Origin of the sequence: Shewanella sp. SP1S1-7 (genome assembly GCF_031932105.1) — a bacterium.
Taxonomy (GTDB): Bacteria; Pseudomonadota; Gammaproteobacteria; order Enterobacterales; family Shewanellaceae; genus Shewanella; species Shewanella baltica.
In genome coordinates this window covers 1-115,343 of sequence record NZ_JAUOEU010000014.1, presented here as the reverse complement: position 1 = coordinate 115,343, position 115,343 = coordinate 1, and the positions used below count along the sequence as shown (strand labels likewise).

Here is a 115,343-nt window from a genome sequence, read left to right as displayed (position 1 = left end):
CCATCATTCCGCGTATTCATGCCAGCGTGACTTTCTATGGTTGTGCCGTTGTACGTCAGTTCGAAATGATGGGCGTGTATGCGGCGAATGATTCAATCTCTATTGCGCGTTCTCGGGACAAATTGCGGGCGCTGCAATTGCTCTCCCGTAAAGGGATTGGCATGCCAGTGACAGGCTTTGCCAATAAGCCGAATGACATCCCCGATCTCATCAATATGGTGGGCGGTGCTCCGTTAGTCATTAAGTTACTCGAAGGTACTCAAGGGATTGGCGTGGTATTAGCCGAGACGAAAACGGCTGCTGAGAGCGTGATAGAAGCATTCCTAGGGCTGAAAGCGAATATCTTAGTACAGGAATACATTAAAGAATCCAATGGCAGTGATATTCGTTGTTTTGTTGTCGGTGACAAGGTCATCGCCTCTATGAAGCGCCAAGGTCCCGAGGGGGATTTTCGCTCTAATCTGCATTTGGGTGGCTGTGGTGAGGTGGTTAAAATCACTGCAGTGGAACGTAAGATGGCGATTGCGGCGGTGAAAGCGATGGGATTGGTGGTCGCTGGGGTGGATATTTTACGCTCTAATCGTGGTCCTTTGATCCTTGAGGTGAATTCGGCGCCAGGCATTGAAGGGATTGAACAAACCACAGGGATTTCAGTGACTGAGCCTATTGTTGAATATATCGAGAAAATGGTCGCTGCCCGTAAAACCAATAGACCTATTATTGCCTAATAGTTGATTACGCTAAAAAAACGCTACCGTTTAAGGTGGCGTTTTTTATGCTTAGAGCTTAGACGTAAGATCCTAAATGTTAGATCTTAGAGATCAAAGCTGTAGGAATAGCCGAGTACCAGTTTGGCATCATCATCGGTGAGATCGGTATCAGAAACCATGAACGACACTGTGCCCATGCTGGTATCTGCACTGAGTGTGACGTTATAGTCGGCATAGTTATCTTCGCCAAACCAAGATTGCACAACATCACCGCTTGAGTAGCCATAGTGCACTGATAAGCTAAGTTTTTCAGTGAGAGGCACAGAGACAGTCGCGGCAAGATAGCTGAGATCTTTATTATCTAACGGATCGGCGGCGACATCGTCACCGGCATTGATGACATGGGAGTAACCCAGTTCAAGCCACTTCCAAGTTACTGCAGCATGGAGTTCACCAAAATCAATGCTGCCAGGAGCGTCTGGGTAGGCGTAGTAGAGGTAGCCAAAGTCGTAACTGATGTCTTCGGTAATATTGCCACCATAACCCGCGTAGAGATCTAGCTCGTAGCTCGTATCATCACCAAAATCCACATTCGATGCCCAAGTGCCGGCATAAAATCCAGAATCATGGCTGTAGTCAATCCCACCTTGGATTGCGACCGCATCTTTAGTTTGGGTCGCACCGCGCCATAGGTAATTAGAGGTACCACCAATGTTGCCTGATACGGCTGCAAAGGCATTGCCAGCCAGTAACATTCCCGTCGATAAGGCCAAAACGCTGTACAGTGATTTCTTCATGCTCATCCCCTCGATTGACTTATTTATCGATTCACCAGTGGCACACTTAAGTAAGCAGTGGTCATTAGTGCATCTTGGTTTTTTTCTAAGAAGGGATTTGCTAATCACATGCCACTATTACAATTCTATGTAAAACAAGATATTAGAATATCAAGTGTTAATAAAATGTTTTTATTTGCCAGTTTATGGGGCAGAGGCGCACTCTTGTTGTGCAAAAAATATTCAGCGTTTCACTGGGATAGGGCAAAAAAAACGCCTCACAATGGAGGCGTTGTTTTGAATTTTCTCGCTTAGTTTACGCTGTCGCGTAGGGTCTTACCCGCTTTAAACTTAGGTACAGTCGCTTCAGCGATTTGAATTTCTTTACCCGTTTGTGGGTTACGGCCGGTGCGAGCTGCACGAGTCGCAGTTTCAAACGAACCGAAGCCTACGATGGAGATTTTGTCACCATTTTTCATTGATTCGGTAATGGCTGCTTCAAAAGACTTCAATGCGCGTGCGGCTTCTACTTTCGTTAGATCGGCATTTTCTGCAATTTTGGCGATAAGTTCAGTTTTGTTCATTTTTATTGTCTCTTCTTTCCGTAGATTTATTTGAAATAAGCGTGCCTAACATGCCATAAGGTTTAGCGCTTGGAAAGCCTTTTGCGTCTAAGGTGCCGGAGGATGTTCGGTAAAGCGCAGAATATTTGCTCAGTTCGTGACTTAAGTTTTATTCTGGTTTTATTCTTCTAACAGTTGATAGAGTAATTTTTTAACCAATTTGGGTTCAAAGGGCTTGTCGCATAAGGCATTCACACCCGCTTGGGACACATTGCTGAGGTGGGTATCGTTTGCTTCGGAAGACACCATCAAGATGGGAATATGCGATTGCTGGCTTTCATTGCGGATATATTGAGTCAGCGCAAGGCCATCTACGCTTGGCATATTGTAGTCAGTGATCACTAAGTCAAACATATTGTTTTTCATCAACTCTATGGCCTGTGCGCCATCTTCGGCCTCGGTAATCAGTTTCATCCCTAAGTTACCGATAGTGCGTTTAATAACGTTTCTTGCCATGCGGCTATCATCGACCACTAATACGCGCACATCCTGCACATCGAAATTACTGAGGTCGAGCTCATCGTGGCTGAGCAGATCGATAGTGGCATTTAAGGCTGTGGCTAAATGGTCGGCACTGAAGGGCTTAGGCAAGATAGCGACCACACCCGATTGACGGAATATCTCAAGTTGCTCACGGCGACACTCGCTCGATACCAGCATAAATTGAATATCTTTGCAGTCCGCGCTAGCCTTTAAGTAGCCTAAGAGATCGATGGCGGTGCCATCATCAAAATGCATCGCGCTGGCGATAAGATCGGGTTTGTGGCGAGCAATAATATCTTTAGCCGCTTCAATATTTTCTGCGGTTTGAATGCTGAGAATACCTTCCTGTTGTAAGCGTTGAATAATAATTCGACGCTGGATATCTGAAGGTTCTACCAAAAGAATGGAAAGTTCACTGGGCGATAAATGGCTCATAGTCTACTTCAAGTTAAGAGTCGCAAGTATTTTATTGGGTCGCTAAGCTACGCGATTAGTAACAGCTTAGCAACAAATGTCCATTACTGCGTTTGACGGGTCAAATAATGACTCGTGACCTTAGAAAATGCGATCCAATATTGCAGGAGTAAAATGACAATAATGCTTATCGTCAGCGGCAACATAGGAATATTGTGACCAGAAACAATCACTTTTACATCTTCAGGGGTTATACGATAGGCAATAATCGCTGTAATGCCTAGGGCGGAAAATCCTAAGGTTTGCATGCCGATATAAATCTTCAATACTAAGCTCGACCACGGCGTGCGCATCATTATGCCAACGAGCACGGGGAGGGCGCCTAGGGTGAATACATCAAAGGATTGCGTTGTCACAGCCCGTAAAAGTGCGGCAATGCTGAAGAGGCAATATAAAGAGATCAGTAGCATAAGACGTTTAGGCATAGATGTATGTGTAGACAGGTAGCGAAGAAGATGAGCAAGTGTAGGAAATGCCCTAATCCGAGTCCAGTATAACCTTAATATCGTGTAGAATATGCCTTTTTGCGAAAGGCTCTAATAGGTGAAGTTTATGACAGAAGTTGAGTTTTGGGGTTTAGTCACGCGAACGGAAGCGGCGCAATCACAGGAGTCTTTGACTCAAGCACTGAAGCAGAAACTCGCCGAACTGAGTAATGAAGAGTTAAAAGCCTTCGATAAAATCTTTGGTCAGCAGATGCGCCGGAGTTATTTGTGGTCGGTGTGGGGTGCGGCTTACATTATTACTGGCTGTGATTCTGAATATGCTTTTGCCGAATTCAGGTGTTTTTTGATTTCACTCGGCAAAGAAATCTACGATGGTGTAGTCAATCAGCCTGATACTTTAGCGCGTTTAGCCGCTTGGCCTGAGCGAGATGCCTATGCTTATCCCTTTGTGGATGAATACGATCTTATTGCTGGGCAATTATATGAAGATAGAACCGGTGATGAGCTGCCCTTTATGCCATCGGGCAAGGCGACGCCCGTAGGGAAGAAATTTAGCACTAAGCCCAAGGATTTAAAGCAACAATACCCTGAGCTCAGCGCCCGTTTTCCATTTTAATCTTGGTCATCGCTTATTAGCGTAAGCAGGCATTGGTTGTGACATCGAAGGTCATGCCGTATTTAGGGCAGATTTCATTCATAAACTCATGTTCTTGCACGGTTAATTGCTGAGTAAAATCTTGCTTAAGCTGCTCAGTCATTTGGGTTTCAGCCGCATGTTGCGTCTTAGCCAATTTGCTAAAATGAGCGTTAACTGCCTGTTGTTGGCTGATGGTCAATGGCGCCGCATGGCTTGAAAGACTTATGCAAGTTCCGATCGTTAGCAGGGCTAGTAAAGCGAATTTACGTGAGTAAGAATTTGATAAGTTTGCTGTTTTTAGATTCATAGGTAAGCTCCAAATTAAAAATTACGTTTAACACGTCAGTTCTAAATCGTGCATCCTTAGACGGTAAAGAAAACGAGTTGTGCTGTGAGGGGCTTAGCTTATTGTATAAATATTGAACCTATGCTGAACGGTTAGTTAGCGCTCATTTTTCATTTCTTTGCATTGAAAGCCTTGCTTGCGTGTATCGAACTGGCACATAGAACCACATTCCCAAGGTACATCGTCGTAGAATGCTGATTGTTCGCGTGCAAAATCGCGGCAGGTCTCATAGCTGTCAAAGTTATCGGTTTTTTTATACTTCCCCGAGTCATAGCCATGGTTATAGATAAAGGCTGACCATGTTTTAGGGCCGGTATTTTTATCACTCGGGGAGATAAACCAAATCGCACTAACTACGCAGGTAAACAGGATAAGAATGAACACAGGTACAACGGGGAATTTCATTTTTATTAAGTGAGCCATGTAAACAATAGCGGAAGGATAACGTTTTTTTTGTGGTTATGCGCGTAAAATGTTCACAAATTGATAACTATGCACTTACTTAGTGCAGTCTCGATACAAAAAGATACGTGTCAATTGTGGTTGTTCTATAAAATTTACTCATTTATACAAAAGCTTACATTGCGTTAGCTGTACTTATATCAGTTTTGCGTTAAGCTCTAGTTCAGGTTAGATTTTGTACTGTGGTTCCCAGAAAGTTATCTAGGCCTTGGAGGCAAATATGAAAATTAAGTCCCTTTTACTCGCAGGTGTATTAAGTTGCAGTGCGGCTTGGGCAGCCGACGAAGCGCCTGTGAATCCCGTCACTGAAGATGGCGTGGTTAAAATTGTTTGGCAAAGTCCTAAGGATTTTCGCGATATCAAATCATCTGGGGAAATCCAATCCCGCTATGAGAAGCGCTTATTTGAGACCTTAACAGAAAATATTAACAAAGAAGCCGCGAAGATTTTAAAACCAAATCAAAAGCTTGAAATGACCATTACCGATGTTGATCTGGCGGGTGATATGCGCCCAACCTTTGGTGCGACCGCTAATGATTTGCGGATTATTAAAGATATTTATCCACCGCGTATAACTTTTTCCTATCAAGTGTTAGAAAACGACAAAGTGATTATTGCGGGTGATGAAAAACTGTCGGATATGGGCTTTATGGATGGAATTAAATCTTTAACCGATAAACCTTTTATCTACGAAACCAAAATGTTGACTGATTGGTTAAAGAAGACGATTGCCCCACAACTTTAATCCTTCAATCGTTAAATTGGTCACCTAAGACTCAAGCACTGAGCGCTTGGGTTTCGATAGCAAGGTGATTTTCTAACAGGTAAAATCCGTTATTCGCGGATTTTGCCTGTTTTTTTGCCCGGGCACTTAAGGTCGACAGGCTATGTTCATTGGCGTTAAAGGTCAGTGCTGGTGGCAAGATACCCACGCACAGGCTGATCAATTGATGGTAGCAGGCTTCGCCTTGTCTATCGTCGGCGAGCATCTCTTGCGCTTGCCAATGCTCGGCGCTGTAAAACAAATGCTTATGGGTTTCAAAGTCCGCTAGAATTCGTTGGCAACGGCTGATCATATGTTCACAGGTGCTGATAATCACAAAGTCATCGCCGCCCACATGGCCGATAAAGCAATTGTCGCTTTTATACTTCAGTAACAGATTCGCCACTTCACAAATCACTTCATCGCCGCGACAAAAGCCATAAATATCGTTATAGGGCTTAAAGTTACACAAATCAAAATAGGCCAGATAAAAGTGTTTCTTTTGGATCTTAAGGCGTTTTAATTCCTCTTGAATGGGCACATTGCCCGGCAAGTCTGTCAGAGGATTCGCGTGGCGGGCCATCTTAATTCTGTGCTCTGTGATCCTTTGCAGTAAATCTTTGGTGTGGCCTATGCCGAGTAGTTTGCCACGGCGAAGGATAATGAACTGCTGAGCAACTGTATTGGCCGTCTCTGAGGTCAGCAATTGGCTCACTGTAGATAAGGGTTCGTTGGCTTCAATTTGGATAACCTGCGGGTCCATCACTTCACTTACGGCATGATTTTCATGCAAGGCACGACCATAGGGCGTACTGAAAAGCTCGAGTAAGGTTGCGCGGCTGATAATCCCCAGCGGTAACTGATTATCGACCACAACCACCGCCTGCAGTGCGGGTTGCGAGCTAAAGGTGTCACTTAAAAATTTGAGTTTGAGTGTGGGTGCAACTGTGATGGCATTTGTGCACAGGCTTTCGGCGGATTCGCTGTATCTAGGTTGAATTTGGGTATTGTTTGGCACTAAGGTCGCTTTCATTGCGCGGCAGGGGAGCACTTCTGGACGCCCTAGCAAATAGCCTTGGCAATAGACGATACCCAGTTGTTTGAGTACGGCTAATTCCTCTTGCGTTTCAATCCCTTCTGCTATCACTTTGCAGGTTAAGCTTTGGCATAACTCCACAATCGAGCGGACAAATTCCTGTTTGACGGGAGTCGAATCAATTTCATGGATAAAGTGGCGGTCAATTTTGACATAGTCAGGCGACAATTCTGACCAGAGCCTTAAACCGGAATAACCCGCGCCTAAGTCATCGATTGCCGTTAAAAAACCTTGGCTGCGATAATGATTCAAGCAAGATTTAAGTAAGTCGATATCATCGGCGGGATATTGCTCTGACAGCTCAATCACCACCTGCGATGGCGCTATGCCGAGTTGTTGCAACAGCTGTAAGGTCATGCCCTTGGGGTGCGCAGGGTCTAACAACGCCTTGGGCGAGATATTGATAAACAGCTTGCCTTGGAACTGACGCAGCTTAAATTGCTCGAGTGAAATGCGCCGACAAAGGGTTTCTAACTCGCTTAACTTGCCTTCATGCTCGGCGGTCTGAAATAGCGGCACTGGAGAGTATAACGGGCTGTGTTCAGGGCCGCGGCTCAAGGCTTCAAAACCGAGGATCTTATGTTCTAATATATTGAAAATTGGCTGAAATAAGGGACTGATTGCCGCTTTAGAAATTATTTTATCGAGCTCTTTAGCCAAATCTAAACTTGTCATTACGTCAGCCCCTTCGTCTATGTGAGCGGAGTCTATGACTTAGAAATGACAAAATGATGACAATTTTGAGGGAGCTTAACGTCAGTTATGCGGGGGTTTTGAGTGGATAGCAGATGAAAAGAGCTGAAGGCTACTGGCGAGTTTCAGCTCTTCATCTAGGTTAGCTTTGTGTCTTAAAAGCCTGCAGCGTTTGCAGTAAAGCACCGAGCTGGCGCACATAGGTTTCAAGTTCTTTAGGATCGAGTGCTTCATATTCTTCCATGCGAGTTAAGTCATCGACCAACTCTTGTACATAGGGCAGAAAACGATTACTCGAAGCGATAAAACCTTGTTCTGCCGTGAATATGCTGGTGAAGTTTCCATGGCCAGCTTTCTTTAGCTCATCTAACTTAGCGTCGGCGTCTATGGCTTGGCGATAGGCGATTTGAAGATTCTCTTTCAGTTGCTCTATAACCTTGGTATGTGGCATAACAGCGTCTCATTGCAAAATTTGCAGGAATTATAAGGGGCAAAGGATATGGCAACAAGCCAATGGCGATTAATTGCAGCAATCTGTTTTCTGGCGTTGACGGGTTGGAGCACCAAAGCGGTGAGTGCCGAAACCGATAAGCCGCCATTTTATCAAGTGCAATGGCAAGGAAAGAGCGCGTATCTACTGGGCTCGATTCATATTGGACGTGCCGATTTTTATCCATTACCCACCCAAATTGAAACCTCGCTGGGCAAAGCGAAGGGCTTAGTCGTGGAAGTCGATATGAATAAAGCCGATAGCAATGCCTTGCTGCGCCAATACGGCCGCGCCGATAAAACCAAAGGTTTAGATTGGCAGAGCCGAGATAAACAAACGGTTGAGAGCATGACGCCCTATTGCGCTGCCACGGCCAATGTTTGCCAGTCGATTCAATCCTTCGCGCCTTGGCTGCAAGCCACGCAACTTAACTTAATACGTTATAACAACTTAGGTTACAGCACGGATTATGGCGTTGATATGCAGTTGATTGCCCGCCATGCGGCTTTACCTGTGTATCAGTTAGAAACCGCCGAGTCGCAATTTCAGTTATTAGCGTCCTTTGATAGCCAAGCGCAGTGGTCTATGGTGCGTGAGGCGATTAGTACGTCGGATGCAGACCTTTTGTCGTTAATTGCGGCTTGGCGTTCGGGTAATGAAGCTGAGCTTGATAACATAATGCAGGAGCAAATGGGCGGCGAGGACGACACTGAAATGCTAGAGAAAATTCTCTGGCGGCGAAACCATGTGATGGCCGACGGCATTATAAAATTAATGGGCTCGACTGACGTGGCTTCACCATTATTTGTGGTGGTTGGTGCGGGTCATGTGGTGGGCGATAAGAGTGTGGTGCAATTGCTAGAACGAGCAGGCGCCAAAGTGAGCGCCTGCTGGAAACAGACTTGCCAGTAATTGTTTAGGTCGCTGCGCTTAGAGCGACGCGCATTTAACCTGCAGGACTCTGCCCTAAAAAGTGTACATATCGACCCAGCGAAATATAGGGCTCGCGTTGCGAATACTCGAGCTCCATTTGCAGCAGTTTTTGATAATCGAAATCCACTGGCTGACTTTTTTTCAAATAGTCGTGGATCACCCGCACGCCAGACTGACAGATGAGTGATATCTGCCACTCGCTAAACCAATCTTTAACCTCTTGAATATAAAGTGGGTGCGTGGGTGTTAGCCGCACTTTCTTTTTCACTTTTAAATCTGCGGCAACGTAATCGAAATTGCCCGACACTAAGGCATGAAAGCGCATGGCTTCTTTGTTGTAAAACATCAAAGAGAATAATCCCGCAGGTTTAAGCATAGTGAGTAGGCCCGCCATCGTGGGCTTAGCATCCGTTAACCATTCGACGACCGCATGGCACAATATGATATCGAAATAGCCATGTTGCTCGACCGACAGAGCTTGAATAGGCGCATGGATTAGCTGCATAGCTAATGGTTCAGGCGATGCATCTATCTGCTCTTGCGCTTGTGCCAACATCTCCGCCGAGATATCGCACAGCACCACTTCGTGGCCGAGGCGGGCTAATTTCTGGCTAAAGTAACCAAAACCACCGCCCGCATCTAATACCCTGAGTTTTCTATCCCCCAGTTTTACTAGCGCAGGTGCGAGGTCGCGCCACAGTACAGCGGCACGAATGTCGCCTTTAGGCGTACCATAAATATTTTTCGCAAATTTTTGCGCGAGCTTATCAAAATTCTTATCTTGCACGTGATAACTAGGTTAAAGAGAGTGGAACGATAGTGTGGCACAGACGTAAATTTTTCGCACTCAGGAGATGTTATCGCCGAGCCGAGATGGGTAAATTTGTATCATAATATTTTAATTCATTGATTTTATTTGTAGTAATTATTCCTACTAAACTTAGGGATACACAGAACTCTGTCCTCTGGGTTATAATCACGCCGTTTTCGACAAACCTGACTCTATAGCTATCCATTCGGTGAGTCAGCATCAGCCCTTATTAAGACGCAGCGCTGCCTGTTTTACACTCGTTATCAACTTGATTGAGCAGACGTTACTCGTCTGTGCGGGGTAATTTATGGCAATGCATTTATGTGCCAAGGGATAGTTAATTAAAAGGTACTCAGACTTGAATAATGCATATTGTGTTGAATTGAACGCGATGCCGTCGCTGTTTTCTCTTTATCGCAAGATCTTCTTTGGCCGTAAGCCGGGTTGGGATCAGCAACCGCTGCCCTATATAAAGGTGACTGCGCCGCATGTGACTGTGTCTGAAACTAAAGTAAGCCAATATGCGCAGGTGTGTGGTTTTCAATTTGACGGTAAAGTGCTGCCGCCAACCTATTTGTACGTGATGGCATTTCGTCTGCATGCGGTGATTTTTACCCACGATGGCATCACTTTCCCACTGCTTGGGATGATCCACCTAAAGAACCGCATTCAAGTATATCGCCCTGTGACGGTTGACGAGACTTTCTCCCTCGAGTGCGCCTTGACGACGAGCCGTGAGACGGATTCTGGCTTAGAATTTGAATTTGTGTCTAAGGCGTTTGTGGGTGAAGAACTCGTTTGGGAATCGCTTTCCACCTATTTATATCGTATCGATGTTGCTGGACGTCGGGTTCGTCCACCTAAAGCCATTGATATGGCGTGGGAAACGCCACAAAGCTGGAGTTTGAGTGAAGATTTAGGTCGTCGTTATGCTAAGGCATCTGGTGACTATAACTTGATCCACTTGCATCCTGTGCTCTCAAAGCGTTTTGGTTTTGATCGCGTGCTCGCCCATGGTATGTGGTCTAAGGCCCGTTGTTTGGCTGAGTTGATGCCAAGCATTGGCGATCGTCCATTTACTGTGGATGTCACCTTTAAACTGCCACTCTTGATGCCTGCCGATGTTGGATTTGGCTATGAGCAGAATGCTAATAATATGGTATTTGAGTTACGTGACAGCAAAGGTCGTCGCCCGCATTTAAGTGGCGATGTGCAGTTTTAAGTCGCATTCAATAATACATACAACAACGGCGCCTTCTGGCGCCGTTGTTGTTTATGGTTGTTGCGTTTGGGAGATAAAAATTAAGGTACGCTGTGACCCATAGATGCCTGCCAAATACTGAACCATTGCTGGCGATCGAGCTGGATCTCATTGGAGGCAACGGCGCGCTTTATCCGCTCGATATTGCCACTGCCGATAAGCGGCACGGGTCGGCTTGGTAGCATACGAACCCAGGCATAAATCACTTGGCTGATATCTTGGGCTCCCACTTGCTCGGCGATGAGCTTGAGGGTTTGATGCAAGCGAACTGCCTGTGGATTTGTGGTTTCAAAAATCTTTCCGCCCGCTAAGCACGACCAAGCCATAGGCCGAATACGACGTTGCTGACACAAATCGAGCGTACCGTCGTGTAGGGTGCTCATCGCTAGTGGTGAGAGTTCCACTTGATTAGTGACTAAAGGAGCATCCAAGCGCGATTGCAGCAAGGAAAACTGTGCATTGGTGAAGTTCGATACGCCAAAATGCTGCACTTTACCTGCTTGCTTGAGGATCTTAAATGCCTCGGCGACCGCATCAGCGTCCATCAGGGGATCGGGCCTGTGGATCAGCAGTAGATCTAAATAATCGGTATTGAGCTGCTTAAGGGAATGCTCGACGCTGGCAATAATATGCTCACAGGAGGTGTCGTAGTGATTAACGTAGCGCTCAGGGCGGCAGGCAAACGCGGGTTTAATGCCGCATTTACTGACAATTTGCATCTGTTGGCGCAGTGCAGGCTTTAAGGCTAATGCCTCGCCAAACAAGGTTTCGCATTGATATTGGCCATAAATATCAGCGTGATCCATAGTGGTCACGCTTAGTTCTAGGTATTGCTCAATCAGGCTAAGGCGCTGAATGGGCGTCATGTCCCAGCTTTCCATTCGCCAGAAACCAGCAACAAATTCAGAAAAAGTAAAATGGGACTCGCTCATGCTGTTCCTCTTTGGGACTGTGTGCGTTGGATTTATAGGGCGCAGGGCAAAATATTTGATGCAGATTAAGGAATCGCTCATTAACCCTTTCGATGGCTATATATCTTAAAGCCAATCACCTAATATCCGCCCTATTCAATGAGTGTTGTGCTTAGCAACCCCTCATACTAAACCAAAGCGTATCTGAAAGGGAGAAATCGACGCATGCTGACAGATATGGATATTTCGAGTCGCGCAAGCCTTAAAAACATCACCGAAATTGGCGCCGACTTAGGCCTGTTACCCGAAGAGATGATGCTATTTGGTCACACTAAAGCCAAGGTTGAGCTCAGTGTGTTGCAGCGTTTAGCGGGGCAGCGCAAAGGCAAATTGATTATCGTCACCGCAGTTACGCCCACGCCCCACGGCGAAGGTAAAACGGTGACGAGCATTGGCTTAACGCAATCGTTAAATGTCATAGGCCAAAAGGCCTGTGCTTGTATTCGCCAGCCCAGTATGGGACCTGTGTTTGGGATAAAAGGCGGTGCTGCGGGTGGCGGTTATGCGCAAGTGGTGCCCATGCAGGAGATGAACTTACATCTCACGGGTGACATTCATGCCGTCAGCAGTGCCCACAATTTAGGGGCCGCGGCGATTGCGGCGCGGCTATTCCACGAGGCGCGCTTAGGTAAAACAGAATTTGAAGCGCAATCTGGACAAGCGTTTTTGGCTATCGATCCCAACGAGATCCGCTGGCACCGAGTGGTCGATCATAATGATCGCTGCCTTAGGCAAATCCAGGTGGGCTTAGGCGACAATAACGGCCCAGAGTACGGATCTAGCTTTGATATTACCGCCGCCTCTGAGTTGATGGCGATTTTAGCTTTAAGTCATGATTTGGCGGATATGCGGGTGCGGATTGGTCGTTTAGTGTTGGCCTTAAATACCCAAGGGCAAGTGATTACCGCCGACGATTTAGGTGTGGCTGGCGCGATGACGGCCATCATGGCCGATGCGATAAAGCCGACGTTAATGCAGACCTTAAATGGCTCGCCTTGCCTGATCCATTCAGGGCCCTTTGCCAATATTGCCCACGGTAACTCGTCAATTATTGCCGATGATATCGCCCTCAGGCTGGCGGACTTTGTGGTGACTGAAGGCGGTTTCGGCTCGGATATGGGCTTTGAAAAGTTCTGTAATATCAAAGTACGTCAATCGGGGCAGGCGCCAGCCGCCGCTGTGTTGGTGACGACTGTAAAAGCGCTGAAGGCCAATAGTGGCTTGGCATCTGAGGCGGATAGCAATGTATCAAATATCCATGTGCCAAACATAAGCGCGACAAACAGCAATGCCCCTGATCAGTCTCGACTCGAAGCGGGCTTTGCAAATTTAAACTGGCATATCAACAATGTGGCGCGTTATGGCGTTCCTGTGGTGGTGGCTATTAATCGTTTCGCCACTGATTCTGATGCTGAGTTGCAATGGCTAACGGAAGCCGTCAATGCGAGTGCTGCCTTTGGTTGTGAAATTAGCGATGCCTTCAGCCAAGGGGAAGCGGGCGCTATCGCCTTAGCGCAAACTGTGGTTCGCGCCGCTGAAACTAAGAGTCAGTTCAAGCTGTTATATCCAGATGAAGCCTCATTGGAGGCTAAGTTATCCACCTTAGCCGAAGTAGGCTACGGCGCTAAAGGCGTGAGTCTGTCTATCGAGACGAAACAACAGGCGCAGCAACTGACCGCGCTTGGCTATGGACATTTGCCTTTGTGTATGGCTAAAACGCCGTTATCCATTAGCCACGATCCTAGCTTAAAGGGTGTTCCTAAGGATTTTGTGGTGCCAGTGCGAGAGTTAGTGTTACATGCGGGGGCGGGATTCATTACCGCCTTAGTGGGTAATGTGATGACTATGCCAGGACTTGGGCTGAAACCAGGATACTTGAAAATCGATATTGATGCCAAAGGCGAGATAGTCGGTTTGGGCTAACGTTTAGATTCAATACAAACGTTTAGAGTAAAGCGAACGCTTAGATACAAAACTAACTGTGCTGAGATAGAAAAGGGCGAGCTGACAGCTACGCCCTTTGACTCAGTTAACGTGCTAATACTGTTTTAGTGCTAACGCTTTAGCGCTGTTTTAAAACGGTTATTTCGTGGTTTGATAGATATGCACATCGCGCTGCGGGAACGGAATGCTGATCCCTTCGGCGTCAAAGCGCATTTTCACTTCACGGGTAATGTCCCAATACACTTCCCAGTAATCTTCCGGTTTTGCCCATGGGCGCACGATAAAGTCCACCGAAGATTCTCCTAGCAGATGCAGTTTAATCGTCGGCTCTGGCAATGGCTGTACTTTAGGATGGGCCTCGACGATGGATTTGAGAATCGCTTCAGCATGTTCTATGTTGTCGCTGTAACCAATACCAAATGTCATATCCACCCGGCGTTGGTGCTCGACCGTGATGTTGTTAATAGTGTCGCCCCAAATCTTATTATTAGGAATAATAAGACGTTGGTTATCCATGGTTTTTATCGTGGTCGAGACCAAACTCATGTGGCTCACTCGACCTGTGACGCCAGCGGCGTTGATCAAGTCTCCCACATCGTAGGGACGATAAATTAAGATCATCATCCCAGAGGCAAAGTTCGACAGGGTATCTTGCAAGGCAAAACCAATAATCACACCCGCGATACCAAAGCCTGCGAGCAACGGCCCAAGTTCAATCCCAAGTTGAGATAGGGCGATCAAGAGTCCGATAGTAAAGACGGCTTTGCCTGATAGCGAAGTAAAGAAGTCTTGTAATAACTTGCTCAAATTCAATTTAGAATTGCTAACAGTATTCTTCACTATCTGTTTGGCTAACTTGCCGGCGAGACCCGCGATAAATAAGATCAAGCAGAATACAAATAACTTAAACACGACCGTAGGGCCATGATTTAGCGCTTGTTCCTGCGCCGTGTTCAGCCATTGCTCGATTAAGCTTGAGGCTACATCAAAGCTCAACACATCCTGAGTAATATCGCCTGACACACTGAACAAGGTCTTTTTCAGTGCGGCAGTATCTTGGCCTAAAGCATCGAGTAAGTTGATATCGATATTTAAGCTTTGGCTATTTTGGGCTAAGCGTTCCTTTAGCATCATCACGTGGCTGGTTTGCGCCGACGTAACGTCTTTACCTGCACTAGTTGCGGTATCGACTGCGGCTTGCAGTTGCTGCTGAGTGTAAGTCACTAAACTTTCGAGCATATCTGCACGCGCAATTAAAATTTGCAGCAGTGACTTTTGCGCTTCACTAATATCTTGGCCAACTTGTTCGAGCCAATTGAGTGTCTCGAGTTGTTGTTTGTAATAGGTGTCTTTGTCTAATTCGCGCTTAGCGATATCGAGCAGAATCGCATCATCTTTACCTGAGCCTAATTGCTGCTCTAATTTATCAATGTTGTCATCGATATAGCTATCAATCTGTTGGATGTAGTTCAATTGCCCTTGGATCAATGGCTGCAGAAAAGCACTGTCGATCGGTGTTGCTTCGAGCAGATCTTTAATCTTATTACGTAACTGTAAGGTTTTGTTTTGAATGCGATATTCGACAATCGTCTTCAACTCACCTTTTGCATGTTTTAGTTTATGGATATCGGTATCGATAGCCTGTTGCAACATAGCCAGTTCAGCTTTGACCGCCACAGGTGTGGTTGATGTGTTATCGGTTACCGCGACAGGTTCGGCTTGCGCTGGGGATGAGAGACTCAATAATGGGATAAACAGGGCAAACACTAGAGCGAGGTAGCGATGCATAGGTGTGATCTTAAATAGAAATATGTTTGAGTATGATAGTGGCTGCCGGATTGACTGTAAAACGTCGTCGAGTGAAATTTGCTTCGGAGCTAAGGTTTTTTGCCGCAGGGGTTTACTTGGTTTGCTTTAGGGCTCTTGGTTTTATCCGCATTTTCGACAAGATTAGCCTTTTATCAGCATTTGCAGGCCGTACTCTGGCAGGGATCTGGTAAACTTGCGCATCGCTATTTAGGAATCGTGTTTTCATGTTGTGTTCCCATTGTAATCAGTACATCAAGGTCAGTGATATCACCCAGCAAAGAGGCAAAGGTTTTGACGCCCAAGTGCGTTGTCCTCACTGCACCGCTTGGTTAGGCCGTAGCCCAACATTGGCTAAGCTTAAGTTATTAGGCTTTTATTTGAGTGTGTTTACGGCGGGATACAGTTATTTTGATGCCTCAGTGCGGCACTTTGCGATCCCTGTGATGATTTTTTCGCTGATGTTGTTGTTCGTGAGTCACTTTATGGACCAAGTGATCACCATTGAAGCGCCGGAACCCGTCGATGATAGTGACCAAAGACAGAAGTACCGATAACAAAGCAATAAGACAATCTGCTGAGGCAGAAATGATTCGAGCGCCTTTAGCGGGCGCTCAAGGTATAGCGAAGAAGGAGTTTACCCAGGCGAATTACCGCCACAGAGTGTGACTCTAGGTTTACTGAACGACTTGTTCTTGGGCCGCTAAGGAATGCTCAACGTAATAAATTCCACCAAATATCACCACGCTGAAAATCACTATCCCTAAGATAAGCCCTAAGTTTTCACGAAAAAATGCTAGCATGAGAGTTGCCTTTTGGTGGTTGAAAACGGACGCCATATCGAGCTCAATTTCGCCGTTGTGCTCGCTGACATAAAAACTAAATACACTATAGTTACACTCACTTAAGCTAATCTTAAATGCACTCTTTTACCAGCACTCCCGTAAGGTTTTGCCGTTATAGATGCGGCAAATTGCCGCTAAGATTACCCACTTCAAATATCTTGTAACCTTTTGCAAAGTAATTACCTTATTGCAACTTGCTATGGCCCTGACATAGACTTATGCAACTTTTTAACTATGGGGACGACTGAGTGAGACTTAAACGTCACATTAGACGCACGATTTCGATATGGCTTTCGGCCATCTTGATATTGCTGTCTTTTGCCGCCTCAGCCCATAGTGTGACCCATCTTGACGATGGGGCTAAGACCCACTGTACCCTGTGCTTCCATCAGCACCAGCTCAACAAGATTTTATTGACCCAACCGCTGACGTTCAATTTAGGCGTGCAGCATTTCGATGTGGTCGAATTTATTTTACCCCCCTCCATTTCTAAACACGTCAGTGTTTATCGCAGTCGTGCACCTCCTGCTACGCTCTAAATCAACTCAAACATTTTAACTTATTGTATTTCTTGATGACTTTATATTAGTCGTCGAGTGCTAGTTGTATTTTGGAGATATCATGACTGTTTTAAATACCCGAATTTCTTTGGTGGCTTTGGCGTGTGCGTTTGTTTCGCCTAGCCTATTGGCTGAAGATTCGAGCCTCACTAACCCAGCGATCAGCGCCGTATTAAATGGTTACTATCAAACGGGTGAGCGTCCATTAGCCGAGAGCCCGGATGGCTTTGGTTTAGGTGAGACTGAGCTGGCCCTGAGCGCCAATATCGATGATATGTTTTACGGTAAAGTCACAGCTGTGGTTGAGATGCATGACGGTGACACTGAGCTGAATCTTGAAGAAGCCTTCATTCAAACCATGGCGATGCCAGCGGGCTTTTCTATCCGCGGTGGTCGTTTCCTATCGGACATTGGTTACCTCAATAACCAACATTTACACACAGATTCTTTCACCGACCGTCCAGTGGTTTACCGTGCATTCTTAGGCGGCCATTATTTTGATGATGGTATACGTTTCAACTACGTAGCGCCGACTGACTTGTATTGGACTATGGGCGTTGAAGCCTTTAAGGGCGACAGTTTACGTGCCGCTGATGAGCATGGTGAGCGTGAGTTTAAGAAGGTCGGCGTTTATACCTTGTACTCAAAAATCGGTGGCGACATCGGCGATAACAGTTCATGGCAAGCGGGTTTAAGTTACCTGCGTAACGAGAATGGCCAAGTGACCGCCCATGAAGAAGGCGAACATGAAGATGAGCATGCCCATGGTGATGAGCACGCAGGCCATAGCCACGCCGCATCTTACACAGGTAAAAATACCTATGGTGCTGATTTTGTTTATAAGTGGGCGCCTAACGGTAACTACAAATATCAAAATCTTACTGTGAGCGGCGAGTATTATCGGGTGAGCGATTTTACCCCTGTCGATCTACATCCTGAGGATGCGCCAAGCCAAGATTACCACCAAGGTTGGTATCTGAGCAGTGTGTACCAATTCACGCCGAGCTGGTCAGCGGGTGTGCGTTATGGTGAAGCGGATACGCAAGAGCTCCATGGCGATCATTTCCATGGGCAGAAGTTGAAAGAATCTGAGGTGAGTTTGGCTTGGCATTCTAGCCATTTCTCGACGGTTCGTTTCCAGTATACCAATCAAAAGGGTACTAACTTCGACGGAATTGAAGACGATAATATCTTCACTATTCAATACATTATGTCTCTGGGGGCTCACGGTGCGCATCAATTCTAATTTAGCTAAATTGGCCGCAGTGGCCTTATCTATCACTTATGCCGGTTTGGCTCACGCCGAACTGAACGTGTTTGCCTGTGAACCTGAATATGCAGCATTAGCGAAGGAGCTGGCTCCTACGGCGAGCATCTATTCGGCAACAACAGCATTGCAGGACCCGCATCAAGTGCAGGCGCGTCCGAGTTTGATCGCCAAAATGCGTCAGGCGGATCTTGTGGTCTGCGCTGGTGCCGATCTTGAAGTGGGTTGGTTGCCTATGCTGCAAATGAAGTCGGCAAACGCGAATGTGCGCTCGACCGATCAAGGCTTATTTTTCGCCGCCGATCAAATCGAGACCTTAGATAAGCTGGCCAGTGTCAATCGCAGCATGGGTGATGTGCATGCCCAAGGCAATCCACATATTCATTTCGACCCGACGCGTCTGTTAAAAGTCGCCACGGCACTGAGTGCTAAGCTGACTCAGTTAGATCCTGCTGGCGCGGCCGATTATCAAAAGTCACTGGCAGATTTTACCACTCGCTGGCAAGCCGCAGTCCCGCGTTGGGAAGAGCAAGCTAAGGGATTACAAGGTAAAAAAGTGATCGCTTACCACTCAAGCTTCAGATACTTATTCAACTGGATTGGTATCGAGCAAGTGGCGGATTTAGAGCCTAAACCGGGTTTAGCTCCGACTAGCGGCCACTTAGCGAGTCTGCTGACGCGCGCCGAACAAGGGGATATTCTGGCGGTGGTCGTGGCCTCTTATCAGGACGAGCGCGGTGCAAAATGGCTGGGTGAAAAAGCGAACTTGCCCGTGGTGATGTTGCCTATGTCTGTGGGTGGCAATGATAAGAGCCAAGATTTATTTAGCCTTTATGACAGCGTGATTTCCCTCTTAAATGGAGTGAAATAAACCTATGTTTGATCTTGAACTGATGTCGATTCTGTTGCCTGCATTGGCAGCGGGGATCTTAGTGTTGTCGACGCATATTGTACTTGGAAGACAAGTACTTAAGCGTGGCATCATCTTTATCGATTTAGCGATAGCGCAAGTTGCCGCCTTAGGCGCGATTGTCGCTCACATGGACCACAGATTAGAAGACATGCCGTTTGCTAATGTGTGGATGCCAGCGCTGTTTGCCCTCGCGGGCGCAGGGTTTATCGCTTGGTTATCTAAGCGAATGGCGGGTGAGTTGGAGGCAATGATCGGCTGCTTTTATGTGTTGTCTGCGGTAGCGGCTATGTTGCTGCTGGCGAACGACCCACACGGCGCCGAGCTGTTAAAGCAATTGATGTCAGGTCAGATCCTGTGGGTGAGTTGGTCACAACTGATTTTGCCGGCAGTAGTGTATTCACTGGTGTTATTGGCGATATTCCTGCGTCCCCAGATTTTGGATGGTGCAGGGTTCTATCTGCTATTTGCGCTGGTCATTACCTTGTCGGTTGAATTAGTGGGCGTTTATCTGGTGTTCAGTACCTTGATATTGCCCGCTTTAGCACTTAACAAGTACCGCGGTAAAGGTCGGTTATTTTACGCTTACCTCGTCGGTTTGTTGGGTTATGTTCTAGGATTAGTCCTGTCGGCGACGTTAGATCTACCCAGCGGTGCGGCGATAGTCGCGACTTTGGCCGTGAGCGCCTTAGTCATCCGTTTTGTGTTAGCTAAAGTTGCGCCTCAGGCAACGGGATCTGAAATCCTGCCAAAGCACCACGCTTAGATAAATATTGATATAAAAGCCCATAGATACACTGGATTTTCAGTATATCGATGGGCTTTTTTGCTTGCTTGTTAGCAAGTCAGCTTACAGATGTAAACAATATATTGAGTCCCAAAGCCATGGTGGATATACTGTCGCCACTTTTATAGTCGGAGTAAATCGTGCTTTTAATCGTCAGATCAATGCTGTTGGCGGTGTCATTGTTGCTTGCCTTTATTTTTGGTGGCTTAGTGTGTTTATTAAGACCTCGGCACCGCGACAATGTACATATGTTCGCCAAGATCTTCTCATCGGTAGCTCCGATCCTTGGGATCAAAGTGATTGTACGTCGACATAAAGATGTGCAGGATGGCCCCTATATTTTCCTCGCAAATCATCAGAATAACTTCGATCTTTTCACTCACACGACTGCGGTACCTAAAGGGACTGTGAGTTTGGGTAAGAAGAGTTTGGCGTGGATGCCATTATTTGGTCAAATCTATTGGTTGTCAGGGAATATTCTGATCGACCGCAAAAACCGTCATAGTGCCTTTGATACTATGGCGAAAACCGTGGAAAAAATTAAACAGAAGAATTTGTCTGTGTGGATTTTCCCTGAAGGTACACGTTCACGTGGTCGCGGTTTGTTACCTTTTAAAGCGGGCGCTTTCCATACGGCGATTGCGGCGGGAGTGCCTGTTGTGCCGGTATTGGCCTCGTGCCAAAGCCACATTAAGCTCAATCGCTGGAATAACGGTGTAGTCATTATCGATATGATGGCACCTGTGCCGACAGCAGGCTTAGATAAAGCCGATGTGAAAAACTTCTCTGCGCAAATTCATGCCAGCATGTCGGCGAGATTTGCTGAGATAAATCAAGAGGCGGCAGCACTTATGGGTAAAACTCTCGCGAGTGATGACGTATAATGCCAATTTGAGCCAGATTTACCTTAACGGAGACAAATCCATGTCTATTGAAAGTCAGTTAAAAGCCCAACTTGCAGAGAATCGTGACATAGTGCAAGCCCTGCTTGACGATGGCTCAGAGCCTGATGCGGAATATGTTATTGAGCATCACTTTTCATCGACCAATTTCGATCGTCTCGAAAAAGCCGCAGTAGATGCCTTTAAATTAGGTTTTGAGGTAAACGACGCTGAAGAAATGGAATTGGAAGATGGTTCAATTATTTTCTGTTTCGATGCTGTCGCGCACCACAAGCTAGATGTTGAATTACTGGATAAAGCCGCAGAACAACTGCTGCAATTAGCGGTAAAACAGAAAGTGGAATATGACGGTTGGGGCACCTATTTTGTCGGTGATGAAATGGATGACGAAGAAGATGAAGACGACGAAGAAGATGATGGTTTCCCTCATTAATTCGCGCGTGAATATCTAATCTATATCCGCTTTAAATAAAAATGCCCATCATAGATGGGCATTTTTATTAGGTAGATATTTTAAGTTTGGCTGATTTTTTTCGCAGATGTACTGGTATGCAGAACGCTGCAATTACGGCCTTTTTGCTTGGCTTCGTACAGCGCTTTATCGGAGCAAGAAATCCAGCTTGAGCTGCTGGTGATGTGGGAACCAATTTCGCATACACCTAAACTCACAGTCACAGAGATCTTCAAGCTTTCATACACTATGACGGATGCGGCGATTTTTTCCCTGAGCCGCTCGGTAAAATTCATCGCATCTGCGCCGCTGGTTTTGGGCAATACAACCGCAAATTCTTCACCGCCATAACGTCCGGCACAATCGGTCTCACGCAGGGATTGGCTGAGTAAGTGGGCGATATGCTGGATCACTTTATCACCCGCCAGATGACCATAGCTGTCGTTGATATGTTTAAAGTTATCGATATCTATCATCACTAAACTTGCCATGCCTGAGTAGCGGGCATACATGTCGTACTCATGGTCTAAACATTCTTGCCAATGACGACGGTTATGCAACTGAGTCAAACCATCGGTTTGGCTTAGGCGCTCGAGTTGCTCGTTCGCGGCTTTAAGTTGTAACTTGTTGATGGCAATATCAGTCACATCATAAATAATCACGCTGATATGGGTCACTTGCCCTGTAAGCGATGCCAGTGGCAACAAGGTCACGTTTTGGTACATGTAGTCTGCACGGCCTGTGATCGGGCGGTAGTTTTTAAATTGGAAAACGTATGGCCTTTGTTCCCAGCTGATAAAGGCACGGTTTTTAAGCATGAAAACCGATTCCATTTTCTGCTTTAACCAAGTGGCGGGCAGATCGGGGAAGCGGGTAAACAGGTTTTGACCTTTGATCGAATTAGGGGAAACACCGCTGTGATTCTCCATAAAACCGTTCCACAGCTGGATATTGTAATGGCGATCTAATACCACTAATCCCACCTCTATGGTTTGCACCATATCGATGAGCCAGTGTAGTTCGTTCATTGCGCTTTGGTCGTTTGACATAGGATAAAATCCAACTGGTTAATCGAGTAAATAGCCGAGTTTAAAACTAAGCGTGGGGATAGAATCCTCGGTGAAGAGCAGTAACAAATCGCATTGAATATTATGATCTTCAATCCGATAGTTGATCTCCATAGCCAAAGTTCGCTGCCATTTCTCTGAATTATCATGGATCAGATCGTTAACCGTGCAGTGCCGTCCTAGCACGACAGGGTGAGCCTGACTAAATTTCATGTCGAGCTGTTCAGAAATGCCGTTAAGGAAGGCGCCGATTAACACGTTTCCGGTATCGATCAGGACTTCTATCTCAGTATTTTTATCTTCAGGATTGGCTAATCCCATCAGCTTGGCCATGTCCTTAAAGCTGGAGTCATGGAACAAGAGCAGGGCTTCACCCGCAATCCCCGCCCCAATAAAACCTTGGCAAAGTGCCGATACGGTCGAGCTTTCTTCCGTGGCTTTGAGTGCCATGGTTAACTCACTCACCTCAAGCACGTTCACATTTGGGATGGGCAGTAACACGAATACATCGAGTAACTTAGCTAACAGATCGGCGGCGCGGCCCATAGCGACGTTGGCTATTTCTTGGCAAGCGTCACGCATGTCGACTTTGATCATCGGGACTTCGTCGGCGATATCTTTCTGCGTCAGGGTTAAGATGCCGTAATCTTGCAAAATGTTACTGATGGCATCGGCACTGACGGGTTTTTGAATAAAATCTAATGCGCCTAAGGCTTTGACTCGCTCGTGAGCTTTGATTTGAATGTCGCCAGAGACCACAATGATCAGCGCGGGGAGATCCTGCTGCTGCACGGTTTGCAGTACTTCATAACCGTCCATCACTGGCATGTTGAGATCGAGAAACACCACTTCGCCCTTTCCAGCGCGGATAGCATCAAGGCCTTCGGCACCATTGGTCGCATAAGTAATTTCCACATCCCACTCTTTTGGGAGCGTGCGGGCCATTTGCTTACGTGCCATGGCGGAATCGTCACAGATGAGTACAGATATTGACATGCTGACTAGTGATCCTTATTTGCCCATTAATTGAAGATAACACTTATTTTTCAGGTCCGACTGACGAATTGCATTCTTCGGGCAAGTCTGATTTATATCTTCTAGATGTAACTTATAGATATTATTGATTAATTTATTTTTTTCGCTGACATTAAAATTTGGCTCATTATTGAATCACATGATGCAAAATTTTAAATCGAGCTGGCTAATTTTTAGCAAATAACAAGGATGTAACGAATAAAAAGGACGACTGAGTCCATCTGTTTGCGGCGTTATCCTTAGCGGCAAGTACAGTGTTATATAAGCGTCGATGTTGGCGGCGAGGTAACTTCATTGCCGAGTTCGATAAGTCTATCTCATCGAAAGATACATTAGGATTACCGCACGTATTGGCGACAGCCTAACATAAGTTGCCTTCAGTCCATGTTTGAATTGGCAATATTTTGACTCAAGTCAAAAAACAGGCTTATGTTATATCTTTTAGTGAATTATTCCAAACGTGTTAACATTTATTCTGGACTGACCAGTAACGGAATATTTCATGAGTGGCCAAAGTGTACAAGTCAAAATCGATGATGGCATCGCCTATGTGTTGCTTAATCGTCCTGAAAAAATGAATGCGATTAACTATTTGATGTTTAGTGATCTCGACCGTGCGATTAAAAAGATCAAATCTAATCGTGGGGTACGAGCCGTGATCCTCTCGGGGGCGGGTGGCCATTTTAGCTCAGGGCTCGATGTCAAAAGCGTGATGTCGGCACCCATGCAGGCGGTTAAGTTACTGTTTAAGGGCTTACCTGGGAATGCTAACTTGGCACAGCGGGTGTCATTAGGTTGGCAAAGCTTGCCTGTACCTGTGATTGCCGTGCTTGAGGGCTGTTGCTACGGCGGCGGTATGCAAATCGCCTTGGGCGCAGATGTGCGCATCGCTAGCCATGACTGTAAGTTATCGATCATGGAGGCGAAATGGGGACTCGTGCCTGATATGGCGGGGTTGGTCGCGTTAAGGCAAATCATGCCTAAGGATCAAGCTATGCTGCTGAGCCTGACGGCAAAAGTGCTTGAGAGTCATGAAGCGCTGGCCTTAGGACTCGTGACCCAAGTGAGCGAGACGCCGATGGAAGCGGCGCAACAATTAGCGCAGCAACTGATGCAAACCTCGCCGGATGCGGCTGCGGCCATCAAACTCAGTATTAACCGTAGTTGGACGGCTTCGGTGCGGAGTCTACTTTGCCGTGAGTCGATTAGTCAGATTCGCTTGTTGTTAGGCAAAAATTGCAAGATAGCGGCGACGCGCCAGCTCAAAGATCCACAAAAACCTTATCAAGATCGCCAGTCGGGTTGGTAGTGCTATTTGGCTCGAATTAGTTGGAATCGTGGCGTTTACTGCGCGCCGCTCATGCGGGCGGCAAAGCCTTTAATCGCATTTAAGCAATTCTGCCATGCGCTCTCGTTATCTAAATTGAGCGCTAAGCTGGTTTGGCGGTAGTTAGGACTTTTTAAGGTCACGGCTAAAATCTTACGATTCGCGGCCGTTTCTAATGAGGCGGGATGACCGTCCGGCGATTGGATATCTAAAATCGGCAGCGTGAGTTTCGCTAATTGCTCCGCGAGTGCTTGGTTGAGCTTTTCATCCTCGCGATAGGGATTGATGACGATCAGCACATCGGGATCGGCAATCTTCTTTTGGCTCAATAGGCTTATCAATAATCCTGCGCTTTGGTCGGCGGTGATCAAAATGCGTTTGCCCGCATAATCTGCGCCGACCGCATCTAATTGCGACATGCTTTGGACCAGAAAGTCTTCCTGCTCTTGCAGATGTTTGCTGTTATCTTCGGGCTTGATTTTAGGGCTAGGTTTATTTGACGGTGAGCTTAACTGCGCGGCGCCGGGTGAGGTGACTTCGGTGGCGGCGGTGGCAAAATTGGCCGCAGGCAGCTCAGTTGGCGGAGTTAAACTTAAGCTGGCCCAACCGGCAGGATTAATATTACGGCGCACAAACGCCATCAATCCCGGCGCATCTGCCGTGCCGTTGGTGGCGGGCAGAATGATTGCCGCACCGAGTTTCTTTTTCCCTTCCCATGGCCGTACTAACAAATCGTAGGGCTGATTGTCTATGGTGATTTGTTTGACTTCATTCTCAGGTAAATAGCGGTTATTTAATTTTTTAGCACTGACTTCGGCTGGCGTTGGCGTAGCTGTTGCTGGGTCTGCCGCGCGGGTAGAGATGGCTATGAAACCAAGTAGGAGGCAAAAGAGAAGCGAAATAATGCGTGCCATAGAATTGATAACCACCTGTGTAGTCTCATAAATTCATCAGTGCTTGAGTATAACCTGAACAATTACCAAAAAGTGAACTTTCCTCGCCAAAGAGTGGCGCCTCATCATTTGGGATAATCACGTTAATTGGGAAGACGCTGCTGAACATCGAAAGCCGCTTATTATAGCAAACCACTTTGAATCGAAAGCCACAGGGCATAAAAAAGCCCAGCGCTTTGGCTGGGCTAATTGATGGAAACCTGTGGTTTAGCTCGGGCCTATACGTGGCTGACGATCACCATACGGATCGCATCGAGTTGTAACTGGCTGGCATCCAGATAAGTGTTTAACTCTTGCATCTGATTGCGCAGGTACTCCAATTCTTCCTCACGGATATTGGGGTTTACCGCCTTAAGTGACTCTAAACGACTCAGCTCTGCGCTCAGTTGCTGAGTCATTTTATCTCTGGCTTGGGCGACCATTTCATCGACAACCACTTGAGCATATTCCTCACCCTTAGCAAATAACGGATGCAGAATTGGCTGAGATGCGGTGACTAACTTGCCGCCAATGTGGCGATTCACCGCGCTCAATTGCTTATCGAAACTGGCGTAATCCACTTTAGCCGACAGATCGTTACCATTTTTATCCAGCAACACGCGAATGGGTGTTGGTGGTAAATAACGATACAACTGGCTCGACTTAGGTGCAGAAGCATCGGCCATGTAGATGAGTTCTAAGAATAAGGTGCCTGCTGGCAGGGCTTTATTCTTCAGAATGGCAACGCTGGTGGTGCCAGTTTCTGAACCTGTGATCAGATCTAGCCCCGTTTGCACCAGCGGATGCTCTTGGGTGATCAGCGCAATATCATCGCGTGATAACGCTGTGTCACGGTCGAAGGTCACAGTCACGCCATCTTCTGGCAAGCCAGGGTAGGTTGGGAACATCATGTGTTCGCTTGGACGCAGAATGATCGAGTTTTCACCCTTATCTTCTTGATCGACACCGATAATATCCCACAGACGGATCACTGAACCGATCAAATGGGTATCACCATCATTCTGTGCGAGGCGCTGGACGATAGCCATTGCCTTCTCGCCCCCGTGTGAGTTGATTTCCAGCAGCTTGTCGCGGCCTTGCTCCATGGCGAGCTTGAGTTCTTTATAACGGCTCTGGGTGTGATTGAGCAGGTTTGTCAGCTCGTCGCTGTCATCAACCACAAGCACGTTTAACAGATCTTCGGCAAACTCACTGTAAAGCACGTGGCCACTCGGACAAGTCAGTTCGAAGGCATTCAGCCCTTGGTGATACCACTGCATCAAACGTTCTTGGGCGGTGTCTTCAAGGTACGGTAAGTGAATTTGGATATCATTTTTCTGGCCGATACGGTCTAAACGACCGATGCGCTGTTCCAATAGATCTGGGTTTAGCGGCAGATCGAACAGGACTAAGTGACTGGCAAACTGGAAGTTACGGCCTTCAGAACCAATTTCAGAACAGATCAGTGCCTGTGCGCCGCCTTCCTCTTGGGCAAAGTAAGCGCCGGCTTTATCGCGCTCGATAATCGACATGCCTTCGTGGAATACCGTCGCTTGAATCCCTTCGCGGGTGCGCAGGGCTTCTTCTAAGCTCAGGGCGGTTTCCGCTTGGCTGGCGATGATCAGCACTTTTTTGCTGCGGTGTGATTTTAAGAACTCAATTAACCAATCTACACGGGGATCGAACTTCCACCAACTGGCGCTGTTATCTTCAAATTCTTGATACAGTTTTTCAGGGCTAAGGGCTTGCGCCGCTTTCGCCTCTAATGACTTGTGTCCGCCCATCATGCCGCTGACGCGTGCGGCAGTTTGATATTGATCTGGCATGGCGTGTGGATAAGCGTTAAAGAAACGCTTAGGGAAGCCTTTTACCGAGGCGCGACTGTTGCGGTACAAGACGCGGCCAGTACCGTGACGGTCGAGTAATTCTTGCAGTAATTCGCTGCGAGCAGCTTGCTGTACTTCGGCATCAATACCGTCTGCTTGGATTAAACGAATACTTGGGCTGATGTCTTTCTCGCCCAGTAATTCGGTCAAGCTGTTGATGGCGGCGTCGGGTAATTTAGCGTTGCCAGCCAGTGCTTCGGCGGCAATGGCGACGTCTTTATAGCTGTCTTCTTCGGCTAGGAAGGCATCGTAATCGTAGAAACGATCCGGATCGAGCAGACGCAAACGGGCGAAGTGACTTTCATGGCCAAGTTGATCCGGCGTTGCGGTTAATAGTAAAACGCCTGGGATCACTTCGCTTAATGCTTCAACCACTTGATAGGCGCGGCTTGGCGCTTCTTCGGTCCATTCTAAGTGGTGCGCTTCGTCAACCACTAACAGATCCCAATCGGCATCTAGGGCTTGATCGAGACGTTTTTTCTTACGCAGTAATTCGAGTGAGCAAATCACTAACTGCTCTGTATAGAAAGGATTGTCGTGATCGGCATAGGCTTCTACACAACGGTCTTCATCGAATACCGAAAAGCGCAGATTAAAGCGGCGCAGCATTTCCACTAACCACTGATGGCGCAGAGTATCGGGCACGATAATCAGAATGCGTTCGGCGCGGCCAGTAAGCAGTTGTTGGTGAATAATCAGACCCGCTTCAATGGTTTTACCTAAACCCACTTCATCGGCTAGCAGTACACGCGGTGCATAGCGACGACCCACTTCATGGGCAATCCACATTTGATGCGGAATAAGTCCAACGCGTGGACCTTGCAGACCAAGTAAATCCGATGAGGCCAGTTTGTGGCGCAACATTTGGCACTGATAACGCACACCAAAACGGTCGAGGCGATCGATTTGGCCGGCGAATAAACGGTCTTGGGGTTTATTGAAACGAATATTGTGGTTCAGCAGGGTTTCACGCAGTGTAGCTTGCTCGCCTGTCTCACTGTGAATGCCGTGATAGATCACTATCCCGTCTTTCTCGGTCAATTCACTGACCGCAAGGCTCCAGCCTTCATGGCTTTCAACCGAATCGCCGGGATTGTATATAACGCGTGTCAGAGGGGCTTCTGCTCGGGAGAACATGCGGTTCTCACCCGTGGCAGGGAATAATACAGTGACCATACGGCCTTCTACTTGAACCACAGTTCCTAAACCAAGCTCTGACTCGGTATCACTTATCCAACGTTGACCTAAGGCGAACGGCATCTTAAATTCTCATTTCTAGGCGGACTCTAACAAAGGGCGCGTATGTTATACCAATACTCGTGATATTTAAATCGCCCTCTCACCCGTTAGAGCCTAATTCCCAGAGTGCTAGATTACAAATTGTACAAGCGACAAAATTGTCGTGCCAACACATGAAATTGTCACGCTAATGTCACATCCGCGGTTATACACTGCCTCGAGTCTGTATGGTAAACAATGGTTGCTGTATTGTTATCTCGTGAGTTTGGTGCCAATATCAATTTAAGGTTTAAGTGTGAGTAAGTGCTATCAACTTGAACCTTATGATCATTCTTTGCCATATGCTTTGCCAGTAATAGGAGTTGGTTAACTTTTATTGAGACTCAAAAGTGTGTTTAAACTTTTATGAAGCACTCTGGAGGCGCCATGGAACAAGACGACAGAAAGTTGTTTGTACTGGATACCAATGTGTTACTACATGAACCTTTGGCGATCTATTCGTTTAAAGAGCACGATGTGGTCATTCCGATGACAGTGCTAGAAGAGTTGGACCAGATTAAAGATCGAAAGAGTGACGTGAGTCGCGATGCTAGAGTTGCCATTAGGGCATTGGAAGATACCCTAGGCGGTGAAACTACCCCAGAACAGATTATCAATGGTGTCCCTTTGCCCAGCCGAGAGGGTCATGCCGATGCGGTCGGTTCGCTCTCAATCTTCCCCGACCACCTTGTTGATTTTACCTTAGGCGCACTGCCGGGAGATGGAAACGACAATCGCATTATCAACACCGCCCTACATCTGCAAAACCTGCATCATCCCCGTACTGTTGTCTTAGTCACCAAAGATATCAATATGCGTCTCAAGGCCAAAGGCGCAGGCATTCAATTGGTTGAAGATTATCGAACTGACCAGTTGATCGATGACATTCGCTTTCTCAGCAAAGGTTTTTACCAGTTCGAAGGTAATTTTTGGGAGCACTTGAACAAGGTCTCCACCGAGCGCCACGGTAGACACACAGTGCATGAAGTGCCGCTCAAAGATCTTGAAAATGATAAGTTTTACATCAACCAATACCTTATCGACACTGAGTCTGATTTTTGCGGTCGCGTTACCGAGCGCACAGACACCCATCTGCACATTTTAGATCTTGGCCGTGAGCGAGTGAAAAACCTCGAAGCGTGGGGCGTTAAACCTAAAAACGTCTATCAAGGCATGGCGCTGCAAGCATTGCTCGATCCCGATATCGATCTGGTGATCTTAACTGGCCCCGCGGGGTGCGGTAAAACCTTGCTCGCCATGGCCGCGGCGTTGGAACTGGTGGTCGAACGTAATCGCTACGACAAAGTGATCGTCACCCGTAACACCCCAGAAATCGCCGAATCTATCGGCTTCTTGCCCGGCACCGAAGAGGAGAAGATGATGCCGTGGCTGGCCGCCATTACTGACACGCTCGAAGTGCTGCACAAGAATGATGTTAATCCCACGGGCAGCATGAACTACATCATGGAGAAGGCTAACATTCAGTTTAAGTCGATCAACTTTATGCGCGGGCGTTCAATCCAAAACTCCATCGTGCTACTGGATGAATGTCAAAACCTCACCGCCTCGCAGATCAAAACCATGATCACCCGAATGGGCGAGGGCACAAAACTGATCTGTTGCGGTAACTTAGCGCAAATCGACTCTAACTACTTAACCGCAGTAACCTCAGGTTTAACCTACATTGTTGAACGTTTTAAAGACTTTGAAGGCAGCGCCAACGTGTATCTCAATGGCGTGGTGCGTTCACGCTTAGCGGAATACGCCGAAGAGCATCTCTAAAGAGTGTCGGTTTAATTTAGAGTAATGACCAAGGCCTCAGATATTGAGGCCTTAGTTTTAGGGAGTAGTAGATTTTTAATCGACTTATCAGTGGTATGAGTAGCCTTTTTCCAGCAATTATTTTATGTGATTGGCAGTTCCTTCCTGCTACTATATGGAGCTCATAGCTTTTGCCGCCGTTGGCTGAAATCAAGCGCTGCAATCAAGGGTAGTGGATGAAATCGAGTGAGCCGGATCTGCAACTAAAATCGCCGATCCAGAAGAACTACAACCGTGCCGTTTTTTATACGTACATTGGCGTTATCGTCATGTCTTTGTTGACCGCATGGATGTTTTTCGACCGCCAAAAAGCGCAGCAGATGGAACAGCGTGAAGAACAGGTTCAGCGCCATGTTTTGCAAATCGATTTGCTACTCGAGTCGAGCATTAGAGCGGTAAAAAGCTTACGCAACGTCGCCGTGGATCATTTGCGATTAGGCGAACTCGTGCGTAAAGAACGCTTACCCCAATACGGTAAATTCAACGAAAGCGGCCAGTATTTTACCTTAGAACCAAGCTATGCCCAGAGCGGTGAGCCTTTTACCAACATGGGTAGGATCACAGGCGCAGGTTCCCTCGATGGCCGCAGCGACAAGTTCTATCAAGAGCTTGAGATGTTGTTTGAGCTGTCGCTGTCATTCCCCGTCGCCAAAGAAGCCGCGCCGAAAGCCTCGGCAATTTATTACCTGTCAAAACGTAGGATCATGTCCTACTTCCCTTGGTCGAATGACGATCAACGTTTTAGGGACGAATTACTCAACAAGAAACAGTTTCAATACGCCACCCCGGCAATGAACCCGCAGCGCAGTGTGTTTTGGAGTGAAGCCTATGTCGACTCCACGGGCAAAGGCTTGTTAACCACCTTAGGTGTACCCGTTTATTTGGACGATGAGTTTATTGGCTCAATTAACTTAGACATGACGCTTGCCTCGTTAGCACGGCAAATTCGGGTCTACTTTAAGATGCCGGGCACAGTGATTTTACTCGACCAACAGAACAATATTTTATCCCACAGCGATTTTGATAGCTCAGATATCAATCGGGTCTATCACATCAGCCAACGTATTCCCTCTGAGCTGCATTCTTTACCTGAGTCGGAATTGTTTGATGCCCACGATGGCATCATACGCAACGGCTATTACATCCATTCGGTTGCCCTGCATAACGCGCCTTGGCGTTTACTGTATTTACAGGATGAAGACGACTTATTCCAAGACTCGTGGGAAAAACTGCAGCTGACCTTTATTTTAGTGGTTATCGCCCTGTCTGTGTTGGTGACCATAGTGCATTGGCAGACGCGTCGATCTTTTGTGAGCCCTGCCTCGCGACTACTGTCGCACCTTGAGGGTTGCTCGCAAGAACCGCGTAAGCCACCGGAGAAAATCACCCGCGGCTGGGAACCTTGGTTCTTGCTGGTGAGTCGGATTTTTGAGGAAAACAAACAATATACCCACCATTTAGCGGAGCAGAATAAGCGGCTCGATAAGCTAGTTGCGCGGCGTACTGAACGCTTAAAAGACACCACAGAGCGGCGTGAACGCGAATATGCGCTGCTACGATCCCTGCTTGATTCGATCCCCGAAGCCATTGTCTTTAAAGATAAAGAAGGCAACTATTTAGGCTGTAACAAGGCGGCTGAGCGCATGCTGGGTTACACCGAGAGCGAGATGATAGGTTTGTCATCTGAGGATCTGACCTCGCCAGAAATGGGCATTCGTATCCGCGCAGAAGACGAACAAGTCCTAAAAGATCGCACGCCGCTGCGCTACCAAGAAAAGGTCGAGCTTGCGGGTAAACCTGTGCTGCTCGATACCCTTAAACTGCCTTTCTATAATCGCCGCGGCGAATTGCAGGGTCTGATTGCCGTGTGGCGTGATGTGACGCGCGAATACGAATCCGCTGAACAATTGCGCCTGTCCGAAGAGCGTTATCACTTAGCCATGGATGCGGTGGAAGATGGCCTGTGGGACTGGTATTTAGACTCTGAACAGATCATTTGTAACCCTGCGTATTATTCTATGCTGGGTTATAAAACCAATGAGTTCCCAGCTCTTGTGTCGACGATTGATGAATTATCCCATCCCGATGATCGGATTCGCGTCGAGGAATACCGTGCTCAGTATCTCGCGGACCCTGTCGGCGCTTACGAAATCGAATTCCGTATGTTGGGTAAAAATGGTGGCTATCACTGGGTATTATCCCGTGGCCGTGTGGTGGAGTTCACCGCCGAAGGCCAGCCTAAGCGTATGCTCGGTACCCATAAGGATATTACCCGCCATAAGAGTAACGAAGTGGCGCTTTTGGAAGCCAAGCAAGACGCCGAATTAGCTAACCTCTACAAGAGTGAATTCTTGGCCAACATGAGCCATGAGATCCGCACGCCGATGAATGCCATTATCGGTATGTTGCAGTTGGCGCAGCGTACCTCGTTAACGGCACAGCAGAAAGATTACCTCGAAAAAGCCGGTTTCTCGGCGCAATCGCTGCTGAGGATCATCAACGATATTCTCGACTTCTCTAAAATTGAGGCGGGTAAGTTGGAGCTTGAGCGGGTGCCATTCCCGCTGGATAAAGTGCTCGATCATGCCCTCGACCTCAATGCGCTCAAGGCACAGGAACAGGGCGTTGAGTTACTCTTGTATGCCCCAGTGACGGCGGGACTCATTCTTAAGGGCGATCCACTGCGTTTAGGCCAAGTGCTGATTAACCTGTTATCGAATGCGGTGAAATTTACCCAATCTGGCGAAATTGAGCTTGGCTGTGAAGATGTCGGCGAGCGTGATCATCGGATTACCTTGAAGTTCTGGGTGCGCGATACTGGTATCGGCATAGGTAAAGATCAACAGGATAAGTTGTTTGATGCCTTCGCCCAAGCCGACGGTTCGACCACCCGTAAATACGGCGGCACTGGCTTAGGTTTATCGATCAGTAAGCATCTGGTGTCTATGATGGGCGGTAAGATGCAAGTGCAGAGTGAGCTTGGGGTCGGCAGTACCTTTAGCTTTACCATCAGTTTTGAGATTGCCGAAGCCGCTAAGATTGAGCCTTTGGTCGTGCCGGAAAAACTCAATAGTCTACGCACCTTAGTCGTTGACGATAACCCGACGGCACTGCAAATTTATTCGACCTTGATGCGAGATTTCCACTTCGACGTCGATACTGCCGCCAGTGGCGCCGAAGCGCTTTACAAACTGTCGCGGGCACCAATCGATCTGTTATTGCTCGACTGGATGATGCCAGAAATGGACGGTAGCGATGTGGTCAGCGCCATAGATACTATGGTCGCCGAAGGCCGCTTAGCTAAACGCCCTGTGATTATCATGATGACGGCCTATGCGGCAGAGCCCTTGCAGCATGAAGTCGATAGTGCCAATGTGTTTGCCGTACTGCAAAAACCGTTTAAGGCATCGAGTCTGTTCGATGAGATCATTGCCGCCTTTGCCGATGAACCGAGATTGAATGTGGTTCAGCCTATGGTTGAAGTTCAAGTTGAGGAAGGAGAGCACACAGGTTTAGTGCTGCTGGTGGAGGATAACTTTATTAACCAGCAAGTGGCCACCGAACTCCTTAAGAGCGCTGGCTACGAAGTGGTGCTGGCCGACAATGGTCAAGTGGCGCTGGATACTATCGACTCGCGGCCGTTTGATGCCGTGTTAATGGATATTCAAATGCCAGTGATGGACGGGTTAACGGCTGCAAGGGCACTGCGTGAGCGTTTTAGTGCCGATGAACTGCCTATTATTGCCATGACGGCTCATGCCATGTCGGGCGATAGGGAAAAGAGTTTAGCGGCGGGGATGAATGCCCACATCACTAAACCCATAGTGCTCAACGAATTATTTGAAACATTAAATCACTGGATCAAACATAAGAATCAGCATCAGAATCGTTAATTTATTTGCTCGGGGCCAGTGATGGCCTCGCATTATTTACTTTAAATCAATTGCTTGAGATAAGCAGTCATCAAAGATGCCAATGACTTAAACGATTTATAAGGTAAATAACGCAGCCAGCCGTATCAGGAGGAAAGATGAAACCCCAAAGTTTAGCCTTAGCCTTATCCATAGTGCTGTTAGGATTTCCCACCGTTACCGTCGCAGCAGCGCCTAGCGCCAAGATCATTAAGCAAAGCCAAGAGGCGAAAGGGTTTCTTAATCTCTATTACGAGGAGTCTCAGGGAGAGTTATACCTTGAAGTTAATCGCTTAAATCAGCCTTTTCTCTTGGTCACTAGTTTGCCGCAGGGTGTAGGTTCGAACGATATTGGTCTCGATCGCGGCCAACTGGGTCAGACCCGCATGGTGCAGTTTGAACGCCAAGGCCCCTATATTTTACTCAAGCAACTCAATACCCAATATCGTGCTAATACCACTGACGCCGCCGAGCAAAGAGCGGTTGCAGAAGCCTTTGCCGATTCTGTGTTATGGCAAGGAAAAGTGATTGAGGGCAAGCCAGATCTGGTGGCAGTCAACGATCTGGTCCTCAATGATTTACACGGTGTGGCTTCCGTTTTGCAACAAACAGAGCAGGGCAATTATCGGCTCGATTTGAGCCGTTCTGTCATTTTGCCCAAAGGGATTAAATCCTTTGAGAAAAACGCCGATGTCGATGTGCAACTCACCTTTAAAGGCGATGTTGCTGGCGCGCAGGTCGCACAGGTAACCCCCGATGGCACCTTAATGTCGGTGCGGATGCGTTATTCCTTTGTTGAGCTGCCCGATACCGATTATCAGCCGCGGGCTTATCATCCGATGAGCGGTTATTTGTCAGATGAGTATCAAGACTATGCGACGCCCTTTGACCAACCGTTAGCTCAGCGTTTTATCCTGCGCCACCGTTTACAGAAAGTGCATCCTGGCCCAGCGCCAAGCGAAGTCGTTAAACCTATTACTTATTATCTTGATCCTGGAGTGCCAGAGCCGATACGGTCTGCCTTGCTCGATGGTGCCCGTTGGTGGGAGACGGCTTTTACTCGGGCCGGATTTATTAACGGCTTTAAAGTTGATTTATTGCCGGTAGATGCCGATCCGCAGGATATTCGCTACAACATGATCCAATGGGTGCACAGGGCGACGCGGGGTTGGTCCTATGGCGCTGCACTGACCGATCCACGCACTGGTGAAATCATTAAGGGTCAAGTCACGCTCGGCAGCTTGCGTGTGCGGCAGGATTACTTGATTGCCAAAGGCTTAACCGCTGGCTGGCAGGATAGAGTGGCGGCCGAGAAAGCGGCGACAGCCTTGTCGCTGGCGCGTATTCGCCAACTGGCCGCCCATGAAGTTGGCCATACCTTAGGGCTTGATCATAACTTTGCCGCTTCGACCAATCAGGATGCCTCTGTGATGGATTATCCCCATCCGAAAATCCAGCTAAAGGGCAATGATATTGATATTTCAGCGCCTTACACTACAGGTGTTGGCCCTTGGGATGATTTTGCTATCGCCTATGGCTATAGCGAACAAGGCGATGCTCGCACCCAACAAGCACTGCAAGTCGACTTACTGGCCGATGTGGCGAAACGTGGCTTACGTTATATCGGTGAGGCCGATTCTCGCCAAAAGGATGCGAGTCAGGCCTATGCCAGTTTGTGGGATAGTGGTGACGATCCGATCGAGCAACTAGGTAAGCTCGACAAAATTCGCACTAAGGCGATTGCGGGTTTCTCTAGTGCGGCTTTGTTACCCAATGAACCACTGGGCGAGCTAGCCGATGCCTTTGCGCCAATTTATTTGCTGACGCGTTATCAAATCGATGCGGTTGCTAAGTTTATTGGCGGCACTGACTATAACTATCAATCCATAGGTGAAGGCAGCCGCTGGAGCTATATTGCGCCGCAATTGCAGTTAACGGGTTTAGACGCACTGCTTAAAACTTTAGATGCGGCGAGTTTAACTGTGCCGCAATCCTTGCTCGACAGTTTAGTGCCAAAGGCGGGGAATTATCATTCCACGCGGGAATCCTTCGACTCAGGTTTAGGCGCAACTAACGATCCTCTCGGCATGGCTGAAGTATTTAGCCGTCATACCGTGAGCTTGCTATTGATGCCTAAACGTTTGAACCGTGTCAGCCAAGCATCCATGGCAGATAGCGAGCAGTTATCGGTGACGACATTACTCGATAAGTTGTTCGCGGCGACCTTGTATCAAGAGGACAAGCTTGGGCTGGTCGAAGGCGTGTGGATGCGAGTGAACGCTGTGGTGATTGATGAAGTGCTGGCAACGCTGCACAATCCTCAAACCTCACCAGAGGTGAGGGCTGCGATCAACGACCGCGCTCAGTTTGTGATTAAGCAATTGAAAGCGAAGTCGAATCGAGCGAATGCAAGTCTTGCAGCCCATTATACTTGGTTGCAACAGGGTCTGGCTGCGGGCTTAACCGATGCTAAGGTTAAGCTGATCCCTAAGCCGTTGACCTTACCGCCGGGATCGCCTATTTAATCTGATGAACATAGGCGCTATTAGGCGCCTATTTCTTTTGGATTTTTCGGATAGAAGTGATCGGCTTTACGCTCTAGATGGGTAAAGCGGCGGGTGTTTTTGTAGGGCAGTTTCATAAAGCCCGACACGCCGTGGCCTTGGATTTTGCCGACATGATGCAAGATGCGATCGAGACTGGCGCGAAACGCCGCTTGCTTACGTGGATTGAGCAGCTTCAAGTAACTGTGGATCTTTAAGTGATTCGGCAGCGCCTCAAAAATGATGCAGCCTGTGTGGTGAATTTGGTTGATGCGGGCTAATTCTTCCATGATCTCCACCGGCAATTCGAGGTTTTCGTCGGGATCTTTACCGTCTTCAAAGTAAGAGTGTAATCGTGACTTGTCTTCTAAGGTGGGCACATCACCGACTTCAAAGGGTAATTGCAGATCGGCGCTGGCGACAAACGGCTCGCTTATATCTGTGCGCTCGATATGCAGCGTGTCTTTGGCGTTAAAGAAGCAGGCCTTAAATACCCCGATACGTTTAATTCCCCGCGCCAGATCCACCATATTGTTGACCGCAATGATCAAGGCACTTTTTTGCTTTGCATCGTAAATCGCAAGATTGGAGTCGATAAACACGCCGGTTTCTTGCCAGTGGATCGCGAGACCGCCCACGATCGGATATTGCGCTAACCGACCCACGGCTGCGATAAAACCTTTTTCGGTATCGCCCATGCCTGCGAGGAAGTTGCGGTAATATTTTTCGAGCTGAATATCATCCATCTTAGCGATAGGATCTTGGGCGTTATGTTCCTTTAAAAAGGATTTACGCGAGCTGTAGCTGACGGTTTCAACATCTTTGTCGCGGGATTGCACCCACACAGGAATTTCACCCTGTAACTCAGCTTTGGGCAGTTCTGGTAAATGCAGTCTGTGGCTGTGGCGCATACTTTTCAAAAAGTAATCGCCGGCAATGTTGCGCTGCTTAGGATCTGTGCTGAGCATGCCCTCTAAGGTACGGGCTAATTCCATTGGTAAGCCAATGCTGGTGGGCGAGATAACTTGTGCGCCGAAGCGGCTTGCTTGGCCTGAGGCAAGAGCATACAGAGTTGCAGCAACGCCTTGTTCGTCAAAGCGCGGGCTGGAGAGTGCCCCATTGAGTTGCTCTTCGCCGATAAAGTACACATCGCCCATGCGGGCGTTGGTATGTTGTTGATCGCTCGACATTAACGCCATCACATTGTCTTCGACCGGCTTGTTATATTCATCTCGCTGGGCAAACACCGCCGATCCCCAATCGATCAACGATAAGTGTTGCTGTTCAATGTCGTAAACCAGATTAGAAGGTTTGATATCGCCGTGCACTAAGGGCTTGCCCGTGCGCAGGTAATACAAGATATCGGCGAGTTGGCGGGCGATGCTCATGACCATAGCTGTGGGCAGGGCGCCCATACGGCGGCAAAGTTGGTCGAGATCTTCGCCTTTTGCCCGCTCCATCACGAGTATGCCTTGCTTGCCGACTCGCTCAAATTTGATCGCGCCCGGCACATTGGGATGCTTGAGTAAGGACAGCATAAAGGCTTCTTCTTCGAGCCTATCTTGAATATGTTGCGGCAGATTAATCCGCGAGAACTTAAACACATGGGCATCGCCCGCTTGATTGATACCCGCAAACACGAAACCGTAGGCGCCTTTGCCGACCAATTCGATATCGGTATAACCTAACTTGCTCAGCTGCTGTTTACAGAGGCGGATCCACGCCTTGTGTTTACGGGCATCATTGGCTTTGAGCAAGTAAATGGATTGCTCTTCAGAAATATAAAAATGCTGCAGCTGAGGTGTTTGCAAATTGTGCTCCTTGTTTTGTCCATTTAACCAGTAAGCGGGGGCGATAATCAAATCGCGGCTGGCTTTATTTTAGGATTCAGAGCGGCATTAGTGATCAGCGTCAGGCGCGGTTTACCTAACCGATCATTTCGTCACTGACTTTGACTTACATCAAGTTAAATCCTCGCGACTATAGGTAATCTTTGGGACATGAGATGGAATCAGTTTTTGTTAATTAACCTACAGACAAAGTGCAGCTAAGGAGGGCATATGCCCACCCAATATAAAGCCTTGTTGATCGAGCTATTGGAATATCCGCGTAAGCGAATTTTGCAGTCAATGGAAGTGACCCATTGCCCACATGCGGTATTTTTTAATGATAGCGACGAGCAATGTTTAACTTGTCATCAGGGCATGGAATGTATCTGGATGAACCAGAACGACGAGCTGGTGGCCGTGAACGAAAAATCGATTGCCGAGTTAAAACAGCAGTTGTTGATCGCCGTGGATTTTGTTGACTCATCGTTAAGCCCGCACCATTTATCACGCCGTCAATGTCAGTGTGATAACTGTGTTTGGCTGCGTAAAGTGCAAGCCACGTTAGATCAGTAAGTGAGTCTTTACATTGCTGAGTTTGTCGAATGGCAGGGAGCTTTGCATCCGCTTTAAAATGTCATTAGAGTAAGGACAACTTTAGCGAATAGAGATAAACCCATGGAACCCGGTTTTTGGCATGAAAAGTGGCACCAGCAGCAAATAGGTTTTCATCAGCAAGACATCAATCCTTTCCTCGTTAAGTATTGGCAGAAGCTTGGATTACCCGCAGATACGCAGGTTTTTGTGCCCTTATGCGGCAAGTCGCTAGACATGTGTTTCTTGGCCGAACAAGGGCATCAGGTCATAGGTTGTGAGTTGAATGAATTGGCGGTGCAGCAATTTTTCAGCGATAACCAACTCGAGATGACGCAAACGACCGTGGGTGAACATCAGCATTATCACACTGAGCAGATCGGTTTGTATCAAGGTGATATTTTCACTTTACCTAAGGCTATCACTCAAGAAGTGACAGCATTTTATGATCGCGCCGCGTTGATCGCATGGCCAGAGAGCATGCGTGCCCAATATGCCAAGCAGCTCGCGAGCTTGTTATCTAGCGGCAGTGTCGGTTTATTAGTGACCTTAGATTATCCGCAGGAAGCCTTAAGTGGTCCACCTTTCGCCGTATCCCCAACCTGGGTTGAGCAGCATCTGAGTGATGACTTTGACATTGAAGTATTAGCCTCCCAAGATGTGTTGGCCGACAATCCCCGCTTTATTAAAAAAGCCGTGCCTTGGCTTAATGAAGCCGCCTATTTGTTGAAACGTAAGTAGGATTGAAACGTAAGTAGAATTGGCTCGAAAGTGGATCTGCAACCCCATTGAATTATTCGCGGCTTTCGAGCTTGGAGTTCAGTGGGGGCTTGTCATTAAAACATCATATCTAAAGTCTAAACTGGCAAGATTATTTAAGACGAAGTGACGCTCTAAACTGGCAAAACTATTTAAGACGAAGTGACGGATAGAAAGCTTTGTTGTCGCGGGACTTTTTGGATTGAGTTTGCTTTAGCTGGATTGAGTTTGCTTGAATCAGCGTGGTTTTAGCTTGTCGGAAGTGTGTTCGTTAGCGAGTTCCCCTTACCACCCTATTCGCGATTCAATTTACGCGACTTCGTAATAATTAGGCTCACGCTCTAATTGATTCTGGATGATCTGCACCGCCATTCTTGCACACTTGCCACATTGATCGGCAACACCTAAGCGCTTTTTCACGTCAGCAAGCGAGCTATCGCCCTGGCTTACGGCATTTTTAATTTGCGTATCGGTGATCGCATGGCAAAGACAAACGTACATATATTAGTCTCCAAAGGAATTGCGCTAATTCTAAATGAAAACGCTTATCAAATGCAATCATGATTTTTGAGTGATTTTCATACATTAACGTTTTTGTTACATGGCGCACGTTTTATCGTCTATGCTAGATGTGTTTTAGCATTACACTGCTAGGCAGTTTTAGAAGTAGGTTCAGGAATATAGAGTCAGGGTGATGATGCCTCACGGATGGATAACTCATGGATGAATAACGAAGAATTAATCAAAGATCCATAAGGTTTCATGAGAACTAATCTACCAGTTACACAGCGAGAATATGATTATCCAGCGGATTGGATTTTATTGTCGACCACGGATACTCAAAGTCATATTACCTACGCCAACCAATCTTTTTGTACCGTTGCCGGTTTTGAACTCGATGCCATGTTAGGTAAGCCCCACAACATGGTGCGTCATCCAGATATGCCTCCCCATGCGTTTGAAGATATGTGGCGCTGCATCAAAAAAGGCGAGCCTTGGAAAGGAATAGTGAAAAATCGCTGCGCCAATGGCGATCACTATTGGGTTGATGCCTATGTCTCACCCATTTCAGTTAATGGCAAAGTCGTCGAGTTTCAATCTGTACGCACTAAACCCACCCGCGAGCAGGTTAAGCGTGCAGAAACGGCTTATGCAGAATTGAACAAAAATGGCAGCGTCAGCGCGTTAAAACGTACAGTGAGCATGCCCACCAAATTGCTGTTATTAGCATTACTTGCCATGCTGCCGATGCTTTACCTTGCTTTGCAAATTGGCTTAATGGGCTTTATTGCTCTAGCGATTAGCATTCTGGTATTGCTGGTGGGCGGTAATCTGGTGCTGAGTCGTTATTATGCTATCGTGGCTAAGGCAAAGCATATCTACGATAACCCTTTGATGGCACATATTTACAGTGGAAACTCTGATGATCTTGGCGCGATTGATTTAGCGCTGCAAATGCAGAATTCTGAGCTTAAGTCGATTCTGGGGCGTGCATCGGATTCCTGTTATAACGTGTCAGAACAGGCCAAAATTTCTGCCGCCAAGGGCAAACAAATCCAGAGTACCAGTCAGGCTCAACTGTCTGAAATAGAACAAGTCGCTACGGCGATGCAGGAAATGACCGCTACATTAGGCGATATGTCCTCCAATTGTGCTGATGCAGCCAGTGCCTCGCAAATGGCATCCGCTGAAACCATCAATGGCGATAAAACGGTGTCGAGCACCATTAGCTCGATTCAAGCTATGGCGGAGCAGCTGCAACAAACATCAAAGGTGATTACTGAGTTAGAAGCCCACAGTAAAGATATTGGCACAGTACTCGATGTGATTCAGAGTATTGCGGGTCAGACGAATCTACTGGCATTAAATGCCGCGATTGAAGCGGCTCGCGCGGGTGAGCAAGGGCGTGGCTTTGCCGTTGTTGCAGACGAGGTTAGGGCCTTGGCGCAACGTACCCACGATGCTACTAAGGAAATCCAAAGCATGATTAACCTGTTGCAGCAGGGGACCAACAAAGCTGTGGTCAGCATGCAGCAAGGAGTGGTTGCCGCTGCCGACTGTATTTCAACGGCGGATTTAGCGGGTACGGCATTGCGTACGATTCGTGAGGCCATTTCGACCATTACCGATATGACGCACCATATTGCCAGCGCGGTTGAAGAGCAATCGAGTGTGGCAAATGAGATGAATCGCAGCGTGGTGAATGTGTCGCAATTTACCCATTCTAGCCATCAACTCGGCAGTGAAATGGTCGGCTTGAATGATGAAGTGACTCACGAAATGGATTCACACTCGGTATTGGTTGAGCAATTTTTAAAGCGCAGCTTTAGGATTTAACTGTCTAAAACTTAAGATAAATAAGGCAATAGTCTGACTATTGCCTTTGCTTTTTCTGCTCTCTGCATCAATTCCTGAGCGCTAACTCAATAGCCCTTACTAAAGTCGATTCGATTCTGCAGTGGCTCACCGCTAATGTAGCGGCGATAGTTTTGGCTAAAAATCTCGACGATTTGTGCAGGATGGCTTGGCGCTGAAATATGCGGCGTGATGATGGCATTTTCCCGTTCCCAAATGGGATGGCTATTGGGCAAAGGTTCTTGAGCAAAAACATCCAAAACCGCTTGTTGGGCAGGTTTAGCGATAAGCAGGACATTAAGCGCATCGAGATCGAGTGCATCACCGCGGCCAACGTTAAACAGCACTGCATCATCTTTTAGCTTGCCTAAGGTATCAGCGTTAAGCAGGCTTTGGGTTGCCGGAGTGCTGGGCAGTAAATTCACCACCACATCGGCTTGCGTTAACGTCTGGGCTAAATTGGCCATCGCTTCAATGGCATCAAAACCTTCTACGGCATCACCACTGCTATTAATACCTGTGATATGCATGCCAAAGTGTTTTGCGGTTTGCGCTAGATGCTGGGCGATTGAGCCAGTACCGAGTAAGAGTAATCGCATTCCCTGTAAACTTGTGTGACGTATGGGGAGTTGAACTTGCCACTGTTTTTGCTGTTTCTGCTGGCGATAAAAGCCATGACCACGGATATGCGCGAGTAAATAACCGAACACAAACTCACTCATCAACGGGCCGAAAATGCCTTTAATATTGGTAAGTTGATAGTCTTTTCTGCCCCTTGGGCTCATCAGAGCATCTATGCCTGCAAAGCTTGATTGTAACCATTGCAGATTTTTAGCATGGGGCAATAGGGGCGCGGCGAGTTTAGGTTCGGCTAACCAAATATCCGCTTCAATTATGCCCGCTGGATTATCATCGAGTATCTCTAAATCAGGGAGTTTCTGCGCCTCAATCAAGTCGCGGTACTGCTGATTTGCCTTCGTTAGCAAGAGTAACTTGTGCCCCATGGCGTCTCCCTTTATGCTTAGTTATTGTTATTTTTCAATGTGCTGTCGCGGTCACTTCGAGGGATTGCGTCGCATCTTTTTAGGTTGAGTCATTATGGATCAGTTAATCGCCCTTATTGCCCAATTGGGGAACATGCTTCGCCCTTGGGCTTTTGATATTGCTACCGCTATGGTGGTGTGTCTTATTTTGGTTTTTTCAGCGGATGTCAATCGTCTCTTAAGGCGTCATTTGTTGGGGCAGTCTTTTGTGCTACGGACATTTGTTTTTATTATTGTGAATGCCTTTGGCTATGGCCTATTGATCGTAAAAACCACGCCTTGGGTGGCAAGACATATAGTGGCTATGCCATCCCATTGGATGTTTTTACTGATAGTGGCCGTGTTCATTTTTATCGGCTATTGGGCTCAGCGAAATAACCAAGTCTAATATCGATATCAAGCTTGTCGTTATTCGAAGTAACCAGAGTAATCGGCCGTTGTCATTTGAGTTAAGGCTTGCATGGCGCGGTCGGGATAATTGCTGAACACACCATCGACGCCCATCTGCTTAAGTGCATGAATATCGTCGCTATGATCGACCGTATAAACATAAACCTTAGCGCCTCTGTTGTGGGCGTCATCCACTAAGTCTTGGCTGATAAAGCTGAGATCTAAGTGAAGCGAGTAAGCATTTAACTCACTGACAACTGCGGCATTATCAAGCGGAATACTGGCCAGCAGCGGCGCGACTAAAGCCTCGGGCAAAGCTTGTTTAAGTTCATGCAGATACGGGTGATTAAAAGAAGAGATCAGTAACTGCTCCTTGGTAAACCCAAGCTGACTCATAGCCTTTGGATATAAATCGATTAACGGCGTGACGGTATTAATGCCTTTTAATTCAATATTGACTATGCAGCGCCCCGCAATCAGCTCAAGTACCTGCCATAGCGTTGGTATGGGCTCGCCTTTCACATTGATACTCGCCAGATAGTCTTTGGTCGTTAAGTGAATGACGCCCGTGCCCGAGCTTTTGTTATCGAGTCGTCTGTCGTGAAACACGACTAACTCACCTTCGACATTATGCACATCAAGTTCGACAGCCTGTGCACCCAATTCTAACGCTTTAGCCATGGCGGCTAAGGTATTTTCGGCCTGATAACCGCTGGCGCCGCGGTGAGCAAAAATAAGCATGGTCTGCGATCCTATTAGCTTCTAATAATGCCTTGTTGCTCGCGATTTTGACCATTCTTAATATGGATTTCCATCTGCGGGTAGGCGAGTTCGAGATTGTTTTCTTTGAGTTTTTTAGTCACTCGTTTATGTAAATCATGGCGCAGTGGCCAGCGTGCCGACATATCTTTGGCATAGGCGCGCACTTCATAATCTTGGGTATGTTTACCAAAGCCGGCAAACCAGACTTCAGGTTCTGGGCTGGCAAGTGCATCTTCACACTCTTGCACCGCTTGATACAGCGTCGCTTCGACTTTGGCTGGGTCTGAATCCCGCGCCACCGACACATAAACAATGACCCGCGTAATAGGATCTGACAAAGACCAGTTGATCAGCTGCTCTGTGATAAAGGCCTTGTTTGGGATGATAATTTCCTTTCTATCCCAGTCAATAATGGTGGTCGCCCGAATTTGGATTTTACTGACTGTCCCTGTTAAATCACGAATTGTCACTGTGTCGCCAATTCGCACGGGTTTTTCAAACAAAATGATCAAACCTGAGATAAAGTTGGCGAAAATTTCTTGCAAACCAAAACCTAAACCGAGCGACAGTGCGGCAATCAGCCATTGAAGCTTAGACCATTCCATCCCGAGATTAGAAAAGCCGATTAATAGCCCAAGGAAAACCACCAGATAACGACTGACGGTTGTGATCGCAAACCCCGTTCCGGGCGAGAGATCAAGCCTTTGCAGGATCATTAGTTCAAGTAGGCCGGGTAAATTGGTGGCAATCATTAACGAGAAACCCACCACTATCAGCCCAAACATCAAGGACTTCATGGTAATGGGCAGTTGTTGTTCTAGGCCATTAACGCTGGTATTGGTCGTCCACAGCGTAATGCCGTCGAGGAAGGAAAACAGCGCCGTATGGGTTTGAGTCCACAGACCAATCAAGCTGGCTAAAAAGGCCAATAACAACAGCGAACGTACTAGGCCGAGGGATTGGCTCGAAATGGTTTCGAGATCGACCACAGGTTCTTCGTAGGTATCGAGTCCATCGGCGGAGAGATGATGGGTTTCACCTTTCTCCCGCTGGGCCAAGCGTTCGGCACGTTTTGCCTTAGCGCGATCGAAGGCGATACGCCGGCGTTCAATCAACATCCAGCGTTTGATCAGTTGGTATAAGAGCAAGAAACCCAGACCAAGTACGATCGACAATTGCAGTTGTAACAGCATTTGGAAGGCGGTGAAGTAGTAACCCCTAAAGGCTAATCCGGCACTCAACAGTGGCACAGAAATTAGCAAAGCCCAGAGGATTTTCTGAATGAGTTTTTTGTTTTTACCGTCTTTCTTCGCATCCGAGTTTTTACGGCTGAGGATTAAGATGTCTTTGTATAACAAGAATAAAACGATACAGAAAACAATAAAGGCACCGCGGCCTATGCTGTTGCGCACCAGTGACGTGTCGAGCACTTCGGTAAAGCCCATCAAGCCCAATAATGGACTGGCGACCAGCACAAAGTGCCTGAGCCTTGATTGTCCCGCTTGGATGAGCTTCGAGGGGCGTTTGAAATGGCCCACGAGTACGCCTTTGTCGAGCGTCAGAATAAAGATGAAGCGATATAAGAGGTAAACTAAACCTATCGCCAGTATGCCCATGCCCACTGCTTGCACAAAGTTGCGATCGGATTGATAAAAAATCAATCCCGCCATGATCACTGGGAAAGGTTTTATCAAGGCATAACTGACACTGCAGGCGAGTGCCTTGAGGGTGTAAATGAATTTATCTTGGGTCACATTGCCCACATAAGTGGTGTAATGATTTAGCAAGCGATTGAATTTAGGCGTGATTAAGTCCTGTACGACTAAACACAGTACCAGCAATATGATCCACCAAGACCAATAATCGTTTTGCTCTTCCCACGCTTTACCCAGTTCATCCCACTGCGCTTGCTGTACTAACCAAACCGCGCTGCGCTCAAGGTCGGTCAGCCATAATTTACTGATACTGGCGGCATTAGGCACCCAGAACAAATGCTCGTTAAGGGTGTTTTTGAGGGTGAGGTGCTGCTGACTCAGTTGTTGATAGTTGACCTTCAACTTACCTAATTCACTCAAGTATTGGTCATAGCTTTGCATCAGCTGCGAGATCAAACTTTGCTGCGAGTGCAGTAGTTTAATCTGTTGCTCATTGTATAAGCCGGGCTGTTCTAACTCTTGATCATTAAGGGCTTGTTGCTGCTCTAAATGGTATCTGTCTAAGCGTGCATCGGCGATCAGGGTTTGCAGTTTTTCGTGGTTTGGCGGCTTAGGCAGCGATTGCAACATTTGCAAAAAGCGCTCACCAAAGGCGGAGTTCATTTTGACCCAAGTGATCTGTTCTTGAATATTTGCCAACTGTTTGGCTTGGGATTGATATTGGGTTTCCGACTGCTCTTGTTGCTCGACCACATTGTTGATCTGCAAAGTTAACGTTTGCAGCTTTTGGCCGTAAATCTGGTTAGTGTCGGCAATATTACGGGTGATAGGATCGATAACTTTTTCGGTATTAACTAAGTTTTTGGCTAGGGTGGCATCCGTTTGTTGCTGACGTTGTTTATTGATTGCCTTGTTGATGGTTTCAATCAAAGCTTCTTGCTGCACCAGTTGTTGGCGGACTAGCTGTAATTGCAATTGCGTCAGTTCAATGCGTTTTTGGCTGCTGGCGAGTTCAGCCTCATTGGTCGCAAGGCTTTGTTCAAAGAAGAGTCGTTGAGTTTGTTGTAACTCACCCGTTGGGGTATCAAGTGGGGCGAGTTCAGCCTTTTTGTTTTGGGCGACACTCTGTCTCGCGCTGGCGATCACTGTGGGTAAGTCGTTGTGACGCTGTAATAAATCGTTTACTTGTCGGCCAAGGGTCGATTCGCTTTCTTTAAGCTCTGACAAACGAATATAGGCCATCGAAGCTTGCTGGCTGAGGTCTGTGCCTTTTTCCAGTGAGAGAGGTTTGTAGGCTTCTTTCAGTGCTTGGTTGGTGCGCTTCTTGTGTTGTTCAAAATCGATCTGCGCCTGTTGGAAACTGGTCGCACTGGCGGCGAGCTTCTCTATGTTAATTTTTAGGTCGTTAATTTGTTCATCAATGCTGAGATTTTGTTGCTGATCTTGCTTGTTCATGCCAAGACGTTTGTCCAACTGCAAAGGCGAATTGGCTAGGACGGAAAATGAGAAAAAAGCAATAATGAACAATAAAATACGTGGCATATGGGCTAAAGACATTTAGGGGCGAAAGACGCTCCATATTAGCCAAATTGCGTTGAGATTGGTATGTTTCAGGCGTTCTTTTTTCGCCGCTGTGACTGGTGCGATTGATGGGTTTCGAAGATGGCGGTCGCGACTATGATAGTGCCGCCGATTATGGTGTTGAGATTGAGCTCTTCACCCAAAATAATCAGCGCTAACATGGCGCCATAGAAGGGCTGTAAGCAAGAGACTAGCCCAACCGTTTTGGCGCTGAGTTGCCTCAGTGCGGAAGTAAATAGTGCGTGGGGCGCGGCGGTAAAGACGACGCCGAGTAAAATAATTAATCCCCACACTTCTAATGAGATATTGCCCAGTTCCGTTTGGTGCCACGGCATCAGGAATACAACAGCGACTAAAGTTTGATAGAACATGGCATGGGGGCCGCTGTACTGGGAAAAGTAGCGTTTGTGCAATAAGTTACGGGCGGTGAACAAGATGGCGGACACTATGCCGATGGCAATGCCCAGCGTAGTGTCGTTACCTAAATTGGCCTCAGGGATGAGTAATATCACCCCAATCAGCACTAACGCGCCGCTGATGATATCGAGTAATTTTATTTTACTGCCTGTCAGCAACGGCTCGGCAATCACTGTCATCACCGGATAGGTGAAAAATGCGATCATGCCAATGGCAACCGACGAGAGTTGCATGGCGGCAAAATAAGTGACCCAATGCAGACTGACGATAACCCCAAGCCCGATGGCGACCAGATAATCTTGTTTGCTGGCCAGCGTTAGCCGTTTACGGCTGAGTTTGACCAGCAAACCTAACACAGTGGCGGCGACGATACAGCGTAGGAAGGTGATGTCGAGGGCGCTGAGTGGGATTAATTTAGAAAACAAAGCCGTGCCGCCAAATAGCAGCACAGCCAAATGTAATTCAATTAATCCCGAAGGTTTAGCAGAACTCAAGAAGATTTAATCCGCTTGCTTAACGTCTTTTAGGTTAGCGAAGGCTTGTCCCATGCGCGTTACGGCTTCGGCTTCGACACCTTCAGCAAAGGTCGCGATAGCATCTTTAGCAAATAACATCACCACAGTACTGCCTAACTTAAAGCGGCCCATTTCCTCACCTTTGTCTAAGGTGATGGCATCGGGGCCTTGGGTTGGATATTCCCAAGTGAAGACTTGCTTACCTGTCGGCGGCGTGACTGTGCCTGCCCAGACGGTTTCGATACTGGCAACAATCGTTGCGCCAACCAATACCATGGCTAATGGACCTAATTCGGTTTCGAAAATCGCCACCACACGTTCGTTACGGGCAAAGAGACCGGGTACGTTTCTGGCCGTTAACGGATTTACCGAAAACAGTTCACCAGGTACGTAAGTCATTTTTGATAACGTGCCTTTAATCGGCATGTGGATACGGTGATAGTCTTTAGGCGCCAGATAGATAGTCGCAAAATCACCGCCTTCGAAGCGTTTAGCATCTTCCGCTTGATCGCCAAGCAGGGTTAAGGATGAATAGTGGTGACCCTTAGCTTGGAAGATGCGGCCGTTTTTAATTGGGCCTAATTGGCTTACGGCACCATCGACGGGATGCACCATGATATCGGCGTCCATATCTAACGGACGAATACCGGGTTTAAGGGCGCGGGTAAAAAAGGCATTAAAGCTTTTATAGGCTTCAGGCTCACTCTGCGCCGCTTCGCTCATATCAATTTTATATTGCTTGATAAACCACTTGATAGCGGCCGTGGTTAACGCGCCCGCTTCGGCGGCGGCGAGTTTACCCACTAAACGAGATAATAAGTGTTTCGGTAGCATGTACTGCAGCGCTATTTTGACTTTATCCAATTTTAATTCCTTTTCTTACTGCTCAATCTTTGCTGAGACTGTTGTTATTTATCAATAAGTCGCTATTCGTCAGTGGCCGCGCGGAAATGGCGGGCATGACGTTGTTCATCTAAGCTGGCGATAATTTTATGGTAATTATTAAAGCGATCTGCGCTGATCTTACCTTGGCTCAGGGCTTCTTGCAGTGCACAGCCGGGATCGTCACCGTGTTTACAATCACGGAACTTACACGCGCCAAGATACTCGCGAAACTCGATAAAACACCAGCCTACACGTTGCGCAGGAAGATGCCATAGGGCGAATTCGCGCACGCCTGGGGAGTCGATTAAATCGCCGCCACTAGGCAAGTGCAACAGTTTGGCTGTGGTGGTGGTGTGTTGACCTAAACCTGAGTTATCGGAAACATCACCAATCACCAGTTCGGCATCGGGTAATAGCGCATTGATGATCGATGACTTACCCACACCAGATTGGCCGGCAAATACGCTGACTTTATCTTTGAGTATGTCTTTGATGGTATCGATACCATCACCTAACTTGCTGCTGACTTTATAAACTGGATAGCCAATATCTTTATAGCGCTGCAGCGCTTCATCGATTGCCTGCGCTTCATCGGGGTTGAGCAGGTCAATTTTATTCAAAATGATGATAGGCGGAATATCGGTATCTTCGGCAGCCACTAAATAACGATCGATGATCTGGGTGGTAAAGCTGGGTAATACCGAGGACACAATCAAAATTTGGTCGATATTCGAGGCGATGATTTTCACGCCATCGTATAAATCTGGGCGTGTAAGTGATGAGCGACGTGGGTGAACGGCTTCAACAATACCTGCGATGCCGCTATTGGCTTGGCTCTCAATGGCTAAGCGTACGATCACTTTATCGCCAGTGACTAAACTGGTGACGGCACGGCGAATATTACAGCGCACAACTTGGCCGCTTTCGGTTTCTATGTCGGCATGTTGGCCAAAACGAGAAATCACAGTACCGGGCTGTTCTTGCCCCAGTGAACTATCCTGTAACTCTGGCGTATTTTTTTCGCCACTGTCACGATTGAGTCGCTTCTCGTGATTAGCACGCATACGGCGTAATTGACCTTGGCTTAGGGGTTTCTTTTTACTCACTGATTCGTCTTCGTCAATTAGGTGATTTTTTGTGTCGGAAAAAAGCAGTATGATACACGCTCTTGAATAAAAAAGCCTGAATTTAGGCTAACTGACATGATAAGGCTGATTTATGACGGCAGATGTAAATAATCTCATTTGGATCGATTTGGAAATGACAGGGTTAGAGCCCGACGTCGACAGGATCATTGAAATTGCCACTTTAGTGACAGATCAAGAACTCAATATTATCGGTCAAGGTCCGGTTATCGCGATTCATCAATCGGATGACGTGCTGGCCGCTATGGATGATTGGAATCAAAAGCACCATGGTGAGTCAGGGTTGATTGACCGCGTTCGTGCTAGCCAAGAAACCGAAGCGCAAGCCGTGGCTAAGACGATTGCCTTCTTAGAACAGTATGTTCCTAAGGGCGCTTCTCCAATGTGTGGTAACAGTATTGGCCAAGATAGACGCTTCTTAAATCGTTATATGCGCGAGCTGGAAGATTATTTCCACTACCGCAATGTGGATGTCAGTACGATTAAAGAGCTAGTGAAGCGTTGGAGCCCAGAAACTATGGCGGGCTTTAAGAAGCAAAACACTCACCAAGCACTGCAGGATATCCAAGAGTCGATCGCTGAATTGCAGTATTATCGCAGCAAAGTATTTAAAATTTGACCGATCAGTAGATAAATATGCAAGAAGGGGTTGCAGCCGCATGAATTTTTCATATAATGCGGCCTCAACTTTTTGATGCGAACAGAGATGTACGGTCATTTAGATTGAATGCGACATTAGCTCAGTTGATAAAGGTTGATAGACGATACCTTTGTCAATGTTGAAGGCAAATGTAGCAGCGATACAAAAGGCGACATTAGCTCAGTTGGTAGAGCGATACCTTGCCAAGGTATAGGTCATCGGTTCGAACCCGATATGTCGCTCCAAATTAAAATTTAGTGATTTGCCAAATCATTAATACAGATTATGCGACATTAGCTCAGTTGATAAAGGTTGATAGACGATACCTTTTTGAATGTTGAAGGCTGATGTGACAGCGATAATTATGCGACATTAGCTCAGTTGGTAGAGCGATACCTTGCCAAGGTATAGGTCATCGGTTCGAACCCGATATGTCGCTCCAAATTAAAACTTAGTGATTTACCAAATCATTAATACAGATTATGCGACATTAGCTCAGTTGGTAGAGCGATACCTTGCCAAGGTATAGGTCATCGGTTCGAACCCGATATGTCGCTCCAAATTCTAGACTGTCACAGTCTTAAAATGTGAAATGCGACATTAGCTCAGTTGGTAGAGCGATACCTTGCCAAGGTATAGGTCATCGGTTCGAACCCGATATGTCGCTCCAATTTCCTAAATATTCCACTATCACATTACTCAATTGACATTAGAACAGTTGCGAACTTGATATGGCGATACCTTCTTTTTTGCCAAGGTATAGGTCATCGGTTCGAACCGCTCTTGATCAAAATCATGTCGCTCCAATTTCCTAAATATTCCACTATCGCATTGCTCAATTGACATTAGCTCAGTTGTGATTTTTGATATGGCGATACCTTTGTGATTGTTAAATTAGTCAAGGCATAGGTCATTGCTCGAACTACTCCCGATAAAATCATTTCGCTGTAATTCCGTTAAACTCTCCAACAGCGACTTTTTCACGTCATTCCCTCAATTAGCTCATCTATTCCTTTCTTGACTAACTACTATCCACTGCAAACCCTCTATCTTTGATTCATCATGTACAACCAAAGGCTTACGTTAACCTATTGGGCTAAGTGTTTTGAGATCTCTTTTGGCTTTTTCTCTCTTATACAAAACAGTGTGATAGGATTTAGATGCGTGATCTGTAGCGTGTTTCTTCAAGTTTTCCTAAATTAGATAGCTTCGCGAAAGTTAAATTATGACCTTGTTCAAATATTCGTAACGCTTTTACTCACATAATGAAGCTAGACAAAATTAATAGCGCCAAGTAGTTGGCCTGACAGTGGAGTGCATTATATGCGTATTCAACAATTACGTGATCTACTTGAGTATGTGGCAAATTGCCGCTTAGATATGGCGCAACTCTATGGCCGACTCAATAATCAAGCTGACTCGGCCCGTGTGAAAATGATGCTGGATTATTTTGAGTCACATCAAAAAACCATGGCGGAGAAACTGCGTGATTATATAGAAGAAGCGCCACATCGTATTCTTGATACTTGGTACAAAGACTTCACCTTTGAAGACTTTACCAAGCGTTGCCAAGATACTATGTTGCCCGCTAACATGAATGAAGACGATGTGCTCAACTTGCACTTAGACTTAGAAAATCGTCTGATTGGTTTGTTAGAAAAAACGGTTAACTCAACCACTGCCGAAGATGCGCGTAATGCGTTAGCCAACTTGATCCGAGTAGAGAAAACTCAGCAACAACGTTTGGTCCACAGTACGATTCGGATGGACGATATCTAAACCGTCATCGCTTCTCAATTCCCAAAGCCAGCCTAGTGCTGGCTTTTGTCTTTGTGTCATCTGTGTATCGACGACTTTTGCGCTACTTTGCTCCATTTGGGCGGGTATCTGCGCTTGAACTGATTTACGTCATGATTTCCCAATCCGATTCTTGCTACTTTCTTGATCTATTGGCTGTTTTTATTATCGGCCTTGCTCAATGCTGCCAAGACTCCTATGGTGAGGTAACTCATTGTGGAATGAAGTCGTTGGCGTCTAAGGAGATCCTTCATGGCACAAGATCTATCGCAATTTCCCAAGGCCTTATTTACCCAAGCACAAGTTCGCCAAGCTGAACTGAGTGCTGTGTCGCAGGGAGCCTCTAGCCTCTATGAATTGGTCGAGCGTGCTGGCGCGGCGGCTTTTGAATGTTTAACAAAACATAACCCCAATGCCTCTTCTGTATTTATCCTCGCTGGCAGCGGTAACAATGGTGCCGATGCCTTAGTGTGCGCTCGTTTAGCCCTTGCCAGTGATATGGCCGTTTCAGTGATGATGACGTCAGCGGCAGGCACGCCTGAGTGTCAGCAAGCATTGGCTCATTATCTTAAAGACGGTGGAGAGTTACTGCCGAAAGCCGTTGCGCCCATTCTTGCGGCCAAAATCATCGTCGATGGTTTACTCGGCACAGGTGTGCGAGATGCGGTGCGCGACGATATGGCTGAGTATATTTGCGCCATCAATGACAATGCAGCTTGGGTATTGAGCCTTGATTTACCGTCTGGAGTGATTGCCGATACCGGCGCTGTGGCGGGTGTTGCTGTGATGGCGGATGTCACCTTGTGTTTTGGTGGCTGGAAGCAAGGTTTGTTAACGGGTAAGGCGCGGCATTACAGCGGCGAACTTGAATTTGCCGCTTTAGGATTAACACCTTTCTTCGCTGAAGCGAGTGCACAAAGAGTCGGAAAAGAGACGCTTAAAGATTACTTTGCCGCCAGAGCGCGCGATAGCCATAAAGGCCAGTCGGGTAAGGTCACTGTTATCGGCGGTGATATGGGCATGGCTGGCGCCGTGCGACTGGCCAGTGAGGCATGTCTGCGTGCCGGTGCAGGATTAGTCACTGTCATCAGTCGACCAGAGCATCAGTTGACGGTAAATGTCTCTCGTCCGGAATTGATGTTCTGGGGTTGTGACTTAGTCGATATGGAAGTGTATCTGCGCCTTGGTTGGGCGCAGGTTATCGTACTTGGCCCTGGTTTAGGTAAGCATGACTGGGGCTATAACTTGTTTAAAGCCGTGGGCTTAAGCGATAAACCCTGTGTTTTGGATGCCGATGCCTTAAATCTATTGAGCAATGAACCGCGCCGGCAAACCAATTGGGTGCTAACACCGCATCCGGGTGAGGCTGCGCGTTTACTCGGCTGCTCTGTGGCAGAAATTGAGCAGGATAGGTTTGCGGCTGTACGGGCGATACAGCAAAAGTACGGCGGTGTTGTGTTGCTAAAAGGCGCGGGAACGGTCATTTTTGATGGCAAACAAATGGTTGTTGCACCTGTCGGTAATCCTGGGCTTGCCAGTGGTGGGTGTGGCGATGTGTTATCTGGTATTATAGGCGCGCTCATGGCTCAAGGAATGGATAACATGCAGGCGACTGTGCTGGGTGTTGTTGTACATGGTTGCGCTGCCGATCTTGCGGCAATACAGGGAGAACGTGGCATGTTAGCGAGCGATTTAATGCCTTTTATTCGCCAATTAGTGAATAGTGATTTACTCTAGGCGGTATGTGAGACTCAAGCGGGGCTGGACTTTGTTCTGTGCCCTGTGCCTTTTTAGGGTTGAGTCGCTTCTCCATTAATAACAGCAGTGATATAAGCGGATATGACAGAGTTAACTTTTTTCTTAGACAACGAAGACGACACTATTGCGGTTGGGCAAAAATTAGCCCGCCATGTCCAAGCGCCTTTGACTCTGTATCTTACGGGTGATTTAGGCGCCGGTAAAACGACGCTGAGTCGCGGCTTAATTCAAGGTTTGGGCCATAAAGGGGCAGTTAAAAGCCCGACTTACACTTTAGTTGAACCATATGAGCTAGAGGGTGTCGAAATTTATCATTTTGATTTGTATCGTTTAAACGATCCAGAAGAACTCGAGTTTATGGGTATTCGTGATTACTTCACGGATAAGAGTCTGTGCATTGTTGAATGGCCAGATAAGGGAGAGGGTTTATTGCCCGATGCCGATGTCCATATGCATTTAAGTTATCAAAATAGTGGGCGTGAAATACGCATAGAGGCCTTGTCAGAGCCAGGTGAAAAGTTATTAAAAGCGATAAAATAAAAACTAAAATGATAAAAAATAACCCTTATTTTCAAATTATTATTCTTTCTTTATGTTCTTTTTTATCTGTGGCGGCCCATGCGGCTAATCAGTTAGAAAGCGTACGTATTTGGGCTGCGCCTGAGTCGACTCGAATCGTGTTTGATTTAAGTGAAGCGCCAGATTACACCTATTTCTCTTTAGATGGCCCTAATCGCTTAGTGGTGGATTTAAAAAAGTCCGCCACTAAAGTTGCGCTTAAAAATCTTGAAAACAACAGTAAGTTAGTCAAGGGCGTGCGAGTCAGTAAGTCGCCGACTAAGGGCGATTTACGCTTAGTAATCGATTTGGTGAAGCCACTGAATGCGAGCTTGTTCTCGTTGCCCGTGACTGCGCCCTATGGCAATCGTCTCGTGGTTGATTTAGAAGATAAAACCTTAACAACCGCAACCGCAGTTGTCTCATCCACACCCGTTAAAACCGTTACCCAAGCGGCGCAATCATCCCGCGATATCGTGATTGCTATCGATGCGGGTCATGGCGGCGACGACCCCGGCTCCATTGGCCCTTCTGGCGTTTACGAAAAAAAGGTTGCCCTAGAAATCGCCAGGCGTGTTTCGAGTAAAATCAATGACACGCCCGGCATGCGCGCTGTGATGATCCGCACCGGCGATTATTTTGTGAATCTGAATAAGCGCTCTGAGCTGGCCCGCAACAGTAAGGCCGATCTGCTGATTTCTATCCATGCCGATGCTTTTACTTCCCCGAATCCGCGCGGCGCCTCTGTGTGGGTATTATCCATGCGTCGGGCTAACAGTGAAATTGGCCGTTGGTTAGAGCAAAAAGAAAAGCATTCTGAGTTACTTGGCGGCGCGGGTGAGATTATCCAAAACACGGATAATGAACAGTATTTAGCCATGACGCTGCTGGATATGTCGATGAACAGTTCGATGGCCATTGGTCATTCAGTCGCTGGCGATATTCTTAAGGATTTAGGCGGCGTGACTGATTTACACAAGAGTCGCCCCGAGTCGGCGAGTTTAGCTGTGCTGAAATCACCGGATATTCCTTCTATCTTGGTGGAAACGGGCTTTATTTCGAATCCGAAAGAAGAGCGTTTGCTATCGAGCAGTCGTCATCAAGAAAACATCGCTAATGCTATCTACAAGGGTGTGAGTCGTTACTATCACAATAATCCGCCGGCGGATACCTTGCTTGCCCAGCGAGGCGGCGCAAGCTCTAGCAGTGCTAAATCGACTAAAGAGAGAACGCCAACCGCTTATGTGGGAAGTTCAACGGCATCGAATGTCAAACATAAAGTCAGTCGTGGTGAGTCTTTATCAGCCATTGCGCAGCGTTACCGTGTGCCTATGTCTAGCATCAAACAAGCGAATGGGATGAAGTCCGATGTGGTGCAGTTAGGACAAACGTTAGTCATACCCCAGAGTTAAATAGGAAAGCATGATGGGCATTCAGATTCTGCCACCGCAATTAGCCAACCAAATTGCGGCGGGGGAAGTGGTTGAGAGACCCGCTTCCGTAGTCAAAGAATTGGTCGAGAATAGCCTCGACGCAGGAGCGAGCCGAGTCGATATTGAAATCGATAAAGGCGGCAGCAAGCTGATTAAAATTCGCGATAACGGCTCTGGCATACCCAAAGATGAACTCGCATTGGCCTTATCGCGCCATGCGACTTCAAAGTTGCACACCTTAGACGATCTTGAAGCTATCCTCAGTTTTGGTTTCCGTGGTGAAGCGTTAGCCAGTATCAGCTCAGTCTCACGCTTAACGTTGACGTCGCGAACTGCAGATCAAACCGAAGCATGGCAAGCCCATGCCGAAGGTGCCGACATGGCGGTTAAAATCATGCCCGCCGCGCATCCTGTTGGTTCGACGATTGAAGTGGTGGATTTATTCTTTAATACGCCAGCTCGCAGACGCTTTTTAAAGAGCGATAAAACCGAATTTACCCATATCGATGAATGGTTAAAGCGCATTGCATTAGTGCGCGGCGATATCCATTTCACGCTGACCCATAACGGTAAGACGGTACGTAATTATCGTCCCGCCATGAATGAAGCCCAGTATTTACAGCGTTTGACGCAAGTAAGTGGTCGCCCATTTGCTGAGCAAGCGCTTAAGATTGAATGCCAGCATGATGATTTACGCCTAAGTGGCTATTTGCAGTCACCTTGGTCGCCCGTTATCAGCGATACCCATTACTTTTATGTCAACGGACGCTTAATCCGTGACCGCTTAGTCAATCATGCGGTGCGCCAAGCCTTTGCCCAAAAAGCGGAACTGGAGCAACCCGGCTATGTGTTGATGTTGGATATCGATCCCCATCAAGTTGATGTTAACGTGCATCCGGCTAAGCATGAGGTGCGATTCCATCAGAGTCGCTATGTGCATGATTATATTCTGCAAGCATTGCAATCGGCGCTGGAAGAAGCGGGGGAACTCGACTTCGTTCACTCAAGCTCTTTGGATGAAGTTGAAGATGTGTTTGTGGATGCCCCGATAAGCGCCACTGAAATCTCAGCCCCCTTTGTACTTGGTGCTGATTCAGCTCAAGTTAATGTGCCAGCTGATACACTTGAGTCTGCTCAACCGTTAGTTGCCTCTGCCGTTCAAGTAAAATCTGCCGGCGCAGGACGAGAAGGCGCCAGTTTTGGCACTCAAACCAATGCCTTTGGCAGCATGGCCACGCCAAGGGACAATAGTCGCGGCAGTTATTCTGCTGGTGAATCTCGGCAACGTACTGAATTACCGTCAAAAGCGGCAATTGCAAGTTATGGTGCTTTACTGCAAACACCTTCTTACAGTGTAAAAGATCAAGATTATCAGCCATCTCTGCCTATGCCTGCTATTTTAGATGGCCAATATTGGGTAATGGCGACGGCGGATAAACTGAGTCTATTGCCAATAAAATCAGTAGCATTGGCGACGCGCAGCCAAGAGATTGAGGCTAAGCTAGCGACCGGATTAATTGGCCAGCCTTTACTGATGCCAGTGTCTGTCGCGGCCGATGCAGATTGGCAGGCTGTGCTCGATGAACATGACACGCTGATCCGCCAGTTAGGTTTAGAACTAACAATTCGTTACCAGCAGTTGATTATTAAAAAAGTGCCCCCATATATCAGAGAGAGCCAGTTAGCAAAAGTGATACCTGAGTGGTTACAATCGCTGCGTTTTGAAACACCTGCGCCAAGCGCATTGGCATTTTGGTTGGCAAAACACAGTTTAACGGGATTCGTTTCGGCACCAGAAATCTGGGCAGCATTTTCGCAGTTAGCTGAAGAGAAAAAACAGCTTATTGCCAACAAAGCAATATTATTACCTTGGCAATCGTGGCTAGAAGAGCAAGCAAGTGAATAAAGAATTACAGCCTAAAGTGATATTTTTGATGGGGCCAACGGCCTCGGGCAAAACTGCTTTAGCATTAGAATTGGCCGAAAAGCATAACTGCGAAATCATTTCGGTCGATTCAGCATTAATTTATCGCGGTATGGACATTGGCAGCGCCAAGCCTTCCGCCGACGAACTGGCCCGTGGGCCACACCGATTGATCGACATTCGCGATCCTAGCGAAAGTTATTCGGCAGCCGACTTTAGAGCCGATGCGATAGCCGAGATAGAACAGATTGTCAGCATGGGTAAAACGCCAGTATTAGTTGGCGGAACCATGATGTATTTCAAAGCGTTACTCGAAGGTTTATCACCTTTGCCGAGTGCGGACGAGGCCATTAGAGCCGAGATCCAAGCTGAGGCGGATGAAAAGGGATGGGAAGCACTGCATGACCAATTAAGGGAGATAGATCCCGTGTCGGCAGAAAGAATTCATCCTAATGATCCACAAAGACTTTCAAGAGCGCTGGAAGTCTATAGAATAAGCGGCAAGAGTATGACTGAGCTGACTCAGACCAAATCTGCTCCCTTGCCCTATGACGTAGTGCAGTTTGCTATTGCACCGCGTGAGCGCAAAGTGTTACATGACTTAATTGCGCAACGTTTTGCGATTATGCTCAAGCAGGGCTTTCTTGAGGAAGTCACAGAGCTGAAAGCCCGTGGAGACCTGCATTTAGACTTGCCTTCAATGCGTTGTGTGGGTTATCGACAGTGCTGGCAATATCTCGATGGTGAGTTTGACTATGATACTATGGTCGAAAAAGCGGTTGCTGCTACTAGGCAATTGGCTAAGCGTCAATTAACATGGTTGCGCAGTTGGCCAGAGTTGAATTGGCTCGAAAGTGGTGCTGAGGGGAATTTAGTTACACTTATGCGTCAATGCCGCTAGCTTATTAGCCCTTGCTGTATAATACTAAAACTAAACAAAAAACTATCACTGATATCGATTTATTTTATATAAATTAAAAAGGAAATAATAAAATGGCTAAGGGGCAATCTTTACAAGACCCATTTTTGAACGCATTGCGTCGCGAGCGCGTTCCTGTATCAATTTACTTGGTTAACGGCATTAAACTCCAAGGACAGGTAGAGTCGTTTGATCAATTTGTCATTCTGTTGAAAAACACAGTGAGCCAAATGGTTTATAAACACGCTATTTCTACTGTCGTGCCAGCACGCCCATTCAACGTTACTGGTCACCAAAATGCCCAAGGCGGATATGGTGCTCAAGATGATGCGCCTAGTGGCGAATAAGTTTTATCTAAGGAGTTTACTTCTTGTTTGATCGTTATGAGGCGGGAGAAACTGCGGTTCTTGTCCATATCGACTTTTCCGATGAGGAACGCCGAGAAGATTTAGTCGAGCTGCAGCTATTAGTAGAATCAGCTGGAGCCCGATCAGTCGGGGTGATTACTGGAAGTCGACGTTCGCCGGATCGCAAATTTTTTGTGGGTTCTGGTAAAGCTGAAGAGTTAGCCGCATTAGTGGCGGCGACCGAAGCCAATGTGGTGATTTTTAATCATGCATTGAGTCCAGCCCAAGAGCGTAATCTTGAGCAAGTGTGTCAATGTCGAGTACTCGACCGTACGACGCTTATTCTCGATATTTTTGCTCAAAGAGCGCGAACTCACGAAGGTAAGTTGCAGGTGGAGCTAGCGCAATTGCGCCATATGTCGACTCGCCTGATCCGTGGTTGGACGCATCTTGAAAGGCAAAAAGGTGGTATTGGTTTACGTGGTCCAGGGGAAACCCAGCTCGAAACCGATAGACGTTTGCTCAGAGGACGGATTAAAAATATCAACAAACGCTTAGAGCGAGTTGATAAACAACGTGAACAGAGTAGACGTGCACGTAAGCGCAGTGATTTGTCGACAGTATCATTAGTCGGCTACACCAACGCCGGTAAATCAACGCTGTTTAATGCCTTAACATCTTCCGATGTTTATGCAGCAGATCAGCTGTTTGCCACACTCGATCCCACGTTAAGAAAGTTAGATTTACCCGATGGTGCCGTGATACTCGCGGATACAGTAGGGTTTATTCGTCATTTGCCCCATGATCTCGTTGCTGCATTTAAGGCGACTTTACAAGAGACAAGGCAAGCTGAGTTACTACTGCACATTGTTGATTGTGCAGATGAAAACATGGCGGATAATTTTGATCAGGTTCAATCTGTACTGAAAGACATCGAAGCCGATGAAGTCATGCAACTCGTGGTATGTAACAAAATCGATTTACTCGAGGATGTAACCCCAAGAATTGAATATAACGACATAGGCAAACCCGTTCGAGTTTGGGTTTCAGCACAGAAGCGTTTGGGATTTGATTTGCTATTGAAAGCCATCACTGAGCTTATCGGTGAGGTGATTAAAGAGCTAACACTAAGAATTCCGGCAACTGCTGGACATTATCTTGGCCAGTTTTATCGACTGGATGCGATACAGCAGAAAGAGTACGACGATCTGGGGAACTGTATTTTGTCTGTTCGTTTATCGGACGCCGATTGGCGCCGATTAGCTAAACAGAGTCAGGGTGAGTTAGAAACCTTCATCTACGAAGATTCGATAGATGAGGCTGTTTGTTAATAATCTAATTTATTTCATCCACTTATGGAGTGCTAAATGGCTTGGAACGAGCCCGGTAACAAGGGTAATGATCCTTGGGGAAATAAAGGTGGTAACGACAAAGGACCACCGGACCTTGACGAGGTTTTTCGTAATCTTTCAAAGCGCTTTGGCGGCAAAGGAAATGGCTCAGGCCAATCTTTTAGTTCGTTTAGCCTAATCATCATTCTTGCTGTTGCTTTGGTTGTTTGGGGACTTTCGGGTTTTTATACAATTAAAGAAGCGGAGCGTGGTGTGGCACTGCGATTTGGTCAACATAATGGCGAAATAGGACCAGGTCTTCATTGGAAAGCGACTTTCATTGACCAAATTTATCCCGTTGACATTCAATCGGTTCGCTCTATTCCTGCGTCTGGTAGCATGCTGACATCCGATGAAAACGTCGTGAAAGTTGAGCTTGATGTGCAGTATCGTATTTTAGATGCTTACTCATATCTGTTCAGTGCCGTCGATGCGAACGCCAGTTTGCGTGAAGCGACCGACAGTGCATTGCGTTATGTCATCGGACATAACAAGATGGATGATATTCTGACTACTGGCCGTGATGCTATCCGTCGCGATACGTGGAAAGAGTTAGAGCGCATTCTTGAGCCCTATAAATTGGGTCTGGCGATTGTCGATGTTAACTTCTTGCCGGCACGTCCGCCTGAAGAAGTGAAAGATGCCTTCGATGATGCGATTTCTGCCCAAGAAGATGAACAACGTTTTATTCGTGAAGCTGAAGCCTATGCCCGTGAGATTGAACCTAAAGCTCGTGGTGAAGTTGAACGTATGGCACAACAAGCGAATGCTTATAAAGAGCGTGAAGTCTTAGAGGCTCGCGGTAAAGTGGCTCGATTTGAGCTGTTATTACCTGAGTATCAAGCTGCGCCTGAAGTGACTCGCAAGCGTTTGTATCTCGATACAATGCAGCAAGTGATGACTGATACGAATAAAGTGCTGATTGATGCCAAAAACAACGGCAACTTAATGTACCTACCGCTAGATAAGTTAATTCAGCAGAAGCCTGCGACAATTGAGCTGGAAGCTAAGCCACAGCAAAATGTCAATTCTTCATCTGTATCAACGACTCGCGCGAATGAGCCTTTGAGTGGACGTCCATCCCGCGATGATCGTACTCGCCAAGGGAGGGAGTAATCCATGGGTAGATTAAGCGTTATTCTTATCGCCGTACTTTTAGGTATTGGTTTGTCATCTTTAATGGTGGTGAATGAAGGCGAGCGCGCAATTGTGGCGCGTTTCGGTGAAATTTTAAAAGACAATGTGGATGGCAAGCAAGTCACTCGCGTCTATGGTCCAGGTTTACACGTTAAAGTACCTGTGATCGATAAAGTAAAATTACTCGATGCCCGTATTCAAACACTCGATGGTGCTGCGGATCGTTTTGTAACTTCAGAGAAGAAAGACCTTATGGTCGATTCCTATGTGAAGTGGCGTATTTTGGATTTCGAAAAATATTACCTGTCTACAAATGGTGGTATTAAATCGAATGCTGAATCGCTTTTACAACGTAAGATCAACAACGATTTACGAACTGAGTTTGGTCGCCGCACAATCAAAGAGATTGTCTCTGGTAAGCGTGATGAGTTACAGAATGATGCATTGGAAAATGCTTCAGAAAGCGCTAAAGACTTAGGTATTGAAGTTGTCGATGTGCGTGTAAAGCAAATCAATTTACCCGCTAACGTCAGTAACAGTATTTACCAACGTATGCGTGCTGAGCGTCAAGCTGTGGCAAAAGAGCATAGAGCACAAGGTAAAGAGCAATCTGAAATTATCCGTGCAACGATCGATGCTAATGTAACAGTGAAGATTGCTGAAGCTGAGCGTAAAGCCTTAACCATTCGTGGTGAAGGTGATGCATTAGCTGCTAAGATATATTCTGATGCTTATAGCAAAGATGCTGAATTTTTTAGCTTTGTTCGTAGCTTAGATGCCTATCGTGCTAGTTTCTCAGGCAAGTCAGATATCATGGTATTAGAGCCTGATAGCGAGTTCTTCAAGTATATGAAGAGCACTTCACCTAAGAAGTAATACGTTAAAAGTGTTGATCTAATAGGCCCTGTTACCCAGGGCCTATTTTTTTATCTGGCGATTGTTAACTTAGATAGAAAAGTTAAGGCTAATTTATATTAGCGATGCATGCTTTATGCCGATGTCACAGACAAGATGTTCAAAAAACCTTCCAAATGGATTAAAACGGCTTAATAGTTGGGGCTTTTTTCGACTTTTTTCAAAAAACACGCAATCTCCCTAACTTACTTGCGTGTTTTCACTATGATCTGCTTCTAATTTTTAGCTATAATGAGCCCCGCTTCAAACTTCGATTTTTGACCCTAGTGATGACTAAGGGCCGAAAGTCTTTGAAATATAAAAATTCCAACACCCTCTGGGAGATAAGTGGATGAGCAATGCGCCAGTCGATACCGGACGTCGCAGATTCCTGACAGCCGCAACCGCCGTAGTAGGTGGTGCTGGTGCCGTCGCTGTAGCGGTTCCTTTCATCAAGTCATGGAATCCGAGTGCCAAAGCGAAAGCTGCAGGTGCACCGGTCGAAGTAAATATCAGTAAAGTAGAGCCAGGTCAGCTGATCCGTGTTGAGTGGCGTGGAAAACCTGTATGGGTTGTCCGTCGCACAGATGCTGTGATCAATGAACTGCCAACACATGATGATAAGTTAAGAGATCCTGCTTCTGCTGAAATGCAGCAGCCTGAATATGCAACAAATCCTTTGCGCTCAATTAAGCCAGAGTATTTTATTGCTGTCGGTATTTGTACCCACCTCGGATGTTCACCTACTTATTTACCAGATTCATTTGGTGAGCAAGTTGAAGGTGTCACTTCTGGTTTCTTCTGTCCATGTCATGGCTCTAAGTTCGATATGGCTGGCCGCGTCTTCCAAGGCGTACCTGCTCCATTGAACCTAGTTATCCCTCCACATCAATACGTTGATGATGGCACCGTGATTATCGGTGTAGATAAAGGAGTGGCGTAATGGTTAAGAATTTAATTAATTGGATTGATGCGCGTATCCCTATGACGGCGACTTATAACCGTCACGTGGGTCAGTATGCAACGCCAACTAACTTTAACTTTTGGTACTTTTTCGGTTCGCTAGCGATGTTGGTATTGGTTAACCAATTACTGACGGGTATCTGGTTGACGATGAACTATGTACCAACAGCAGAAGGCGCATTCGCTTCTGTTGAGTACATAATGCGTGACGTTGAATACGGTTGGTTGCTGCGTTATATGCACTCTACCGGTGCTTCAGCGTTCTTCGTAGTGATCTATCTGCATATGTTCCGTGGTCTGATTTACGGTTCATATCAGAAGCCTAGAGAACTACTGTGGTTGTTCGGTATGCTGATTTTCCTCGTGCTGATGGCTGAAGCCTTTATGGGTTACTTGCTGCCATGGGGACAAATGTCGTACTGGGGCGCGCAGGTAATTATTTCTCTGTTTGGTGCTATTCCTGTTATTGGTGACGATTTAACCCTGTGGATCCGTGGCGATTACGTGATCTCTGGTGCAACATTGAACCGATTCTTCGCACTGCACGTGATCGCACTGCCGTTAGTATTAGTGGTACTCGTGTTCTTACACTTAATTGCGCTACACGAAGTGGGTTCAAACAACCCTGACGGTATCGAGATTAAGAAGAACAAAGACGAGAATGGCTGGCCAGTTGATGGTATTCCATTCCACCCATACTACACAGTTAAAGACATCATGGGCGTTGCAGGCTTCCTGATTGTGTTTTGTTATGTGTTGTTCTTCATTCCTGAAGGCGGCGGTTACTTCCTTGAGAAGCCAAACTTTGAAGCGGCTAACCCGATGAAGACACCTGAACACATTGCACCTGTATGGTACTTCACACCTTTCTACGCCATTTTACGTGCCATTCCTGATAAATTAGCAGGCGTAATAATGATGGGGCTATCGATTGCTGTACTGTTCGTATTGCCTTGGTTAGATCGTTGTAAAGTTAAATCAGTTCGCTACCGTAGCACACTGCACAAGTTGAACATTGCTCAATTCGCAATTTCTTTCATAGTGTTAGGTTACTTAGGTGTAGTTCCTGCTACGCCGACGCTGACGATAGTTGCACAGGTGTTTACTTTCACTTACTTTGGTTTCTTTGTGGCGCTGTGGGTATACAGCAAGAATGAAAAAACTAAACCTGTTCCAGCGAGGTTGACACACTAATGAAAAAATTATTGATTGCATTAGTTGCATTAGTTGCCTTGTTGCCGACCTTGGCAATTGCCGCGAGCGGACACGTACATTTAGAAGATGCCAATGTTGATCTGCATGATAAAGCTTCTTTAGAACGTGGTGTGGACCTGTTCCAACATTACTGTTCTGGTTGCCATAGCACTCAGTATCAACGTTATGAACGTGTAGCAACCGATATCGGTATCTCTGCGGATGATATGCGTAACAAGTATATGTTCACCGATGCTAAAATTGGTGAGTTGATGCAAAACGCTATTCCACCTAAAGATGCTGCTAAATGGTTTGGTGCTACACCGCCAGACTTAACTTTAGTTGCTCGCGTGCGTGGTGAAGATTGGGTTTATTCCTATCTGAAAGGCTTCTATAAAGATCCAAGTCGCCCATTTGGTGTGAATAACACAGTATTCCCATCTGTTGGTATGCCACATGTACTTGAAGAGTTACAAGGCACACCAGTTAAACAAGAAGATGGCACTATTGTGGTGACTGGCGGTAAATTGAATGCGGAAGAATACGACCAAGCAGTACGTGATATCACTGGCTTCTTAGTTTATTCGGCTGAACCTGTTAAGCTAGAGCGTCAAGCTATGGGCTGGTGGGTACTCGGATTCCTGTTTATATTCTTTATTGTGGCCTACCTCTTGAAGAAAGAGTATTGGAAAGATGTACACTAGGCACCAATAACGGGTAAAATGTAATATCCGCATAGTGTAAACGGGGGGCTTTGCCCCTCGTTTACTTTTGTTTTATTTCGATTCTGGAGGGTATCAATGGCTGTTGCTGCCAACAAACGCTCTATCATGACACTGTTTTCAGGTGCTGATGATCTGTATAGCCATCAAGTACGTATCGTGTTAGCTGAGAAAGGGGTTACTGTTGATGTTTTACAGGTCGACCCTAACGAAATGCCTGAGGATTTGCTCGAAGTAAATCCATATAACTCAGTGCCAACTTTGGTAGACCGTGAACTCGTTTTATACGAATCACGCATTATCATGGAATATTTGGATGAGCGTTTTCCTCATCCGCCTTTGATGCCAGTTTATCCAGTGTCTCGCGGCCAAAGCCGTTTGATGATGCATCGCATCGATACTGACTGGTATTCGCTTGTTGACCGTATCCGTAAAGGTGATCGTGTTGAAGCGGCTCGTAAAGAGTTGACTGAAAGCCTGATCGCAATTGCGCCAATCTTCGGTGAAGTGCCTTACTTCATGAGCGAAGAATTTGGTCTAGCGGATTGCTACCTTGGCCCATTGTTGTGGCGCTTACCTGTATTAGGTATTGAGCTAGATAGCCGTGTAGCTAAAGATATCAAAGCGTACATGACACGTATTTTTGAGCGTGAATCGTTTAAAGCTTCTCTAACTGAAGCTGAACGCGAAATGCGCATGGGTATGTAATGAAACCTTTGACTCCAAATCGTCCTTATTTACTAAGGGCTTACTATGATTGGTTGATGGACAACCAATTGACTCCTCACGTTGTGGTGGATGCCTTTGTTGAAGGCACTCAAGTACCGCAGCAATACGTGAAGGATGGCCAGATAGTGCTGAATATCGCTGCTGGCGCAGTGGGCAATTTGCAAATTAGCAATGAGTTTGTGGAGTTCAATGCGCGTTTCGGTGGTGTTCCCCAGCAGGTGATGTTGCCAATGGCGTCGATTGTCGCTATTTATGCCCGTGAAAACGGTGCTGGCACTGTCTTCGATATTGAAGATGCTTACCTGGTGGATGATGAAGTCGATTCATCTTTATCGGTTGTTGAAACAAACGATAAAGCACCTGAGCCGACTGATGAACCACCTAAGCGTCGCAGCCATTTAACCGTCGTAAAATAACGACCGCTAAAGAGCTGTGGTGAAATGCCCAAGTTGTTTTAAAACTAAGCCAGTCCTATGACTGGCTTTTTTGTCGCTGTATTTTATCGCCGTAATTGGCTAAACCTTGAGGATAAGGTGTGGTAGCATTTGCGCCCGCATTCATCCGTCGGATATGCGTTACCTTTACCCATTTAGGCCAATGGATCTTGTATGTTGCTAATGATCGATAATTACGACTCTTTTACCTTTAACTTAGTGCAGTATTTTCAGCAGCTAGGGCAAGAGATAGTGGTCAAACGTAATGACGAAATTAGCATCGCCGAAATCGAGGCACTTGCGCCTACTCATCTGGTGATTTCGCCCGGCCCTTGCACTCCCAATGAGGCGGGGATTTCCCTTGCGGCGATTAAACATTTTGCCACGCGCATGCCGATCCTAGGTGTGTGTTTAGGGCATCAGGCGATGGCGCAGGTTTTTGGTGCCAATGTGGTGCGTGCCGAGCGGGTAATGCACGGCAAGGTCAGCGCCATTGCGCACACTGGCCAGCGGTTATTTGAGGGATTAAATCAGCCCTTAACCGTCACACGTTATCACTCGTTACTGGTTGATGCTGTGCCTGAAGGTTTTGTACTCGATGCTTGGTTTGACGATGCAATTCACGGCCGAGAAATCATGGCCATGAGCCATCAAGACTTACCGCTGTATGGGGTGCAATTTCATCCCGAATCAATTCTCACCGAGCAAGGTCTCGAACTATTAGCCAATTTTTTAGCGCAACCTGCTGTGCCTGTATAATTTCCTCGCCCTAAAAACTCCTCGTCCTAAAAACTCCCCGCACTATATTCGTACTATCAATTTCTGTTACAAGATTTATCCTTTTTTTAAGCAAGTTTAGCGATTAACTATGCTATAACTTCGGCAAAACTACGCGAATAGGCAAAACCAGCAGATCAATTAGACTGGGTCATGTAGCCATTGCGATAACAATAAAAGGAAGGACAAATGAGAAGCGTAATGCGAAATTTGGGTTTAAGTGCGTTAGCGGTTGCCGTATTGGCAGGTTGCGCAGCGACATCGACTGAAACAGCAGCTCCTGCATCATCCCCGCAAGCATTCCAAGTTCCCTTAGCCCAACCGCCACAGGTTTCACAGGCGCTTACGCTTAATCAAATTATGGCAAATCCCGATTGGATGGGGGTTTTCGCTAAGGAGGCTTACTGGAGCGACGATAGCCAAAGCGTGCTGTTTGCCCGCCAAGCGAGTGCTTCACCTCTGCGCAGTTATTATCAGCAAGGCATCAATGACAGTCGCGCCGTCGAGCTAGCGCTTGATAAATTACACGCGGCAGATCAGCAGTTTGGCGTGTTTGATCGCACTAAGTCCCACAAGGCTTATCTGTATCAGGGCAACATTTTTGTTAAGCAATTAAGCACAGGTAAAATCAGCCAACTGACTCGTCAGCGCAGTGCCATCGATGGCGTGCGTTATCTCAATAATGGCGATATCGCCTATTGGCAGGGCGACAATGTTTTCCAAATTCATCAAGACTCAGGCTTAGTCGAGCAACTTGCTGAAATTAAAATGGCGAAAGCCCCAGAAGGTGTAAAAGAGCCAACGTCTTACCTTGCCAAGCAACAGCACAGATTGATTAAGTATGTGGCGCTGCAGCAAGAGAATGCTAAAGCCAAAGCACAGTACATAGATGAATTGCAAAAAAGCGACCCGACGCTCGCCGCCAGCACTTGGTATTTAGGCGATAGCGAAGTGGTGTCAGAGCTTAGTCTGTCACCGGATGGCCGCTATATCTTACTCGCCCTGACCGATAAGAATTACACCGGCAGCAGCGAACACGACATCATGCCTAACTACTTAGGTAGCGACGGTTATATCGATCCTGTGCCAGTACGTGCACGTGTGGCTGAAGATACGCCACCAGGACAACGCTTTGTAGTGCTTGATTTAAACCAGCATAAACAAGTCGATATCACTATCGAGGGCCTGACTGGTTTTGATGAAGATGTGCTTGCCAAAGTGAAAGCTGAGAATGCTAAAGCGAAAGGCGAAACTTACCAAAGCACTAAAGCGCCACGCAAGATTCAGTTGATGCAGGATTGGGGCTGGACCCAAAGCGCGATTCAGTGGCATGAATCGGAAGATAAATTAGCCCTGATGCTAGAAGCCACCGATAACAAAGATCGCTGGATCGCCAGTGTCGATTTAGCTAAAGGTAAATTCACCACCGAACATCGTTTGCATGACGACGCTTGGGTGAATTACGACTACAACCAATTCGGTTGGTTGCCGGGGACGGATTCTCTGTACTATTTGTCGGAAGAATCAGGTTATTCGCAGCTCTATGTGAAAGGACTCGGTGAAAAGCCGCGCGCCTTAACCCAAGGCAAGTTTGTGGTGAGCGACATCCAGCTGTCACCGGACGCAAATTACATCTACTACAAAGCTAACCAAACTCACCCTGGCATTTATAACGTTCACCGGGTGAACTTAGCCACAGGCAAAAATGAGCAATTAACGCAGTGGGATGGCAACTTAGATTACAGCCTAAGTCCTGATGGCACTCAGCTACTACTCAATGCTTCACGCCGTACTCAGCCCAATGAGCTTTATGTTCAACCTATTGGCGGTGAGTTAAAGCAACTGACGTCTTACACCAGCGATGCCTTTAAAAACTATCCATGGCAAGCGCCAGAAGTGGTCGCTGTACCTTCAAGCCATGGTGCCGGCAAGGTGTACGCCCGCGTCTATTTGCCACAAGGCTATGATAAATCCCGCGCCGAGAAATACCCTGCGGTGATTTTCAACCACGGCGCTGGTTATCTGCAAAATGCTGACTATGGCTTTAGCGGTTACTTCCGCGAGTTTATGTTCCACAACCTGCTGACTCAGCAAGGTTATGTGGTGATGGACATGGATTACCGTGGCTCTAAAGGTTATGGCCGAGATTGGCGCACCGCGATTTATCGCAATATGGGTCATCCAGAAGTGGAAGACTTAAAGGATGGCGTTAGCTGGATGGGAACCAATACGAATGTTGATACGGAGCGTGTCGGGACTTATGGTGGTTCCTACGGCGGATTCTTAACCTTTATGTCATTGTTCACTGCACCAGATCTGTTCCAAGCAGGAGCCGCACTGCGTCCTGTGGCGGACTGGGCACATTATAATGCGCCTTATACCTCCAACATCTTAAATACGCCTGATGTCGATCCTATCGCCTATGAGCGCAGCTCTCCGATTGAGCATGCTCAAGGATTAACGAAACCACTGCTTATTATGAGTGGCGTTATGGACGACAACGTTTTCTTCCAAGACAGCGTGCGTATGGTGCAGCATTTGATCGAACTGGAAAAACCGACCTTTGAAACGGCGATTTATCCTGTCGAGCCCCATGGTTTCCGTCAGCCTTCTAGCTGGTTAGACGAATACCGCCGCATCTATAAGTTATTCGAACAAGAACTCAAATAACTCAGCTCGACTTCCTGTAAAGGCCTCTATGTGAGGCCTTTTTATTGGCCAACTGAGTAGGAAATATCCGATATAACACTATGTTTGTGTTCTGCGACTTTGCGTTATTGCTAAGATTAAGTGTATGTGCTGAAATTGTAATGATTTTGAGAGTTTGATTGTTTTGACGTCACTCGGGCATTAGCGATATAGGAAAGATTTATAGTGGCGATTTCGGTTGCGGGCGGTGTAAGACCCGGCAAAATTATAGAGATAGAGCACAGACTCTATCAGCAATTGATCCTCGGAAAGCATAAAGCGAGCCCGACTCTTTTGGATGATCTCGACCTTGAATTAGAGGCCGATGCGAATAAGTTAGATGTTGAGCGCGAAGCGATTTTAGCGCGTTTAATGAAACAAATTAAAGCCAAAGAAGTGTTCGAAGCCGTGTCGAGCCAGCTGCATGAAACGGTCAATAATGCCATCGAGCATCAACTCGCGTCCCCCGAACTGGTTCTGGCTAAGTCAGAGATCAATGAATCGCAAATTCTATTGCTGGAATTACTGCTGGCAAAAAATCTTGATGCGACGCGATTAAGACCGCTGATCAGTAACTTAAGTTGGTTGTGCCGCGATTTGACCAATATGGTCAACAGCCCGTCTTTTCGTGCCCGCCGGCCTCAGAGCTCAGATGTGCGAGTCACTGATATCAAATTGGTGATGAATTACATCGGCATCGAAAACCTGCGAACGATTATCCCTTATTTTTGCCTGCGCAATTGGCTGCCGAGCGCCAATGCTAAGTTGTTGTGGACTACCCGTAAATTATGGCGCTACAGCATAGTCAGTGGCATAGCCGCCAATGCGTTGGCTCAGCTTCATAATACTGACTCAGCCTTAGTTTATAGTAGTGCCTTGCTCAATCAATTAGGCACCTCGGTTGTGCTGAGTTTGAGTGCCCGCTTATTCGATCAAACCTGGGGAGCGTGGATAAGGGAGGCCAGCAGCAGCCGTGATAAGGAAGTGTATGATGCTGTGATTGCCACTGAGTTTCCGGCCAAAGCGGTGTTTGAACAAGTGTTAAGCCATGGTCATAAACTTAACTGGCAGCTATTAGAGTTACTTAAGTTTGAAGCGAGCCCTTTGACTGGGTTATTGAAGGAGTTAGACCTGACTTTAAGCTATCGAGAATTGTCACCGCAGGCCGCATTAGTCGCGCGGGCAAACTGTTATGCTAAGGTGGTGTTACTCGAAGAGATGCGTCAAATCGATCCCCAAGAAAAGCGTTTAATGTTCGATTATTACGAGTTAACTGAGCAAGAAGTGCTGCGCTTAAAAGCACAGAATTATAGGAAGTTAGATCTGCTGTAGTCCACGACCTGCGACTTGAGCGTCGGGATGGCGGCGTTTAAGTAGAGGAAGGGATATGCCAAGCTGGCAAGCATCTGTACTGAATACTATTTTATCTTATGTCGCTAGGCCATCCATCAGTCGCGGCAAGGCCAAAGTCCCCCTAGCGCAAGTGCGTAAAAAGTTGCTTGATCTCGATAAACGTTGGCTTCCTTGGCCGAATAAGTTAGTCAGTGCCACCATCCCTTTGCAACACTCTAGCTTGCTGCACTATGTGCTTCTCAATGAGCAAACTCGCCTTGGCAATCTGTTTTATATCCGTGGCGGAGGCTTTTGTTTTAAAACGCCCCACGCCCACGCAAGATTGATCGCAGATATCAGCCAACGTTGTCAATTGGATGCCTATATTCCTGATTATCGTCTCGCACCTGAGCATCCTTTTCCTGCGCCATTTGATGATGTGCTTGAAGCCTATAAGCAATTAATCACGCTTAAGGGCGCTGAGAATGTGATCCTCATGGGCGACTCTGCTGGCGGCAATTTAGCCCTGAGCTTGTTGCTGGAATTAAAGCGTTTAGCCCTGCCTTTGCCGACGGCTTGTATCTTGTTATCTCCCGCGTTGGATTTAGCACTAACCGGAGATACTGAGCTGATACTCGCAGCTGACGATCCCTTCTTCACCATCGAAGCTTTGCTGCGTTTACGTGGCGCCTATCTTGCTGGGGCAGACCCTATGTCAGCAAAGGTTTCACCCTTGCAGGGAAACTTAGCTGATCTGCCGCCCATCTTAGTGATTGCGGGTACGCGGGAACTCTTATTGCAGGATTCTGAGCGCTTAGTCACCCAAGTTAAAGCCTGTGGCGGCGAGATAACAGGCTGTTTTTACCCTAACATGCCCCATGTGTTTCCCTTGTTCGATTTATTGCCCGAAGCCCTTGAGGCGAGGTCGAAAATTAGCCATTTTGTGCTTTCACACTTGATTCGTTAAAATGGTGTAGTTATTCACATTCAGTGAATAGCTAGCAAAATGAGGGGTAAATAACTTTTTTTCTGACTAATTATGCTGCAAGCCACGGGTTTAAACGCTTGTATAGTTCTTAAACTGCAATCTTTATGCACTTTGGGTAGAAGAGCTAGGATTGATGTTTGTGAAAAACTGGTATTTTGATCACATTTTCGCTAATAATGGTTATTAATAGACACAAGCAATCCCAGTATCACTAACTCTAGATAAAGATACCTATGGGACTCTGACGGCCCCGATGCCGTTAAACAAACACAAAGGACGAAGAAGAATGAGCATTGATATGAAGTTAGACCGTGCCCAGTTTGACGCAGTTATGGTGCCTAATTATGCGCCTGCTGCTGTGATCCCTGTTCGTGGCGAAGGAAGCCGAGTTTGGGACCAAGAGGGTAACGAGTTTATCGATTTTGCTGGCGGTATTGCGGTAAATTGCTTAGGTCACTGTCATCCTGCTCTTGTGAATGCCCTTAAAACACAAGGCGAAAAATTATGGCATCTGTCAAACGTAATGACGAACGAGCCTGCCTTAGAATTAGCGACTAAATTAGTCAACAGCACGTTTGCCGACAAAGTGTATTTTGCCAACTCTGGTGCCGAAGCCAACGAAGCCGCATTGAAACTTGCCCGTCGTTACGCCTTAGAAAAACACGGCGTTGAAAAAGACGAAATCATAGCATTTGATAAAGCCTTCCACGGCCGTACCTTCTTCACCGTGAGCGTCGGTGGACAAGCTGCCTATTCCGATGGTTTTGGTCCTAAGCCGCAGAGCATTACTCACCTGCCATTTAACGATGTTGCCGCATTAGAAGCCGCAGTAACGGACAAAACCTGCGCCATCATGCTTGAGCCGCTGCAGGGCGAGGGCGGTATTATTGATGCCGATCCTGCATTCCTGAAAGCCGTGCGTGAACTGGCTAACAAGCACAATGCGCTAGTGATTTTTGATGAAGTGCAAACGGGTGTGGGTCGTACTGGCGAACTGTACGCTTACATGGGGACTGAAATCGTACCTGACATTTTAACCACAGCTAAAGCACTCGGTGGTGGTTTCCCTATCGCAGCTATGCTGACAACCGCTGAGATTGCTGAACATCTAAAAGTGGGCACTCACGGTTCTACCTACGGTGGTAACCCATTAGCCTGCGCTATTGGTAATGCTGTGTTAGACGTAGTGAACACGCCTGAAGTGTTGGACGGCGTTAAACATCGCGAGCAGTTATTGCGCGATGGTTTGAACAAAATTAATGAAAAATATCATGTATTTTCAGAAGTACGCGGTAAAGGTTTGCTGTTAGGGGCAGTTCTTAATGAACAATACCAAGGCCGTTCACGCGACTTCTTGGTGGCCTCTGTCGCTGAAGGCTTAATGAGCCTGATGGCGGGTGCTAACGTGGTACGTTTTGCTCCTTCTCTGGTGATCCCTGAGGCAGATATTGCTGAAGGTCTAGCTCGTTTTGAACGTGCTGTGGCGAGCATTGCTGCCGCCTAAATGACCAAAGGAGTGCTGAATTTATTCGCACTCCTTTTTTGTCAGGGAATACTTACGTGCATCATTACCTGTCTTTTTGAAGAGAGGCGCCTTGATGCACGGCAAGCCAAAGTGAGGAGACACTAAGATGTTAATCATACGTCCTATTCAGGCTGGCGATTTTGAAGCCTTATATCAAATTGCCGAAGAGTCTGGTCATGGTTTTACGTCATTACCCGTGAATGCCGATTTGCTCAGACATAAAATTGCGCGAGCAGAAGCCTCATTCGTCAAAACTGTCGATGCGCCCTTCGATGAAGGTTATTTGATGGTGCTGGAAGATACCGATACCCGTGAAGTGGTGGGGACGTGCGCTATCGAAGCAGCCGTGGGAATGGAAGATGCTTTCTACCATTATCGACTCGGTACCGAAGTCTATCATTCCGAACAAATTGACGTGCGTAACGAGGTCGAAACCCTCACCCTTTGCCATGATTACACGGGCGCCGCCGAAATGTGCACCCTGTTTTTGCGTGAAGCGTATCGCAAGGGCAACAATGGCCGCATGTTATCCCGCAGTCGCTTTCTGTTTTTAGCGCAACATGCAAAGCGTTTTGGCGAAACTGTGATTGCCGAAATGCGCGGTGTGAGCGATGCCGATGGTCATTCACCTTTCTACGGCTGGCTGCAAAAACACTTTTTAGGCATTGATTTTATTCAGGCGGATTATCTTTCTGGTTTGGGTAAAAAGGCATTCATGGCCGAAATGATGCCACGAAATCCGGTATATGTTTGTCTATTGCCGGAAGAAGCGCAGAAAGTGATTGGCGAAGTGCATACCAATACCCGTCCCGCATTAAGTCTGCTGCAGGCCGAAGGTTTTAGATGCCGCGGTTACGTGGATATTTTTGATGGTGGTCCAACGGTTGAGTGTCGTTTATCGGACATTCGCGGCGTGCGAGAAAGCCGTCTGTTGACCGTCGATATTGGTGAGATGGCCGAAGCCGACACTCAATTTATTATCTCAAATACTCAATTAGCCAATTATCGAGCGACGTCTGCCGCACTGGCTGTGGACGACAAATCCGAACACATCATTATCAGCCCTGAGCTGGCAGCGGGTTTGTTACTCGCAAAAGGCGATCAAATCCGTATTTTGGCAATGTAGGAATAGCAAATGACACATTATATTCAAGGTCAGTGGCATGCTGGCAAAGGTCATGACGTGGCCTCAATTAACCCAGCCAATGCTCAAACTATTTGGACAGGCAAAACGGCTACAGCAGAACAAGTTAACGCCGCCGTTGATGCCGCGCGCGCCGCGCAGTTTGATTGGTTTATGTTAGGTTTCGATGCGCGTTTAGCCATAGTCGAAGCGTATAGCAGCCAACTTGAAGCCAACAAAGCGGAACTGGCTGAAACGATTGCCCAAGAAACCGGTAAACCTCAGTGGGAAACGGCGACCGAAGTCGGCGCCATGATAGGCAAAATTGCGCTATCAGCCGCGGCTTACAATAAACGTACGGGCACAGAAGCCAACGATACGCCAGCGGGACGCGCGGTTATCCGCCATAAGCCCCACGGTGTTGTGGCGGTTTTCGGTCCTTACAATTTCCCAGGTCATTTGCCGAACGGCCACATAGTCCCTGCGCTGTTGGCGGGGAATACTGTGATTTTTAAACCTTCTGAATTGACGCCTAAAGTTGCTGAGCTGATGGTTAGCCTATGGGATAAAGCGGGTCTGCCTGCTGGCGTGCTTAACTTAGTCCAAGGTGAAGTGGATACGGGTAAAGCATTGGCTTCTCACCCGCAGCTCGATGGTCTGTTCTTTACTGGCAGCTCACGCACGGGTCATTTTTTACATCAACAATATGCCGGTCATCCGGGCAAGATTTTAGCACTTGAGATGGGTGGCAATAACCCACTGATCATTAAAGGTGTGCAGGATATCAAAGCTGCCGTGCACGATATTTTGCAGTCGGCTTATATCTCATCTGGCCAACGTTGTACTTGTGCGCGCCGTCTATATGTAGAGCAAGGCGAGCAGGGCGATGCCTTGATTGCCATGTTAGCCGCTGCGGTCAAACAGATTAAAGTTGGCCCTTGGAACGCGCAGCCACAACCTTTTATGGGCTCAATGATTTCTGAAACTGCCGCCAAAGGTATGGTTGCGGCGCAGACAAATCTGCAGAACTTGGGCGGCGTGTCGTTAGTCGAGTTAACCCATCTAGAAGCGGGTACGGGCTTAGTCTCTCCTGGCCTTATCGATGTGACGGCTATCGATGTTTTGCCGGATGAAGAATACTTCGGACCTCTGCTACAGCTGGTGCGTTATAGCGATTTCGATCAAGCGATTAAACTGGCTAACCAAACGCGTTATGGTTTGTCAGCGGGTTTACTGGCCGATAGCCGTGAAGATTATGACTATTTCCTCGCGCGCATTCGTGCTGGGATTGTTAACTGGAACAAACAAATCACTGGCGCATCGGGCGCGGCACCTTTTGGTGGCGTAGGTGCATCGGGTAATCACAGAGCGAGCGCTTTCTATGCCGCCGATTACTGTGCTTATCCCGTCGCTTCGGTCGAGGCCGATGCAGTGAGCTTACCTGCGACATTAAGCCCAGGTTTGAGCTTGTAAGCGGGTAGAGATTTAACTTTTATCTGGTAAAGAGTACGTGGTAAAGAGGAGGAAGGACGAATGTTCTTCCTTTCTAATAACAAGCAGTAACGTAACTTGAGCTTCTACTGTGGGTATGTGTGACGCTGCAACAGTGGCATCTAGGTCGTTACATTTAGTGTTCGCGGCAAAATAACAGCAATAACCGCAGCACAATAAAAGGAGTTTTTATGCATACCGACATCAACGCGTTATTTGCCGCCCTGTGGCAAGACTATATTCAAATGACCCCTTCTGCGGCAAAAGTGCACGCGCTGCTGGGCCATGGTAAGCCAATCATCAACGATCATATTGCCTTGCGTACTTTCAACATCGCTAAGGTGAATTTGGATGTGCTCGCTAAGCATTTCACTTCACTTGGTTATGTCGCTTGCGGTGATTATAAGTTTGAACAGAAAAAACTGATCGCTAAGCATTTTGAACACCCAGATTCGACTCAGCCTAAAGTGTTTATCTCTGAGCTGTTAGTTGAAGAATTTAGCCCTGCGCTACAAGAGACCATTCAAGGCTTAATCGCCCAAGTGGATGTAGCGGCGACAACGGCGGACAACTTTATTTACTCGGGTCGCCATTGGTCTTTAGATTCTAAAACCTATCAGGATTTATTAACTGAGAGCGAATATGCGGCTTGGGTAGCGGCTTTTGGCTATCGCGCTAACCATTTCACTGTGTCTATCAATCACCTCGACGGTTTTGAAACCTTAGAGTCAGTGAATGATGCACTGAAGCAAGCGGGCTTTGTACTCAATGGTTCAGGTGGCGAGATCAAAGGTTCGCCAGAAGTGTTATTAGAGCAATCGTCGACTATGGCCGATAAGATTGGCCTTGAATTCACCGATGCGACAGTGGAAATTCCAAGTTGTTTCTATGAGTTTGCGCTGCGTTATCCTATGGCCAATGGTGAGCTGTATACTGGCTTTGTGGCTGCGTCTGCCGACAAGATTTTTGAAAGTACGAACGTGAATAAGGCTTAACGTGAATAAAGCCTAACGTCATCAGACATTAAGGATAAAAAACGCCATCAATTCGATGGCGTTTTTTTTATGAGTATTTTAAAGAGAGCATTTAACGCTGAGCATGTTAAGCGAGACTAACTGAAGGTCAGTTCGATTCTCAGTCCACCTAAGCGAGTGCTGTGGCTAAACTTAAGCTCAATCTCATACTGTTCGGCAATTTCCTTCACTATCGACAAGCCTAAGCCGTGCCCCATTACAGACTCATCTAATCGAGTGCCTCTTTGAGTGAGTTTATCGAGTTCATCATCGGCAACCCCTGGACCATCATCATCGATACAAAGGCAGAGACGCTCCTGTTGGCGTGATAACTGAATGCTGACTCGGCTCTGGGCCCATTTAAAGGCGTTGTCCAGCAGATTGCCTAGGAGCTCCATGCCATCTTCCCTGTGGATCGGCAGCCTGAGAATATTAGGGTCGAGTTCGAAAGCACATTCGATGGTTTTATTGCGGTGAACCTTGTTTAAGGTGTTGGCTAGGCTGTGTAAATCCCTTGGGATAACCAATTGCGCCGCAGGAAGCATATCGCCTGTGATCCTTGCCGCCGCCAGTTTGCGCTCGACCATCTTGTGGATAGAATCCAGCTGTTGCTGCAAGGCAATGGCGGTTTCAGGATCTTTAAGACCAAGGGCTTCGACCTGTTGCTGCATCACGGCCAGCGGGGTTTTAAGCCCATGGCTTAAGTTACCTAAGTTATTGCGGCTACGCTCAATTTGCTTGGCGGTGTACTCGAGTAACTCGTTGTAAGTCTTCGCTAGTGGCTGCACTTCGGGGGGAATATTATTCAGCTCCAGCGCGTTAATCTCGCCTTCTCTTAGCCGCGAAAGCGCGTGCTGAATATGCTTAACTGGCTTAAAGGATTGGCGCAGGATCAGGAAGATCCCCGCGATCATAGCAACCAACATCGCCAGATTGATCCCAAGCTTAGTGCCATAGACTTCGCTAAACACGCGTCTGCCGATACTCAAATCTTGGGCAACGGTTAAGGTGGCACTGACATTGGCGCTACTGGAATTTAATCCCAGTGATAACAGCTGCATATCGTTATTTTTTGGCCCTTTAGCTTGCCAGACACGGGTTTTATTTGGCGCGAGTGGCTCGATATCTAACTGCATATCCCACAGGGAGCGCGAGCGAATGACTTCATTGGGCAGGTTAAGCTGGAAATAGCGGCCTGAATAGGCGGGCTTGTAGAAACTGGAAAGCTGGCTTTGATCTATGCTGATGTCCCCATCGTGGATATGGGTTGCCAACATAATATGTTCGAGATCTTCTTCTAAGCGATTGATAATAGAGTCATGGAAGGCCTGACGCAGCATGGACTCAAACAAGATGAGCCCAATGACTGTGCCTATTACCAGTAAGCCCGTTAACCATAAACTGAGCTTAGTGCGGATCGAGATCATTCAATAATGCCGTGGAAGATATAACCTTGGCCGCGACGGGTTTCGATAGCGGTTTTGCCTAATTTCTTACGTAAGTGGGTCACATAAACTTCGACCACATTACTCTCTTTTTCATCGTCAAACTGATACAGCTTATCGGTGAGCTGTGTCTTAGATAACAGCTTCTTAGGCGACATCAGGAAGATCTTCAATAATCTGAATTCCATCGCCGTCAGTTCAAACAATTGGTCTGCCACTTTCACCGTTTGCTCGGCTTCGTCTAAGATCACGCCGCCATAGCTCAATTGCTTGCTAGAAGTGTTCAAGCGACCATGGGCACGGTGGATAAGGGCTTGAATACGCGCCAATAATTCCTGTGCGTGGAAAGGCTTGCCTAAGTAATCGTCGGCGCCAGCATTAAAGCCTTCGACTTTTTCATGCCATTGACTACGAGCGGTCAGCATGATGACTGGGGTGCTGATCCCTTGATTACGCCAGCCTTCGAGCAGTTCGAGGCCGTTGCCGTCGGGCAAGCCTATATCTAAGATCACACAATCGTATTGGGTTTCTTTGATCAGATAATCGGCTTCAAGCGCTTTGTCTGTAATATCGGTCACATAGCCAGCGAGTTTGAGTTGTTTCTCCAGCTCGGTGACTAGCATAGGGTTATCTTCAACGAGTAACAGTTTCATGTTTTCGACATTCGCTCGGTAATGCTATTGAGTGATCGGCTTGACCATTGGTTGCATCAATACTGAGATTGACGATTTGGCCACGCTGAACTTTGATTTGCAAATCATAGCGCCATTTATGATCTTCTTGATAGAGATGAGCATCAATTAGTTCACCTTGGCAAAACTGATTTACTACGGCGAGTGTACCGTTTAAGGACAGTATTTGCCCAGAGTTGACGAGTGCCTTGGCTTGATAGTGTTCTAATTCAATAGGTTCGGCATTCAATTGCATTGGATGCACCAGCGTGAACAGGCTGAAAAAACAGATTAAAAACAGCCGTTTCATTTGAGCTCTCCAATAAAAAATGGCCTAGAATTTATTCTAGGCCACTTTAATAAGGCAGGCTTAAATCAAGCTGAAGACTAACTTAACGGGTACCGTATACCACGATGGTCTTACCATGAGCTTGGATCAAATTCTGTTCTTCTAACATCTTCAAGATACGACCCACAGTTTCCCGTGAACAGCCAACGATTTGGCCTATCTCTTGACGTGTGATCTTAATCTGCATGCCATCAGGATGCGTCATAGCATCAGGCTGTTTCGCCAGATGTAACAGCGTTTGGGCAATGCGGCCAGCCACGTCTAAGAATGCGAGGTTACCCACTTTCTGGCTGGTGCTTTGTAGGCGATAGGCCATTTGCGCAGACAGCTTCATCAGAATTTCAGGGTTAACTTGAATTAACTGTCTGAATTTCTTGTATGAAATCTCAGCGATTTCACAAGCTTGCTTAGCACGAACCCATGCAGTACGTTCGGCTTGTTCTTCAAACAAACCTAGTTCACCGATAAAGTCACCTTGATTCAGATAAGAAAGGATCATCTCCTTACCTTCTTCATCTTTAATCAATACCGCTACAGAACCTTTTACTATGTAATAAAGAGTATCTGAATCTTCACCAGCATGAATAAGAGTGCTCTTTGCAGGGTACTTATGAATGTGACAGTGTGATAAAAACCATTCCAAAGTTGGATCAGGTTTTGGCTTACCAATCAGAGCCATGTTGGTGTTCCTCGATTGATTAAAACGAAAGTAAGAGTATTCTAAATAAGCATTTTACGTCAATTAAACTAACAAAAACTTGATGGAAGTCTTACTTTAGAATAAGTGAATAAATGCAATTAACCATCTAAAATTAGAGCTTATTTTGCTACTTTAGTGATTTAAGTCAACTAAATCGGCGTGAAACTCGCTGGATTCACTTAACTCTGTCGAGTTAATCACATCTTACCAGTCTAATTAAGCCGTTTTATTATAGATTATGGATAAAACAGGCCCCTAAATTACAGTATAAGATGTTTCACTTTTTAAATTCGGCGCTTATTTGCTTCAACTTCCCCCATTATCCTGAGGTTTGTGTGTATTTAGGCTCGACTTATGGGGTTAATTCTGGCTAACTTTGTGGGCAGTCGCTTTCAAGAGAGGTAAGCAAGTGAAATACAGATTATGGGTTTTAGGTGCAGGTTTAAGCTTAACAATCGGGCTTAGCTCTGCGGCGCACGCATTTTCTATCCCGCAGCCTGCTGCCGAACTCGCAGCCAGTAAGTTTGTGCATATACAGGTGACGGCAGAGCAAGGCGACGCCGATGCCCAATTTTTGCTGGGATTAATGTATCTTTCTGGCCGTTTTGTGGCGCAAGAAGTGCCCTCTGGTTTGCACTGGATTTCACTTGCCGCCGAGCAGCAACATGAAAAAGCCCAGCAAACCTTAGCCGACCTGTCTTTTGAAGGCCAATTAATCAAGCGAGACTTATCCGTGGCCGAGCATTGGTATCGAGCCTTGAGTGAGCAGGGCAGTCGTTGGGCACAATTCCGTTTAGGCTTTATTTATGCTTCTGGCGGCGATGGCGTGCAACGTAACTGTGGTAAAGCGGTCGAGCAATTTTCCCAAGTGGGTGATGATGTTGCCTTAGGTAATGTGGCGTGGATTTTAGCGACTTGCCCAGAAGCTGAGTATCGCGATGGTAATAAAGCGGTCGAGTTGTCCTTAAAGTTGCTCAAAGTGAATGAAAACGACCCGACAAATTTAGATAATCTGGCGGCGGCTTATGCCGAAGTCGGCGATTTTGGTGCGGCAATTTCGACGCAACAAAAAGCAATTGAAGCGTTAAAGATGAGCGCCGAAATGACTAAGACAGATGAATTTATGCAGCGTTTACAAACCTACGAGCAAAAGCGTGCGTATCGCGAAACCTTACGTTTACTCGAATAAGGCATTGTTTATTGGGTCGGTTTAATTAAGCTCTATTGGTTTATTCATGTGTTAATTGATGCATAGATATAAATTGAAAATAAAGCCTGAGTGGATACTCGGGCTTTTTTGTTTTTGATCTACGCTAATCGAGCGTCCAAGAATGTAGGATGTGATATTCCACACCCGTGCTTGTGCTTTTTGAATGATATAAATGCAAACATTCGGGCGTTAACGTTAGCGTATTCATGTCCTTGAGTTGCAATAACGCCGACTCATTTAGCGTCCATTCTTTAGCCTTCCTAAATAAACTGATGTGCGGGCAAAAGTGGTGTTCACTGCTATGCAATTGCAGGCGGCCTGCGATTGCTTGCGTCTGCTTAGCTAATTGCGCTAACGGCGGCTCAACGTCATCGCCTTTCAAGCAACAAACTTGGGCATTGGGCCATAAGTCGAGCAGGTTAATCTGAACGCTGAATCTAGGCTTAGCTAAGCAGTCAATCGCATCAAGGAGGGCGATGCGTTGCTCGTCGTCAACTTGCCCTAAAAAGCAGAGCGTTAAATGCATATTACTGACGCTAACCGCTTTCGCCTCAGGATTGAGGTGACAAATTAGCTGCTGTTGTACATCACTCAGCCTTGTCATTTGTGCAGCGGTAGGCGCGAAGCCGAGAAATAGCCTTTGTTGCATCGGTTTATCATCCTTTGTGGGGCTCAACACGGATTATCTCAGGGAACACTTTGACGTTTAGCGTCTTTGAGCGTTAATCTAGTTGTTGAATTTATCGGCTAATTTGCGACTCAAGCAGACGTTTAATTTACTGTGAGCCTATACTCAATATACGTCGATAATACCTTAAATGGATTTTTAGGTAAGGAAGTCACTTTTCATGTTAGTAGGTTTAGCAAATCCACTCCAACAGGCCTTGGTGAGTATTTTTAGTGAGTCTCCGCTAGAAACCTTAGAGCAAAATGTTGACCGAGCACTTGAGACCATCACTTTGCAGCTGCATTGTGACGGAGTATTTGTATTGACTGGCAGCCAGTCTCTGGATCGTTTACGCACGCGTAATTTGTATCTAAAACCCCAATTTGCCAAAGGCCAACAAACCCGAGTCTGGCCCTTGGCACGCATGCCATTCTTTCGCTCCCTTGTCCGCACCCCGCGACTATTAAATCTGCCCGATGTGAATACCTTACCCGCCGATGCACAGGCCGAGCGAACGCTATTAAGAGATTGGGACGTCAAAAGTTTATTGGTATTGCCACCTGTGGTATTTGGCGAAACGCGTATTGCGCTGGGTGCAGTCAATTGCTCCGAGTGTTGCGAATGGAGCGAAGAGTTTATAAGTGAGTTTAACCACGCCGCTGTGATGATTGGCTCGGCGATGGAACTGACGCGTATCGCCCTGAGCATGCTCGCCAGTGAGCATAAATACTGTGAAGTCTTCAATCAGTTACCCTTAGCCTGTGCCTTGTTAGATAAATATAATCAATTGACTATGCTCAATAAAGTCGCCCTGCAAACGCTGCCAATCCAACATGGTTATGATTTATTCGACATGGTGCGTGAGGAAGAACATGCCATGTTAACTGATACCTTGCATGTGGTACGTGAAGGCGTGCTTGGTCAGGCTTGGTGTGAATTACCGTTAAAATCTATCCATCAACTGGCTTGGTTGAAACTCAGTTTTAGCCAGATCAGTGGCGATAAAGATACCTTAGTCATGATTGCCGAAGATGTCAGCGAGAAGTATCGTCTAGCCGATGAGCTGTCGTTCCATGCCAATTATGATGCGCTCACAGGATTGCCCAATCGGTTACATTTCGAAGCCCTATTAGAAAACCTGCTGCACGCCCACGACGATATGCCTATTTGCGTGGCGTTTCTCGATTTAGACCAATTCCAAGTCATCAACAATATTAGTGGCCATCAGGCGGGCGATAAGCTGCTTTGCCAAGTGGCATTACGCTTAAAACAGCTCGTGCGTAAGGGCGATATCGTCGCCCGTTTAGGTGGCGATGAGTTTGGTATCTTGATGCATTATTGCAATGTGGACTCGGCAAAACAAATCGCTAAACGTATCTGTACCCAATTGGCGAACCATGAATTTATATGGGAAGGCCGCAGTCACAATGTCAGTGTCAGTATGGGGATTGCTAAACTCGATAAAAAAGCCGCCGACATTTATACCGTGATGAGTCAGGCCGATGCTGCGTGTCGCTTGGCGAAAGATCAAGGCCGTAATGGCTGGCATTTATACAGTGCGAGCGATCCTAAAATGAACCGTCTCTATACCGAGATGATGGCGTCAGTGGACATAGTCGGCGCACTGGCGTTAAACCAATTTGAGCTTTATTTTCAAAGCATAGTGCCATTAAACCGTGAGGAGTCAGGTCTGCATTTAGAGATCTTACTGCGCATGGTGCAGGCCAACGGCACTATTGTGTCACCAGCCATCTTCTTGCCCGCCGCCGAGCGATATAACTTAGCTTCTAAGGTCGACTTGTGGGTGATCGATAACTTGCTCAAGTGGGGCGGTTGCCATTTAGATATCTGGCAGCAATTGGATCTCGTGTCGGTGAATTTGTCGGCGACTTCTTTGGGCGACTTTGAGTTTATGAACTGGCTAGAAATGCGTTTGATGGCCGAACCTGAGCTGGTGGACAAGCTTTGCATCGAGATCACTGAAACCGCAGCCGTGAGTCAGCTCGATCAAGCGACAAAGTTACTCGATATACTGCGCCCGCTTAATTGTAAGTTAGCCCTTGATGACTTTGGGGCTGGCTTTTCTAGCTTCGCCTACCTTAAGCGCCTTAATGTGGACTTTGTGAAGGTGGATGGTCAGTTTGTGGTGAACATCTGCGAAGACAGTGCGGATCAGGCGATCGTCAAATCGATTTGCCAACTCGGCCAAGATATGGGCTTTGATGTGGTTGCCGAATTTGTCGAATCCCAAGATATTGGCCGGAAACTGCAAACCCTTGGCGTCGACTATGCCCAAGGTTACGCCATCAATAAACCGATACGGTTAGCTGAGCTAACGTCAGGGCTCAGCCGACCTTGGCTCGAAAAACGTGAGACCTTTGCCGCCTATCCACAGCTCTAGTGTTTGGTACACTTAACTGCCGAGCCGGATTATGTTGCAGTGAAATGGTACTCACCGTCGATTGTTAGTACACTGACGGCCTGTGTTGGCCGCTGATGTCTTTTTCTTGAACTCTCTACCTATTCATAGCTTATTAGCACCGCTGCGTGCGGCTTTTTCTCGTCACGCTCAAGTGATCCTCGAGGCACCGACAGGTGCGGGTAAATCTACCGCGTTACCTTTGGCTATGTTGGATTGGCCAGAAATCAGCGGACGCATTTTAATGCTCGAACCTCGGCGTGTCGCGGCGCGCAGTGTGGCGCACTATATTGCCCATTGTCGCCAGCAAAAGGTGGGGCAAGAAGTGGGCTATCGCGTGCGCGGTGAAGCTAAAATCAGCGCCAATACCCGCTTAGAGATTGTCACCGAAGGCATACTCACGCGGATGATCCAGCAAGATCCCGAATTAACTGGGATTGGAATGATCATCTTCGATGAGATCCATGAACGCCACCTCACCACCGATTTAGGCCTCGCCTTAGCGCTCGAAGTGCAAGCCTCACTGCGGGACGATTTAAAGATATTAGCTATGTCGGCAACCTTATCAGGCCTTGCCTTGGGCGAATTGATGCCAGAGGCAGTGACCTTACACAGTGAAGGCCGCAGTTTTCCCGTTGAGGTTGAATATCGCCCTGTGCCGACGCAGCAGCATTGGATCGATCATCTTGGCCGCTGCGTACTCGATCTGGTCTCTGCCAGTAGTGCCAACGTTGATAAAACGGCTAGCAATAACGCCGTGCTCGTCTTCTTACCTGGAAAAGGCGAAATCTCACGACTGCAGCAGTTTCTGCGTGAGCGCTTAGCCCAAGATGCCTTTCTGATTTGCCCCCTTTATGGTGAGCTTTCGGGTGCTGAGCAAGATAGCGCGATTGCGGCAACCACAGATGGCAGGCGCAAAATCGTGCTAGCGACTAACGTGGCGGAATCGAGCTTAACCATTGAAGGTATAGGTTTTGTCATCGACAGCGGCTATAAACGTCAGGCCAGTTTTAACCCTAAAACTGGTGTCACTCGCTTAGGCTTAAAACGCATTAGCCAAGCTTCGGCAACTCAGCGCAGTGGCCGCGCCGGACGTTTATCTGCGGGTGTGTGCGTGCGTTTGTGGAGCCAAGAAGAACATGGCCGCATGCTCAGGGCCGATGAACCCGAGATCAGCCAAGCGGATCTGGTGGCTATGGCCCACGATTGTGCTTACTGGGGCGCAAAATCCTTCAGCGACTTGATGTTGTTAACGCCGCCACCGAGTGTGAATGAGGCGCTGGCGTGGCAATTACTGCAGCGCTTAGGCATGGTCGATGGCCAAAATAAACTCACTTCCCACGGTAAAGCGGCCTATGAGCTGGGGTGTCACCCCAGGCTTGCCCATATGCTATTGGGCGCGACAAGCTTAGGCGCTGATTATGAGCAAACTGCGCAATTGGGCAGTTTGGCCTGTTTGCTGTCGGGGATTGTAGAGGCGCGCGGTTTGCCTAAAAAGGGCGCCGATATCATGAATTACCTGCACTTTGCTTGTCAGGGGCAAGCGGGACAGCAGGCGAAACAGTGGCAGAAAAAGCTCGGATTAACTGCCGATTTAGCGAAGGTCGCTACCCATGCTCACCACAGCGATGTGGGATTATTGCTGGCGCTGGCGTATCCGGACCGTATCGCCAAAGCGCGCGGCGTTGAGGGTTATCAATTAGCCAATGGCACTGGCGTGGTGCTGGCGGCCGAAGATGCATTATCGCAAACGCCTTGGATGGTGGTGGCGGATTTCCAAGAAAGTGAAGGCAGAAACGCTGGGCGGATTTACTTGGCGAGTCAGTTTCAGCCGAGTTTATTCGATAGCGAGCTAAAAGACTTGCTGGAAATCCACGAGATCTGTGGCTGGGATGAAGGCAAAGGCCGAGTGATTGCCGAGCGCCAATACAAGGTCGGACAAATTTTAGTGAAAACCGAGACGATTGCTAAGCCTGAGCGCAAGCAAATTGTCGCGGCCTTACTAGCTTATATTCGCCAGCAAGGATTACAAATTCTCAATTGGAACGCTAACTTAGAGCAGTTTCAATACAGGCTTAAACTCGCGACTGAGTTCGATGCGGGCAGTGATTGGCCAAAGGTCGATGATGAGGCGTTATTAGCGAGCCTAGAAACTTGGCTGGCGCCTTACCTCGAAAATGTGAATAATCTGCCGCAATTAGTTAAGCTCGATTGCTTTGGTTTTGTGGCAAACTGTTTGAGCTGGCAGCAGAAACAGCGACTGGAGGAGTTATTGCCAACCTCTTGGCCGTTAGTTACCGGTACCTCTGCGCCAATCGTATACGATGAATCTGGGCGTGCGCTGCTGCGGGTGCGTCTGCAAGAAACCTTTGGCATGGCGCAGAGCCCTATGCTGGCGCAGGGCAAGCTAAAGGTGACGATGGAATTACTTTCTCCCGCTCAGCGTCCATTGGCTTTGACGGCGGATTTAGCCAGTTTCTGGCAGGGACCTTATGTTGAAGTGAAAAAGGAAATGCGCGGCCGATACCCAAAACATCTGTGGCCGGACGATCCTGTTAATACACTACCGACAAAATTTACCAAGAAGAAAACCTTGGGTTTAGCTCAGCCATAGCGCAGTGTTGCTGGTTTTAAATAGCGTGATAACACGCCTTGATTCGCACCACGCTTGTTATTGTGGCTGATGTCTTTAAATGCATGAATGATGAAGTAGATATGACGACTAAGACGACAAAAAAAACACCCGCTTCCCGTAGGGCCAACAATGGCCGCGGTTTATTTCGACGAATGTGGTCAATCACTTGGAAATTAGGCTTAGCCGGATTAGCTGTAGTGACGTTCTACAGCATCTATCTCGATCAAATTATTGCGCAAAAATTTGAAGGCCAAAAATGGCACTTGCCCGCGCAGGTGTTCAGCCGTTCTATGGCGCTGTATCCCGGCGCGGCGGTCAGTCATCCGCAAATGATGGCTGAGCTTAAGTTGCTCGGCTATCGCAAGGTCGCGAATCCACGCCAAGTGGGAGAATTTTCGGCATCAAGCACTCGTATCGAATTGTGGCGTCGACCATTTTTACATCCTGAAGGCGATCAAGTCGAACAAAGAGTCATGATCAGCTTCGACAGCAATGGCGTCAGTTCAGTCTCCCGAGTGTCGGACAAACGCCAGCTTGCCGTATTCCATCTTGAGCCTGTGTTGCTCGATCGCATTATTACTGGCGACGGTGAAGACAGGCTGTTTGTGCCGACCGAAGAAATGCCTAAGTCGATTGTGCAGGCGTTATTGCTGGTGGAAGACCGTAGCTTTTACGAACATCATGGGGTGAATCCCTTCGCGATTGCGCGCGCCGCGTTTGTAAACATTAGCGCCGGTCGCACAGTGCAAGGTGGCTCAACATTAACCCAGCAGTTAGCGAAAAACTTTTTCCTATCGAGTGAGCGTTCTTTACTGCGTAAGGTGCGCGAAGCCTTGATGGCAGTGATTATCGATTTTCGTTACAGCAAGGACGAAATCCTCGAAGCCTATCTTAACGAAGTGTATATGGGGCAGGATAAATCCCGCGCCGTTCATGGTATGGGTTTGGCATCGCGTTTCTATTTCGGCCGTCCTATCAGTGAGTTGACTATCGCCCAGCAGGCATTTTTAGTGGCTGCGATTAAGGGGCCGTCTTACTACAATCCATGGCGATATCCGGAGCGCATTCAAGAGCGTCGCGATCTGGTACTGCGTTTACTCATGGATGCAGGCGATTTAACCACGGCCGAGTACAAGGCGGCGGTAGAGTCACCTCTGGCGATCCGTAATCTTAATAAGCCAGCACACCAGAAATTACCTTCTTTCTTCGCCCTGGTAAAACAGGAAGTGAACGAGCGTTATGGCGATGCGTTACTGAAGCAATCTGGGGTAAAAATCTATACCACGCTCGATCCTATGGCCCAAGAAGCCGCCGAAATTGCGGTGACACAAACCCTTAAAAGCTTAGATAAGAGCAACAAGTCATTGCAGGTAGGCATGGTGGTTACCGACAAATACACGGGCGGTATCGCGGCAATGGTCGGCGATAAAACCCCTGGATTTGATGGTTTTAACCGCGCGGTTGAAATTCGTCGCCCGATTGGCTCGTTAATTAAGCCCTTTGTGTACGCCACTGCACTGGCACCCAATAGCCAATTTACCTTAGCGACTCCCCTTAAAGATCAGCCTATTACCTTAAAGAGTGAGCAAGGTAAGACATGGTCACCGCAAAACTTCGATAAGAAGTTCAGCGGCCAAGTGCCTTTGTTAACGGCGCTGAAAAAGTCGATGAACGTCCCGACAGTAAATCTTGGGATTGCGGTGGGCGTGGATGCGGTTGCGACAACCTTAGCTAAGTCGGGCTGGCAGGAGCCGTTAAACGAGTATCCTTCTATGTTACTTGGCGCCGTCAATGGCTCGCCATTAATGGTGGCGCAGGTGTACCAAACCTTAGCCGATAGCGGGGTTTACCGTAAATTAACCACAGTGACGGCTGTGTTGGATGCTGATAAAAATCCATTGCCCGTGACGCGATTGCCTAAAGAGCAGGCCATCTCACCCGATACTGACTTTTTGATCCAGTACGCTATGCAGCAAGTGGTTAATACGGGCACAGCGACGCGCTTAGGCAATGCCTTCCCAGGCGTTGGGCTGGCGGGGAAAACAGGTACAAGTAACGATAGCCGCGACTCTTGGTTTGCGGGCTTTGATGAGCGTAACGTCGCCGCTATTTGGGTGGGGCGTGATGATAACGGCAAAACCAGCTTGTATGGCAGCAGTGGCGCCATGGCCGTGTATCTTGCCTTCTTGAAAGAACGTCCACCTATTAGTCTGCGCTCTATCCCAGTGAATGGCGTCGTGAAGGGCTTTTTTGACCGAGATACCGGAGTGGCCAAAGAATCGGATTGCAGCAATGTTGATGCGCTTCCGGCATTAACCGCAACTTATCGTCCGGTGAATAATTGCGGCGAGCCTTTGCAATGGTGGCAGAAAATACTCGGCCAATAGGCTCGAGAATCGACCAATCACGCATTTGTGCGTTGAATATAAAATCTTAAGTAGTAGAACCTATGCGAATGGAAATGGCGTTATCGAGAGTACACGCGTGACGCCATCTTCCCTTAGCCTAGGTCGTTAACCCAAAGTGAGAAATAACATGTTTAAAACCGCTGCCGCCGTGCATATTTTAGTGAAACACAAAGAGCAGGCTGAGGATATCGTTAAGCAGCTGAATAATGGCGCTAATTTTGCGGTACTCGCCAAGCGTTTTTCATCTTGCCCTTCGGCCAAAAAAGGCGGTGATTTAGGCGAGTTTAAAAAAGGCCAAATGGTGCCACAGTTTGATAAAGTGGCATTTTCGGGCGAGTTATTAGTGCCGCACATAGTCAAAACTAAGTTTGGCTGGCATGTGGTTAAAGTGCTGTATCGCACTTAATACTGCAGGAATAAGCCCCAATGTAGCGCGTCTTAGCCGCACGTCATTTGCGGCTAATCAAATGGATTGGAATATTAAGGAGCGATGAGCATGACCTTTAGTTTTAATACCGAAGATGCGAGCCAAGTTTGCGTGGGGGCATTTGCGCTGGCGGTGCCCGTGGCGTTTTCAGAGGAAGCCTGGCATCTCGGCGAAACCTTGCCTGTGCTCAATCTCGCCATGCTCTTTAGTTTATCGTTGTTATTTCTAGGGGTTTTTACTTATCACAGTGTGTTCCAGCAAAATATTAGTGCCCGAGTCCCTGTGTTTATTTTCCGCATTGTGGTGGCGTATTTGCTCACCGCGCTGGTGGTTTTCCTCGTCCTGCTGTGTCTCGATAAAGTGCCATTTTTTGAAGACCCGCTAACCTCGATAAAACGGATCATCGTCATCACTATGCCTGCCTCCATGGGCGCTATTGTTGTGGATAGCTTCGATAAGGAATGATGCGCCTTAGCTAAACTTCATGACTTTTGTCACTGGTGGATAAGCGTTATTTTGCGCATACTCATTGCCATATTCTGACTTTGAGCTATATCTAGAGTCGAAATAAGCCTGATTTTTTAGCCTGATAACAATAGCGCCAATCGATAAAGGAAATGACTATGAATACCGGAGCCCTAGCTTTACTTATCCCGATCCTCGCCATTGTTGGCGGATATGTGGTGGCGATTATGAAAATTCGCGACAAGCAAGGGGTGTCTAGCCGAGCGCAAGAGGCTGAAAATCAAGCCATGCGGGCCGAGTTAGCCACACTGCGTCAACGTGTCGAAGTGCTAGAACAACTGGTTACTGACGATAGTTTTCAATTGAAGCGAGAATTTAAACAAGTCTAACTATTTGTTCCTTATCCAATGGAAGACGTTAGCCTGTTAACCTAAGTTAATACCCTTGTAATGTGTTTGGCTTTACAAATGTGGTCATGGTGTTACTTTGTACGTCTTCCGTGGGATCAAGTCATCGGGTGAGTTAAATACCTAATTTAAGGTAGACTCGTGATAATTTTGTTATCCATCCCTGTATTGAGTTATTACAAATAGAGTTTATATGTTTCTAGCGCCTTATTTTTCCAAGCAAAATCAAGCTATTTCCGTATCCGCACAACAAGCCAGCGACTTCGCGAAGAAAATTGCGCAGGACTTTAATCCCATACACGATGTGGGCGCAAAACGCTTTTGCGTGCCGGGAGATTTACTGTTTGCCTTAGTATTGACTCAATATGGCCTGAGTCAGAACATGAAATTTAGCTTTGCGGGTATGGTGGGCGATAGCGTCGAACTGCAATTCCCAGAACAAGTGAGCGAGAGTTTTTCGATTCGCGATAGCCGCGAAAAAACCTATCTTAATGTGAGTCGCCAAGGCGATGTAAGTTGTTGCGATGCGCAGACCGAATCCTTTATTCGTCAATATGTTGCCTTCTCTGGACATAATTTTATCGATATCCTTATCCCTTTGATGAAACAACATCAAGTGATGATCAACCCAGACCGACCTTTAGTGATTTACGAAAGCATGTCGTTTGACTTAACCACCCTCGATTTTGTGCAAGTGACCTTATCACTCGTTGGCCAAGATTTAAAAATCGACGGTAAACGTGGCGATGTGACATTGCACTTTGAATTACACAGTGGCGATACTCTTGTCGGTACAGGTATTAAAACTTTAGTCATGAGTGGTTTACGTCCTTACGACGAGGCGCTGGCGCAGCAAATGTGCGCCAACTATGAAGGTCGTAAAACCGATTATTAATTGACGTAACAATCACATGGCGTTTTATCGGTAGATAAAGCGCCATGTGATCCTTGATAGCGCGATGAACTAGCTTACATATTACAGTTAATCAATCGATAGTTGAGAGACTGTTTTTGAAACGTTTTCTGCTCCGTTGCGTATTTCTCCCATCACCAAAGTGACCTCGGCTAATTGTTGTTTCCCTTCCTGTGCGATACCTTCAACTTCGTTCATCATACTCGTTGCACTTGTGGTGAGCTGGGTATTTTTAGTGACGACGGCGGCAATTTCACTGGTTGATTTACTGGTTCTGGAAGCGAGCTGCCTCACTTCATCGGCGACAACCGCAAAACCTCGGCCTTGTTCACCCGCACGCGCGGCCTCAATCGCGGCATTTAATGCCAGCAAATTGGTTTGATCGGCAATCGAGCTAATGGTCGCGACTATGGCTTGAATACTTTGGGATTGCTCATTCAGTTGAGTAATCGCCTGAGTCGTTTTATGGGTTTGTTCAGCAATGGCATTGGAGGTATTGACGGTCGCATTAAGCAACTTAACACCTTGTTCCGCTTGCTCAACGGTGCGTTGCGATGTGGTGAGTGCAATATTTGCGGCTTCACGCACAGCGTGGCTTTGCTCGATCCGCTTGCTGATATCACTGGCGAACTTAACAACTTTAACGACCTTTCCATGCTCATCCATAATGGGATTGTAAGCCGCCTCCAGCCAAATTGAGTCCCCATAGGCATTTTTGCGCTCAAATAGCCCTTTGCTATAGCGACCTTGCTTAAGCTCGTCCCAAAAGTGTGGATTTTGTCGATAAAATTCATCAAAACAGAAAATTCTATGATGCTTACCCAAGATCTGTTCTTTGCTGTATCCCATTGTTTTTAAAAAGTTGGCATTTGCCTTCAGGATAGTGCCATCTGGGGTAAATTCAATAATAGCTTGGGAGCGATTTAGGGCATCAAAGATGGCAGGTTGATCGTCAAGCTGTTGCTTATATTGGGTAATTTCAGAAGCCGTTTTCATTATCTTCACGACTTTGCCCGCCTGTTTTACAGGAAAGTAAGTCGCTCTTAGCCAGATTTCTTGGCCATTTTTATTCACTCGCGCGAAATGTCCCTCCTGTGGATGACCGGCTTTTAAATTACTCCAAAATTGTTGGTATGCAGGAGAATTAGCATAGGTCGCTGAGCAAAACAGCTTATGGTGTTGACCAACAACTTCAGTAAGTGAATAACCGACTACTTTTAAAAACAAGGCATTCGCATCGAGCACTTTTCCTTCAGGCGTAAATTCTACCGTGGCAATACTTTGCTTAATGGCGTCGATGACCGACTCCGCTTCTTGGCGCTTGTTTTCGCTCACTTCTAGGCTTTTACGTAATGAAGAATTGAACACTGGGATACTCCTGATGAGCTTAACTGACTCAGAAACCGCTGGTCTTTATTGAAAGCTCGATATAACGAGCTGGATACACAGATAAATATAGCTGTGATTTTAATGTGTGGTTTATTTCTATTAAACACGTGATCGGGATCTATATACCTAAATTGAGCAAAAGAAGATCACTTCTCTTTGGTTTTAGCTCGACTAGGCTTTGGTTTTAGCCCGACCAGACGTAGCGGCAGAACGGATAGCTAAATTTTAGCATGCTACTTGGGTCAGTTAGCTTGAATTCACGCTATTAAAAAGCTGCCAATGGCAGCTTTCTAAATATTATCTATGCGCGGCGGTTAGCTTAGTTTTTCAATCTTAGCGGGCAACCCTTGTCTTGCCGAGGCGCCACTTGCCCAGTCCACCAGCGGGTAGCGGCCGTGGCGACTCGGATCGAACAGATTCAAGTCGTTCATATTGATGCCGACTCGGATCAGCGGATTGGCGGCGATGTTAATTTCGTCAATCACAGTGTCCCGCGCACCGAGTTCCTTATGACCATAACCGTGTTCGATGGCGATGCAGTCTGGGTGCACTCCGGCAACACATTCCACTAAGGCGATTACGCTGCCGTTAGGCGTGCTGATTTTTACTGTGTCGCCCGTGCTGATCCCAAGGCGAGCGGCGGTTTTCTCGTTCAGTCGCACCGGATTATTAGGGTGCACTTGGCGTAGACGATCCGAGCCAATACTCATAGAACTCATGGTATGGGACTTGTAACTGCTGATCAGCAAAGGCCACTGTGATTTATCAAACGCCTTATCGAGCGGCGTACCATCGGCCAAGGCGGGTTGATATAAGCGTGGACAACCACTCATAAATTCCCCCGTTAAGCTATTACGACGACTGCCGACGTCGGGATTCCACAGCATCATAGGTTTAGACCAGACTTTACTCGGATTACCCGCGTCATCGCGCGCGCCGCGCATTTCTTCAAAACGGCCGCCGCGAGCTAATAAGTAACTGACTTTTTTGGCCTCATCTGGCTTGAGTCTGGCGTTGAGTTCACTTTGAATGCGGCTCACACCGCTAAGATACATGTCCTCGGCACTAATATCGGCGACGGCTTTACCTAAATAGGCCACGTTGGCTGCGCCGTAGAGTGAGTAATCCGCTGCGCGCGTTAACGGATGTAAGCTGCCATCGGCGGCCTTAACGGCATTTTCGCCAAAGCCGGGTAATTGCAGCTTCATCGCGACTTGGCTTAAGAAAGACTCCATGCACACCACGTCACCACTGGCCATTTTCGCGACTCTTGGCTCGACAATCGGCCAACGACCTGTGGCAACTTTGGTTAGTGTGCCTTGCCATGCCGAGGTCCAGCCCCAAGACTCGTACGTTAAGGTGTCGGGCACTATGTAATCCGATAGCGCCGAGGTTTCGTTAATAAAGCTGTCGATACTGATAAACAGTGGTAGCACTTTGGGATCTTTCAGTTGCTCACCAATGGCTTCCCCTAAACCCGCTTGACCATAAATCGGATTGCCCATGTGGTTAATCCAGGCTTTGAGTCGATAGGGATAACCGTGCACCGCCGCCGTTAAATGTTCGCCCAGCAAGGGCGATGAAATCGGAAACCAAGGCTCCTTGGCGGGATAAGGCGATTCGCCCGCTTCGACTTTACGGCGATACTCAGAGGTTTTCTCGTAGGGGAATTTAGATCGCGATAGGAATACGCCCTTAGGCTCGACCATGTCGTCAAACTCCTGCAGATTATACCTTGGGCCTTTACCAAAGGCGGGAAAGGAACCGCCGGAAGCTAATGCGCCACCTTTAAAATTGATGTTACCTATCATGGCGTTGAGCATCATGATTGCCCACGCGCTATAAAAACCATTAGCGCTCATTGTGCCGCCGTGGGAGATCACCGCCGCCTTAGTGCCATGGCTGGTGAATTTGTCCGCGAGGGCAATAATCTGCGCTTCGCTGATATCGCACTCCTTGGCATAGTGTTCCATTTCGAAGCTGTGCGCCGCTTCGCTTAACAGTTTGAAGCTAGATTTAACCGCAATCACTCCCTTAGGTGTGTCGACGCTTTGATTAACGTCGAGCTTGGCTTTTTGACTTTGGCTAGCAAAAACTACCTCGCCACTCGTTGCATCGACAACCAACTGCGAGTCCTGCTCGCCGTAGGCTTTGCCGTCGAAAGGTAAGCCAAGATCGCTGGCAAAGAGATATTGGCCATATCTTGGATGGGTGGGCTCGCTGATTATCAAGAAGCCTGCATTACTAAAGCCACGGTAACCTGATGCTTTTGCAGCATCGACATTGGGCGCACTCAAAAAATCGGCGGCATAGCGCTGGTTATCAATAATCCAGCGCAACATGCCCATGGCGAGTGCCGAATCGGTGGCGGGGCGGATCGGCAACCAAGTATTGTTGCCCGCACAAGGTTGATTCGAGGTATTGGGCAACATGGGCGACACCACCACATAACTGAAATTGCTGTTATTCACCCGCGCGTTAGCCAATTGTCTTGCTTGGCGTTTAAAGGGATTGCCCGATTGCTGCGGTGAAGTGCCGATAAAGAGTAAAAATTCGCTATGGTCCCAATCGGGTTTCAAGTGAGCGTATTTTTTCAAATCATCCAATAAAGCGCCTGCACCAGCGCGGTAGGTAAATCCACAGTAAGCGCCGTGGTTGGCAAAGTTTCGCGTGCCAAAGCTGTTGAAGGTAAAACGTTTGATAATGGCATCGCGGCCTTCATCGGAGGCGTTCGAGACCAGTAACTGGTTGGCCTTAGGGCCGTATTCCGGATTATTGGCATCGAGCGGCGTGGCGATATCTCGAATCGTCCTTAAGCCTTCAACTTGGCCTTCGCCAAATAAATTACCGCCTTCGATGACTTCATTCAGCAACTGCTCAAAGCTAATGCTCTGCCATTGGCCACTGCCGCGCTTACCTACGCGCTTAAGACATTGGGTAACACGATGCGGGCTATCCAATTGTTCTAACATGGCATTACCGCGAGCGCAGGCGGTGGAACGCCCCTGTAGACCTTGTTCTTGAAAGGCGCTTAGTCCGACAAATGCGGTTTTGATTGGCGTATCGAAATCGATATGTTCCCGCGATGACAACGGATGATAAGGATTACCGCTGATGCGGATGATCTTATCGGTTTTTTGATCGATACGAGCGCGCACGCCGCATTTGGTCCAGCAACCTAAGCACATAGTATTGGCGATGCGTTGATCGTCATTGCTGATTAACTGACCTGACTGTAAATCGACTTTGTATTCAGGCGCTAAGGAATTGCCATGCAGCGGATCTTGGGTAGGTTTCCCTGAAGTACCATTGACGACACCTTTACCTATTTGCGCTAATGTATGGCTATAACCCGCAGCAAATAATCCCACACCACCCGTTACAGCGGCCCCTTTGATAAAACGACGTTTACTCTTATCCATGATGGACTCCTTCATTCTGTAAACTAATTGGGTGCTCAGCGAGCAAGCTTTGCTGTAGGCGTGTGGCGAATAAGTTCGGAGACCAGCGCCATTAATGCCAGCCAAAGGCCGAAGGTGCCGGCTATGCCTAATAGTCCTTCGGGTCCCCAAGGCAGTTGATAGAGGTAAGTCCCTGCGCCGTATTTAGGATCGGTTTGCGCTTGGATTAACACTATCCAGCGAAATCCCCACGCGAGATGAATGGCCGTGAGGCTGACGACGAACATTGCCACATTGGGTAAGTGACGAATGGCGAGCATCAGTGCCAGTACGGCGAGTGTGACCAGTACCCAAATTGCAGCAAGTTGCCAGCTTGGACTAGTTTCAAGCAATAACGCGGCTTCAGGGGCCGAGCCCTTATCGAATAATGCCCAGCCGATAAGGCACAGGGCGAACAGACCAAAGCTGGCCCTTACCCAGAGTAATAGCTTGTCTTGGGTAGTTTGTTGGTAGCCTTTTAATAATCGATTCAATACCGCCAAAGTGCCGCAGGCGGCGAGCAGGGCGCTCATCGCCATTAAAGGTGGTAGCCAATAGGTATGCCACAGTGGCCGCGCCTTAATGGCCATGGTTTCCATGCCAGTGTAGAGGGCAATACTGCAGGCACTCAGGGCCGTGATCAGTGCGATCGGCTTGATGAATTTGTCACTGTTCCAATCACCGAATCTCAGTAATTGGCCTATTTTACTCACCCAATCTGAGTCTTGATTCGCGGTGTGCTTAGGCAGATATTGACGCAGTAATAGCCAAGCAAACAACGCGCTGGTGCCCGAGAATACCGGCAGTAAAAAGGCGCCATACCACATCCACGAATCGGGGCGCACTTGCGCATAAAAATGCCAAGCACGCAGCGGTTGGTGTAAATCGGCGAGCAAGGCAATAGGCGCGACTATGCCTGCGGTCAGCATTAAACAGGCGCAGAGTTTCAGTAGTCTGTCATCGGGTTTCGCGTGACTAAACAAGTGTATTGTCGCGACCCACACACTGGCATAGGCCAAACCCATCATAAAAAAGTATTGCACCGCCCAAGGTAGCCAAGTAATGGCGATATCTGGGGTAAAGATTTCTTTAATGACCATGGTGGATCTCCTCGCCAGTATCGGTAAGTAAGGTTCTTACGGGAGCTTGGCCGCTAATCTTGTGCTCAAAAGCGCTGCTCATGCCGATGTAGAACACGCGCGGCGAAGTATTGGCCGTCGGTTTGAGTACCTTGATATCGGTTTTATTAGTGGCGAGCAGTTGGCTTATCTGACTGTTGGGATCGTTAAGATCGCCAATTACACGGGCTTCTCCCACGCAGGTTTCGACACAGGCGGGCAGTAATCCCGCATCCAACCTATGGGCGCAGAAGGTACATTTGTCGGCGGTATTGGTATCGTGGTTGATAAAGCGCGCATCATAGGGGCAGGCTTGTACACAGTAGCCACAACCAACACACCATTCATTGTTGACGACCACTATGCCGTCCTTGCGCTGGAAGGTCGCGCCCGTAGGACAAACTGGGATGCAGGGCGGGTTTTCGCAGTGATTACACAACCTTGGCAACATCAAAAAGGCGGGCGGCGTGGTATCTTCCTGCTGCGAGACTTCATACTGCTGCACTGTGGTACGAAATTGCCCTAGGGGCGGTTGATTCTCGATAGTGCAAGCGACGGTACAGGCTTGGCAGCCCACGCAGCGGCGTAGGTCGATCACCATGCCGTAACGTTTACCCACTTGGCCTTCGCTAGCACTGTGCACTTGAGGACTGCGTTTATCATCCTGTGCATACACTTGCACCACAGGGATCAGTGCGGCGCCAACACTGACGCTGGCCATTTTGCCGAGAAACTGACGTTTACTCTTGTCCATACAGATTTCCTTCACTCTTGCAGATGGCGAATAAACTGGCTCATAGACCTAGAGTTAAGGTTTATGGCGAGGTTTAGAGGCATTCTGTAAAAGGCGAGGCGGCATAACTATAGTGGTTTTCCACATATCAGGCGTGGTTTTGATCTAGCGCAACAAATATCCGTTAGAATAGCCTTCAAAATGATAGGGTTTTATTTTTTGTTACTTGAGTTTGGCCTTTTCTTAGCTTGAGTTGGACTTGATTTTAGTGTGAGTGACTGGGGATAAAGGATTGCACTTCATGTTATTGAGGATGATGAAAACTGTGTTTCGCTTAGCTGTATCGGTCAAGTGGCCGTTATCGATTCTGAGCACTCCACATTCCGTGGCAATACCGAGAAAAAAGCCAAGGAACGCAGTGTTATTCCTATGCTTGCTGGCTTCGGTTAAGGTGTTTGCTGCGGAGCCACTGAATCAAAGTGCGCATTCGGGATTAACTGACCCTGAGGTTGTTGCTCAAGTTGCTATCGAAGAGCCCAGTTATCAAGTGGTCGATGTGGGCGTGTTAGCCATCCGCGGTTATAAGGCAACCATCAACCGCTGGCAACCTTTGATGGGGTGGCTCGAAACCCAAATTCCCAACAGTTACTTTAGGTTACATCCTCTCACCCTCGATGAGCTAGCTAAGGGCGTTGAAACCCAAGGGCTCGATTTTGTGATCACCAACCCAGGGCAATCCGTGTTGCTGGCGCGGCAATATTCCCTTACTTGGTTGGCGACCCTGCGCAGTCCGTTAAATAATGGCGCGGCGATGCAAGTGGGTTCGGCGCTGGTGGTGCGCGCCGATTCACCCTATCACACCTTAAGTGATCTTAAGGGACGTCGACTCGGGATCGTATCGAAAAATGCCTTTGGTGGTTACTTGACCTTAGTGTACGAAGCGCAGCTAAAGGGTATAGATTTACCTCGTTTTGTGGGAGAGATCATTCCGCTGGGGTTCCCGCTAGATAACTTGATTTATCAGTTAGATGATCAAAAAAGTGGTGATGATGCGGCGAAAGATAATCGACTGGATGCGGCTGTGGTGCCTGTGTGTCAGCTTGAGCAGATGCAGGCAGAAGGGCTGATTAACATCGCCCATTATCGAGTGCTCGATAATCAAGCGCCTGCGGGATTTAATTGCCAAGTCTCGACCCACCTTTATCCCAACTGGTCTATGGCAAAGACCAATCGCGCCTCGCAATCTCTAGCTAAAAGCGTGACCCAAGCGCTGCTGGCACTGCCCGAAGATCACCTCGCCGCTAAGACGGCCGATTCTGCGGGTTGGACCACGGCCGTGAGTCAGCTGGCGATCGATCAGTTACTTAAAGATCTCGACATGCATCCCTTACAAACACCTTGGTGGCAAAGGGCGTGGCAGTGGGTCAAGTTACATCAACAATGGGCTTGGTTTGCGTTAGGGATTTTGGTTTTACTCAATGCGTACCATTTCTGGTTGGAGTATCGCTTTAGTCGTCGCGGCCGCGAGTTGATAAACACTCAGCGCCAGCTCAATGAAAACCGTGCGTTACTGGAACATGCCCAGCGTATCGCGATTGCTGGCGAGCTTGGCGCTAGCCTCTCCCATGAACTCAATCAACCTTTGGCGGCGATTGGCCATTATTGCCATGGCGCCGAAGTGCGATTACAACGGGGGACTAGCCCTGAGGAATTGCAATCGGTATTGACGTTGATCCAGCAGGAAGTTACACGGGCCGACAGCATTATCAGCCGTTTACGCAACCTGTTGAAGAAGCGGCCTGTGTCGAAACAACCTTTGTACTTGCATGAGCTGGTCAATGAGACTGTGCCGCTGCTCGCCTATGAGTTTGAACAACATCAAATCAATCTTGCCGTGAATGTGAGCGGCGAGCCCTATTTACAGTCCCTCGATGAAGTCGGCATGCAGCAGTTGTTGCTCAACCTGCTAAAAAACGCCGCCGATGCCTGTGTTCAGCGGCTAGAGCTTGAATCCAGTGGCACAGAACAGATCATCACACAAAAGCCATACACGCCGACGATCGATATCGATCTTCGCTACCAAGAACGCACACTCTTGCTGACAGTCACGGATAATGGCACTGGTTTAACCGAAGCTGCCAGCTTGCTGATGCAAGCCTTTTATTCCACTAAATCAGAGGGGTTAGGTTTAGGCTTAGTGATTTGCCGCGATATTGCCGAGAGCCATGGCGGGACGTTTAGCCTAGAAAGCGCTATGGGCGGCGGTTGCCAAGCGCAGGTTGCTATACCGCGTAAACTTGAACCCAATGGAGCCTAGTGATGAGTCTTGAGTTACCTGTGTATTTAATCGATGACGATGACTCAGTGCGTCGTTCTTTGCGTTTTATGCTCGAAAGTTATGGCCTTAAGATCACCGACTTTGATAGCGCCGAAGCCTTTTTTACCGCCGTAGACTTAACCCTGCCGGGTTGTGCGCTGGTTGATGTGCGTATGCCGGGTTTGAGCGGCCCGCAGTTGCATCTTGAATTAGTCGCCAAAAATAGTCCGTTAGCTCTGATTTATCTCACCGGACATGGCGATGTGCCTATGGCGGTTGAAGCACTTAAACTCGGTGCGGTGGATTTTTTCCAAAAGCCCGCCGATGGCGCTAAGTTAGCCGAAGCGGTACTCAAAGCACTGGAACATACTAAGGCCCATCATCAAGACAATCAGTATCTTGAGACGTATCAAGCGCTCACACCAAGGGAGAGGGAAATACTCAACCTGATTGCCCAAGGGCTGAAGAACCAAGAGATCGCCGATAGCCTTTGCATCGCCATGCGCACGGTCGAGATCCACCGCGCTAATTTGATGAAAGGCATGCAAGTGGGATCGCTGGCGGAAATGATGCTGATTTATAGCCGGATCGCCGAACGCCTGCGCCTTGAAGATAACCGCTAAAATTTACCTTTTACTGCGCTAATTGCCGCTTTGTTAGCCGCCTATTTTGGCTAAGTTGTCGTATCATTGGCGGTTAGTATTGGCTTTGCTAGTAGCTTAGTTCTGGGCTTAAAGAAGAGCTTAGTTCTGGGCCCAATTCTGGGCGTAAAGATTGTGAGCCATGGCATTAGTGCATCGCCGCTTAATTGCCAATACACTGTGATTGCCTTATTTTAGGGGCACTATTTTTAGGCCACGATTTTTAACATCACTTTTTAGTCACTTTTTTAAAGTGTTTATTTACAGTGACGATTTTAATGTCAGTGGCCCTCTTGGATTGTTTTCTCTTTGTCCTGTAGAAGGCTTCTGCAGCTTAGATAAGACGCTCCCGTTTGCATAAGGAATGAAATGGCAAGCTTGATTCGTATTGTGCTGATTGATACGCACCTTCCGGGCGTTGTGGAACTCGCCCTCAATGGCCATACCAACATTTGTGGTACTAACGCCTCGGGTAAGACGACATTACAACGTCTAGTCCCTGTTTTTTATGGCGAATACCCAAGCCGCGTGGTGCCTTCAACCCGCGACAGTTTCGAGCGTTGGTACTTGCCACACGATTCAAGCTACATCATTTACGAATATCAAAAGGCCGATGGGTTACTGTACCAAGCCGTGCTGGCATCGGCGGGTGATGGTAAGGGCGTTAACTATCGCTTTATCGCCAAAGGTTTTGAGCTAAGCGATTATATTAAATCGCAAAATGGCGACACTATTCTGTGCCACACCATGGCGGAATTAGGCCGTGATTTAAAACGTGCCGGCATCGCCACCACTAACTTGCTCAACACCCGCGAATATCGCGCCATTATCCAAAACGATCGCACCCTATTAAGCACGGGCAGCAACCGCAGCGAACTGCGCGGCTATGCCCGCCAATTTGCCCTGTGTGAGAGCGAGCATTCCCTGCGCCACATCGAAAAACTCGCCAAAGCGGTGCACTCCAAAGAAGGCAAGATGGAGACGGTCAAATCTATGATCGCCGCCATTTTAGAGGAAGACGGAGTTAATCCGCCCAGCTCACGCTTAAATCCACAGCGCGTTGAGGCGTGGATCCGTGAAAGCCAACTTATCCAAGGGTTTGAAGTCATTCGCCCTGAGTTTGAAAAACTCGAACAAGAATTTAACCAACTGCTCAGCGCCGAACTGCGCTTATCAAGCTTGTCCCGTGGTTATCGCAACGATGAAACCTTAGAAGCTGATCGCCAAGATATTCAGCAAACCTTATCTAAAGAGCTGAATTTAAAACTCAGATTGCTCGACGATGAATGGAAAGAGCAGCGCGATGAGCTCAACCTCGATTTATCGGCAGCCAAGGGCGATGTGGCAAAGTGCGAGTATGAACTCGATGCCATTGAAGATCAGCACAGCGCCTTTTTAGACGCCAACATAGAGCAAGCTAAGGCCGATCTTGAGATGCTGCCAAACTGGCGCACCGATGTTGAAAACCTAAGTGAACGCCATAAGCTGCAAACCGAGAAGCACCAAGATATCGAGGCGGCCTACAATGCCCGTCGCAGTAAGATTGGCGAGCAGTTAAACCGCGAGCTAGAAGGTTTGCATGCCGACCAAGATAAGCAGCGCGAAGCCCGCGATAAGCAACGCGAAGTCGCGCGCACCGATATCGACGCTTTAGAGTTGCAATGGCGCAACCAAATGGATGCGGGCAAGGCCAGCTTTAGCGAGCAGGAATACCAATTTAAACTCACTGCCGCCGAGCTTAAATTACGTGTCGATGGTGTGACTTACACCGAAGAAGAAAAGCTGAGCCTAGCAATTTTCGACGAACGTATTCACCGTGCCGACGAAGAACAAGAAAGCTGCAATGCCAAGGTCGAACGCTTAAGCAGCGATGAGCGCAAGCTTAGAGCCAAACGCGACCAAGCAAACGAAGCCTTGCGTATCGCCACCTTAAGGGTGAACGAGCGTCAAACTGCGCTGGATGAACTGCACCACATGCTGTTCCCGCAATCCCACACCCTATTGGAGTTTCTGCGTAAGGAAGCCCAAGGTTGGGAGCAAAGTTTAGGAAAAGTGATCGCACCTGAACTACTGCATCGCACTGATTTACATCCCAGTTTAGTAAGTGAGTCGAGCGAAGCTTTCTTTGGCGTACATTTAGATCTTAAGGCGATCGATGTGCCTGAATATGCCGCCTCTGAGCAAGAGCTGCGGATTCGGTTAAGTAAAGCCGAAGAAGCCCACACTAGCGCCCAAGAAATGCAGGCCGAGGCCGAATCTCAGCTAGTGGCGATTAATGGCGAGTTGGATAATCTCAGCCGTGAACTCACTTTTGCCCGCACAGCGTATAAAAATAGCCGTGACGATCTGCGTCGCCTATTCGATGAAAAGCGCAGTGAGCAAGATAAAATCAACAAAGCATTGAGCGATCGCAAAGCCCATGCGGGACAAAGACTGACCCAGCTGGATGGCGAGCTGAAACAGCTTAAACATCAGCACGAACTCTGGCTCGAAGAGCAAAAAGAGCAAGCGCTCGAAGCGCGCATGGAAAAACAAGCCTATTGGCAGGAAGTGATCGGCGCGCTCGACAATCAACTCGGCCAAATTAAAGCGACCATTGAAGGCCGCCGCGAAAGTGCCAAAATTGAGCAGAAAGCCTGCGAGACCTGGTACAAAAACGAGCTTAAATCCCGCGGTGTGGATGAGGAGAATATCCTCAAACTCAAGCAACAAATTCGTGAGTTAGAAACCAAAATCAGCCGCGCTGAGCAGCGTCGTAGTGACGTACTGCGCTTTGATGATTGGTATCAACATACTTGGCTGATGCGCAAACCTAAACTGCAAACTCAGCTTGCCGATGTGAAGCGCGCGGTATCGGAAATCGATCAACAACTTAAGGCGAAAACTCAGGATGTTAAGGCTCGCCGTCAACAACTCGAAACCGAGCGTAAAGCGTCCGATGCGGCGCAGGTTGAAGCCTCTGAAAACTTAACTAAGTTACGCGCAGTAATGCGTAAACTCGCCGAGCTTAAGTTGCCGAATAATAACGAAGAAGCTCAAGGTAGCCTAGGCGAGCGTCTGCGCCAAGGTGAAGATTTGCTGCTAAAACGCGATTACCTGATGGGTTCGGTGAAGCAATATGTGGAGCATTTCGACTCAGTGATCGCCAGCAAGTCAGGTTCGGGCCTTGCGGAAACCTGGGAGCGTGCCCGCGAAGAATCGAGCTTTATCAACGACAAAGGCATTCGTTTGCTGGATTACCGCAAGTTAGTGCCACAGCTTGAGCAATTGCTGAACGTGATAGTGCCGCAATCGATTACTGCGCTGCGTGAGCAAGGACGGATTTTTGGTGTCGACTTAACCGCCTTCTACGATGTATTAGCCGATATTGACCGTCGCATCGCCTCCCAAAGTGCACGCATTACCCGCGAAGTGGGTGAAGAGTTATTCCTCGATGGCGTGTCTGAATCGGCGGTACGAATTCGTTCGCGCATCAGCGAGTTAGAGTTCTGGCCTGAACTTGAACAGTTCGTCAAAGCCTTTAAACATTGGAAAGCCGATGGCTTTAATGGCTTGCCCGATGAGGATTACACCAACAGTATGCGCCGCGCCTTAGACATTATCGGCCGCGCCGCGTTAACGGGGGGCATCTCTAAGTTGCTGGAAATCGAGCTGCGCCTTAAAGAAGGTAACAGCGACTTAATTATCCGCACCGACAGACAGCTTAACGAATCTTCAAGCCACGGTATGGCATATCTGATTTTGTGTAAGTTCCTGTTGGCATTCACACGCTTGCTGCGTGGCCGCGCCGATGTGACCATTCACTGGCCAATTGATGAACTGGGCACTTTGCACCATACCAACGTGAAGAAGATTTTCGACGCCTGCGAAAACAACAATATTTGTGTGCTGGGCGCCTTCCCGAACCCAGAGTCTGAGGTGCTGAACTTGTTCGCCAATCGTTACATTATCAACAAACAAACCAAGAAGTTGCAGGTGGTGAAGCCTAAGGTCAACCCAATAGCCGACATGTTGAATAAGCGTTTGTCGAAGGAGGCCATCTAATGAGCGATGCAACTCAAACCGTATTAGTCGGTACTGGCGCTTTGATTGAATTGTTACTCAAGGGCGAGTTTATTTGCCGCACCACCAATGAAGAAGGCTGGCGCGCCCTTAAAAATAGCAGTACCCGCGAGCGGGTTGAAGCCTACTTAAACCAGATCAACCGTACCGTGGCGTCTGCCGCCGAAGGTGATGTGTTCTTCTGCGGTTACTTACAGTTAGGCGATGCCGAACGTAAAGTGATTTCATCGCAGTTTAAAGATATCTGTCAGGCATTGATCCCGCTGGTGGAATGGTTGGTATTAGTGCAAGAAGCCAGTGGCCAAGATGCGCCGCTGAGCGAAGGTGCGCCCGTGCGTTTAACCGAGCTGCAAAGCCGTATCGAAGACACGCCGGCGTTCCGTGAGCAGTTAGCCAAGCTCAGCCAATATCGTTTATTTGGCTCAACCAGCACTAACAGCGATGCGCAAATCAAATTAGTCTTCAAACGCTTAGTCGAACTCGGCTATTTAGTACGACCCAATGCGGAGAAGCAAATCTATATCGCCACGGGCAAGCTGGATTATCTGTATGAAGTCATTCGGTTTATTGACGAAACCGAAGGCCTAAGCCTAGAAGCGCAGGCGGAAACGGCGACTCAGCGGGACTTAATCTAATGTTGGCACGATTAAACCTAGGTAAAAGCTGCGACCAAGGAGGCCGTGATGAGCAGTAACTTACATCAGGCGGGGGTTAAGCTGCTCAAGCAGTTAGGTCGCCATGCTGACATCATTATGGACGCCTATTTGGCGGGTTCTCTTAACGAGGATGCGCATGATCCAAGCGTGGTTGAAAAGCTTAAACAAGCCGGTATTTTGTGGCGGCCAGAGCCAGATCAAGAGTTGCGGCTTAAGCGTTCTGTTCGCGCCTTGCTCGAAGAAGGCTTAAGCGACGAGCGTAATCGCCAAATCGACTCTAACGTCGGCTCGGCTCTCGCGACCATTAAAACCTTGGCCGACCACTACAAAGAGGCGCGCCATAGCTCAGATTACAGCGCCGCCGAGGCCTATTTATCGGATTTGAGCGAGCATGTGTATAGTTTCGCCGATAGTCTGCGTTATTCGATCCGTGTGCTCTGGGGCCGGATCAACAATGAGTTCGGTTACGTCGGTACGATCAACGCAAAGATCCGCGAAAATGAATTAGCCCAAAGCCAAGTCTCTGAATTACTTAATGGCTTAGAGATGTTCCAGTTTAGTGAGCTTGGCGAAATCGCCGGCGATATCCGAGAGCTGCGTAAACTCTTAGTGACGACTTTGCAAGAAACCATGAGCGACTGCGCCCAGGAACTGAGCGTTGTGCAGGGGCGTTTACTCGAACTCTTAGGTCGCTTTAGGCAAATCCGTGGCCGTACCCGTTTGCTTAAGGGCTGGTTACTCTACACTGACTTGCATCCGGATTATCGTCCTGCGGACCATGTGTCCCACAAGGAAATTCCAAGCCTATTCAATCGCGCCGAAATTTTGCTAGCGCCTGCTGCGGTAGATGTGCACAACGCCAGCCAAGAGTTAGAGTTGATGGGCATAGTCGCGCACATTAAAGCCATTAGTCGTCATCCCGTGATTGCGGCGGTACGTGAGCGAGATGCGTCCGTGTCACTCACCCAAAGTGAAGACTTCGATGTGCCGGATAATCCGCTTAAACAGGCGGTGGATGAGTATTTTGTCGATGTAATTGAGTCTGGCCTGCGCCAATCTGCGCTGGAATATCTGCTGGATAAGGCATTGCCTTGGGAAGCTGAGAGCTGGATTTATCAAGTGATTGGCGGCTACGAAGGCCTACCCGATGAACACAAAGCTTATTTTGAGCTTGAGCCTTTGGGTGAGCCACATCCCATCTATAGCGGTAACTTTATCATTCGCGATGTTGAGTTATGGCTCGCCTAGGCCAGCAACAACTGCAGCAGTTGGAGAAGGCTTTTATTAAGCGTTCTCCCAAGGTTAAGCTCACGGCTAACTGGCGCGCAATTTACCGCGAGTTAGAAGTGGGCGAGTTAGACGAGTCTGAAAAGCATTTGTGCTTCGCGCCCAAAGACTTTGATCTGTTAAGGCAAGGCGTATTGGCGCTAATGGGACTCGATCTCAGGGATCTGGATTTCAATGTCGATCGCATGGCGATGTCCGCCAAAAGTCATAATGAGAAGCTCGCTAAGATCCGCCCCGAAGCCGAGTATGTGTTACTCAAATTTCTGGGCTTTCAATCGCCACCTGTTGCAATATCCGCTTTATCCTCGCTGCGTATTCCTTTGGAGGAAGCACAAAAGCATTGCCGTGAACTTCATGTCGCAGCCATCTTAGTGGTTGAAAACTTGGATGTGTTTGATGTTATCCATCAAGCGCGTTTTCCTGAGGATCTAACGAACCTCATGGTTATTTACCGCGGTAGCGGTCATCATTCACCGATTGGTGTGCGGCATTTTTTGCAAGCAATGGCAGGCGAGCTGCCGATTATCGCCTTTACCGACTTAGATCCCGCAGGGCTGCAAATCGCCCATACCTTAATGGGGGTGACCCATTGCCTTGTGCCGCAACTTGCGCTGGCAGCACCTGCCGAGTTGTTGGGCATTGGGCAAATTAATTCAACCTATGATTTCGACAAGCAAGCGAAACAGACCAAATATCTTCAGCATGCCGATTTAAAGCGTTGGCAAGAATTAGCTTTTTGGTTAACTCAACACAGTATTAGCATCAAACAGCAACACCTGCTAGCTCACGGCCTTGAACTAGTGTTAGTGCCATATATTTAGCCATCACGCATGCCATCTCTCTGCGTTAGTGTAATTATCTAGTTTTAAATTCTTTTATAAGTTGAATTTCAGTCATTAAGACTGAGGTTGATTTTCTAATTGTTTTCAATATGTTTACATTGTGATTTATTGGTTTTCATTCTGTTTAAATATGCAGTTTTAAATAAGTCTTTAGTCTGCTCATTGATTGAACATAATTATTATTTATGATTTAAAATCAATTCATTACTAATTTTCCGTGATGCGGTTAGCTTAATTTAAGATGAAAAAGTGAAATTTATTCATTGAATTAACGGCTAGCATGTTTCACTATCCCCTGCCTAAGCCAAAAATGGATTGGCAATTGTGCTCATCATGGAAGATGAATAACAAAAAAACTACATTTCTGGGGAAACCACAAGCATGATGAAATCACTTTCGACGCGGATCTTTATAGGTCTGTTTGCGGGTCTTATTTTCGGCACAATAGTGCAGTACTTCTTAAACGATATCGGCTTCTTCTCGGACAATTTGGTCGAGCTTGCCGGCGGCGTTGGCACTATGTTCGTCAATATGATCATGATGCTAGTCGTGCCATTAGTGTTTGTGAGTATTGTTTGTGGTGTCTGTGAGCTGCAAGATCTTAAAAGTTTTGGCCGTTTAGGCGGTAAGACCTTTGGTTTTTACATCATCAATACCTTTGTCGCGATCGCGACGGCATTATTAGTCGTGCTGTTACTCGACCCTGGTAAAGGCGTCGATATGAGCAGCACAGACGGCGTGGCGATTACTGCTACTGAGCTGCCAAGTTTGATGGCACTGGTGATCGACATAGTCCCGCGTAACCCTGTAGCGGCGTTTATGTCGGGCAATATGCTGCAAGTGATCTTTATGGCTTTAATGCTTGGCGGCGTGATTAAGTCACTCGGTGAGCATGTAGCTGGCGCTGTGCAAGGTTTTCAAACCGCGAATAAAATCATGATGAAGCTGATTTCTGTGGTCATGAGTCTAGCGCCCTACGGTGTATTTGCCTTGATGTTCAAGCTCGGCGCGACTTTAGATGCTGGCGTGTTTATGAGCGTAGTTGAGTACATGGTGCTGATCCTCGCGCTGCTACTACTGTGGATTTTTGTGGTTTACCCTATGGCTGTGGGTATATTTACCCCAATTTCGGCCAAAACCTTCCGCGAGAAGACCCAAGAGCAAGTGCTGTTTTCACTGTCGACCGCAAGCTCGAATGCGACGATTCCTGTGACTATGCGTACCTTAACCGAAAAGTTAGGTGTGAATCGCGCGGTAGCTGGCTTTGGTGTGCCGCTCGGCGCGACCATGAACATGGGCGGCGTGGCGATTTACATCACTATTGCCATCTTCTTTGTCGCTAACGCCTTTGGCATGCCTATCACCTCTGATCAATTGCCTTCGCTGCTATTTAGTATATTCCTGCTCTCTGTCGGTGCCGGCGGTGTGCCTGGCGGCGGCATGGTGATGATAGGCGTGTTAATCCATCAAATGGGTTTACCGATAGAAGCCTTCGCCATAGTTGCGGCGTTAGATCGCATTATCGATATGGTGCTGACCTCTTGTAACGTGGTAGGTGATGCTGCGGTATTGACCATAGTGGACCAAACCGAGAAAGTGCATCAGGTTGAACTAGCGAAGAGCTAATCTGGACGTTAAGTCATATGCTATAAATGCAAAAAGCCACTGTCATCAGTGGCTTTTTTGTTCATATTGATCTATTTAATGCTGGCTGAGGAGCCTACTGGACGCAATCTTGTTTGAGCTTAGCCACAGCATCGGCAAAGCCTACGGCGACTAAGTCTGAACTAGTGTATTTACTAGAGCGGAAAGATACCGCTTCAAGGTGTAATTTTTGAGATTGGAGCTCACCTAAACTTCCCCATAGATCTGGGTTGGCTGCGCTCCCGCTGCTGAAATTCATCAGTGAGCCAGTACCATGTAATTTCAACTTGGTTTGTTCGCCACTGGTAATGATGAGCACGCTAGGATCACCATAAAATGCAAAGGATTCCGACATAGTAACATTGATGCTAGGTTGCAGATCTCCAACGGAACAGGCCAAGGTTAATTTGAGATTTTTATCGATAAAATCGATGCTATGACTCTTCAGTGGTATTCCTTCTGCGTTTAGAGTTGAGGCCAAATCTTCCTTGGCATGGGCGTAGCCAATATGGCTGACGAGCATGAGAGCCAGTAACTGTGTTTTCACTTTACTACCTTGCGCTTACAGTGATGTTTACTTACGAATGGATGCGTTAGAGACGAGTTTGTCAAAAGGGTGGCGATTATAGAGTTTTTTGACACTTTTGGGTAAGTATTTTAATAGATTTAAACCGTATGACTGATATCTAAATAATTAACGCAACAAGTTGGAAAAATAGATATTACAAATAGCCGTATTAAGATTTAAATGAGTGCTGATTAACGAGTCAATAAGGTGAAATTAAGTTGGGATGTGTGGAATCAGTCACGCGTTAAATAATGGGGGAAATGTTTCTATTAAGCTTGCTTTACGGTTTGACTTTATTAAAAGCCACTCAAAAGAGTGGCTTTTAATTTAGCAGAAACGAATGAAACGTTATCTTCGTTTAGGTTTTGCTCTCAAAACCTTCCACAGCGTTAACACCGTGATCGCTCCACTTACTAAGGCTCGAACTTGCTACTTACCAGCGCGGGTCATTTTGTCTAAATAGCCCATGGCAAAGGCTGACAACACAAAGGTGATGTGGATTAATAGGTACCACATGATTTTATCGTTATCGATATTCTTCACATCCATAAAGATTTTCAGCAGGTGTATAGATGAAATAGCCACAATAGAAGCGGCGACTTTGTTTTTTAATGAGCCAGAATCTAACTTACCGAGCCAACTGAGCTTCTCACTGTCTTCGCCCACATCTAATTGTGACACGAAGTTTTCATAGCCAGAAAACATCACCATCACGATAAGGCCACCCACTAGGGTGATATCAATCAGGGATAGGGTGACCAGCACCAGATCGACTTCGGTTATCTCAAAAATAATCGGTAGAATATGGAAGATCTCTTGGAAGAATTTAATGCCTAAACCGATTAGGACTAGGCTTAATCCCAAGTAAATCGGCGCCATAATCCAGCGAGATGCATACATCAATTTTTCAAATATTTGTTCCATATGGAGTAAACCCTTAGTGGTTAAAGCGTAAAAATCGAATCTATGATGCTAAAACAATAACATACTGGGTTAAAGTCGCGCTATCGGCGGATAGTTTTTCAATTCGATAATGGTATGAAACTCTTTATGCGGCCTTGCGGCCGAGGTGGATCAAAGTCGTGGGGCTTCACCCCACACCCGACCAAGGAGGACTGCTCGTCCTATCCTCCTTGGATGCTCCATGACGCCCCTAGCGAAGTTACATGCATTGATTAGTGGCTTCGTGCTTATTCGAAAATCGCTAACGCTTCCGATGGTACATCCTGTACCCCGAAAGCTAGCTCGGCATCCATGCCTCGCTCATGCTATTTTCTTCAACGCCCTTTAGCAACTTCGCAGGGGAGGTGAACTTCTGTGGCTAGTGTGTGGGCTGAAAATCCTGAAAGGGTTACGCCTGTCCCATTTTTTCGATCTTTCTGGTTTATTTGATATTGGCTTGTTCTCTTCGGTTTTCAATTTCTTTCTCTACTCGCGCTTTCTGAATGTTAAATAAACTATTTGGTAGAGTAAATGAATACGAAAATGCTATAAATGATAGAAATAGAATGACCTGTTCTACAAATACTTTAAAATCAGATAAATAAGGGAGAATGACAAGCCCCCAATGCGTGGTTTTAATGACGTCAAGAGCGTGAGGCACAGCTAGAAGCTTGTAAGAAAATATAGCGAATAACGTCAGAAGATACACATAGAGTAAGTTTTTAGTACTACGAAGTTTCCGAAAAGTATTTTGAGTTGCATTTTCAGCAACACGCCAGGAACCTGTGGGAAGAGAACTAGGATCACCAATGAGTGCTATCACACCTACTAAAAAACCAGCCAAAATAGAATAAATATTAACTAAGACATCAAGGGCTTTATCAGTTAAAAATGGTTGTAAAAGCACAGCAAAAATACCACTGAAAACAATAGTTAGCAGTAAATATATTGTTTTTTTTCTGTACTTTTTCCAGTTACTCATTGCTCTAATATGCCTTCACGCTCATATGCTTCTAACGATTCAACTAGCTTAAGCCACATTTTATCTCTATCAACGGACTTACCGTGTCGTTTTACCTTTACTGTATGTTTTAAGACTGTATCTTCATTAGTAAGTTTAGTACCGCTCTTGGTTGTTATCACATATCCGCCAACATTGGTTGAAGCCAATAACTTAGCTGTATTTTTCGCGTGTTCTTGACCAATATCAGCATCATTACCAGATGTTCGACCATCATGAGAAATTACAACCTTAGCATTTAATCCTTCTTTTTCGAGGATTTCAGCATCAGTGTCGTCATCTCTCAATACATCTAAAACACCTTTTACCATTTTGGTGATTTTTTGTAATTTTCCTGAAACTTTCTCTTTAGGATCAATACGTTTAATGTACTCTAAAGTGGAAAGATATGACACCGCATTGACAACTATATTGCTAACACCTTCATCTTCAATTGTCTTGACTACATCAATATCCGCAACCTGCTGTATGTCCATTACATTTGATTCTTTTACGTAACCGCCTTTTTCTATCAATGATGATAAAAATCCATTAATAACACTTGCTCTAAAAGTTGCAGCAGGGCTCATGATTAAGTGATTACCAAAAATACAAACGAATCCTTCACCATCGAGAAACTCTTGATCAATAGGAGCATCATAAGTACCAGCTTCAAGCTCTGCACTTGCTTTTGATGGTTTATTGATAGTGTTTGCTGAAGCACCCTCTTCATACAGACCCACAGAGAAAAGAGTACAATCCCTATTCCCATAACTTAGTTTAGCCTTACGGCTAGATAGCTTCATGCCAACGACAGAACGTTCTTCTCCTATATAAAAAGTACGTTCTTCAGTTGAGTTCAGTTTTAGCCAAGCGGACTTCGTCATTGTTTCAAGTGTATCTTTAACAGCAGCACCTTCAATTTTGGCGAATTCACAACGAAAATAGTAAACAGTTCTGTTCTTCGGTTTCTCTTTCTTTAGGGTCATATAAGATCACTTAAATTAATGTAAATACAACACTTATCAATGGGGTCT

Annotated in this window: 97 protein-coding genes and 4 tRNA genes (1 of these 101 running past the window's edge); 64 read left to right on the top strand and 37 right to left on the bottom strand. The window is 47.2% G+C overall.

The window, feature by feature from the left end:
* Positions 1 to 728, top strand: partial view of a 30S ribosomal protein S6--L-glutamate ligase gene (gene rimK / locus Q4Q49_RS12670; protein ID WP_006079988.1) — the 3' portion only. 178 nt of this gene lie to the left of the window's left edge; the window shows 728 of its 906 coding nt (coding positions 179–906); its start codon lies beyond the left edge, outside the window; the stop codon is at positions 726 to 728.
* 86 nt (positions 729 to 814) lie between these two features.
* Here the strand turns inward: rimK and Q4Q49_RS12665 are convergent, their stop codons facing one another.
* The 4 genes from Q4Q49_RS12665 to Q4Q49_RS12650 form a co-directional block, all read right to left on the bottom strand.
* Positions 815 to 1,507, bottom strand: coding sequence for a TorF family putative porin (locus tag Q4Q49_RS12665; RefSeq protein WP_261271791.1), 693 nt, complete (start codon positions 1,505 to 1,507; stop codon positions 815 to 817).
* Between the two features lie 290 nt (positions 1,508 to 1,797).
* Positions 1,798 to 2,070 carry an HU family DNA-binding protein gene (locus Q4Q49_RS12660; RefSeq protein ID WP_006079990.1) on the bottom strand — a complete coding sequence of 91 codons (273 nt, stop codon included), beginning with the start codon at positions 2,068 to 2,070 and terminating at the stop codon, positions 1,798 to 1,800.
* Positions 2,071 to 2,229: 159 nt separating this feature from the next.
* Positions 2,230 to 3,027, bottom strand: coding sequence for a response regulator (locus Q4Q49_RS12655; protein WP_311999497.1), 798 nt, complete (start codon positions 3,025 to 3,027; stop codon positions 2,230 to 2,232).
* Positions 3,028 to 3,110: 83 nt separating this feature from the next.
* The gene (locus Q4Q49_RS12650; protein WP_311999496.1) at positions 3,111 to 3,491 is read right to left on the bottom strand and encodes a hypothetical protein; all 381 of its coding nucleotides are present in this window, start codon (positions 3,489 to 3,491) and stop codon (positions 3,111 to 3,113) included.
* Positions 3,492 to 3,618: 127 nt separating this feature from the next.
* Here Q4Q49_RS12650 and Q4Q49_RS12645 point away from each other — a divergent pair, with 127 nt between their 5' ends.
* Positions 3,619 to 4,128: a DUF4240 domain-containing protein gene (locus Q4Q49_RS12645; protein ID WP_006079993.1), complete on the top strand. Its 510-nt coding sequence runs from the start codon at positions 3,619 to 3,621 to the stop codon at positions 4,126 to 4,128.
* 16 nt (positions 4,129 to 4,144) lie between these two features.
* Here Q4Q49_RS12645 and Q4Q49_RS12640 read toward each other — a convergent pair whose 3' ends face one another.
* Positions 4,145 to 4,456 (bottom strand): hypothetical protein, encoded by a 312-nt coding sequence (locus Q4Q49_RS12640; RefSeq protein ID WP_311999495.1) that lies wholly within the window; start codon positions 4,454 to 4,456, stop codon positions 4,145 to 4,147.
* 135 nt (positions 4,457 to 4,591) lie between these two features.
* The gene (locus tag Q4Q49_RS12635) at positions 4,592 to 4,900 is read right to left on the bottom strand and encodes a hypothetical protein (protein ID WP_012090285.1); all 309 of its coding nucleotides are present in this window, start codon (positions 4,898 to 4,900) and stop codon (positions 4,592 to 4,594) included.
* A 277-nt stretch (positions 4,901 to 5,177) separates the two neighbouring features.
* Between Q4Q49_RS12635 and Q4Q49_RS12630 the strand changes: the two genes are divergently transcribed.
* A complete protein-coding gene (locus Q4Q49_RS12630; protein WP_006084240.1) occupies positions 5,178 to 5,702 on the top strand; it encodes a DUF3016 domain-containing protein in 525 nt (174 codons plus the stop codon).
* A gap of 31 nt (positions 5,703 to 5,733) precedes the next feature.
* Here the strand turns inward: Q4Q49_RS12630 and Q4Q49_RS12625 are convergent, their stop codons facing one another.
* Together Q4Q49_RS12625 and Q4Q49_RS12620 are read right to left on the bottom strand one after the other, a co-directional pair.
* Complete coding sequence (locus tag Q4Q49_RS12625) at positions 5,734 to 7,491, bottom strand: GGDEF domain-containing protein (protein ID WP_311999494.1); 1,758 nt, start codon at positions 7,489 to 7,491, stop codon at positions 5,734 to 5,736.
* 160 nt (positions 7,492 to 7,651) lie between these two features.
* Entirely contained in the window at positions 7,652 to 7,960 is a 309-nt protein-coding gene (locus Q4Q49_RS12620; RefSeq protein WP_006079998.1) for a hypothetical protein, read from the bottom strand.
* A gap of 48 nt (positions 7,961 to 8,008) precedes the next feature.
* Between Q4Q49_RS12620 and Q4Q49_RS12615 the strand changes: the two genes are divergently transcribed.
* Positions 8,009 to 8,911, top strand: coding sequence for a TraB/GumN family protein (locus tag Q4Q49_RS12615; RefSeq protein WP_311999493.1), 903 nt, complete (start codon positions 8,009 to 8,011; stop codon positions 8,909 to 8,911).
* 34 nt (positions 8,912 to 8,945) lie between these two features.
* Here the strand turns inward: Q4Q49_RS12615 and Q4Q49_RS12610 are convergent, their stop codons facing one another.
* Complete coding sequence (locus Q4Q49_RS12610) at positions 8,946 to 9,719, bottom strand: methyltransferase domain-containing protein (protein WP_311999492.1); 774 nt, start codon at positions 9,717 to 9,719, stop codon at positions 8,946 to 8,948.
* Positions 9,720 to 10,134: 415 nt separating this feature from the next.
* Here Q4Q49_RS12610 and Q4Q49_RS12605 point away from each other — a divergent pair, with 415 nt between their 5' ends.
* On the top strand, positions 10,135 to 10,965 hold the full coding sequence (locus Q4Q49_RS12605) for a MaoC/PaaZ C-terminal domain-containing protein (protein ID WP_106651707.1): 831 nt from the start codon (positions 10,135 to 10,137) through the stop codon (positions 10,963 to 10,965).
* Positions 10,966 to 11,045: 80 nt separating this feature from the next.
* On the opposite strand, the gene Q4Q49_RS12600 is transcribed toward Q4Q49_RS12605, so the two are convergent.
* On the bottom strand, positions 11,046 to 11,936 hold the full coding sequence (locus Q4Q49_RS12600) for an aldo/keto reductase (RefSeq protein ID WP_311999491.1): 891 nt from the start codon (positions 11,934 to 11,936) through the stop codon (positions 11,046 to 11,048).
* A gap of 204 nt (positions 11,937 to 12,140) precedes the next feature.
* Here Q4Q49_RS12600 and Q4Q49_RS12595 point away from each other — a divergent pair, with 204 nt between their 5' ends.
* Positions 12,141 to 13,898: a formate--tetrahydrofolate ligase gene (locus Q4Q49_RS12595; protein WP_311999490.1), complete on the top strand. Its 1,758-nt coding sequence runs from the start codon at positions 12,141 to 12,143 to the stop codon at positions 13,896 to 13,898.
* 159 nt (positions 13,899 to 14,057) lie between these two features.
* Here the strand turns inward: Q4Q49_RS12595 and Q4Q49_RS12590 are convergent, their stop codons facing one another.
* A complete protein-coding gene (locus tag Q4Q49_RS12590; RefSeq protein WP_311999489.1) occupies positions 14,058 to 15,707 on the bottom strand; it encodes a mechanosensitive ion channel domain-containing protein in 1,650 nt (549 codons plus the stop codon).
* A gap of 245 nt (positions 15,708 to 15,952) precedes the next feature.
* Between Q4Q49_RS12590 and Q4Q49_RS12585 the strand changes: the two genes are divergently transcribed.
* Entirely contained in the window at positions 15,953 to 16,282 is a 330-nt protein-coding gene (locus tag Q4Q49_RS12585; protein ID WP_006084232.1) for a hypothetical protein, read from the top strand.
* 120 nt (positions 16,283 to 16,402) lie between these two features.
* On the opposite strand, the gene Q4Q49_RS12580 is transcribed toward Q4Q49_RS12585, so the two are convergent.
* On the bottom strand, positions 16,403 to 16,528 hold the full coding sequence (locus tag Q4Q49_RS12580; protein ID WP_086010635.1) for a hypothetical protein: 126 nt from the start codon (positions 16,526 to 16,528) through the stop codon (positions 16,403 to 16,405).
* A 290-nt stretch (positions 16,529 to 16,818) separates the two neighbouring features.
* Here Q4Q49_RS12580 and Q4Q49_RS12575 point away from each other — a divergent pair, with 290 nt between their 5' ends.
* The 6 genes from Q4Q49_RS12575 (at position 16,819) to rraB (ending at position 21,429) form a co-directional block, all read left to right on the top strand.
* Positions 16,819 to 17,109: an ABC-type zinc uptake system zinc chaperone gene (locus Q4Q49_RS12575; RefSeq protein ID WP_311999488.1), complete on the top strand. Its 291-nt coding sequence runs from the start codon at positions 16,819 to 16,821 to the stop codon at positions 17,107 to 17,109.
* Between the two features lie 82 nt (positions 17,110 to 17,191).
* Complete coding sequence (locus Q4Q49_RS12570; protein WP_107403566.1) at positions 17,192 to 18,376, top strand: hypothetical protein; 1,185 nt, start codon at positions 17,192 to 17,194, stop codon at positions 18,374 to 18,376.
* Positions 18,360 to 19,268 carry a metal ABC transporter solute-binding protein, Zn/Mn family gene (locus Q4Q49_RS12565; RefSeq protein ID WP_259520541.1) on the top strand — a complete coding sequence of 303 codons (909 nt, stop codon included), beginning with the start codon at positions 18,360 to 18,362 and terminating at the stop codon, positions 19,266 to 19,268. Before Q4Q49_RS12570 ends, Q4Q49_RS12565 begins: the two co-directional genes overlap by 17 nt.
* Before the next feature lie 4 nt (positions 19,269 to 19,272).
* A complete protein-coding gene (locus tag Q4Q49_RS12560) occupies positions 19,273 to 20,073 on the top strand; it encodes a metal ABC transporter permease (protein WP_226058265.1) in 801 nt (266 codons plus the stop codon).
* Between the two features lie 161 nt (positions 20,074 to 20,234).
* Complete coding sequence (locus Q4Q49_RS12555) at positions 20,235 to 20,978, top strand: 1-acylglycerol-3-phosphate O-acyltransferase (RefSeq protein WP_012090274.1); 744 nt, start codon at positions 20,235 to 20,237, stop codon at positions 20,976 to 20,978.
* 40 nt (positions 20,979 to 21,018) lie between these two features.
* Positions 21,019 to 21,429 carry a ribonuclease E inhibitor RraB gene (rraB, locus tag Q4Q49_RS12550; protein ID WP_012090273.1) on the top strand — a complete coding sequence of 137 codons (411 nt, stop codon included), beginning with the start codon at positions 21,019 to 21,021 and terminating at the stop codon, positions 21,427 to 21,429.
* 80 nt (positions 21,430 to 21,509) lie between these two features.
* Here the strand turns inward: rraB and Q4Q49_RS12545 are convergent, their stop codons facing one another.
* Positions 21,510 to 22,496 (bottom strand): sensor domain-containing diguanylate cyclase, encoded by a 987-nt coding sequence (locus Q4Q49_RS12545; RefSeq protein ID WP_012090272.1) that lies wholly within the window; start codon positions 22,494 to 22,496, stop codon positions 21,510 to 21,512.
* A gap of 18 nt (positions 22,497 to 22,514) precedes the next feature.
* Complete coding sequence (locus tag Q4Q49_RS12540) at positions 22,515 to 23,510, bottom strand: response regulator (protein WP_012090271.1); 996 nt, start codon at positions 23,508 to 23,510, stop codon at positions 22,515 to 22,517.
* Between the two features lie 541 nt (positions 23,511 to 24,051).
* On the opposite strand from Q4Q49_RS12540, the gene Q4Q49_RS12535 reads away from it, so the two are divergent.
* Positions 24,052 to 24,858, top strand: a complete 807-nt coding sequence (locus Q4Q49_RS12535) for a crotonase/enoyl-CoA hydratase family protein (RefSeq protein WP_311988670.1) — start codon at positions 24,052 to 24,054, stop codon at positions 24,856 to 24,858.
* A gap of 35 nt (positions 24,859 to 24,893) precedes the next feature.
* On the opposite strand, the gene Q4Q49_RS12530 is transcribed toward Q4Q49_RS12535, so the two are convergent.
* Positions 24,894 to 25,790, bottom strand: a complete 897-nt coding sequence (locus tag Q4Q49_RS12530) for a DUF3530 family protein (protein ID WP_311988671.1) — start codon at positions 25,788 to 25,790, stop codon at positions 24,894 to 24,896.
* 257 nt (positions 25,791 to 26,047) lie between these two features.
* The gene (rapA, locus tag Q4Q49_RS12525; protein ID WP_311999487.1) at positions 26,048 to 28,954 is read right to left on the bottom strand and encodes an RNA polymerase-associated protein RapA; all 2,907 of its coding nucleotides are present in this window, start codon (positions 28,952 to 28,954) and stop codon (positions 26,048 to 26,050) included.
* 405 nt (positions 28,955 to 29,359) lie between these two features.
* Between rapA and Q4Q49_RS12520 the strand changes: the two genes are divergently transcribed.
* The 3 genes from Q4Q49_RS12520 to Q4Q49_RS12510 all read left to right on the top strand — a co-directional run bounded on the left by Q4Q49_RS12520 (position 29,360) and on the right by Q4Q49_RS12510 (position 37,229).
* A complete protein-coding gene (locus Q4Q49_RS12520) occupies positions 29,360 to 30,754 on the top strand; it encodes a PhoH family protein (protein ID WP_259582640.1) in 1,395 nt (464 codons plus the stop codon).
* Between the two features lie 215 nt (positions 30,755 to 30,969).
* Positions 30,970 to 34,686, top strand: a complete 3,717-nt coding sequence (locus Q4Q49_RS12515) for a response regulator (RefSeq protein WP_311999486.1) — start codon at positions 30,970 to 30,972, stop codon at positions 34,684 to 34,686.
* Between the two features lie 137 nt (positions 34,687 to 34,823).
* Positions 34,824 to 37,229, top strand: a complete 2,406-nt coding sequence (locus Q4Q49_RS12510) for a zinc-dependent metalloprotease (protein WP_311999485.1) — start codon at positions 34,824 to 34,826, stop codon at positions 37,227 to 37,229.
* Positions 37,230 to 37,249: 20 nt separating this feature from the next.
* Here Q4Q49_RS12510 and Q4Q49_RS12505 read toward each other — a convergent pair whose 3' ends face one another.
* Entirely contained in the window at positions 37,250 to 39,058 is a 1,809-nt protein-coding gene (locus Q4Q49_RS12505; protein ID WP_011845712.1) for a protein kinase domain-containing protein, read from the bottom strand.
* Between the two features lie 249 nt (positions 39,059 to 39,307).
* Between Q4Q49_RS12505 and Q4Q49_RS12500 the strand changes: the two genes are divergently transcribed.
* Together Q4Q49_RS12500 and Q4Q49_RS12495 are read left to right on the top strand one after the other, a co-directional pair.
* On the top strand, positions 39,308 to 39,649 hold the full coding sequence (locus Q4Q49_RS12500) for a hypothetical protein (RefSeq protein WP_006080029.1): 342 nt from the start codon (positions 39,308 to 39,310) through the stop codon (positions 39,647 to 39,649).
* Between the two features lie 102 nt (positions 39,650 to 39,751).
* The gene (locus Q4Q49_RS12495; RefSeq protein ID WP_259561603.1) at positions 39,752 to 40,408 is read left to right on the top strand and encodes a thiopurine S-methyltransferase; all 657 of its coding nucleotides are present in this window, start codon (positions 39,752 to 39,754) and stop codon (positions 40,406 to 40,408) included.
* Positions 40,409 to 40,735: 327 nt separating this feature from the next.
* On the opposite strand, the gene Q4Q49_RS12490 is transcribed toward Q4Q49_RS12495, so the two are convergent.
* Positions 40,736 to 40,927: a bacterioferritin-associated ferredoxin gene (locus tag Q4Q49_RS12490; RefSeq protein WP_006080031.1), complete on the bottom strand. Its 192-nt coding sequence runs from the start codon at positions 40,925 to 40,927 to the stop codon at positions 40,736 to 40,738.
* A gap of 261 nt (positions 40,928 to 41,188) precedes the next feature.
* Here Q4Q49_RS12490 and Q4Q49_RS12485 point away from each other — a divergent pair, with 261 nt between their 5' ends.
* The gene (locus tag Q4Q49_RS12485) at positions 41,189 to 42,763 is read left to right on the top strand and encodes a PAS domain-containing methyl-accepting chemotaxis protein (RefSeq protein WP_311999484.1); all 1,575 of its coding nucleotides are present in this window, start codon (positions 41,189 to 41,191) and stop codon (positions 42,761 to 42,763) included.
* An 86-nt stretch (positions 42,764 to 42,849) separates the two neighbouring features.
* Here the strand turns inward: Q4Q49_RS12485 and Q4Q49_RS12480 are convergent, their stop codons facing one another.
* Positions 42,850 to 43,785: a D-2-hydroxyacid dehydrogenase gene (locus Q4Q49_RS12480; protein ID WP_311999483.1), complete on the bottom strand. Its 936-nt coding sequence runs from the start codon at positions 43,783 to 43,785 to the stop codon at positions 42,850 to 42,852.
* 94 nt (positions 43,786 to 43,879) lie between these two features.
* Here Q4Q49_RS12480 and Q4Q49_RS12475 point away from each other — a divergent pair, with 94 nt between their 5' ends.
* Positions 43,880 to 44,212 (top strand): DUF3392 domain-containing protein, encoded by a 333-nt coding sequence (locus tag Q4Q49_RS12475; RefSeq protein ID WP_198555555.1) that lies wholly within the window; start codon positions 43,880 to 43,882, stop codon positions 44,210 to 44,212.
* A gap of 20 nt (positions 44,213 to 44,232) precedes the next feature.
* Here Q4Q49_RS12475 and Q4Q49_RS12470 read toward each other — a convergent pair whose 3' ends face one another.
* From Q4Q49_RS12470 to rsgA, 5 genes are all read right to left on the bottom strand, one after another.
* Positions 44,233 to 44,955, bottom strand: coding sequence for a glycerophosphodiester phosphodiesterase family protein (locus Q4Q49_RS12470; protein WP_311999482.1), 723 nt, complete (start codon positions 44,953 to 44,955; stop codon positions 44,233 to 44,235).
* Positions 44,956 to 44,969: 14 nt separating this feature from the next.
* Complete coding sequence (locus tag Q4Q49_RS12465) at positions 44,970 to 48,173, bottom strand: mechanosensitive ion channel domain-containing protein (protein ID WP_311999500.1); 3,204 nt, start codon at positions 48,171 to 48,173, stop codon at positions 44,970 to 44,972.
* Between the two features lie 68 nt (positions 48,174 to 48,241).
* Positions 48,242 to 49,123 (bottom strand): DMT family transporter, encoded by an 882-nt coding sequence (locus Q4Q49_RS12460; RefSeq protein WP_311999481.1) that lies wholly within the window; start codon positions 49,121 to 49,123, stop codon positions 48,242 to 48,244.
* A gap of 6 nt (positions 49,124 to 49,129) precedes the next feature.
* Positions 49,130 to 50,008, bottom strand: a complete 879-nt coding sequence (asd, locus tag Q4Q49_RS12455; RefSeq protein ID WP_011845719.1) for an archaetidylserine decarboxylase — start codon at positions 50,006 to 50,008, stop codon at positions 49,130 to 49,132.
* 62 nt (positions 50,009 to 50,070) lie between these two features.
* Complete coding sequence (gene rsgA, locus Q4Q49_RS12450) at positions 50,071 to 51,135, bottom strand: small ribosomal subunit biogenesis GTPase RsgA (protein ID WP_259585424.1); 1,065 nt, start codon at positions 51,133 to 51,135, stop codon at positions 50,071 to 50,073.
* A gap of 112 nt (positions 51,136 to 51,247) precedes the next feature.
* On the opposite strand from rsgA, the gene orn reads away from it, so the two are divergent.
* The 28 genes from orn (at position 51,248) to Q4Q49_RS12310 (ending at position 78,933) form a co-directional block, all read left to right on the top strand.
* A complete protein-coding gene (orn, locus tag Q4Q49_RS12445; protein WP_006080044.1) occupies positions 51,248 to 51,793 on the top strand; it encodes an oligoribonuclease in 546 nt (181 codons plus the stop codon).
* A gap of 190 nt (positions 51,794 to 51,983) precedes the next feature.
* Positions 51,984 to 52,059 (top strand) — tRNA-Gly (locus tag Q4Q49_RS12440).
* Positions 52,060 to 52,180: 121 nt separating this feature from the next.
* Positions 52,181 to 52,256 (top strand) — tRNA-Gly (locus tag Q4Q49_RS12435).
* Positions 52,257 to 52,298: 42 nt separating this feature from the next.
* Positions 52,299 to 52,374: transfer RNA gene (locus Q4Q49_RS12430), tRNA-Gly, on the top strand.
* A 34-nt stretch (positions 52,375 to 52,408) separates the two neighbouring features.
* A tRNA-Gly gene (locus tag Q4Q49_RS12425) sits at positions 52,409 to 52,484 on the top strand.
* Positions 52,485 to 53,137: 653 nt separating this feature from the next.
* A complete protein-coding gene (locus tag Q4Q49_RS12420; protein WP_006080046.1) occupies positions 53,138 to 53,593 on the top strand; it encodes a hypothetical protein in 456 nt (151 codons plus the stop codon).
* Between the two features lie 270 nt (positions 53,594 to 53,863).
* Complete coding sequence (locus Q4Q49_RS12415) at positions 53,864 to 55,348, top strand: NAD(P)H-hydrate dehydratase (protein WP_311999480.1); 1,485 nt, start codon at positions 53,864 to 53,866, stop codon at positions 55,346 to 55,348.
* 102 nt (positions 55,349 to 55,450) lie between these two features.
* On the top strand, positions 55,451 to 55,909 hold the full coding sequence (gene tsaE, locus Q4Q49_RS12410) for a tRNA (adenosine(37)-N6)-threonylcarbamoyltransferase complex ATPase subunit type 1 TsaE (RefSeq protein WP_311999479.1): 459 nt from the start codon (positions 55,451 to 55,453) through the stop codon (positions 55,907 to 55,909).
* 8 nt (positions 55,910 to 55,917) lie between these two features.
* Positions 55,918 to 57,339, top strand: coding sequence for an N-acetylmuramoyl-L-alanine amidase (locus tag Q4Q49_RS12405; RefSeq protein ID WP_006080051.1), 1,422 nt, complete (start codon positions 55,918 to 55,920; stop codon positions 57,337 to 57,339).
* A gap of 13 nt (positions 57,340 to 57,352) precedes the next feature.
* Positions 57,353 to 59,266, top strand: a complete 1,914-nt coding sequence (gene mutL / locus Q4Q49_RS12400) for a DNA mismatch repair endonuclease MutL (RefSeq protein ID WP_409373201.1) — start codon at positions 57,353 to 57,355, stop codon at positions 59,264 to 59,266.
* Positions 59,259 to 60,185, top strand: a complete 927-nt coding sequence (gene miaA, locus Q4Q49_RS12395; RefSeq protein ID WP_006084208.1) for a tRNA (adenosine(37)-N6)-dimethylallyltransferase MiaA — start codon at positions 59,259 to 59,261, stop codon at positions 60,183 to 60,185. The genes mutL and miaA overlap by 8 nt, the downstream gene beginning before the upstream one ends.
* A gap of 92 nt (positions 60,186 to 60,277) precedes the next feature.
* Positions 60,278 to 60,550 (top strand): RNA chaperone Hfq, encoded by a 273-nt coding sequence (gene hfq, locus Q4Q49_RS12390; protein ID WP_006084207.1) that lies wholly within the window; start codon positions 60,278 to 60,280, stop codon positions 60,548 to 60,550.
* Between the two features lie 23 nt (positions 60,551 to 60,573).
* Positions 60,574 to 61,881 carry a ribosome rescue GTPase HflX gene (gene hflX / locus Q4Q49_RS12385; protein WP_106651684.1) on the top strand — a complete coding sequence of 436 codons (1,308 nt, stop codon included), beginning with the start codon at positions 60,574 to 60,576 and terminating at the stop codon, positions 61,879 to 61,881.
* Positions 61,882 to 61,917: 36 nt separating this feature from the next.
* Positions 61,918 to 63,057 (top strand): FtsH protease activity modulator HflK, encoded by a 1,140-nt coding sequence (gene hflK, locus Q4Q49_RS12380; protein WP_106651683.1) that lies wholly within the window; start codon positions 61,918 to 61,920, stop codon positions 63,055 to 63,057.
* 3 nt (positions 63,058 to 63,060) lie between these two features.
* Positions 63,061 to 63,954 (top strand): protease modulator HflC, encoded by an 894-nt coding sequence (hflC, locus tag Q4Q49_RS12375; protein WP_106651682.1) that lies wholly within the window; start codon positions 63,061 to 63,063, stop codon positions 63,952 to 63,954.
* Between the two features lie 370 nt (positions 63,955 to 64,324).
* Entirely contained in the window at positions 64,325 to 64,915 is a 591-nt protein-coding gene (gene petA / locus Q4Q49_RS12370) for a ubiquinol-cytochrome c reductase iron-sulfur subunit (protein WP_106651681.1), read from the top strand.
* Entirely contained in the window at positions 64,915 to 66,129 is a 1,215-nt protein-coding gene (locus Q4Q49_RS12365) for a cytochrome bc complex cytochrome b subunit (RefSeq protein ID WP_006080061.1), read from the top strand. Before petA ends, Q4Q49_RS12365 begins: the two co-directional genes overlap by 1 nt.
* Positions 66,129 to 66,833 (top strand): cytochrome c1, encoded by a 705-nt coding sequence (locus Q4Q49_RS12360; RefSeq protein ID WP_311988684.1) that lies wholly within the window; start codon positions 66,129 to 66,131, stop codon positions 66,831 to 66,833. The genes Q4Q49_RS12365 and Q4Q49_RS12360 overlap by 1 nt, the downstream gene beginning before the upstream one ends.
* A gap of 96 nt (positions 66,834 to 66,929) precedes the next feature.
* Complete coding sequence (sspA, locus tag Q4Q49_RS12355; RefSeq protein WP_006080065.1) at positions 66,930 to 67,559, top strand: stringent starvation protein SspA; 630 nt, start codon at positions 66,930 to 66,932, stop codon at positions 67,557 to 67,559.
* Positions 67,559 to 67,996 carry a ClpXP protease specificity-enhancing factor gene (locus Q4Q49_RS12350; RefSeq protein ID WP_006080066.1) on the top strand — a complete coding sequence of 146 codons (438 nt, stop codon included), beginning with the start codon at positions 67,559 to 67,561 and terminating at the stop codon, positions 67,994 to 67,996. Before sspA ends, Q4Q49_RS12350 begins: the two co-directional genes overlap by 1 nt.
* Positions 67,997 to 68,188: 192 nt before the next feature.
* Positions 68,189 to 68,773, top strand: a complete 585-nt coding sequence (locus Q4Q49_RS12345) for an aminodeoxychorismate/anthranilate synthase component II (protein WP_311988685.1) — start codon at positions 68,189 to 68,191, stop codon at positions 68,771 to 68,773.
* Positions 68,774 to 68,980: 207 nt separating this feature from the next.
* Entirely contained in the window at positions 68,981 to 71,461 is a 2,481-nt protein-coding gene (locus tag Q4Q49_RS12340; protein WP_311999477.1) for a prolyl oligopeptidase family serine peptidase, read from the top strand.
* A gap of 204 nt (positions 71,462 to 71,665) precedes the next feature.
* Positions 71,666 to 72,811, top strand: a complete 1,146-nt coding sequence (locus Q4Q49_RS12335; protein WP_006080071.1) for an HDOD domain-containing protein — start codon at positions 71,666 to 71,668, stop codon at positions 72,809 to 72,811.
* Between the two features lie 55 nt (positions 72,812 to 72,866).
* Positions 72,867 to 73,778 (top strand): alpha/beta hydrolase, encoded by a 912-nt coding sequence (locus tag Q4Q49_RS12330; RefSeq protein ID WP_311988687.1) that lies wholly within the window; start codon positions 72,867 to 72,869, stop codon positions 73,776 to 73,778.
* A 307-nt stretch (positions 73,779 to 74,085) separates the two neighbouring features.
* On the top strand, positions 74,086 to 75,303 hold the full coding sequence (locus Q4Q49_RS12325; protein ID WP_311988688.1) for an aspartate aminotransferase family protein: 1,218 nt from the start codon (positions 74,086 to 74,088) through the stop codon (positions 75,301 to 75,303).
* A gap of 127 nt (positions 75,304 to 75,430) precedes the next feature.
* Entirely contained in the window at positions 75,431 to 76,450 is a 1,020-nt protein-coding gene (gene astA, locus Q4Q49_RS12320; RefSeq protein WP_311988689.1) for an arginine N-succinyltransferase, read from the top strand.
* A gap of 9 nt (positions 76,451 to 76,459) precedes the next feature.
* Positions 76,460 to 77,920, top strand: a complete 1,461-nt coding sequence (gene astD / locus Q4Q49_RS12315) for a succinylglutamate-semialdehyde dehydrogenase (protein WP_311999476.1) — start codon at positions 76,460 to 76,462, stop codon at positions 77,918 to 77,920.
* 209 nt (positions 77,921 to 78,129) lie between these two features.
* Positions 78,130 to 78,933 (top strand): DUF1338 domain-containing protein, encoded by an 804-nt coding sequence (locus Q4Q49_RS12310; protein WP_115333847.1) that lies wholly within the window; start codon positions 78,130 to 78,132, stop codon positions 78,931 to 78,933.
* A 116-nt stretch (positions 78,934 to 79,049) separates the two neighbouring features.
* Here Q4Q49_RS12310 and Q4Q49_RS12305 read toward each other — a convergent pair whose 3' ends face one another.
* The 4 genes from Q4Q49_RS12305 to crp all read right to left on the bottom strand — a co-directional run bounded on the left by Q4Q49_RS12305 (position 79,050) and on the right by crp (position 82,095).
* The gene (locus Q4Q49_RS12305; protein WP_006080079.1) at positions 79,050 to 80,378 is read right to left on the bottom strand and encodes an ATP-binding protein; all 1,329 of its coding nucleotides are present in this window, start codon (positions 80,376 to 80,378) and stop codon (positions 79,050 to 79,052) included.
* On the bottom strand, positions 80,375 to 81,049 hold the full coding sequence (locus tag Q4Q49_RS12300) for a response regulator transcription factor (protein ID WP_006080080.1): 675 nt from the start codon (positions 81,047 to 81,049) through the stop codon (positions 80,375 to 80,377). The genes Q4Q49_RS12305 and Q4Q49_RS12300 overlap by 4 nt, the downstream gene beginning before the upstream one ends.
* Entirely contained in the window at positions 81,030 to 81,377 is a 348-nt protein-coding gene (locus tag Q4Q49_RS12295; RefSeq protein ID WP_259565614.1) for a PepSY domain-containing protein, read from the bottom strand. Before Q4Q49_RS12295 ends, Q4Q49_RS12300 begins: the two co-directional genes overlap by 20 nt.
* An 82-nt stretch (positions 81,378 to 81,459) precedes the next feature.
* Positions 81,460 to 82,095 (bottom strand): cAMP-activated global transcriptional regulator CRP, encoded by a 636-nt coding sequence (crp, locus tag Q4Q49_RS12290; protein ID WP_006080082.1) that lies wholly within the window; start codon positions 82,093 to 82,095, stop codon positions 81,460 to 81,462.
* Positions 82,096 to 82,525: 430 nt separating this feature from the next.
* Between crp and Q4Q49_RS12285 the strand changes: the two genes are divergently transcribed.
* Positions 82,526 to 83,305: a tetratricopeptide repeat protein gene (locus Q4Q49_RS12285; RefSeq protein ID WP_011845736.1), complete on the top strand. Its 780-nt coding sequence runs from the start codon at positions 82,526 to 82,528 to the stop codon at positions 83,303 to 83,305.
* A 124-nt stretch (positions 83,306 to 83,429) separates the two neighbouring features.
* On the opposite strand, the gene thpR is transcribed toward Q4Q49_RS12285, so the two are convergent.
* Positions 83,430 to 83,975: an RNA 2',3'-cyclic phosphodiesterase gene (thpR, locus tag Q4Q49_RS12280; RefSeq protein WP_311999475.1), complete on the bottom strand. Its 546-nt coding sequence runs from the start codon at positions 83,973 to 83,975 to the stop codon at positions 83,430 to 83,432.
* A gap of 199 nt (positions 83,976 to 84,174) precedes the next feature.
* On the opposite strand from thpR, the gene Q4Q49_RS12275 reads away from it, so the two are divergent.
* The 7 genes from Q4Q49_RS12275 (at position 84,175) to Q4Q49_RS12245 (ending at position 93,649) form a co-directional block, all read left to right on the top strand.
* Complete coding sequence (locus Q4Q49_RS12275; RefSeq protein WP_311999474.1) at positions 84,175 to 86,394, top strand: EAL domain-containing protein; 2,220 nt, start codon at positions 84,175 to 84,177, stop codon at positions 86,392 to 86,394.
* An 82-nt stretch (positions 86,395 to 86,476) separates the two neighbouring features.
* Positions 86,477 to 89,026: an ATP-dependent helicase HrpB gene (hrpB, locus tag Q4Q49_RS12270; RefSeq protein ID WP_311999473.1), complete on the top strand. Its 2,550-nt coding sequence runs from the start codon at positions 86,477 to 86,479 to the stop codon at positions 89,024 to 89,026.
* A gap of 83 nt (positions 89,027 to 89,109) precedes the next feature.
* Positions 89,110 to 91,434: a penicillin-binding protein 1B gene (mrcB, locus tag Q4Q49_RS12265; protein WP_311999472.1), complete on the top strand. Its 2,325-nt coding sequence runs from the start codon at positions 89,110 to 89,112 to the stop codon at positions 91,432 to 91,434.
* Positions 91,435 to 91,582: 148 nt separating this feature from the next.
* Entirely contained in the window at positions 91,583 to 91,861 is a 279-nt protein-coding gene (locus Q4Q49_RS12260) for a peptidylprolyl isomerase (RefSeq protein ID WP_006084190.1), read from the top strand.
* A 90-nt stretch (positions 91,862 to 91,951) separates the two neighbouring features.
* Positions 91,952 to 92,347 (top strand): DUF2391 family protein, encoded by a 396-nt coding sequence (locus Q4Q49_RS12255; RefSeq protein ID WP_006080091.1) that lies wholly within the window; start codon positions 91,952 to 91,954, stop codon positions 92,345 to 92,347.
* A 158-nt stretch (positions 92,348 to 92,505) separates the two neighbouring features.
* A complete protein-coding gene (locus Q4Q49_RS12250) occupies positions 92,506 to 92,736 on the top strand; it encodes a hypothetical protein (RefSeq protein ID WP_106651667.1) in 231 nt (76 codons plus the stop codon).
* A 211-nt stretch (positions 92,737 to 92,947) separates the two neighbouring features.
* Complete coding sequence (locus Q4Q49_RS12245) at positions 92,948 to 93,649, top strand: DUF3581 domain-containing protein (protein WP_311999471.1); 702 nt, start codon at positions 92,948 to 92,950, stop codon at positions 93,647 to 93,649.
* Between the two features lie 87 nt (positions 93,650 to 93,736).
* On the opposite strand, the gene Q4Q49_RS12240 is transcribed toward Q4Q49_RS12245, so the two are convergent.
* From Q4Q49_RS12240 to dsrO, 4 genes are all read right to left on the bottom strand, one after another.
* A complete protein-coding gene (locus Q4Q49_RS12240; protein WP_311999470.1) occupies positions 93,737 to 95,035 on the bottom strand; it encodes a PAS domain-containing methyl-accepting chemotaxis protein in 1,299 nt (432 codons plus the stop codon).
* 335 nt (positions 95,036 to 95,370) lie between these two features.
* On the bottom strand, positions 95,371 to 98,478 hold the full coding sequence (locus Q4Q49_RS12235) for a tetrathionate reductase subunit A (protein ID WP_311999469.1): 3,108 nt from the start codon (positions 98,476 to 98,478) through the stop codon (positions 95,371 to 95,373).
* A 35-nt stretch (positions 98,479 to 98,513) separates the two neighbouring features.
* Positions 98,514 to 99,596, bottom strand: coding sequence for an NrfD/PsrC family molybdoenzyme membrane anchor subunit (gene nrfD / locus Q4Q49_RS12230; protein ID WP_311999468.1), 1,083 nt, complete (start codon positions 99,594 to 99,596; stop codon positions 98,514 to 98,516).
* Positions 99,586 to 100,368 (bottom strand): sulfate reduction electron transfer complex DsrMKJOP subunit DsrO, encoded by a 783-nt coding sequence (dsrO, locus tag Q4Q49_RS12225; RefSeq protein ID WP_311999467.1) that lies wholly within the window; start codon positions 100,366 to 100,368, stop codon positions 99,586 to 99,588. The genes nrfD and dsrO overlap by 11 nt, the downstream gene beginning before the upstream one ends.
* 280 nt (positions 100,369 to 100,648) lie before the next feature.
* Here dsrO and Q4Q49_RS12220 point away from each other — a divergent pair, with 280 nt between their 5' ends.
* The 7 genes from Q4Q49_RS12220 to Q4Q49_RS12190 all read left to right on the top strand — a co-directional run bounded on the left by Q4Q49_RS12220 (position 100,649) and on the right by Q4Q49_RS12190 (position 111,778).
* On the top strand, positions 100,649 to 102,664 hold the full coding sequence (locus Q4Q49_RS12220) for a PhnD/SsuA/transferrin family substrate-binding protein (protein WP_311999466.1): 2,016 nt from the start codon (positions 100,649 to 100,651) through the stop codon (positions 102,662 to 102,664).
* Positions 102,665 to 102,666: 2 nt separating this feature from the next.
* Entirely contained in the window at positions 102,667 to 103,287 is a 621-nt protein-coding gene (locus Q4Q49_RS12215; RefSeq protein WP_259214812.1) for a response regulator transcription factor, read from the top strand.
* Between the two features lie 387 nt (positions 103,288 to 103,674).
* The gene (locus tag Q4Q49_RS12210) at positions 103,675 to 107,349 is read left to right on the top strand and encodes an ATP-binding protein (protein ID WP_311999465.1); all 3,675 of its coding nucleotides are present in this window, start codon (positions 103,675 to 103,677) and stop codon (positions 107,347 to 107,349) included.
* Positions 107,349 to 108,002, top strand: a complete 654-nt coding sequence (locus tag Q4Q49_RS12205; RefSeq protein WP_011790751.1) for a hypothetical protein — start codon at positions 107,349 to 107,351, stop codon at positions 108,000 to 108,002. Before Q4Q49_RS12210 ends, Q4Q49_RS12205 begins: the two co-directional genes overlap by 1 nt.
* Before the next feature lie 48 nt (positions 108,003 to 108,050).
* Positions 108,051 to 109,271: a phosphoenolpyruvate carboxylase gene (locus tag Q4Q49_RS12200; protein WP_311999464.1), complete on the top strand. Its 1,221-nt coding sequence runs from the start codon at positions 108,051 to 108,053 to the stop codon at positions 109,269 to 109,271.
* Positions 109,259 to 110,131 carry a hypothetical protein gene (locus Q4Q49_RS12195; protein WP_311999463.1) on the top strand — a complete coding sequence of 291 codons (873 nt, stop codon included), beginning with the start codon at positions 109,259 to 109,261 and terminating at the stop codon, positions 110,129 to 110,131. Before Q4Q49_RS12200 ends, Q4Q49_RS12195 begins: the two co-directional genes overlap by 13 nt.
* A 402-nt stretch (positions 110,132 to 110,533) precedes the next feature.
* Positions 110,534 to 111,778: a dicarboxylate/amino acid:cation symporter gene (locus Q4Q49_RS12190; protein ID WP_012588595.1), complete on the top strand. Its 1,245-nt coding sequence runs from the start codon at positions 110,534 to 110,536 to the stop codon at positions 111,776 to 111,778.
* A 94-nt stretch (positions 111,779 to 111,872) separates the two neighbouring features.
* Here Q4Q49_RS12190 and Q4Q49_RS12185 read toward each other — a convergent pair whose 3' ends face one another.
* The 4 genes from Q4Q49_RS12185 to Q4Q49_RS12170 all read right to left on the bottom strand — a co-directional run bounded on the left by Q4Q49_RS12185 (position 111,873) and on the right by Q4Q49_RS12170 (position 115,295).
* A complete protein-coding gene (locus tag Q4Q49_RS12185; RefSeq protein ID WP_006084178.1) occupies positions 111,873 to 112,343 on the bottom strand; it encodes a hypothetical protein in 471 nt (156 codons plus the stop codon).
* A 450-nt stretch (positions 112,344 to 112,793) separates the two neighbouring features.
* The gene (locus tag Q4Q49_RS12180) at positions 112,794 to 113,288 is read right to left on the bottom strand and encodes a TIGR00645 family protein (RefSeq protein WP_006084177.1); all 495 of its coding nucleotides are present in this window, start codon (positions 113,286 to 113,288) and stop codon (positions 112,794 to 112,796) included.
* Between the two features lie 460 nt (positions 113,289 to 113,748).
* Positions 113,749 to 114,288 (bottom strand): hypothetical protein, encoded by a 540-nt coding sequence (locus tag Q4Q49_RS12175; RefSeq protein WP_115333860.1) that lies wholly within the window; start codon positions 114,286 to 114,288, stop codon positions 113,749 to 113,751.
* Positions 114,285 to 115,295 carry a hypothetical protein gene (locus Q4Q49_RS12170; protein ID WP_311999462.1) on the bottom strand — a complete coding sequence of 337 codons (1,011 nt, stop codon included), beginning with the start codon at positions 115,293 to 115,295 and terminating at the stop codon, positions 114,285 to 114,287. Before Q4Q49_RS12170 ends, Q4Q49_RS12175 begins: the two co-directional genes overlap by 4 nt.
* Between the last annotated feature and the right edge of the window lie 48 nt (positions 115,296 to 115,343).

What these genes read in the sequence shown, in the direction of transcription:
- orn (WP_006080044.1), top strand. Translation starts at nt 51,248, where the DNA reads ATGACGGCAGATGTAAATAATCTCATTTGGATCGATTTGGAAATGACA.
- Q4Q49_RS12650 (WP_311999496.1), bottom strand. Translation starts at nt 3,491, where the DNA reads ATGCCTAAACGTCTTATGCTACTGATCTCTTTATATTGCCTCTTCAGC.
- Q4Q49_RS12470 (WP_311999482.1), bottom strand. Translation starts at nt 44,955, where the DNA reads ATGCTTATTTTTGCTCACCGCGGCGCCAGCGGTTATCAGGCCGAAAAT.
- Q4Q49_RS12300 (WP_006080080.1), bottom strand. Translation starts at nt 81,049, where the DNA reads ATGAAACTGTTACTCGTTGAAGATAACCCTATGCTAGTCACCGAGCTG.
- dsrO (WP_311999467.1), bottom strand. Translation starts at nt 100,368, where the DNA reads ATGGACAAGAGTAAACGTCAGTTTCTCGGCAAAATGGCCAGCGTCAGT.
- thpR (WP_311999475.1), bottom strand. Translation starts at nt 83,975, where the DNA reads ATGCAACAAAGGCTATTTCTCGGCTTCGCGCCTACCGCTGCACAAATG.
- Q4Q49_RS12510 (WP_311999485.1), top strand. Translation starts at nt 34,824, where the DNA reads ATGAAACCCCAAAGTTTAGCCTTAGCCTTATCCATAGTGCTGTTAGGA.
- Q4Q49_RS12495 (WP_259561603.1), top strand. Translation starts at nt 39,752, where the DNA reads ATGGAACCCGGTTTTTGGCATGAAAAGTGGCACCAGCAGCAAATAGGT.
- Q4Q49_RS12590 (WP_311999489.1), bottom strand. Translation starts at nt 15,707, where the DNA reads ATGCATCGCTACCTCGCTCTAGTGTTTGCCCTGTTTATCCCATTATTG.
- Q4Q49_RS12535 (WP_311988670.1), top strand. Translation starts at nt 24,052, where the DNA reads ATGAGTGGCCAAAGTGTACAAGTCAAAATCGATGATGGCATCGCCTAT.
- Q4Q49_RS12545 (WP_012090272.1), bottom strand. Translation starts at nt 22,496, where the DNA reads ATGTCAAACGACCAAAGCGCAATGAACGAACTACACTGGCTCATCGAT.
- Q4Q49_RS12235 (WP_311999469.1), bottom strand. Translation starts at nt 98,478, where the DNA reads ATGGATAAGAGTAAACGTCGTTTTATCAAAGGGGCCGCTGTAACGGGT.
- Q4Q49_RS12415 (WP_311999480.1), top strand. Translation starts at nt 53,864, where the DNA reads ATGGCACAAGATCTATCGCAATTTCCCAAGGCCTTATTTACCCAAGCA.
- Q4Q49_RS12595 (WP_311999490.1), top strand. Translation starts at nt 12,141, where the DNA reads ATGCTGACAGATATGGATATTTCGAGTCGCGCAAGCCTTAAAAACATC.
- Q4Q49_RS12350 (WP_006080066.1), top strand. Translation starts at nt 67,559, where the DNA reads ATGAAACCTTTGACTCCAAATCGTCCTTATTTACTAAGGGCTTACTAT.
- Q4Q49_RS12475 (WP_198555555.1), top strand. Translation starts at nt 43,880, where the DNA reads ATGGATCAGTTAATCGCCCTTATTGCCCAATTGGGGAACATGCTTCGC.
- Q4Q49_RS12275 (WP_311999474.1), top strand. Translation starts at nt 84,175, where the DNA reads ATGTTAGTAGGTTTAGCAAATCCACTCCAACAGGCCTTGGTGAGTATT.
- Q4Q49_RS12205 (WP_011790751.1), top strand. Translation starts at nt 107,349, where the DNA reads ATGAGCGATGCAACTCAAACCGTATTAGTCGGTACTGGCGCTTTGATT.
- Q4Q49_RS12210 (WP_311999465.1), top strand. Translation starts at nt 103,675, where the DNA reads ATGGCAAGCTTGATTCGTATTGTGCTGATTGATACGCACCTTCCGGGC.
- Q4Q49_RS12190 (WP_012588595.1), top strand. Translation starts at nt 110,534, where the DNA reads ATGATGAAATCACTTTCGACGCGGATCTTTATAGGTCTGTTTGCGGGT.
- Q4Q49_RS12250 (WP_106651667.1), top strand. Translation starts at nt 92,506, where the DNA reads ATGAATACCGGAGCCCTAGCTTTACTTATCCCGATCCTCGCCATTGTT.
- Q4Q49_RS12340 (WP_311999477.1), top strand. Translation starts at nt 68,981, where the DNA reads ATGAGAAGCGTAATGCGAAATTTGGGTTTAAGTGCGTTAGCGGTTGCC.
- Q4Q49_RS12255 (WP_006080091.1), top strand. Translation starts at nt 91,952, where the DNA reads ATGACCTTTAGTTTTAATACCGAAGATGCGAGCCAAGTTTGCGTGGGG.
- nrfD (WP_311999468.1), bottom strand. Translation starts at nt 99,596, where the DNA reads ATGGTCATTAAAGAAATCTTTACCCCAGATATCGCCATTACTTGGCTA.
- rraB (WP_012090273.1), top strand. Translation starts at nt 21,019, where the DNA reads ATGTCTATTGAAAGTCAGTTAAAAGCCCAACTTGCAGAGAATCGTGAC.
- astA (WP_311988689.1), top strand. Translation starts at nt 75,431, where the DNA reads ATGTTAATCATACGTCCTATTCAGGCTGGCGATTTTGAAGCCTTATAT.
- rapA (WP_311999487.1), bottom strand. Translation starts at nt 28,954, where the DNA reads ATGCCGTTCGCCTTAGGTCAACGTTGGATAAGTGATACCGAGTCAGAG.
- Q4Q49_RS12490 (WP_006080031.1), bottom strand. Translation starts at nt 40,927, where the DNA reads ATGTACGTTTGTCTTTGCCATGCGATCACCGATACGCAAATTAAAAAT.
- Q4Q49_RS12465 (WP_311999500.1), bottom strand. Translation starts at nt 48,173, where the DNA reads ATGCCACGTATTTTATTGTTCATTATTGCTTTTTTCTCATTTTCCGTC.
- astD (WP_311999476.1), top strand. Translation starts at nt 76,460, where the DNA reads ATGACACATTATATTCAAGGTCAGTGGCATGCTGGCAAAGGTCATGAC.
- Q4Q49_RS12480 (WP_311999483.1), bottom strand. Translation starts at nt 43,785, where the DNA reads ATGGGGCACAAGTTACTCTTGCTAACGAAGGCAAATCAGCAGTACCGC.
- Q4Q49_RS12420 (WP_006080046.1), top strand. Translation starts at nt 53,138, where the DNA reads ATGCGTATTCAACAATTACGTGATCTACTTGAGTATGTGGCAAATTGC.
- Q4Q49_RS12485 (WP_311999484.1), top strand. Translation starts at nt 41,189, where the DNA reads ATGAGAACTAATCTACCAGTTACACAGCGAGAATATGATTATCCAGCG.
- petA (WP_106651681.1), top strand. Translation starts at nt 64,325, where the DNA reads ATGAGCAATGCGCCAGTCGATACCGGACGTCGCAGATTCCTGACAGCC.
- Q4Q49_RS12540 (WP_012090271.1), bottom strand. Translation starts at nt 23,510, where the DNA reads ATGTCAATATCTGTACTCATCTGTGACGATTCCGCCATGGCACGTAAG.
- Q4Q49_RS12215 (WP_259214812.1), top strand. Translation starts at nt 102,667, where the DNA reads ATGAGTCTTGAGTTACCTGTGTATTTAATCGATGACGATGACTCAGTG.
- Q4Q49_RS12170 (WP_311999462.1), bottom strand. Translation starts at nt 115,295, where the DNA reads ATGACCCTAAAGAAAGAGAAACCGAAGAACAGAACTGTTTACTATTTT.
- Q4Q49_RS12365 (WP_006080061.1), top strand. Translation starts at nt 64,915, where the DNA reads ATGGTTAAGAATTTAATTAATTGGATTGATGCGCGTATCCCTATGACG.
- Q4Q49_RS12660 (WP_006079990.1), bottom strand. Translation starts at nt 2,070, where the DNA reads ATGAACAAAACTGAACTTATCGCCAAAATTGCAGAAAATGCCGATCTA.
- Q4Q49_RS12520 (WP_259582640.1), top strand. Translation starts at nt 29,360, where the DNA reads ATGGAACAAGACGACAGAAAGTTGTTTGTACTGGATACCAATGTGTTA.
- Q4Q49_RS12585 (WP_006084232.1), top strand. Translation starts at nt 15,953, where the DNA reads ATGTTGTGTTCCCATTGTAATCAGTACATCAAGGTCAGTGATATCACC.
- Q4Q49_RS12345 (WP_311988685.1), top strand. Translation starts at nt 68,189, where the DNA reads ATGTTGCTAATGATCGATAATTACGACTCTTTTACCTTTAACTTAGTG.
- hflC (WP_106651682.1), top strand. Translation starts at nt 63,061, where the DNA reads ATGGGTAGATTAAGCGTTATTCTTATCGCCGTACTTTTAGGTATTGGT.
- Q4Q49_RS12405 (WP_006080051.1), top strand. Translation starts at nt 55,918, where the DNA reads ATGATAAAAAATAACCCTTATTTTCAAATTATTATTCTTTCTTTATGT.
- Q4Q49_RS12200 (WP_311999464.1), top strand. Translation starts at nt 108,051, where the DNA reads ATGAGCAGTAACTTACATCAGGCGGGGGTTAAGCTGCTCAAGCAGTTA.
- Q4Q49_RS12245 (WP_311999471.1), top strand. Translation starts at nt 92,948, where the DNA reads ATGTTTCTAGCGCCTTATTTTTCCAAGCAAAATCAAGCTATTTCCGTA.
- Q4Q49_RS12605 (WP_106651707.1), top strand. Translation starts at nt 10,135, where the DNA reads ATGCCGTCGCTGTTTTCTCTTTATCGCAAGATCTTCTTTGGCCGTAAG.
- tsaE (WP_311999479.1), top strand. Translation starts at nt 55,451, where the DNA reads ATGACAGAGTTAACTTTTTTCTTAGACAACGAAGACGACACTATTGCG.
- Q4Q49_RS12645 (WP_006079993.1), top strand. Translation starts at nt 3,619, where the DNA reads ATGACAGAAGTTGAGTTTTGGGGTTTAGTCACGCGAACGGAAGCGGCG.
- Q4Q49_RS12640 (WP_311999495.1), bottom strand. Translation starts at nt 4,456, where the DNA reads ATGAATCTAAAAACAGCAAACTTATCAAATTCTTACTCACGTAAATTC.
- Q4Q49_RS12570 (WP_107403566.1), top strand. Translation starts at nt 17,192, where the DNA reads ATGACTGTTTTAAATACCCGAATTTCTTTGGTGGCTTTGGCGTGTGCG.
- Q4Q49_RS12175 (WP_115333860.1), bottom strand. Translation starts at nt 114,288, where the DNA reads ATGAGTAACTGGAAAAAGTACAGAAAAAAAACAATATATTTACTGCTA.
- Q4Q49_RS12530 (WP_311988671.1), bottom strand. Translation starts at nt 25,790, where the DNA reads ATGGCACGCATTATTTCGCTTCTCTTTTGCCTCCTACTTGGTTTCATA.
- Q4Q49_RS12600 (WP_311999491.1), bottom strand. Translation starts at nt 11,936, where the DNA reads ATGAGCGAGTCCCATTTTACTTTTTCTGAATTTGTTGCTGGTTTCTGG.
- Q4Q49_RS12220 (WP_311999466.1), top strand. Translation starts at nt 100,649, where the DNA reads ATGTTATTGAGGATGATGAAAACTGTGTTTCGCTTAGCTGTATCGGTC.
- Q4Q49_RS12635 (WP_012090285.1), bottom strand. Translation starts at nt 4,900, where the DNA reads ATGAAATTCCCCGTTGTACCTGTGTTCATTCTTATCCTGTTTACCTGC.
- Q4Q49_RS12295 (WP_259565614.1), bottom strand. Translation starts at nt 81,377, where the DNA reads ATGAAACGGCTGTTTTTAATCTGTTTTTTCAGCCTGTTCACGCTGGTG.
- Q4Q49_RS12195 (WP_311999463.1), top strand. Translation starts at nt 109,259, where the DNA reads ATGGCTCGCCTAGGCCAGCAACAACTGCAGCAGTTGGAGAAGGCTTTT.
- Q4Q49_RS12615 (WP_311999493.1), top strand. Translation starts at nt 8,009, where the DNA reads ATGGCAACAAGCCAATGGCGATTAATTGCAGCAATCTGTTTTCTGGCG.
- sspA (WP_006080065.1), top strand. Translation starts at nt 66,930, where the DNA reads ATGGCTGTTGCTGCCAACAAACGCTCTATCATGACACTGTTTTCAGGT.
- Q4Q49_RS12310 (WP_115333847.1), top strand. Translation starts at nt 78,130, where the DNA reads ATGCATACCGACATCAACGCGTTATTTGCCGCCCTGTGGCAAGACTAT.
- Q4Q49_RS12560 (WP_226058265.1), top strand. Translation starts at nt 19,273, where the DNA reads ATGTTTGATCTTGAACTGATGTCGATTCTGTTGCCTGCATTGGCAGCG.
- Q4Q49_RS12580 (WP_086010635.1), bottom strand. Translation starts at nt 16,528, where the DNA reads ATGCTAGCATTTTTTCGTGAAAACTTAGGGCTTATCTTAGGGATAGTG.
- mrcB (WP_311999472.1), top strand. Translation starts at nt 89,110, where the DNA reads ATGAATGATGAAGTAGATATGACGACTAAGACGACAAAAAAAACACCC.
- Q4Q49_RS12620 (WP_006079998.1), bottom strand. Translation starts at nt 7,960, where the DNA reads ATGCCACATACCAAGGTTATAGAGCAACTGAAAGAGAATCTTCAAATC.
- Q4Q49_RS12180 (WP_006084177.1), bottom strand. Translation starts at nt 113,288, where the DNA reads ATGGAACAAATATTTGAAAAATTGATGTATGCATCTCGCTGGATTATG.
- hflK (WP_106651683.1), top strand. Translation starts at nt 61,918, where the DNA reads ATGGCTTGGAACGAGCCCGGTAACAAGGGTAATGATCCTTGGGGAAAT.
- Q4Q49_RS12330 (WP_311988687.1), top strand. Translation starts at nt 72,867, where the DNA reads ATGCCAAGCTGGCAAGCATCTGTACTGAATACTATTTTATCTTATGTC.
- mutL (WP_409373201.1), top strand. Translation starts at nt 57,353, where the DNA reads ATGGGCATTCAGATTCTGCCACCGCAATTAGCCAACCAAATTGCGGCG.
- Q4Q49_RS12305 (WP_006080079.1), bottom strand. Translation starts at nt 80,378, where the DNA reads ATGATCTCGATCCGCACTAAGCTCAGTTTATGGTTAACGGGCTTACTG.
- Q4Q49_RS12515 (WP_311999486.1), top strand. Translation starts at nt 30,970, where the DNA reads ATGAAATCGAGTGAGCCGGATCTGCAACTAAAATCGCCGATCCAGAAG.
- Q4Q49_RS12260 (WP_006084190.1), top strand. Translation starts at nt 91,583, where the DNA reads ATGTTTAAAACCGCTGCCGCCGTGCATATTTTAGTGAAACACAAAGAG.
- hfq (WP_006084207.1), top strand. Translation starts at nt 60,278, where the DNA reads ATGGCTAAGGGGCAATCTTTACAAGACCCATTTTTGAACGCATTGCGT.
- Q4Q49_RS12360 (WP_311988684.1), top strand. Translation starts at nt 66,129, where the DNA reads ATGAAAAAATTATTGATTGCATTAGTTGCATTAGTTGCCTTGTTGCCG.
- Q4Q49_RS12655 (WP_311999497.1), bottom strand. Translation starts at nt 3,027, where the DNA reads ATGAGCCATTTATCGCCCAGTGAACTTTCCATTCTTTTGGTAGAACCT.
- Q4Q49_RS12500 (WP_006080029.1), top strand. Translation starts at nt 39,308, where the DNA reads ATGCCCACCCAATATAAAGCCTTGTTGATCGAGCTATTGGAATATCCG.
- Q4Q49_RS12625 (WP_311999494.1), bottom strand. Translation starts at nt 7,491, where the DNA reads ATGACAAGTTTAGATTTGGCTAAAGAGCTCGATAAAATAATTTCTAAA.
- Q4Q49_RS12630 (WP_006084240.1), top strand. Translation starts at nt 5,178, where the DNA reads ATGAAAATTAAGTCCCTTTTACTCGCAGGTGTATTAAGTTGCAGTGCG.
- crp (WP_006080082.1), bottom strand. Translation starts at nt 82,095, where the DNA reads ATGGCTCTGATTGGTAAGCCAAAACCTGATCCAACTTTGGAATGGTTT.
- Q4Q49_RS12665 (WP_261271791.1), bottom strand. Translation starts at nt 1,507, where the DNA reads ATGAAGAAATCACTGTACAGCGTTTTGGCCTTATCGACGGGAATGTTA.
- Q4Q49_RS12325 (WP_311988688.1), top strand. Translation starts at nt 74,086, where the DNA reads ATGAGCATTGATATGAAGTTAGACCGTGCCCAGTTTGACGCAGTTATG.